Here is a 111,989-nt window from a genome sequence, read left to right as displayed (position 1 = left end):
GTTCGGACGAGTTCTACCTGACGGACTTCGATCTATTCGAAGACTTGTTCGTCACCGAGGGCAGGCTGGACGGACTCGAGCAGGTCCAGCTGCGTTCATATGAGGATCCGACCAGCTTCGAGGCGGTCGAGTTTCCCGAGGCGAGTTACACCGCAGGCCTCTCGGACAATCCTGAGTACGCTGTCGACAAGCTTCGACTGAGCTACCAGTCCATGGTCACGCCCGCTTCGGTCTATGATTACCAACTTGAGAACGGCGAGCTGGAACTGCTCAAGCAGCAGGAGATTCCGTCGGGCTACGACGCGTCGCTTTACGAAACCGAAAGGCTGATGATCACGGCGTGCGACGGGACCGAAGTCCCGGTATCGGTCATGATCCGCAAAGACCGCGACGCCATCAACGGCGGCGCTGGCGGACCGCTCTACATCATGGCCTACGGATCCTACGGGCACGCGAGCGACCCCTATTTCTCGACTTCTCGGTTGAGCCTGCTCGATCGCGGAATGGCGTTTGCAATCGCCCATGTGCGGGGCGGGGGCGAGCTCGGTAAGCGCTGGCACGAAGCCGGCAAGCTTTTGCAGCGCAAGAATACCTTCGCCGATTTTGTCGATGTCGCGCGTGCCCTGATCGACCGGGGCATCAGCTCGGAAGGCAAGATCGTCGCCTACAGCGGCTCGGCGGGCGGGACCCTGATGGGCGCTGTTGCCAATTCCGATCCCGAACTGTGGGGAGCAGTGATCGCTGACGTGCCCTTTGTCGATGTACTCAACACCATGCTCGACAAGGACCTTCCCCTGACCCCTGGCGAATGGCCCGAATGGGGCAATCCTTATGAGAGCAAGGAAGCGTTCGAATACATCCGCTCCTACAGCCCCTACGAGAATACCGTGGCGCAAGACTATCCGCCCATGCTGGTGCTGGCAGGCCTCAACGATCCACGGGTGACCTATTGGGAGCCGGCCAAGTGGGTTGCCAAGCTGCGCGACGTGAAAACCGATGACAACGAATTGCTGCTCAAGACCGAAATGGGCGCGGGGCATCTTGGCAAGTCGGGCCGGTGGGATTTTCTGAAGGAAGTCGCCGAACAATATGCGTGGACCCTATGGACGCTGGGCATCAAGGAGTGACCCAGCGCTTCGAGCAGACCTTTACTGCCGCGCCCGAGCACATCGACGAGCTGAGGCACGTCAACAATACGGTGTGGCTGGAATGGGTGCAGGATCTTGCCACCGCGCATTGGAGCGCGGCTGCCGCCCCAGAACATCAAGAGCAGTTCTTCTGGGTCGTGATCCGCCACGAGATCGATTACCGGGGGAATATCGCAACGGGCGAAAGCGTAACTGGGGAGACCTGGATCGACGGTGATCCCAAGGGCGCCAAATCCGAACGCCGGGTCGATTTCCGCGATGGTCAGGACAAGATCATCGTTTCCGCGCGCACCACATGGGCGATGCTGGAGCAAGACAGCGGCAGGCTGGTTCGCGTGAGACCGGAAATCTTGTTTCCTTTTCAATGAGATATATTCCTCCACGGGTAGGCACTTCGCTTGTGGAAATCTTTTGACAGGATTTGTCACACATCCGTCATTCAAGACCCATAGAGGTGACCTTGAAATGCAATCTTGCTGATCGAACGGGGTTCTAAATGAAATTAGGTATGAGAAGCGCTGTTGTGGCTCTCGCGGTGGCCAATTGCTGGGCATTGCCGGCAGCCGCGCAAGATGGACAAAGCGAAGCAATTTCGCAGGAGCTGGCTGAAATGCGCGCGATGATGGCGCAGATGGCCGCTCGCATCGATTCGCTCGAAAGTGAGCTCGCAGAAGCAGAAGCCAAGGCGGACGCAGCCCAGGTAAGCGCCACCGAAGCAGTCGAAACCGCTGCGGTTGCCACAGCGGCCGTCGAGAAAACCCCGGCGATCAACTGGAAGGGCGCTCCCGAAATCAAGGGCGAGGGCGGCTGGAGCTTCAAACCGCGCGGACGTCTCCAGTACGACACGGGTTTCGTAAACGCTCCGTCCGGGACCGGTGTTGACGATGGCTGGGGCACCGATATCCGCCGCGCGCGTCTGGGCGTCTCGGGCGATATGCCGGGCGGTTTCGGATACAAGTTCGAAGTCGATGTGGCGAACAGCGATCTCGCAGTGACCGACGCCTACATTTCATACGAAAGCGGCGACGCCGAGATCAGTGTCGGACAGTTCAACAATTTTCAGTCGCTGGAAGAGCTCACAAGCTCGCTGCACACCAGCTTCATCGAGCGCGCCGCCTTTACCGATGCCTTCGGCTTTATCCGACGGGTGGGCATTGCTGCTGAATACGGCAGCGACGATGTGCTGGTGCAGGCAGGGCTGTTCAGCGACAACATGGATCGGCTTTCCAACGAAAGCTGGAGCGCGGACGGGCGTGTTGTTTTCATGCCGAAACTCGGCGATGCGCAGCTGCACCTGGGTGCGTCGGTCCATTTTCGTGATCTTGAGAGCGGTAGCGAGGCGCGTTATCGCCAGCGGCCGCTCGTTGCCTTCACCGACCTGCGCTTCGTAAACACCGGCCGCTTCGATGCGGAGAGTGAATTCGCTTACGGCTTGGAGAGCGCAGTCATTTCCGGGCCTTTCCACGCCGTGGCGGAAGGCTACTGGAATAAAGTCGCCCAACCAGGTGCGATGGAGGATCCGACGTTCTTTGGCGGCTATGCCGAAGTCGGCTATTTCCTCACCAGGGGCGACACCCGCGGCTACAAAGGCGGCAAGTTCGACCGCACCAAGCCTGAAAATCCGGTAGGCGAAGGGGGCATCGGTTCGGTGCAGGTAAACCTGCGCTACGACCATCTCGACCTGACCGATGCCGGGATAGTCGGCGGTTCGCAGGACGGATACTACCTCTCGATAGTCTGGAAGCCGACCGATTACACCATGCTGCTCGCGAATTACGGGAAACTCGATTATTCGAATGCTGTCTATCCCGGCACCGGCGGAGATACCGACTATAGCGTCGATGTCTTTGGTGTCCGCGCGCAAGTCGATTTCTGACGCGACGATTGTCACGTTCCTGTCATCAAAGCCGCCTAGCGGGCAACCCAAGAATTCAACAAGGAAACTTTCATGAAAGCATTTAAAACAGCATGTTTCGCGGCAGTGGGCACCGTGGCGCTGGCCGCCTGCGGCGATGCGGCGACAAGCGGCGGCGCGCGAGACTCGATCAAGGTTGTTGGATCATCCACGGTCTTGCCGTTCGCGAAGAAAGTTTCTGAGAGCTTCGCGCAATCGAATCCGGGCTTCAACGCTCCGATCGTGGAGTCGACTGGTACGGGTGCAGGTATGAACCTGTTTTGCTCGGGCGTGGGTGTCGACAAGCCCGATATCGCCAATGCATCGCGCCGGATGAAGGCTAGCGAGTTCGCCAATTGCGAGGCCAATGGCGTAACCGACGTGATCGAAATCCAGGTTGGCCTGGACGGGATCGCTTTCGCTTCGGCGCAAGGCGGCATCACCATGAACCTGACGCCGGAGATCGTTTACGAAGCGCTGGCCGCCTCACCTTATGGCGGCGAGCAGACCACCCAAACCTGGTCAGATGTCGATCCTTCGCTGCCCAATGAACCCATTCTCGTCTACGGTCCGCCGTCGACTTCGGGAACACGCGACGCGCTCAAGGAGCTGGTGCTCGAAGCAGGCTGCAAGTCCAATCCGGACATGAAAGCACTGAAGGAAAGCGATGAGGATCGCTACGACCAGATCTGCACCGAGGTGCGTTCGGACGGACTTTATGTCGATCAGGGCGAACAGGATAACTTGATCGTCCAGAAGATCGAGAACAACGCGAAAGCGGTTGGCGTGTTCGGCTATTCCTATCTCGAAGAGAATGCCGACAAGGTGCAGGGGCTGCCGATGAACGGTGTCGACCCAACCTATGAGAATATCTCGAGCTTTGCCTATCCCGGTGCGCGCCCGCTCTACATTTATGTGAAGAAGGCGCATCTCGAGGCCATTCCAGGCCTCAAGGAGTTTCTCGCCGAGTGGACTACTATGTGGAACCAGGATGGCCCGCTGGCCAAGATCGGCCTTGTCGCTTCGCCAGACGAAACCATGGCCAAGAGCAGGGCGGCTGCCCTCGAATACGTCACGCTTGATGGTTCCGAGCTGAAGTAAGCCGCAACACTTCCCGCCTGGGCACCTCCCAATTACGCCCGGGACGCAGCGAGAAGGCCATCCTCACTTAAGCGTGAGGGTGGCCTTTTTTGTCACCCCTGCAGATCTAGGCAACTCTAGGGGGACACGGTCCAGCGCGTAGCAATGCGATCGCGCGGGTTTTGTGGCTCGACAACCACGGAAACACCGGCTTCGCGTAGCTGACCCGCCAGAACTGCAACCGGCTCGGCTGGCCCTTCTAGCGCAATCGCAGTCCCAGTGCGTTGGCCGGCCCAGATCAGCAGGGCCACGTCCTGTGCCTCGCCCGGCGCAATGGCACCGTCCTCGAGCGCGATGTTCGGCAGCGGCATTAATGGTGGCCTCATTTGGATCGTCCAGCCGGGAAGCTGGCTTGCGACCCGCGATTCAAGCGTGCGGTAACCGGCCAGTCCGAGTTCATCGAGTGGCTTGGCGCTCACCAATGCTCGGCGATTGCCGCGATCTATTGTTACGTCCTTGCGCTCGACCCCGGCAATTATCGCGAGCTGCGAAGTCAGCGCGGCAATCTGCCTTTCGGTTGCGGCGGCTTGCTCTGCGGCGCGTGCCTGGACCAATTCGGCCTGTTCCACAGCTCCGGGATCGGTGCTGACCTGGAGCTGATCGACCACGACTTCCGTCGGCTGACCGAGCTGTCGGCTCAGACCGCGGGCAATGTCAGTGTTTGCACTCATGCGAAATTCGGGCGTGAGAACTGTCGCGGAGACCAGCACCGGTTCGCTATCCCAGTCGATGTCCAGTGCGGTGATGCGTGCCTTGTCGGGAAAGGTGTCAGTAATGGTGCCGCGCGCGATGCGCGTGCCATTGGTTTCCGATACAATCTGATCCAGCGATATTCCGAGTGGAATCGCCAGTGCCACGAATGCGGCAAGAATACCTGCGAACTGACCGAGCGATTGCTTGGAAGACAGGGTCGAGCGGAAGCCGTATAGGCGCGCCATCAGTGCCGCGGTCAAAGCGATCACGATCAAGTTGGTCATGAACAGCATGAGTGCGCCGCCGAATACTGTGGTGTTCAAAGTGGCCATACCAAAGCCAACCACAGCAAGCGGCGGCATCAACGCGGTCGCAATGGCAACGCCAACAATCGTACCTTCCTTGCCGCGAATGAGCGCATAGGCACCTGCGAGAGCGGAAAATAGCGCAACCAACAGGTCGAAAATGTTGGGCCGCGTTCGCGCCGCAATCTCCTCGGTTACGGTTTGCAGCGGAGACAGGAAAACCACGAAGGCGCAGAACAGGATCGCGACTATCGATCCCACCAGCAGGGCGCGCCCGCAGCGCCTCAACCAGACGAAGTCGCCGATTGCGAAAGCGAAGCCCGAGCCCACGATGGGATTCATCAGCGGCGATAGCAACATGGCGCCGATGACCACAGCCGGTGACGACAATAGCAGGCCAAGCACGGCAATGCCGGCCGACATGCAGATCATAAAGAGGTAACGCGAAGTGAGCAGCGATTCACCCCGGATGCGCTCAATGCACATTGACTGGTCGATGTCGTCGATTGCGACTTCGCGCCACCATGCCCTGAGGTTGGCGAGCGTTCTCAACAGGAAATAGCGGCTGCGCCGTTTCGCCCGGTCGGTCTTAGCCTCCTCCTCAGTGGGGTCCTGATCGGCTAGCGGCAGTGAAGCGTCTTGCGACATTATGCGGGTTTCTTTCGCGAATCACCCGTCTGATCCGGGGTGCGGCCCATTAGATTGGATTACCGTCGCGGTCTCTAAAAATCTCACGTCTGCCGACATGATTGGCGGGACCGACCAGGCCTTCCGATTCCATGCGTTCGATCCATTTGGCCGCCGTGTTATAGCCGACGCCCATCTGGCGCTGGAGCCACGAGCCCGAAGCCTTCTGATTTTCGATTACTATCTGGCAGGCCTGGCGATACTTGCGCTCATCCGGATTATCCGAAGCGGTGAATTCGTCCTCGAAGTTGAAGCCGCCGTCTTCGGGTTCCTCGGTTACGGCATCAATGTAGTCGGGTGAGCCCTGACCGCGCCAGTACTTCGCCACATCTTCGACTTCCTCGTCGGAAACGAATGGTGCATGGACGCGGGTGATCGCACCGGTCGATGGCTTGAAGAGCATGTCGCCTTTGCCCAGCAACTGCTCCGCACCCTGTTCGCCCAGGATCGTGCGGCTGTCGATCCGGCTGGTGACATTGAAGCTGATCCGCGTTGGCAGGTTGGCCTTGATCACGCCGGTGATCACATCAACCGACGGGCGCTGCGTTGCCATGATAAGGTGGATGCCGGCGGCGCGCGATTTCTGGCTCAGGCGCTGGATCAGCACCTCGATTTCCTTACCGACTGTGACCATCAGATCAGCCAGCTCGTCGACGATCAGAACAATCTGCGGCAGCACTTCGTAGTCGAGCTGTTCTTCCTCGTAGAGTTCCTCGCCAGTATCGGGATCGAAGCCAGTCTGCACCCGCCGACCGAGCGGCTTGCCTTTTGCAATCGCGGTGCGCACGCGGTCATTGAAGCCGCCGATATTGCGCGCGCCGATACTCGACATCATTCGGTAACGACGCTCCATTTCCTCGACCGCCCATTTCAGCGCCCGAACCGACTTGTGGGGCTCGGTAACCACCGGTGACAGAAGGTGCGGGATGTCGTCGTAGCTCTTCAGCTCGAGTACCTTGGGATCGATCAGAATTAGACGGCATTCGGCAGGCGTGAAGCGATAGAGCAGGCTCATCAAGATACAGTTGAGCCCGACCGACTTACCCGATCCGGTAGTACCGGCGACTAGCAAGTGCGGCATCGCGGCCAAGTCAGCGACGATTGGCTCGCCGGCGATGTCCTTGCCGAGGATGATGGGGAGGTTGCCTTTGTTCTCGGCGAAGGCCTCGCTCGCCATCAGCTCTTTGAGTGCCACCATCTGGCGATCGGCATTGGGCAATTCGATGCCCAGCACTGTCTTGCCGGGGATCGAGGAAACGCGCGCGGAAATCGCGCTCATGTTGCGGGCAATATCTTCGGCAAGCCCGATCACACGGCTGGCCTTGATACCCGGTGCGGGCTCGAGTTCGTACATGGTTACGACCGGGCCTGTGCGTACGGCAGTGATCTCGCCCTTCACGTTGAAATCATCAAGTACGTTCTCAAGTAGGCGCGCGTTGCGCTCCAGCGACATTTTGTCGAGCTTGGGCGCAGTGTTGGCCGGTGGATCGGCCAGCAATTCAAGGCTGGGCAATTCGTAGTCTGCGAATAGCTCTTTCTGCTTGGATTTGGCCTTCGACCTGGCGGGCCGCGGCGGTGCACTCGGATCGGTAATCTCCGGTGCGCGCCGCTCCTTGAGTTCAAGCTGTTCCTCCCCTTGAGCGGAGCTTACCTTCTTGCGGATCCGCTTAGCCTTCTTGGGCCGGAAGGCAGCATCGGACTCAATCACACGCTCTGACCGCTTAAGGAAATTGGGCAGGGTAAAGAGCTTGCCCCATTCGATTGCAAAAACGCGAGTGCCAAGGCCGACGCCGACCGCCAGCCATGTCGCTGCAAGTCCGAGCACGACCCAGCCTTCGATATCGGTGCCGAAACGCGCTCCGATTGCCTCTGTCGCACGTGCGCCGAGGAGGCCGGCAGTTCCACCAAGGCCGGCCGGAAGCGATCCGCCGGGTCCCGGAAACGCCAGTGACAGGACGGTGCCGATGAGGGCGATCGAGATGAGCAGCAGGCTGAGCGGCAGCCACCATTGGTAATCGGTCGCGTCCTCTTCATCTTCCACGCCGCGTACCAGGTTGCGTGCTGCGACATAGAGAAACGGAAGGAGCAAAAGCCCGGGCAAGCCCAACAGGAACAGCAGGCGCTCCGATGCCCAGGCGCCGGGCGCACCCATCCAGTTACGGATATCGGTTCCGGCAGCTGCAGTCGATGCGCTGGGATCGGTTTGCGTATAGCTGGCCACCGCGAGGCCCAGGAAAAGCATAAATGAAAATAGAACTGCCGCGCCGCCCATTTGCAGCGCGCGCCGGAGCGAGCGGCGAAATGCTGCCCGCCAATCGACGTTTGTCCGGCTCATCGCGCGGCTTGCCATGTATGCTCCCCGTATCCAGTAGCGGCCCCGAGAATCGCAGAGGCGGGACTCCGCGTCAAGAAAGCCCGTCAATTGCGGCCCAGCGTGTCCAATTGAGCACACGCGCGTTGTCTTCGGTCATTCCGCCCAAGGCTATCACCGGGACCGGCGATTTTTGCGCAAGAAGCCTGAAACGGGCCGCGCCCAGCGATGCATCATTTTCGTGAGAAAATGTTGAAAAGACGGGAGAAAGCAGCACCGCGTCGGCTCCGAAGCGCTCTGCCTCGCCGATTTCGCGCAGGTTGTGAGCAGTCGCCAGTTGGAGCAGGTCACGGCGACGCGGATAGAGCGAGCGCGCGGCGCCGTAGATTCCGTCGGCGCCCCATTCGCGGGCGGTAAGGGCACTATCGGCAAGGATGACGAGATGATCGCGTGAGCGGGCGATCCTGCGAAGCGACTGAAATCGCTCCCATCGCTCGGGATCGTTCAGGTGGTAATGCCTGTAAATGAAGCCCGAACCGCGCGGCAATCGGCCAAGTGCCTGCTCCAGCATGGCATCATTGCGCTCATCGGAAACCAGCCAGATGTCTGGCAAAAGATCGGAGATGGCCTGTATATCCTTCACGCTGACGCTATAGCGGCGCGCAATGAATGATACAGCCACGCCATCGGAAGAAGTGACCGGGAACATCGCGCGAGCCTGTAAGATCGCGCGCCGTGATATCGACGAGGTCACGCTGATTGCTGTCAGCAAGACGCATCCCGCTGGAGCAATTGAACCACTGCTCGAACAGGGCCACCGCGTCTTTGGTGAAAACCGTGTGCAGGAAGCACAAGACAAGTGGCCGAAGCTGAGCGAGCGCTATCCGGATTCCGAGCTACACCTGATCGGCCAGCTGCAGTCCAACAAGGCGGATGATGCGGTCGCGCTGTTCGATTGCATTCATGCGCTCGACCGGCCGAGCCTTGTCAAGGCGCTTGCCAAGGCGATGGACAAGCAGGGCACGCAGGTGCCCTGTTTTGTCCAAGTGAATATCGGCGAAGAAGATCAAAAAGGCGGATGTTTGCCTGCCGAGCTTCCCGCGCTTCTAAAACAAGTCCGAAGCGCCGATATCCCCCTCGCGGGCCTTATGTGTATCCCGCCTTTCGAGATCGAGCCCGCGCCCTTCTTCGCGTTTCTTAGGAAGCTCGCCGATGACAATGGGGTTGCTGGACTCAGCATGGGGATGAGCAGCGACTACGAAACCGCGATCATGCTCGGCGCGACGCACATCCGCGTCGGAACTGCGCTGTTTGGCCAGCGTTCCGCGCCGAAATAGTGCTGGAATTTACGCTTCTTCGAGCTCTGCCTGTCGTTCGTCGCTTGCCGAGCCGAGCAGTGCCGCTTCGATCTTTGCCAACCGCGTTTTCGATTCGACTTTCCCGCCGGTCAGGTCGGTGACGTAGAAGGTGTCGGCTGCGCGCTCGCCGTAATTGGTAATATGCGCCGAATGGACCACCAGCTGGCTTTCGAACAGCGTCCGGGCGAGCCGGTTGAGCAGCGCAGGACGATCGCGCGCGTTGACTTCGATCACCGTGAAACGGTTCGACGCCTTGTTGTCGAAGACCACGCGGGGGCGCACATCGAAGGCCTTGGAGCGGCTGCGCGGCAATGGGCGCTGGGCGAGCTTCGGCACCAATTCGATCCGGTTCGCCAATGCATCGCCGATCGACTGCTCCAGCCTCTCCAGCTGTCGCTCTTCGCGGAACGGCTTGCCCAGCGGATCCTGCACGAGGAAATTGTCCACCGCATATCCTGTTTTTGAGGTGTGGATGCGCGCATCGATGATATTGCCGCCGGCCAGGTGGATCCCGCCCGCAATGCGGTAAAACAAGCCGGGGTGGTCGGCTGCGATAACGCTAACCAGAGTGGCGCCGCGCGCTTCGTAGAATTCGCAATGGATCGAAAGGTGATCCTCGATTTCGCGAGCGAGCTTGTACTGCACGAGGTTGCGCACGATCACGTCTTCGGGCTCGGCGACCCAGTATGAATCGTCAAGCAATGTGCCGCATTCTTCAACCAGATCGGCCTGCTCGCCAAGCAACTCGCGAACCGCATCTTTCTTGGCGGCAACGCGGTGCTCGCGGCCTTGGCGCACGTGGCCCAGCCGCAAGCGCTCCTGCGCAGCGTCATAGAGCTCGCCGAGCAATTGACCTTTCCAGCTATTCCAGACGCCCGGCCCAACAGCGCGGATATCGACTGCGGTTAGGATCATGAGATTGCGCAGTCGTTCCTGGCTTTGGACCACACCGACGAAGTCTTCGATGGTCTTGGGATCGGTCAGGTCGCGTTTGAAAGCGGTAGCGCTCATCAGGAGATGTTGCCTCACCAGCCAGGCGACGAGATCGGTCTCGTTATCGTTGAGCCCGAAACGCGGGCACAGTTCTTCTGCCACTTCGCCGCCAAGCACCGAATGATCGCCGCCGCGGCCCTTGGCAATATCGTGTAGCAGCACCGCGACATAGATCGCCCTGCGCGAGGCGAGCCGCTGAATCATCCGCGTCGATCGCGGATGGTCCTGCTTGTGTTCGCCCTTCTCGATCTGGTTGAGCAGACCAATCGCGCGGATGGTGTGCTCATCGACAGTATAATGGTGATACATGTCGAACTGCATTTGCGCATTGACCCGCGCAAAATCAGGCACGAAGCGCCCGAAGACTCCCGTCTCGTTCATCCAGCGCAGCACCATCTCGGGATTATTGCGTCCGCTCAGCAATTCGAGGAACAAGGCATTGGCGCGCGGATCCTCGCGCACCTTGTTGCGTATCAGCCCGCTATCGCGGTCAGCTTGCCGCATGGTTTCAGGATGGATTTCGAGCCCTTCCGCTTCGGCGAGCTGGAAGATTTCGATCAGCCGCACTGGGTCATGTCTGAACCAGTCATCGGATGGCGCGGCGATCTTGCCGCCAAACACCTTGTATCCCTTGAGTATCCTAGGACGAGCGTTGAAGCCTGCCAAGAGGCCGGTGCGCCGCCGCCGTTTGGCGAATGTTTCGTCAATATGCGAGAGGAACACGCCAGTCAGGCTGCCGACGCGTTTCGCCTGGAGGAAATAATACTGCATGAAGCGTTCGACCGAACTTTTCCCTGGTCGATCTGCGAAACTCATCCGTTCGGCGACCTGCGGCTGGAGATCAAAGGTGAGGCGATCTTCGGCCCGGCCCGTGATCAGGTGCATATGGCTGCGCACGGCCAGGAGGAAACCTTCCGCGCGCCGGAATCCGCGATATTCGGCTGCTGTCAGCAGGCCGACATCGACCAGTTCGGAAGCGCTGCGCACCTGGTGGATATACTTACCGATCCAGTAGAGCGTTTGGAGATCCCGCAGGCCCCCTTTGCCATCTTTGATATTGGGTTCGACAACATAGCGGCTGTCGCCCATGCGCTTGTGCCGCGCATCGCGCTCGGCCAGCTTATCGGCGACGAACTCGCGTTCGGTTCCGGCGACCACTTCGGCTAGGAAACGGCGTGCTGCCTCGTCGTAAAGATCCTGATCGCCCCAGACATAGCGCCCTTCGAGCATTGCCGTACGGATCGTCACGTCATCGCGCGAAAGGCGTAGCATGTCTTCGATCGTGCGGCTGGAATGGCCCACGGTGAGCCCCATATCCCATAGCAGATAGAGCATGGTCTCGATGACCTGTTCGCACCATGGGACGCGTTTACCGGGGGTGATGAAGGAGATGTCGACGTCCGAATGCGGCGCCATCTCGGCGCGCCCGTAACCGCCCACAGCCATCATCGCAAGGCGCTCTCCGCTAGAGCGATTGCCGGGCGGATAGACATGCTCGATCGTGTGGTCGTAAATCAGCCGGACCAGCTGGTCGATCAGGAAGGCGAGACCCGCAGTGACTTCGTGGCCGGCTGATGGCTTCTCGGCCAAACGCCGGGCCATTTCCTCGCGGCCGTTTTCCAGCGCGTCGCGCAGCAAGGCGACGATTGCCTTGCGTGATTTTTCACCGCCGTCTGCCCATGCGCGAGCGATCGATTCGGCAACTGCGCGCCGATCGATGATTTCTCGCTGGTTCGGAATGCGCGATGCGATCAGGCCGCCTCCATCTTCGCAGAATATTCCTGCTTGACCGTGCGCTTATCGACTTTCTGCGTGCCGAGACGGGGAAGGGCGCTGTCGCTCTGCCAGATATACTGCGGGATCTTGAAGGGCGCGATGTGCTCCTTCAGGAAATCGCGCAATGCGTCGGGCGACAGGCTGGCGCCTTCGCGGGTGAAATATACTGTGGCGGGAATTTCACCGAGTCGCTCGTCGGGCAGTCCAAAAACAGTGCATTCGGCAACATCGGGATGCGCGTAGATAGCTTCTTCCACCTCGATGCATGAGATGTTCTCGCCGCCGCGGATGATGATGTCCTTCTTGCGGTCGACAATGTAGAGATAATTGTCTTCGTCAAGGTAACCGAGGTCGCCTGTGCGGAAGTACGCGTCATCGGTGAACGCGTCCGCAGTTGCTTCCTCGTTGCGCCAGTATCCGTTGAAGTTGCAGGCAGAGCGAATGCAGACTTCGCCCACCTTGCCTGATTCCAGCGCGTTCCCATCGTCGTCGAGGATGGCCATATCGACCAGCGGCTTGGACGGCATCCCGGTGGAACCGGGCTTGGCCATGTAGTTCTCGTTGAGGTTGCCGGCACCCACGCCATTGGTCTCTGTGAGGCCGTAACCCAGCACGGGAAATCCTTCGGGGAAGGCATCCTTGATTTTCTTGACATGCTCGGGCGGCCTTGGCGCGCCTCCGGCAGCGAAGGTGCGGCAAGCCGAAAGATCGAACTTGCCGAGATCCGGGTGGTTGGCCATCTCCCAGCTCATCAGCGGGACGCCAACGAAATAGGTGACCTTCTCTTCGTCGAGCAGCCGCAGCGCTTCGCCCGCATCCCATTTCGGCATCAAAACCAGCTTGCGGCCCATGGCGAGGCTTTGCAGGAACAGCGGCACTTCACCGGTGACGTGGAACAGGGGTACGGTGACCAGCGCGCTCGGCTGGACGTCAGGCATTTCGCCGCGCTCGGTGAACAGCTGGACCAGCATGGCGGTCTGGGCGACGTAGTTCATCACTCCGCTGACGACGCCCAAGTGGTCAGAATAGGCACCCTTCGGATTGCCCGTCGAGCCTGAAGTGTAGAGGATCGTTGCAAGGTCTTCCGGGCCAAGTTCGCCCAGCATCGTCAAGGCCGTCGGACCTTCCGCCCAATATTCCGAAAGGCCATCGGCCAGATCGCCATCATGATCGAATACGATAACCTTGGCCGCGTGATCCTGGCCTTCGAGCCGCGCCGCACGCTGTTCGTCGGCCAGCACCAGCGAGCACTCGCACAGGTTAATGCCGTAAGCGAGTTCTTCACCGGTCCACCAGCCGTTGAGCAGCGTTGCGCAACCGCCCGCCATCAGCGTTCCCATGTAGGATACGATCCAGGCGGTGGAGTTGCGCGCCGCGATCCCTACCCGTTCGCCTTTCTTGAGGCCTTGCTTGCTGGCCAGTCCGTGCGCGACCCGAACTGCCGCGTCATAGACTTCGCCAAAGGTCATACGCTTGTCGCCGTCGACAAGGAAAAGCGTATCTTTGTGCTGATTGCAGAAATGCGCGAAATAATGCGCGAGGCTGGGGGGCGCATTCTTGAAGGCGGGCATCTCGACGCCGCGACGGGTTACCGGCACAGTCTCGAACATCTGCCCAGGGGCTGTGACCGCGGCGGTGATACGTTCGATGTCATTGTCGAGTTCGGTGGGCATGGTCGGTTTAAATCCTCTCAAATTCACTGCGGACGCGGTCCATCCACGTTCGCGCATGCAATGGGATGCTGCGCAGGCTTTCCCCAAAACTCCTGCTATGCCAAAAGCCTGCACGAAGGTGGTCGCGCAAGCGCCGATAACTACTAAGGGGTTCGACACTTGCTGTCACTACTACTCGCCCAAACTGCTTCGGATCCGATCCTGTGGGAGAATCTGGGGCTCAGGCCGGGCATCGATCTCGGTTTCTTCACGCTCAGGTTCTACGCGCTGGCTTATCTAGGCGGGATTATCCTGGGTTATTGGCATCTGACCAAGATGATCGAAGCGCCAGGCGCGCCGATGGCCAAACGCCATGCCGAAGACCTCTTCTTCTACTGCACGTTGGGCATCATCCTTGGCGGGCGGCTGGGCTATTCGATCTTTTATATGCCGAGCCTGTGGGAGAACCCGCTCGATGTCCTCAAGACATGGGAGGGCGGGATGAGCTTCCATGGCGGGGTGATCGGCGTTCTGGTGGCAATCACCTGGGTATGCTGGCGCAACAAGCTCTCATTCCTGCGCGTGTGCGACTATATTTCTGTCAATGTCGCCTTCGGTATGTTGTTCGGAAGATTGGCGAATTTCATCAATGGCGAGCTTTGGGGCCGGCCCGTCGAAAGCGACGTGCCTTGGGCCATGGTGTTCCCGGGCGGCGGCGAAATCGCGCGCCATCCCAGCCAGCTTTACCAAGCGGGATTTGAGGGGCTGGCGCTTGTCATAATCATGTTGCTGTTGTTCTGGAAAACGCGCGCACGCTTCCGCCCCGGCTTGCTGGTGGCGGTCTTCACCATCGGCATGGGCCTCGCCCGCTTCGTCAATGAATTCTTCCGCGAGCCTGATGCGCACTTGGTCGAATTCGCGCGCGAGACGGGTCTTTCTATGGGTCAATGGCTCTCGATCCCGATGATCATTGTGGGGCTGGTCGTGGTAGTCATCGCGCTGCGCCAGAAACCGCTTGCGAGCGGCGCGGGATCAAGCGGCACTGCTGTACCGGCTCCCGCCAGCAATTCATGAGCCGCGATCCGGCGGAGCGTTTTCGCCGCCTGATTCGCACCCAGGGTCCTATTTCGGTGGCTCAGTTCATGGGCGAATCGAATGCGCTCTATTATGCCTATCGCGATCCGCTTGGCACGGCGGGAGACTTCATCACTGCGCCCGAAGTCAGCCAGATGTTCGGCGAACTGCTGGGCGCATGGCTGGCGGATATCTGGGCGAGGGCAGGAAAACCCGACAGAGTGGCCTATGTCGAATTGGGGCCGGGACGCGGGACGCTCGCCAGCGATGCGCTGCGCGTGATGCGAGGCGTGGGTCTGGAGTTGGAGGTGCACCTCGTCGAAGGATCGCCTGAACTGCGAAAGCTGCAGGCGAAGGCAGTCCCGCAAGCGCAATTCCATGACGATCTGGCCAGTGTCCCCGACGACATGCCTTTGCTCGTGCTGGCGAACGAATTTTTCGACGCATTGCCGGTACGCCAGCTGGTCAAGGCGCAGGACGGCTGGCGCGAACGCATGATCGGACTGACCGGCGATGCGTTCACTTATGTCGCCGGCGACACTCCGATGGATGCAGCAGTGCCGGACGCGCTGTCTTGCGCGGAAACGGGAACGATCATCGAGACTGGTCCCGCTGCAGCGGCGGTCATGCGCGAACTGGCGGGACGGCTTGCCAGCCACGGTGGCGCGGCACTGGTGATCGATTACGGCTACCTCGCGCCGCAAACTGGATCGACGCTGCAGGCGGTCAAGGCCCACCGGAAGGTCGATCCGTTGTCGCTGCCCGGTGAGGCGGACCTGACCGCGCATGTCGATTTTCATACGCTCGCCGAAGTGGCGCAAGGGGCAGGAGCCAAGGTGATCGGCACGGCAGAGCAAGGCGAGTTTCTCGAGTCCCTCGGGCTGGCGGCGAGGGCCAGCGCGCTTGCCAGGGCCGCGCCCGAAAATCTGGATGATCTCAAGGCAGCGCATCGCAGGCTTGCGCATCCGGAGGAGATGGGATCGCTGTTCAAGGTGCTGGGGCTCGCCGCGCCCGATTGGCCCGATGGCGCGGGGTTCGTCGCCTAAAGTTCGAGCTTGGCCGCAAGTTCCCGCGCAGCCTGGTCGGGCGAAAGCTTGTCCACTTCACGATCGACCGCGAAATTGGCTTCGCGCATCAAGCCGACATCGATGGCGCCGACTAACGGTTGCAGCGCTGCGAGCAGTGACCGATCCTCCGCCGCTTCCGGGCTGACCAGGACAATCGCATCGTAATTCGGAAAGGCGCCGCGTGGGTCTTCGAGCACGGCCAACGCATCTGCGGCGATGCGGCCATCGGACGTATAGGCGCTGATCACGTCCGCCTCGCCTGATCGCAGTGCGTTGTACATGAAGGTGGGCGAGAAATTGCGCGTCTCGCCGAAGCGCAATCCATAAGCGTCACGCACCGCGATCCATTCGGGCCGCTCGAAGAACTCAGGATCGCCGCCGATGGTCAATTGGGGCGCCACGGCGACCAGATCATCGATGCTTTGCAGATTGTAGATGTTGGCCGTGTCGCCGCGTACCGCGAGCCCATAGGCATTTTCGAAGCCGAGCCGCCCGAGCACGTGCGTGCCGCTGGTTTCGAGCTCCCATTGCACGATCTGTTCGTACATTTCATCGCGCGGTGGATTGTCTTCGCGCTTCATCTGGTTGGTCCAGATCGTGCCGGTGTAATCGACCAGCAGGTCGATAGCGCCAGTCGTCACTGCATTATGCGCGACGGCCGATCCCAGCCCGTCGCGATATTCCACTTCATAGCCTGCAGCTTCGAGTTGCTGCCCCATGAGCCGTGCTAGAACATACTGTTCGGAGAACGACTTCGCCCCGATCACCACGCGCTCGTTATTGCTGTGACCATACAAGGCCCAGAGCGCTCCCGCGACGCCCAGCGCGACGGCGGCAAGTCCGCCAAGCCATTGCGGCTTCCGGCGCGCCGCAATGCCTTGCTCGACCATGCCGAGAAGGAAATCGGCGATAATCGCCAAGCCCGCAGAAGCGACACATCCCGCCAGCACCAATGCCCAGTTCTGGGTCTGCAATCCGGCGAAGATCGGATCGCCTAGGCTCGGCTGGCCGATCGTGGTCGAGAGCGTCGCAGCGCCGATGGTCCAGACCGCGGCCGTGCGTATGCCCGCCATGATGAAGGGCGCGCTGAGCGGGGCTTCAACCAGCCGCAGCTTCTGCCAGCTTGTCATGCCCACGCCGTCGGCTGCCTCGAGCACGCCGGGATCAAGATTGGCCTGTGCGGTCACCGCATTGCGCAGGATCGGAAGCAGCGCATAAAGCGCCAATGCCAGCAGGGCTGGAAGGAAGCCGAGCGTCGGCAAGTCCCCGCCGAAAATCACCCGCAGCGAGAGCAGGATCGGGAAGAACAGCGCGAGCAGGGCCAGTGCCGGGATGGTCTGGACCAGGCTGGCAAACCCCAATGCGATCCGCGCGACGGGCGGCGAACGGCTCGCCCATGCAGCCACCGGAAGTGCGACCAAGATCCCCAGCGCCAGGGCGCTGGCCGCCAGCACCACGTGCGCGGCGAGTTTGTCGCCTAGGCCCAACAGATGATCGGTGAAACCGTTCATCTTTCCATTGCCGCCAGCCTGTCCGCTTGCGCTCGCGGCACGGCGACGAGACCTTGCGCGATCTCGCCGCCCGCGCCGTTGATCAGCGCTTCGGGCAGCGCGTCGGCAACGATCCGGCCTTCGGACATCACTAGAACCCGATCGGCCAGCAGCAGCGCTTCGGCCATGTCATGCGTGACCATTATGGTGGTGATACCGAGCCTTTCATGCAGTGCGCGGACCCGCTCGCCCAGTCCGTCGCGGGTGATCGGGTCAAGCGCGCCAAAGGGTTCATCCATCAGCAGGATCTTTGGATCGCCGGCAAGCGCGCGCGCCACGCCGACCCGCTGGCGCTGACCGCCAGATAGCTCATCGGAGAAACGGCTCGCCATCTTAGGCTCAAGGTCCACCAGTTCGAGCAGTTCGGAAACTCGCGCCTCATCGATGGGCTCGCCTGCGAGACGCGGACCAATGGCGACATTTTCCGCCACCGACATATGCGGGAACAGGCCGATACCCTGAAACACATAGCCGACCATGCGCCGCAGCCGTGAGGGCGGCAGGTCAGCTACGTCCGTTTCATCGAGCAGCACCCGGCCCTTGCTCGGCGCGACCAGCCGGTTCACGGTCTTGAGCAGGGTCGATTTGCCCGAACCTGAGGCGCCGACGAGCGCAACGAAGCTGTGTTCGGCGATCGCGCAATCGACGTTATCGACCGCGCGCACCGCGCCAAAGTTTTTCGAGACCTGCTCGAATGTCAGCGAGGATTTTGGATCGGCCATTGATCGCACCATAGGGACAGTGCCGCTGCGGCGCGACCCCCCAGCATTGATGTGGAGTTTGCGGCGCGGGCGAGCCTCGGCTAAGCGCTGGTTCCGCTAGCCACATTGGGCCGCTTTCAAGGAGAGATGATGCGCGCCACCCCCGATTTCGATTTCCAGCTGGGCGAGAGCGCGGAGATGATCCGCGAGAGTATTGGCAGGTTTGCCGACGAGCAGATCGCACCGCTGGCCGAAAAAATCGACCGCGAGGATTACTTCCCGCGTGATGAGCTATGGCAGCAGATGGGCGAGCTGGGCCTGCACGGTATCACCGTCGATCCCGAAGACGGCGGACTGGGCCTCGGCTATCTTGAGCATGTCATTGCGGTCGAGGAAGTCAGCCGCGCCAGCGCCTCGCTGGGCCTGTCATACGGTGCGCATTCGAACCTCTGCATCAATCAGATCCGCCGCTGGGGCAATGACGAGCAGAAGGCGAAGTACCTTCCCGGCCTGATCAGCGGCGACCATGTCGGATCGCTCGCCATGTCCGAAGTTAGCGCCGGATCAGACGTCGTCTCGATGAAGCTCAAGGCCGAGGCGGTCCAGGGCGGCTATCTCCTAAACGGGACCAAGTTCTGGATCACCAATGCGACCTATGCCGATACGCTGGTGGTCTATGCCAAGACCGATGGCCATGCCGGATCGCGCGGGATAACCGCCTTCTTGATCGAGAAGGACATGCCCGGTTTCAGCATCGGCCAGAAGATCGAGAAAGTCGGCATGCGCGGCTCGCCGACGGCGGAGTTGGTGTTCGACGATTGTGTGGTGCCCGAAGACAACATCATGGGGCCATTGAACGGCGGCGTCGGCGTTTTGATGAGCGGGCTGGATTACGAGCGCGTGGTGCTCGCCGGGTTGCAACTCGGCATCATGCAGGCGTGCCTCGACACAGTCATCCCCTACCTGCGGGAACGCAAGCAGTTCGGCAAACCCATCGGAAGCTTCCAGCTGATGCAGGCCAAGGTGGCCGACATGTATGTCGCGCTGCAGACTGCCCGGGCCTACACCTATGCCGTGGCAAAGGCATGCGACGCTGACCAGACGACCCGCTTCGATGCAGCGGGGGTTATTCTCTATGCGAGCGAAAGCGCATTCAAGGTTGCGGCAGAAAGCGTGCAGGCGCTCGGCGGCGCGGGTTACACGCTCGACTGGCCGGTCGAACGCTATATGCGAGATGCGAAGCTGCTCGATATCGGTGCGGGCACCAACGAAATCCGCCGTATGTTGATCGGGCGTGAGCTGATCGGGGCGGCGGGGTGAGCGACTCGGAAAAAGAAGATTGGGCGGATCTGATCAAGGCCCGCATCGGAGCCGATGGACGCTCTCGAGTGGAGATTGCCGCATATCAGATGGAAGATCCGTATGTCTTCGGAAGGTTCCTAGGCGAAGTGGCACTTCATGGCGGTAAGGCGTATTCGACCACATGGTCTTTTGACGAAGACGAAGCGGTCGCGCGCATTTGCCAAGGGTTTAGCGACATGCTGCGACAACAGGACATCTCAATCAATATGGACGAGCCGGGAAGCCTCAACTCATGACCGCACCTGTTCTCACCACCAAGCTAGACCGCGAAGACCCGGCAGCCAAAGCGCGGTTTGCGCATAACAAGGCGCTGGCCGATGAGCTGCGCGCGCGTGTCGCGGAGGCTGCGCTGGGCGGGCCGGAGAAGCATCGTGAACGGCATGTCTCGCGCGGCAAGCTGCTTCCCCGCGAGCGAGTAGAACGTCTGCTCGATCCGGGCAGCCCCTTCCTCGAAGTCGGCCAGCTGGCCGCCAACGGCATGTATGAGGGCGACGTCAACGGCGCCTCGATGATTTGCGGGATCGGGCGCGTCTCAGGCCGGCAGGTGATGATCGTGTGCAACGATCCGACCGTAAAGGGCGGCAGCTATTACCCGATGACGGTCAAGAAGCACCTTCGTGCTCAGGAAATCGCGCAGGAGAACCGCCTGCCGTGCATCTACCTCGTCGATAGCGGCGGGGCGAACCTGCCCTACCAGGCCGAGGTCTTTCCCGATCGCGAGCATTTCGGGCGCATCTTCTTCAATCAGGCGAACATGTCGGCGCTCGGCATCCCGCAGATCGCCTGCGTGATGGGCAGCTGCACCGCCGGCGGGGCTTACGTCCCCGCCATGTCCGACGAGACGGTGATCGTGCGCGAGCAAGCCACCATCTTCCTCGCCGGACCGCCGCTGGTGAAGGCTGCGACGGGCGAGGAAATCAGCGCCGAAGACCTTGGCGGAGGTGACTTGCACGCAAAGAAATCTGGCGTGGTCGATCACCTCGCCGAGAATGACGAGCACGCGCTCACCATCGTGCGCGATATCGTCAGCCATCTTGGCCAGAACCATGCAGCAGCGACGGACATCGGGATACAAGATCCTCGCTCGCCCAAGTTCGATGCCGACGACCTCTACGCGCTGATCCCTGACGATGTCCGCGCACCTTATGACGTGCACGAAGTCATCGCCCGGATCGTCGACGGATCGGAATTCCACGAGTTCAAGCAGCACTACGGAAGCACGCTGGTCTGCGGTTTCGCGCATATCTGGGGCATGCCGGTGGCGATTCTCGCCAACAACGGCGTCCTGTTCAGCGAAAGCGCACAGAAGGGCGCACACTTCATTGAGCTCGCCTGCCAGCGCCGCATCCCGCTGCTGTTCCTGCAGAATATCTCCGGCTTCATGGTCGGCGGGAAGTATGAGGCCGAAGGCATCGCCAAGCATGGCGCCAAGCTGGTTACCGCCGTTGCCACCGCGACCGTGCCCAAGATCACCGTAGTGATCGGCGGCAGCTTCGGCGCGGGCAATTATGGAATGGCCGGCCGCGCCTATTCGCCGCGTTTCCTCTTCACCTGGCCCAATGCGCGCATCAGCGTGATGGGCGGCGAGCAGGCCGCATCGGTGCTCGCCACGGTCCACCGCGATGCGGACAAGTGGAGCGACGAAGAGGCCGAGGCGTTCAAGGCTCCGATCCGCCAGAAATACGAGAACGAGGGCAATCCCTATTACGCCACTGCACGGTTGTGGGACGACGGAGTGATCGATCCGGTGCAGACGCGTGACGTTCTTGGCCTCGCCTTTGCGGCAACGCTCGAAGCCCCGATAGCAGACAGACCGCAATTCGGTGTGTTTAGGATGTAGGCTCGCTTTCTCGAAAGCTTGTGCTAGTCAGGCCCAAGGGAGAGATCTTTGACGACATCCGGCCACCGCAAACGGTCAATCCTGTCGCGCATAGTGCGCAGGATCATTATCGCGATCTATCACTGGAAGGGGTGGAAGATCGATGGTCATTTGCCCGCCGATCTGAAGAAGTACGTCATCGCCGGAGCGCCGCATACTTCCAACTGGGATTTCGTCTTTTTCACGGGCGCCACGCATGAGCAGGGCGTGCTTCCGAACTTCATGGGCAAGCACACCTTGTTCCAGGGCATGATGCGCAATTTCATGTTCGACATGGGCGGTATCTCGGTCGACCGTACACAGCCTACCGACGTCGTCGATCAGGTGGCGGCGGAATTCGCCCGGCGAGACGAGCTTGCGTTGGTGATCGCGGCGGAAGGTACGCGCTCGACCGACGGTAGCTGGAAGTCAGGCTTTTACCGGATTGCGATGGCGGCAGGCGTACCGATTGTCCCTGCCTATGCCGATAACGACCGGATGGTGGTGGGGTTTGGTCCGCCGCTTTGGCCCAGTGGCAATTATGGCGAAGACCTCCTCAAACTTGCCAATTGGTTTCGATCGAAATTGCCCGATTATGAGCGCTACAAAGTGCTTGAAGCACAGGCAAAGAGGCTGATCGAGGAGAATGGTGGTGATTGATGCCTTGCTGGTAAACGCGGTGATCCTGATATCGCTGGTCCTCATCCTGTGGGCCATCTCGGTGCGGATTGACGACGTCTCTTTCATCGATGCGTTCTGGGGCGCAGGCATGGGGGTCATGGCCGTGACGAGTTACCTCCAGTTGGTTGATCCGGGGGAGTTGGCAACGCTGATCATGGTGATGGCGGCGGCATGGGGCTTTCGCCTCGGCATTTACCTGCTGCGCCGGTGGAAGCGCGAGGGGGAAGACAAGCGCTACAAATTGATCCTCAAGAAAGACCGCGAGAAGGGCAATTTCATCATCGCTTCGCTGACCAAGGTTTGGCTGATGCAAGCGGTGCTCCTGTTTGCCGTGAGTTCACCGGCGCAGGTCGGCATTCTCGCCAGCAGCGAACCTGCTCCGATCCAAGGCATTGCCTATGCCGGGATTGCGTTATTCCTGGTCGGGATTTTCTTCGAATGGGTGGGCGATTGGCAGCTGGCGCGCTTCAAGGCCGATCCTTCCAACGAAGGCAAGGTGCTCGACACTGGCCTGTGGCGCTATACCCGCCATCCAAACTATTTCGGAGACGCTTGCGCATGGTGGGGCATCTGGCTGTGCTGTGCATCGGCTGGCTGGGACTACGCGCTTTACACCGTGATCGGCCCGATTTTCCTTACTTTCACGCTGACCAAGTGGTCGGGCGCGGCCCTGCTGGAGAAGGGATTGGACAAGTCGAAGGGCGACAAATACGCTGACTACAAACGGCGTACATCGGCGTTCATTCCAATGCCGCCGAAAAGTGCGGGATAGAGCAGTTCCCAAACTGAGGACAATCGGGGTTTAACTCGCAGAGCACCTTCCCTACATGGCGAGTGATTGTTCGCGCCGATGCGGGAGGTTTAAGTGACGGCAGACGAAGCCGACGGGAAACGCTTGGAGCTGGCGCGGCTTGCCATGGACCTCATTGCCAAGCGCGGATCCGCCGTTACTCGCAATGAGCTGGCCGCCGAGAGCCGCTCTTCGCGCGCTCGGATTGATGAAATTTTCCCTGAGGAATCCGACCTATTCGCTGCGGTTGTCGAGCTCTGGTACTCGCACGACATTGAAGTGATGGAGCGCGTTGTCGCCTCCGACCTCCCGATCCAGCGCAAGTTCTATGAGTTCTACGCGCAGCGTTATATGCGCGAGCGTGAGCGGTTCGAGGAAGATCCGGCGCTGTTTGCTCTTTATGTAGAGCTGGGCGAAGGGCACTTCGAGCAAGTCAGGGGCTATATTGACCTGGCAGACCATTACCTCACAGAACTGATTGCACAGGCGCAGGTCGAAGGCTTCTTCAGCGGCCTAGACATTGATCGTGCGCTCAGCCTGATCAATCAGATGCTGATCGCCTACACGTCGCCGCAAGTAATGCTTATGATCTCGCACCGCCTTCACGAAGAGAAGCTTGCGCGGATTATCGACACGATCTTCGCAGGACTGTCTGCCGAGGATAACGGATCGAGCGGTGTGAATACGCTGCGGTTGGCCTCAAGCTAGGCAGAATTCAGCTAGACGGCGTTTGGTCCGTTATCCGCCCGGTTTCGGGGAGCTCCGCCACTTCCACGCGGCGCAAATAAGCTTCGAATGCATCAAGATCGACGGGTCCCGTCACGCTGTTACTGCCCTCGGTAAATATGGTGAAGCTGTCTCCTCCCGCAGCAAGGAAGCTATTCATCGTAACGCGGTAGGTCACAGCTGGATTGATCGCCGCACCGTTCAGGCTTGCTGCCTTGACCCGGTTGCCCAGCGGCTGGCTAAGGTCATATGCAAAGCTGAAACCGTCGGAGATCGAGAAGGTTTGGATAAAGCCTGTATCGTCGAATTGTTGCTCTAGAAGTGCGAGCAATTGCGCGCCGGAATAGCTGCGCGTGACCAGAGTATTGCCGAAGGGCTGGACGGTGAAGATATCGCCGTAGCTGACTTCGCCGCTTGGCCGCGGGACAAGGTCTCCGCGAACACCCGAGTTATTCATCAGCGCAATCTGCGCACCTGCGCTGCGGGTTGCTTCGAGCTGCGCGTCGGCAATCAGGTTGCCAAGCGGGGTTTCTTCGGTCGGCGGGCCACCTTTACGTGCCAAGTCCGAAATCCGTCCGACCGAGCGTTCCGAAGCGCCGCGCGCGGCTTCGACATATTGCGCGACATAGCCCGCCATATCCGCAGTCGGGGCGAAGCTATCAAGCCGTGCATCGGTAACAAGCGGGTTCCCCTCCCGGTCCACGCCTTCGCTCTGGATCACGCGATTGCGGCCCTCATAGCCGATCACGTCGCCGCTATCGCGATCGATGGTGAGCGTGACGTCGGTCAGGTAGGAGCCGCCATAGCCCCCGCTCGTGACGAGGAATTGGCGCTCGGGATCGATCGAGGCGTAGTCGCAGACATAGCTCTGGTGGGTATGACCGGAGTGGACCAGATCGATTGCCGGATCGAGCTCGGCCAGTATGGCCAGCAGTGGTCCTTCGATGCCCTCGCACCCCCCCACGGCATAGGGCAGGCTACTGTAGAGTCCCTGATGGATGGACAGGATGATCGTTTCGATCCCGAGCGAGCGGATTTGCGGGATCAGTGAGTTGATCGTGCGTGCTTCACTCAGGAAACGCAGGCCAGCGACTCCGCTCGGCGTTACAAGCGTCGGTGTTTCCTCAAGCGTCAGGCCGATGACAGCGATCCGCACCGCATCCTCGCCTTCGCCATAGATGCGCGTGCCATAGGCCGGAAAAAGTGTGCGGTTATCAGGTGTCACGACATTGGCCGCCAAAAACGTAAATTCGGCGCCCGTAAACGGATCTTCTACTGCGCAGGGCTCGCGCATGGTCAGCTTGTCGCAGCCGCCATCCTGCATCCGCTTCAGTTCCTGCCACCCGCGATCGAATTCGTGATTGCCAACCGCGTTGAAGTCGAGGCCCAGCCGGTTCATTACCCCGATCGTGGGTTCATCGAGGAAGATCGAGGACACCAGCGGGCTTCCTCCGATCAGGTCACCGGCCGAAATAACCAGCGTATTCTTGCTTTCCGCGCGGATTTCGTCGATCGCTCCGGCCAACCATGCTGCGCCGGCTACGGGTACGCGCACGGTCTCATCTTCGGAGAGCCGGATCCCCATGGGGCGGGCCAATGGCTCCAAATTACCGTGGAAGTCATTGATGCCGACAACGCGCAGCTGGATCGTATCCGCGCTCGGTACCGGGTCGATGGTAGCACAGCCGGCGAGCGCAAAGCTGGCGAGGAAGATGGCGAATTTTCGGGCGAATGTCATGCCGTTCGATTAGGCCTCGCGCCGCGCCCGCGCAACTGCGGAGGGGGGTCGCAGCCATCTAGGCTGCCCGGCGGTTTCCGCCATCAGGCCCGGGCATCCAGCGATCGAGCACTTCCTGAAAGCGCGCCATGGTCAGCGGCTTGGAGCAATGCGCCTGCATGCCAGCTGCAAGGCATGCCTGGACATCTTCGGCAAAGGCATTGGCAGTGAGCGCAACGATCGGCAGTGTGTCCGGATCGAAACCCTTGGCGCGGAGCGCCCGGGTGGCTTGCAGGCCATCCATCACGGGCATCTGCACATCCATCAGGACGAGATCGTAAGGCATATCGTTGAGCGCGGCATGTTCGGCCATGGCCACGGCTTCCTTGCCGTCACCCGCGACATCCAGCAGCACGCCCGCATCTTTTGCCATGGCTTCCATCAACATGCGGTTGATCGGGTGGTCTTCTGCAAGCAGGATGCGTGCATCATCGTTGCTGTCATCCTTGACCAGCGCGGGTTTGGGTATTTCCGCTTCGACCGGGGCGGGTTGGGCCTGCGCCACAGTGAGCGGAAGAATAAGCGTGAAGGTCGATCCGATGCCCTCCTGCGAATCGACTAGCAGATCGCCGCCCATGGCCTGTGCCAGCTTCCGGCTGATGGCGAGGCCCAATCCTGATCCGCCGCGCAGCTGGGCAGTGTCGTCATCGGCTTGTACGAAGTCTTCGAAAATGGTTTCGAGCTTGTCCCTGGCAATTCCAATTCCGCTGTCGCGCACTTCGTAGCGCAGCGTGGTGCGGTCTCTGGTGAGGTCGATGCACACATAACCGCGATCGGTAAATTTCACTGCGTTGCCGACGAGATTGATCAGCACCTGCTGGATACGCAACTTGTCGCCGACAACGAAATGAGGGATCGCCCGACCAAGGCGGAAATCGAGCTCAAGCCCCTTCTTGCGCGCTGCTGGTACCACCAATTGCATCACATGACGGCAGATATGCTTGGGATCGATCATCTCTTGGGCAATCACCATCTTGTCGGCTTCAATCCGGCTCAGGTCGAGTATGTCATCAAGCAGTCGGCCCATTACGCGGCCGCTTTCAGCGATGAGTTCGGCATGCCTGCGGGCCTCGGGCGGCAGGTCGCTGCGTACCAGAAGGTCCGCGAATCCGAGTACACCGTTCATGGGCGTGCGCAATTCGTGGCTCATGTTGGCCAGGAACGTGCTCTTCGCCTTTGCCGCGGCGAGCGATTCGTCACGCGCGGCGCGCAGGTCTTCGAGCATTGCGCTGCGCTCCCGGTCACGCTCGGCCAATTCCTGCGTGGCCTCTGCCACTTTGCGCCGGACCTGTCCTTCACGCCGGGTGACAGTAAGTAGCAAAGCTCCGAGGCATAGCGATATTGCGACCCCGCTAAAGAGGACGAGCAGCGGCTCGTTCGATTGGACCGAGCGCTCGAATTCGGGAAGGCTCGCCCACCGGATGGTCCACGGCTGACCGGCGACTTCGAGATCTGCGGTGCGCGTATATTTGGGGTTGTGCTGGCGGGTCTCCGCTGTTTTGCTTGAAAAGATAAGCGGGCCGGGTTTGTCGGCATAACCCTGCCGCACCTCTATCTGGAATGACTGCTCCTGCCTGGGGGTGAGCATCGATAGCCATGCACGCGCCTTGATCGGGGAATAGCTCCAGCCCTCAAACCGGGCCATTCTCTCCTGCTCGCTCCGGGGGATTTCGCCGCCCTGATAGATCGGCCGCACAAGCAGGAATCCAGTCCCTCGCATCTCGTCCTGCACGAGCGTGATAGGTTTGGTAATCATCATACGGCCAGTCAGCCGCGATTCCTCCAGCGCTTCGCGCCGATATTCTTCGAATGCGAGGTCGAGACCGAGTGCCGGGCGGTTTTTGGCAAGCGGTGTGATGTATTTGATCGGCAGGATTTCTTGGCGCGCACTCTCCGGATGGATTCGTTCGATCGGCGCGCCGCGCTGCCGGGCGTGGGAGAGAAACTCCTCGGTTTCTTCGTTGCTAACCGGGCGGATGAAGCCGATACCGTTGAGCCCGCTTAGCGATCCCTCGAGATCCAGTGTCGAGACGTAATTCTCCCATTCGGGAAATGTCACCGCATCGCGGGCGATAAACAGCGCCGCGGCACCATCCAGCGCGGTGCGGTAAGTGTCGAGCCGATGGAACAGCGCTTCCTCGTTGTCGCGAGATATGGCGATAAACTCTTCCTGATTGCGTTCAGCTTCATTCTCCTGCGCAAAATTCCAGCCCAGCGCCGTCAGCAAAGCGGCAAGAAAGATGCCAAGCGCCGCAAACCAGCCCGAGCCTGATCGGAACGGACGCGCTGCCAGATATGCAGCATTGTGAAGTCCCCGGCTCAATCCCGTACGAGCCGTTTGCGCATTTCCTTCCATGATTCTGGTCCCGTGCTTGACGCCCAAGAATCGACCAACTTGGTTAAGGCTGGCGCAGAATCGTGTTCAGATCATCTCCGGATGAATACCTAGGTGACCATGCGGGCGATCGGGGATGGCCCACGCCCATCGCCGCAAAGCTGCTAAACGTTGATGTTTTCGACGTCCGGAGTGTCGTCGTGGATATATTCGCTGCGGTGTTCGAGCAGGATGGTCCAGGCTGCGAGGAATAGGCCCGCGACCAGTGGGCCCAGCACGATACCGGAAAGGCCAAGTGTTGCGATCCCCCCCAGTGTGGTGACCAGGATAATCCAGTCGGGAATGCCGGTATCACGGCCGACAAGGATGGGGCGCAGGATATTGTCGGCCATTCCGATCACGGCCACACCAGAGACCACCACCACAATGCCTTCCCAGATTTGCCCAGTCGCAAATAGCCATATGGCAGCAGGCACCCAGATCAGGCCAGACCCTACGGCGGGCAGCATCGAGGCTATCGCCATCAGCAGGCCAAAGAGCATGGCCGATGGCATTCCCACTATCCAAAACGTAATCGCACCGAGCAGACCCTGTACGATCCCCACCACCACTGAACCCTTGATCGTGGCGCGCACGATCGAGAGGAACTTGCTAGCCAGTCGTTCCGTAATGCTGCTTTCGAGCGGCAGGGCATCAAGGATAGCTGGTCCGACCTTGCCGCCATCGCGCATCAGGAAGAAGGCAACATAGAGCCATACACCGAAGGCCAGCAGGAAGGACAGCGCGCCGCTGCCGATCGAAACCGCCTGCTGCGCAATCAGCGCCACGCTCGTTTCGGCAATGTCCTGCGCACGCTCGCGCAATTGCGAAAGGTCGGTCCAACCTGACTTTTCTATTTCGGCCTGCAGGCTGGCCGGTAGGGCGGCCAGGATCTGCTCAATCCAACCTGCAATGTCGAACTCTCCGCTGCGCAGCGCTGTGAAGACGCTGGCGGCCTGATCAACCACCATGCCGCCGATCACGAAGGCGGGGACGATGACCGCTACGAAGATTATCCCGAGTGTGAGGAGCGCAGCCTGGTTTTCGCGGTCGCCGCGCCACGTCAGCATGCGCTGGTAAAGTGGCTGGAACAGGATTGCGGCCAGCATCGCCCACAGCAGCGGCGCGGCGAATGGCCAGACGACGAAAATGAGCGCCGCCGTTGCCAAGGCGAGGAATAGCAGGAAACCCCCGCGTTCGATTCCCGGCCCGTTCTGCGCTTCAGCCATCAGACATCAAGGTTCGCGACATTGAGCGCATTGTCCTGGATGAACTCGCGCCGCGGCTCGACCACGTCGCCCATAAGGCGCGTGAAAATCTCGTCGGTGATGTCCGCATCCTCGACTTTCACCTGCAGCAAGGCGCGATTGTCCGGATCGAGCGTGGTTTCCCAAAGCTGCTCCGCATTCATTTCGCCAAGGCCCTTGTAACGCTGAACCGACAGCCCCTTGCGGCCCGCCGCCAAGACAGCATCGAGCAGTTCGGTCGGGCGGTTGATACCTTCGTCACCCGAAATGGCAGGGGCGTCCGCTTCCTCGCTATCGCTATCGTCTGGCACTTCCGGCTCGCTCGCGCTCGTTTTGACCAGCTTTGCGGGCTGAGCGAAAACCTCGGCGTGCTCGCTCGCCAGCCGATGCAGCTTGCGCGCTTCGGCGGAGATCAGGAAGTTCGCTTCGATATCGTGAACGTCGGTCACGCCGCGCCACAGGCGATGTAACTGGACCGAACCATCGTCATTCAACTCGGCGCTCCATTCGGCCTCGTTGTCACCGAGCTGCATGCGCTTGGCGGTCAAAGCGAGTGCTTGTCGACGGGTCTCAGTATCGAGACCGGGATCGAGCGCGCCGGATAGCGCCATTTGTTCGATGATAGCAGCATCGTATTTGCGCGGGACGAAGGCGATCAGGTTGCGGATCCGCAAGGCGTGTTCGACCAAGCCGGCAAGTTCCTGCCCGCTGCGCGCTCCGCCGATCGTCTCGAGCACTCGTCCGTCGAGGCCCGCCTGTACCAAATAGCGATCGAGCGCCGGCTGGTCCTTGAGGTAAACCTCGCTGCGCGCTTTCGCGACTTTGAACAGCGGCGGCTGGGCAATGAAGAGGTGCCCGGCCTTGATGATCTCAGGCATCTGGCGGTGGAAGAAGGTCAAGAGCAGCGTGCGGATATGCGCACCGTCGACATCGGCGTCGGTCATGATCACGATCTTGTGATAGCGCAGCTTTTCCAAGTTGAATTCGTCGCGCAGGCCAGTGCCCATCGCCTGGATCAGCGTCCCGACTTCTTTCGATGAGATGATCCGGTCGAAGCGCGCTCGCTCGACATTGAGGATCTTGCCCTTGAGCGGCAGGATCGCTTGCGTCTTGCGATCACGGCCCTGTTTGGCCGAGCCGCCTGCGGAGTCGCCCTCGACCAGGAACAGTTCGCACTGCGCCGGATCGCGGTTCTGGCAATCGGCCAGCTTGCCCGGCAGGCTGGCGACACTCATCGCACCCTTCCGGCTCATTTCGCGCGCGCGCCGTGCGGCTTCACGGGCAGCAGCGGCATCAATGACCTTCTGGATGATAGTCTTCGCGTCAGCCGGATTCTCTTCCAGCCATTCGGTCATTTTCTCGCTCATCAGGCTTTCGAGCGGCTGGCGCACTTCGGAGCTGACCAGCTTGTCCTTGGTTTGCGAGCCGAACTTGGGATCGGGCAGCTTGACCGAAACAATTGCGGTCAATCCTTCGCGCATATCCTCGCCGGACAGCGAAACCTTCTCTTTCTTGAGCAGACCCGAAGTGTTGGCATAATTGTTAATTGTGCGCGTCAGCGCAGCGCGGAACGCGGCGAGGTGGGTACCGCCGTCGCGCTGGGGAATGTTGTTAGTGAATGTGAGGACGTTCTCGTAGTAAGAATCGTTCCATTCCAGCGCGACATCGATGCCGATGCCTTCCTTCTCCGCCGAAACCGAAATCGGTTCGGGTACCAGTGCCTGCTTGTTGCGATCGAGCCACTTGACGAACGCGGCGATCCCGCCCTCGTAGTAGAGATCGTGTTCCTGCACTTCCTCATGCCGCTTGTCGCGCAGCAGGATGCGCACGCCCGAATTGAGGAAGGCGAGCTCGCGGTAGCGATGCTCGAGCTTGTCGAAATCGAACTCGGTGACGTTCTTGAACGTATTGTGGCTAGCCATGAAGGTCACGCGGGTGCCCTTCTTGAGCCCGTTGTCGTCACCATTGCTTTCCACCGGCGGTGCATCGCCGCGCACCTCCAGGCTATTGACCGCTTCGCCAAGCTCGAAGCGCATCCAGTGCTCCTTGCCGTCGCGCCAGATAACAAGTTCTAGCCATTCGCTCAGCGCATTGACCACAGAAACGCCCACGCCGTGGAGGCCGCCTGAAACCTTGTAGGCATTGTCGTCAGACGTGTTTTCGAACTTTCCGCCGGCGTGCAGCTGGGTCATGATAACTTCGGCCGCCGAGACACCTTCTTCCTTGTGCATGTCGACCGGAATGCCTCGGCCATTATCTTCGACCGACACCGATCCGTCAGGGTTGAGCTCAATCAGCACGAGGTCGCAATGACCTGCCAGCGCTTCGTCAATGGCATTGTCCGAAACCTCGAACACCATGTGGTGGAGGCCCGATCCGTCATCGGTGTCACCGATATACATGCCGGGGCGTTTGCGGACCGCGTCGAGACCCTTGAGGACCTTGATTGAATCGGCGCCGTATTCGCCCATTTGCGGGTTTTTCCGGGGGTTTTCGGGAGAGGTGTCTTCCATGCTGATTATATAGGGTTCCGCGCAGCAATCCCCAACGCCGGAACGCGTTCAAATGCGCCTTTTTCCACCGCTTGAGCGGCTATTTCGGGCCGCATCTGCCCTCGCAGGCAAATGTGCGGCGATTGACTCCTGAAAAGAAGTTAGATACCTAACTAAAGAAAAGGAGAGAACGAGATGGCGAACATTTCAAGGCGCGGCATCCTGGCGGCAGGATTGGGCGGTGTGGCACTGGTCGCGGCAGGGGGCGCATGGCGGGTTACGCGCACGCCGCAGACAGCCATGGGGCCTTGGGAACTTGATCCCAATCCGCCTGAAGACGTGCGGCTGGATGCATTCCGGCATGCGATCCTTGCTCCCAATCCGCATAACCGGCAGCCATGGGTGATCCGGTTGCTCGGTGACAGCGAAGCGGTGATCACGGCCGATCTTGCGCGCGATCTGCCGATAACCGATCCGTTCGACCGCCAGATCACGATCGGCTTTGGTACGTTCCTGGAGATTGCGCGGATCGCAGCTGCCGAGCGCGGCTACGCGATGATGATCGAACCGTTTCCTGATGGTGAAGATCCAAGTGGTCTGGATAGCAGGCCGGTGGCGCACCTCCGCTTTGAGCAAGCCGATGACGTGGCCCGTGAACCTCTGTTCGCGCAGATCGTGCGGCGCCGCTCCAACAAGGAGGAGTATGACCTCTCGCGGACTGTCGCAGCAAGCGATCTTGGCGCAATTACTTCTGCAGGCGGATCGTTTACGGCCGATCCGGCAATAGTGTCGAAGCTGCGTGACGAAATCGTCTCCGGCATCGAAACCGAGATGCTGACCCATGCGGCCAATATGGAGAGCGTAGAGCTCATGCGGATCGGGCATGCCGAAGTCGATGCGAATCCAGATGGTATCGAGCTGCACGGCCCGCTAATCGAAGCCGGCAAGCTGGTTGGGATGGTCAATCGCGAAGAACTGGCCGATCCACAAAGCACCGGTTTCCATCAGGGGCTTGAGATGATGCGCTCGACCTATGGCTCGATCCCTTCGCTGGTGTGGATCACCACGCCTGCCAATACGCGGGCGGACCAGCTCGAGGCGGGCCGCCAGTATGTGCGCGCGAATCTCGAAGCGACTGCATTGGGATTGGGCATGCATCCGATGAGCCAGAGCCTGCAGGAATATGAGGAAGTCCAGCCGATGTATGCGCGTGTGCACGAATTGCTGGGTGCAACCGGGAATGAGCGGGTGCAGATGCTCGCGCGGGTCGGCTATGGACCACCGGTGGAGCCGACGCCGCGTTGGCCGCTGGAGACGCATCTTACATGACCACGCCGGATCCGCTGGAGTTTGCCGTATTCAATGAAATCGGCATAATCGACCAGCTGGCGACACATGCGTTCAGCGAAGCGCTCCCGCGTGGGATGACACCGGCCCAGTTCAGTATCCTCAACCACTTCGTCCGGCTCGGAAAAAGACAGGAATCGCCGGCCCGGCTCGCCAGCGCGTTCCAGGTTTCGCGCCCGACTATGAGCACAACGTTGGCCCGGCTCGAGCGGGCCGGACATGTCGAAATTTCGCCTGATCCCGATGATGGGCGCGGCAAGCTGGTTAGGATTACCGAGCGGGGCCGGGCCATGCGCGAGGAGTGCGTGATGCGATTGTCCGAACCCTTACGCGAAGTGCGCGCGGCGATCCGTCCGGAGCTCTTCGAGCAGCTTCGCCCTCTGCTGGCCGAAATGCGGGAGAAACTCGACCGGATGCGCGACTGACTTTCGCGTATTTGTTGGTTGCGTGAGGTCTCAGTGGGGCTACGGATGTGCGGATGAACGAACGTCCTCTTGCGGCCCGACTGGGCGAGCCCTTCGGCAATTTCAGCGAAGTTCTGCGTGGTTGGGCACAGCACCGGCCAAATGCGCCGGCACTGCGCGACGAGCAAGGAGAACTCAGCTGGGCGGAGCTGGGCGACCGCGTCGAGCGTATTGCCGCGCGCTTGCAGGAGACCGGCCTTCAGCAAGGGCAATCGGTTGCCATCCTCGGCATATCCTCGATCGATTACGCTTTGGTGTTTCTTGCAGCTGTGCGCGCCGGGGGCGTCGCCGCTCCGCTGACTACCAGCGCCAGCCGTGAGCAGCTTGAAGGTATGCTCGCCGATAGCGGGGCAAATCACCTGTTCGTGACACGCGCCCGGATTGCCGAGCTGGGTGATGATTTCGGCGGGGAGCTGGCCCATAGGATTATCCTTGATGAAGAGCTGGCGAGCTGGATGGCCCCGTCTGGCACCACGGCTGCGCCCTTCGATGCCAAGCCGTCCGATCCGTTCAATATCATCTATTCATCTGGGACCACGGGTGTGCCCAAGGGCATTGTCCATTCGCACCAGATGCGCTGGCGCCAGTTTGCCGCAACTGCTGCAAGCTATCTCGAGGCGGGGCTTGAGGTCCGCAGCCTCGCTTCGACCCCGCTCTATTCGAACACAACGATGGTCGCCTTCCTCGCTGCGGTGCTCGCAGGCGGAACAGTGCGCGTGATGGGCAAATTTGATGTTGCGCGCTGGCTTGATTACGCGGCGAGCGAGCAGGCGACGGTCACCATGCTTGTGCCAGTCCAGTACCAACGTTTGATGGATTTCGGCGGTTTCGACGATTTCGATCTGTCGTCGCTGGCGCTCAAATATTGCACGTCGGCCCCATTTTCAGCCGAGCTCAAGGCGGAAGTGCTGCGGCGGATGCCGGGTGCACTGATCGAAATCTATTCGATGACAGAAGGCGGGGTAGTCTGCCTGCTGGCGTGTCATGAATTCCCGGACAAGCTGCACACCGTCGGCAGGCCAGCGCCGGGCAGCGAGCTGAAGGTGCTCGACGATGATGACCAGCCGGTGCCAGCCGGCACTCCCGGCAATCTGATCGGGCGTTCGCAGACCATGATGAGCGGATACAAGAACCAGCCGGACAAGACCCGCGAAGGTTACTGGACCGATCCCGAAACCGGCGACACCTGGCAGCGGATGGGTGACATTGGCCGGATCGATGGGGACGGTTTTGTCGAACTGGTTGGCCGCGCGAAGGACATGATCATCTCGGGCGGGTTCAATATCTTTCCGAGCGATCTCGAAGCCGAACTGGAAAAGGAAACAGCGGTGGCCGAAGCCGCTGTGATCGGCATGCCCAGCCGCCGCTGGGGCGAAACGCCGGTCGGTTTCATTCGGCTGGCCGACTCTTCGGCCGATCCGCAGGATGTGATGGCATCGGTCAATGCGCGTCTGGGCAAAACCCAGCGCCTCGCGGCACTCCATGCTATCGATGAAATGCCGCGCAGCCATATCGGCAAGCTGCTCAAAACCGAGCTGCGCGCGATCGCGGCGTCGCTCGCCTTGGTCGACTAACCGCTTCTGAACGACGCGCCCATTGCTGTGGCCGCCCGATTATTTGCAAAGACGATGTTTCAGGCGGATAATGGCCGAAAAATTACCAAGAAGGATCGAGTCGCGGCAGTATTCAACGGAGGCGCCAAGGCTTGAGCGATCGGCAGTACAAAGCCTTTATCAGCTATAGCCATGCCGATCAGGCATCGGCTCATTGGTTGCATCGCCGCCTGGAATCCTATCGTTTCCCCGCCGGTTTGGCGACCAAGGACGGAACCCGGCGCCTCCAGCCCATCTTCAAAGATCGTGAGGAACTCCCCGCGGCGGACAGCCTCGGCGAAGCGATTGAGAAAGCGCTGCGCAATTCCGAAGCGCTCATCGTCCTGTGTTCACCCACTGCAGCCGCCTCGCCGTGGGTGGCCAAGGAAATCGATTGCTACAAGCGCCTCCACGGGGGCAAACGTGTTTTTCCAATCATCGTATCAGGTGAGCCGCCAGACAATTTTCCGGAACCGCTTCTCCTGGAATACGATGACGGTGCGCCGACGGGCAAACTTGCCGAGCCGATTGCGGCCGATATGCGACGCGAGGGAGATGGCCGAAAGCTCGCCATGCTCAAACTGGTCGCCGGATTGGCCGGCGTCGAGCTCGATGACCTCGCCCGTCGTGACGCGGCGCGCAAACATCGCCGCCTCGCAATCCTCGCGGCGGCAAGCGTCGCTGGAATGGTTGGAACCAGTGCACTTGCCCTCTTTGCCATCGACCAACGGAACGATGCGCGGACGCAGCGCGCCGAGGCTGACGGACTGATCGAGTATATGTTGACCGATTTGCGAGAGCAATTGGAACCCGTGGGGCGGCTCGAAGTTCTCGATGGCGTCGGAAAAAGAGCGATGGATTACTACGCACGCCAGAATCTGGACGATCTATCCGATAGCGAACTGGGGCGCCGCGCTCGCGCTACCCATCTCGTCGCTGAAGTTGCCAATCTGCGCGGCAATAATGAGGAGGCGCTCCCGGCCTTCCGTCAGGCCGCTCGAACGACGCAGGCCATCCTTTCGCGTAATCCGGAAGATCCTGAGGCCATGTTCAATCACGGCCAAAGCCTCTTCTGGGTCGGCTACATTGCGTGGCAGCATGGCAAGCTCGTTGAGGCTCGCCAAGCGATGGAGACATATGCCGACATATCCGAGAGGCTTTCCGCCAAGGACCCCACCAATCTCGATTGGCAGATGGAGGAGGCCTATTCGCTCAGCAATCTCGGCACGATGGACTTCGAGGAAGACAAGCTGACAAGTGCGCTTGGCTTATTCGAGCGCCATCTGGCTGCTGTCGAAGCAATCGAGAGCCGCGAAAATGGGACCAACAGTCGCGCTCTTGAGCGCGCCAAAGCACTTTCATGGATATCTTCGACGCTTTCCAGACTGGGAAGAATGGAAGCGGCAATTGATGCCAGGCAACGCGAAATCGATATCTATTCCCGCTTGCTCACCGACCAACCTTCGGACAATGAAGCCCGTCGAGCCCGTGTCTATGCAGAGGGTGATCTGGGGTATCTTTTCGCTCTTAGCGGTAAGAATGAGCAAGCCCGACGATTTCTGGATACCGCCATAGTTGAAGGTCAGGCGCAAATAGCGCGCGACCCCGAAAATACACTTGCCATGGAATTGATCATGAGTGCGCTGAAGTACCGGTCGCACTTGAATTGGCGGCAAGGAGAATTGGCGGCAGCGAGGCGAGACCTTGCCCAATATGGTCGACTCGTCGTTCAACTCATTGCGCGGGATCCTGCCAACTCTAATTGGAATGTCAGGGAGAGAAGCGATCATTCGCTGAGTGAGGCGCTGATGTTTGGTCGCAGCGTCAGCCCTGGTGACCTTCTTGTAATTGCGGACAATGCATTGAAGCGCCTCGATCCTAGCGATCCCGAGCAGTTGGAACTTGTGGCAACTGCTCACCTGCTGAAGGCCTTGGCGCACGAGCGAAATGGCAATGGCCGGGCCTCCCAGCAGGAGTACCGCCGCACCTTGCAGGTCGAGCAACAAAGCGAGAGATACGATTACGCGCTCGTCTCTTTGCGCGCTTTCGCTGCAGAGCGGATTGGAAACGCCGAGCTAGCCCTTCAACTCAGGCAAGAATTGTCGCGCCGGAAGATCGAACCGATGGTCAGTATCGGCTTCTGACAATGCTCAACCATAAAGAAGGAGTAGAGTGATGACTGACATGACAGTGACCGTCAATGTGGCGGTGAGCGGAAATTATGACTTTTCGGATCCGGAGAATCCGCCAACAATTAACGCTAGCTATTCTGGCTCTTCTACCCCTCCGCCGAATGGCAATCAGAAGGTCGTCCAGACGAACGGGAATGTCAACTTGACTGCCTTGAACAAGTCCAGTGGCACATACAGCAACAGGACCGATATCGAATTTACTTTGAGCGGCGAAGTCTTGGATCAAAACGGAGATTCCCACTCCCCGCTTTATCCCGCGGTACTGAACGATGCGGTAACGGTCGTACCCGTTGGAACCGCCCCCCGGAGAGGGGCCGGAGTCCCAGCTGGGTGGCAGACGAGCAGTAGCGCTTCAACCGCCGTCACAGTCATAGATCCGGACACCGATGGGCAGAACTATAGCTACTGCTTATACGTCGTGCTGGATGGTGTGACTTGCCCTGTCGATCCCTCGATCATGAATCGCACATCCAACTGAGATCGGCATCAAGCGTCGCTTCTTGGGTGCTGGATGACCCAAGACCTGTGCGACCTGGGGGGCCGCCACCTTGGGGGGAGAGGGGATAGGTGGACCGGCGCCCAGGTCGCGTGTCTTCAGTCAGCTTAGGCGATCGTTGCGCCGAAAGTGACCGTGGTGACCAGTCCGGCCACCAGGAAGACCAGGATCTGCGATGCGAGTTTGTTCTGCATGGCGAGCCTCCTGTTTGATGCCGGGGGCGGGTTGGGAGAGGGGGGAGAGGGCCCGCCACCCGGCTGATGCCAGTGAAGTAAGGTTGCCCCCTTGCGAACAAAAGTGAGAAAAGGTCAGGATATGTTGCGTTCTATGCAACAGACGTTTCGCGCGCGAGCAGCCGGAAACCGTATAGAAAAATCCCCCATACAATCAACGCTATAGCTGCGGAAGCAATTAGCGGAGCCGCGGGAAATTCGGCGATCGCCTGATCGCCGGTGAAGCGTGAGAACAAGATAGTATAGAAGGGTGGTCCGATAATAGCAGCGAGGCTCCCCACTGCCTGTGTTGCACCTTGCAATTCGCCTTGGCTGGAGGCGTCCACAGCCCGGCTGTTGAGAGCATTAATCGATGGCATCACCAGCCCTTGAAGGCCGCCCACGAGCAATGCGGCGAAGACGATCCAGTCGGACCAAGCGAACGCGTAAACGAACGAGATTGCCACGACCGTCCATATGCCTAGCGTGACCGCGCGAACTTCGCCGAGGCGCGGCAGCAGCAAGCGGATACCAAATCCTTGGACCAACGCGCTGGCAACGCCGACCATCATGAGAGAGAGGCCGATCTTCCACTCGCTCCAGCCATAGGCTGCGATGGTGAAATAGGCCCAGATCGACGGGTAAACGAGGTGCGAAAGTTGCCAGAAGGCCAGCGCTGCAACGAACCACAACACCGTGCGGCTCTGGCCGGACAAGGCCTTGAGCGCGGCGAAGGCATTGGCGCGCGCCAGCTTGAACGGGCGGCGGTTTTCGGGTGGGAGGCTCTCCTTGAGGAAAAAGAAGCCGAACACGAAATTGACCAGCGCCAGACCGCCTGCGGCATAGAAAGGGATGCGCGGTCCAAGCTCGCCCAGCAATCCGCCCAAGGCCGGACCGAGGATGAAACCAAAACCGAATGCCATGCCGATCATACCAAAGCTTTCGGCGCGTTTCTCTGGTTCGGTAATATCGGCGAGATAGGCATAGGCGGCGCTGAAACTCGCGCCAGTCATCCCGGCGATGAGCCTGCCAAGTACCAGCCACCACAGCGATGGGGCAAAGCCCATCAGGATGTAGTCGACCCCAAACGCAAGGATTGCCGCGAGTAAAACCGGCCGGCGGCCAAAGCGGTCGGAAAGATTGCCGAGGATCGGTGCGAAGATGAATTGCATGGCGGCATAGCCCGCGCCTAACCATCCCGCCCAGAGCGCGGCTTTGTCGACCGGCAGTGCGCCCAGATGCATGATCAATTGGGGTAAGACCGGCATGACAATGCCGAAGCCGATCATGTCGATCAGCACGACAACGAAAATGAATGTAATCGACGTGCGGTTGCCGTGCTTCACGGTGGCTCCAGCGACGCCCGATGCGCCTCAGCAGAGCTTACAGTGGTGAGCTGAGCCGTGCAATCGGCGCCTGATATGTTGCCTATTCAGTCCTAGTTGACGCGCGCGCGGCGCTCGGCCCCCCACCATATGAGACCCGAAACAAGCAAGACTCCCAAGTCCCACGGACACAATTCGCCGTAGCGATAGAAAGGGAGGAACTCGTCCCAGCCTTGGCGGTCGATCACGAATTCCGCAAACATCACCCACAGGATGAATGGCACCAAGGCAATCGCAAATTTGGCGACATTTGGCAGCGCGGCGAAAGGAATTTTCTGCATAGTCAGCTCCTGGTTGAGTTCGGCTGACACCCGAGCTACCACTTAAAGTGCGCTTTAAGTCAAGGGGGTTTCGATGGCCATTTCGATCGGAGAAGTCGCGACCCGGCTTGGAATCGCCCAATCGGCAATCCGCTATTACGAGGCCGAAGGGTTGATCCGGCCCCCGCGCAATGCCTCCGGTATCCGGCTGTTTGACGATGACGCAGTTCGCCAGGTGACCTTCATCGCCCGGGCGCGTGAGGCAGGCCTCAACATTGCCGACATCGGGAAGCTGGTTGGACTTGCATCGGCCACATCGGCAGAAAGCATGGCATGTACGAAGGCGCGCGGGTTTGCTCTCGCGAAGATAGCAGAGCTTGATCGGCAAATTGAGGCTGCGAAGAACTTGCGCGCCCGATTGCACGAAGCAGCACAACGCGATTGTCCGGTCGAACACCGCTGTGCTGTCCTTGGAGAATTATGAGGCGCGGCCAAGCGATGCGGGGGAGGATCGATGCACCGCCTCGCCGCGCCTCGGATCGCCGGGGTCATGCTCGGGATAAGCATATGCCGGCGTAGTTTCGGACCCTTGGGGGGACGGGGTCACGCAGGCCTATTCGCGCCAAGCTTGCGGATGGTTACACCGGCCTGTCTTGCCTCCCCAAACGATGGCCCGTAACGCGGCGCGCATGGACGCAGATCATCTCCCCGATTCCATCCTTATCGTCGATTTCGGCAGCCAGGTAACCCAGCTGATCGCGCGCCGAGTGCGCGAGGCGGGGGTCTATTCCGAGATCGCGCCGTTCAGCCTCGCCGAAAAGGCATTCGAGCGGATGAAGCCCAAGGGGATTATCCTGTCAGGTTCCCCGGCCAGCGTGCCCGATGAGGGATCACCGCGCGCGCCTCTGGTGCTGTTCGACGCGGGCGTTCCGATCCTCGGCATTTGCTACGGCCAGCAAGTGATGAGCCACCAGCTCGGCGGCGAGGTTCGCCCCGGCCACGAGACAGGGGAAGGCGGCGAGTTCGGCCGCGCGTATCTAACTGTCACCAAGAGCTGCGCATTGTTCGACGGGCTCTGGAAAGAAGGCGAGCGCCACCAGGTCTGGATGAGCCACGGCGACAAGGTGACGCAGTTCGCGCCGGGCTTCGAGATTGTCGCAACTTCCGACGGTGCACCATTTGCGGTGATCGCGGATGAGCAGCGCCAGTTCTACGGCACGCAGTTCCATCCCGAAGTGGTGCACACACCCGATGGGGGGAATCTGCTCGCCAATTTCGTGCACAACGTATGCGGGCTGGCGGGCGACTGGACCATGGCCGCCTATCGCGAAACCAAGGTGGCCGAAATCCGCGAGCAGGTGGGTGATGGCAAGGTCATCTGCGGCCTTTCGGGCGGGGTCGATTCCTCGGTCGCGGCGATCCTGATCCACGAGGCGATTGGCGACCAGCTCACCTGCGTCTTCGTCGACCATGGACTCCTGCGCCTCAATGAGCGCGAGCAGGTCGAGACGCTGTTTCGCGATCACTACAATATCCCGCTGGTGGTGGTGGATGCCGAGGAGCGCTTCATGGCCGGCCTCGACGGCGTCACCGATCCGGAGAAGAAACGGAAGTTCATCGGCGGCGAATTCATCGCCGTGTTCGAAGAGGAAGCGAACAAGCTCGGCGGAGCCGATTTCCTCGCGCAAGGCACGCTCTATCCCGATGTAATCGAGAGCGTTTCCTTCACTGGCGGGCCTTCGGTGACGATCAAGAGCCACCACAATGTCGGCGGCCTGCCCGAACGCATGAACATGGAATTGGTTGAACCGCTGCGCGAGCTGTTCAAGGACGAGGTGCGCGAACTCGGCCGCGAGTTGGGTCTCAATGACCAGTTCGTCGGGCGTCATCCCTTCCCCGGGCCGGGCCTCGCGATCCGCATACCGGGCGAGGTCAACAAGGAACGCTGCGACATCCTGCGCAAGGCGGACGCGATCTTTCTCGAAGAGATCCGTAATGCCGGATTGTATGATGCGATCTGGCAGGCATTTGCTGTGCTGCTCCCGGTGAAGACCGTCGGCGTGATGGGAGACGGACGCACCTACGACAGCGTTTGCGGTTTGCGCGCCGTGACCAGCACCGATGGGATGACGGCGGATGTTTATCCCTTTGACGCGAGCTTCCTTACCCAGTGCGCAACCCGGATCGTCAACGAAGTGCAGGGCATCAACCGTGTAGTTTACGATTATACGTCGAAACCGCCAGGCACGATTGAATGGGAGTGAAGCGCTAGGCCGCCACTTTCGCTACGCGGAAGGCCGAATAGAGCAATGCCCCGCCAGCTAGGCTGTTAAGGGCCCTTATGCTCGAAGGACGAACCCCGTGCCGGGCAATCTGGGCGCCAAGGACGGTGTAGCAAGAGTAAATCGCCCAATCGAAGAACAGGGTAGTCAGTCCCATGATTGCCATTTGGGGCGCGATAGGCGCGGCTGTATCAAGGAATTGCGGAAGGATTGCTGCGAAATAGAGTAGCGCCTTCGGATTGGCAGCCTCGACGAGAAACCCCTTGCCGAACAACGAAGCGACGCTGCGCGGTTCCCCCGGCTCGATCTGGAGCCCGCCGCTGCGGCTGAAGATCGCACTTAATCCGAGATAGATAAGGTACGCCACGCCGAACCACTTGATCGTGGTAAAGATCGTCTCCGACGCAATGATAGTTGCCGAGATGCCAGTCGCAGACAGGACGAAGAACATCGCATTGGCGCTGGCGATACCACCAACTGCGGCTTGCGTTCGGGTAACCCCATTGCTGGAGGCCTGCGCTGCTGCAGCGATAGCTGCCGGACCAGGGGTCAGGACGACCACAAAGGTTGTTGCGGCAAACAGTATAAATGTGCTCAGTTCCATGCCAGCCTCCTGCGTTGGAGCTGATTTTGGCGGCGAGCCGATTACACTGCTACCAGCAAGACGGCGGTCGAAACGGAAACCGTCCGGCGTGACCGGCAATTTGCGCGTGCGGCGCTGGTGGAGCGAGAAGGAGACGAAGATTCCCGATCTGGACGCCAAGGATCGCTTGCTTGTGCGGGCATTACGCAAAAATTCCAGGGCGAGTCTGGTATCGCTCGCGCGCGATGTCGGGCTGTCGCGAAGCGCCACGCATGATCGCATCACAAAGATGGAAGGTAATGGTGTAATCCGCGGCTATACTGTCCGATTGGCGCCTGACGCGCTCCCGCCAGTGCGAGCGTTTCTCACCGTGACTTATAAGGTCGGGGAGTCACAGACAAAAGTGATCGATCAGATAATGCAGCTCCCTGGAGTTGTCTCGAATCACTGTATCGCGGGTGATATCGATTCCATTATCTACTGCGAGTTCGATACAATGCGGGAGCTCTCCGATTTGCGCGATGAGCTTGCCGGTTGGGACAGCGTGGTCTCGATAACGATAAGGCAGATCATAGCCTCATCGGACGACTAAGCTCTCACGGCCGGAAGTCCACTCCCGTCAGTTCCTCGCTCTTTGCCCACAGCGCTTCGGCCAGCCCTTGGTCGAGAACATGCGGATGCACGCCCCCAAACGGCCTGTCCTCGCTCGCGGGAGCAGCGATATTACAATCCTCACAGTAAACGCCGCCCATACCATCGAGCAGCGGTGAGGTGGCGCACCACACCGTGGTAGAAGCGCCTTCCTCGGTCGATTTGAAGGCTTCGTTGACGTTACCTTCCTCATCGAACCAGCCCATCGCCTTCTGCTCTTCCATCGTCAGATGGCGCTGCAGCGGTGTAACAATGCCGCCCGGGTGCACGGAAAAGGCGCGTACGCCATGCGGTTCCCCAAGCATGTCGAGCTGCAGCGCGAATAGCGCGTTGGCCGATTTGGCCTGACCGTATGCGGGCCATTTCTGGTATTCGCGCCGCTCCCAATTGGGATCGTTGACATCGAGGCCGTTGAGCCGGTGCCCGGTAGACGAGAGCGCGACAACGCGCGCGCCGCCATCGGCCTTGAGCAATGGCCACAGCCGCGCAGTCAGCTGGAAGTGGCCAAGGTGGTTGGCAGCGAATTGGGCCTCGTAACCTCGCGCGTCTCGCATAAGGGGCGATGCCATGATCGCAGCATTGTTGATCAAGATGTCGATCGACTGATGTTGGTCTGACACGCTTTGGGCAAAGGCATCGATCGAGGCGGGGTCGAGCAGGTCGAGCGGGATGATTGCGATATCACCCGGCACGTCTTGCAACACTTCGAGCGCCTGCTGAGGACGCCGCGCCCCGACGATCACACGGGCGCCTGCTTCGGCAAGTGCGCGAACGGTTTCGGTTCCGATCCCCGAGTAACCACCGGTTACAACTATAGTCTTGCCTGAAAGATCGAATCCTTCGACGACCTCCCTTGCTGTTGAGCGATATCCGAAGGGCGAATCGATGGGAGTCTGTGTGCTTGTCATGCGCGGAGCCTAGCAGCTCCGCGCACCTCCGCAGACTCTTCTGGGCTTTGTCTGACAATCAATAGCGTGAAAGTTCGACCGGCAGCTTCTTGAAGCCATGAACGAAGCATGCCGGAACACGCTCGGGGTCGCCAACAACGTTCACCCGCAAACGGCGCTTGGCCATTTCTTCGAACAGGGTGATAAGCTGCATTTCGGCTACGCGGGCGCCAACACAGCGGTGGATACCATAACCAAAGGCCAGGTGGCGGCGCGCATTATCGCGATCGACGCGGATCGCGTCGGGATCGTCAAACACTTCTTCGTCGCGATTGGCCGAAATATACCACAAGGCGACGCGGTCACCCTTCTTCATCGCGGGCCCAAACATATCGGTATCCTCCATGACCATCCGGCGCATATGCGCGAGCGGAGTCTGCCATCGAATGATCTCTTGGACCGCATTGGGGATCCATTCGGGGTTGGCTTCCAGCTTGGCCTGCTCTTCAGGGAATTGGCTGAGGCCGAAGGCATAGCCGGACATCGAATTGCGTGTGGTATCGTTGCCGCCGACAATCAGCAGGATGAGGTTTCCGATGAATTCCTCTTCGCTCATGTGGTTCATCGCATCGGATTTGATCATCACGCTGATGAGGTCGTTGCCCGGGTTGGCCAACCTTTCCTGCCATAATGCAGCAAAGGCCGCGCCCATTTCGTTCATTTTCTCATTGCGCATGGCGAGCCCGCCGGGCTCTCGAAACATTGTGATATCGCCGCCAAAATCTGACCACAGGGTCAGATCCTCGCGATCGTCCCACGGGTAATCGAATATTTTGGCGAGCTGACCGGTAGTGAGCTCGATCGAGACCTTGCGGACCCAGTCAAATGTCTCACTGATTGGAAGCGAATCGAGCACTTCACCAGTGCGCTGCCGGCACTCTTCTTTCATTGCGGCGACTTCGCTCGGGCCGAAACTGGGTGCAACCGTACGGCGCTGGGCGGTGTGATCGGGCGGGTCCATTGCAATAAACATTGGCGTGCGGATTTCGTCCGGGAGAATTGTGTCGGCTTCCGCAGCCAGCGTGATGCCGCCATACTCCCAGCTTGAAGAAAACAGTTTGGGCAGCGCCTCGATCTGCAGAATCTGTTTGTGCGTCGAAACCGACCAGAAGGCGCCATATTTCGACTCCGGCACCCATTGGATAGGCGCTTGCTTGCGCAGTTGCCGGAACGGCTCCTGCCAGCGATCCTCCGTGTATAGTTCCGCTCTGGTGACATCGATCGGATCGATCTCTGCCTCTTTCACCCGGTCCACCGCCGCTGTCGCCATGCCTATCTCTCCCAGTTTCGCCTCTCTGTGAGCATCCTGCCCCATGAATAAGGCGGCAACAAGGGCATGACATGAAGCGGAGCTCGATTGCGTTGATTGGCGAAGTGGATCGGTTGATCATTGGCAGGCAAAGCGGATAGGCAGTGCGGGAACCAGAACGCGATTGGAGAGCGAGAATGAAATGGGTTTTGCCGCTACTCCTGTTGCCAAGTGCCTGCGCGATCCCGGCGGTTGAGAGCGCGCCGCCGATCGCATCGCAGGTTGCGCCAGCTCCGGCGATTGAGTCCGGTGTCTCGCTAGTACTGGCAGAGTGGCGCGCCGAACACATAAGCGACGTGACCTATGATCTTGCGTTTTCGATTCCTGCGGATGCATCGCAGCCGATCCCAGCGCGCGCGGTGGTCGGTTTCGATTTCAAGCAGGTAGACAACGACGTCCAGCTTGATTTCCGCGAGAGCAGCGACAAGCTCAATTCTCTCATAGTCAACGGCACAGAAGTTCCGATAAGGCATGAGGCAGAGCACCTCATCCTTCCCTCGAACATGCTGGTGGCGGGTCGCAACGAAGTCGCAATCTCCTTCACAGCCGGCGACACATCGCTCAATCGCAATCCGGAATTTCTCTACACGCTGTTCGTGCCCGATCGGGCGCGCACCGCGTTCCCAGTTTTCGACCAACCGGACCTCAAGGCGCGCTATCGCCTGACCCTGGATATCCCGGCCGAGTGGGAGGCTCAGGCCAATGCGCCGTTGGTGGAAGAGACTGCCGCGGAAGGTCGCAAGACGTTGCGTTTCGCGCAAAGCGAACCTCTCGCAAGCTACCTGTTCTCATTCGTGACGGGCGAATTCCAGTCGGTGACGCGCACAGTCGGCGGGCGGAAAATGACGCTCCTCCACCGTGAGACCGACCAGGCAAAGATCGATCGTAATATCGACGAGATCTTCGATCTGCACGGCGAAGCACTGGCATGGATGGAAGAATATTCGGGTATTGCCTATCCCTTCGCCAAGTTCGATTTCGTCACCATCCCCTCGTTCCAGTATGGCGGGATGGAACACCCCGGCGCGATCCAGTACCGCGCTCAATCGCTTTTCCTCGATGAGGATCCTTCGCAGCCGCAATTACTTGGCCGGGCCAGCCTGATTGCGCATGAGACAGCGCATATGTGGTTCGGTGACGATGTGACGATGCGCTGGTTCGACGATGTCTGGACCAAGGAAGTCTTCGCCAACTTCATGGCGGGCAAGATCGTAAATCCGCGCTTTCCCGAGGTCGATCACGAGCTGACTTTCCTGCTCGATCACTATCCTTCGGCCTATGCCGTTGACCGCACCGAAGGTGCCAATGCGATCCGCCAGCCGCTCGCCAATCTGGACCAGGCGGGATCGCTCTACGGTGCGATCATCTACGATAAGGCGCCGATCATGATGCGGCAGCTTGAGCTGATCTTGGGCGAGGAGGCATTCCGCGAGGGAATGCGCGAATACCTCTCCACCTATTCCGGCGGTAATGCGACCTGGCCGGAGCTGGTCGCGATTTTCGACAAACGCAGCGAGGAGGATCTCAAGGCGTGGAGCGAAGTGTGGGTCAATACGCCCGGGCGACCGCATTTCGTCCGGCTCGAGAATGGGGGTTTCGAGCAAATCGATCCGGCGGGTGAAGGCCGGAACTGGCCGCAGAAATTCGCCGTAAAACCCGGGCTAAGCCACACCGGCGAGATTTCGCATGATTCGCGGCCTTTCACTGCGCCCATGCTCTTCAATGCCGATGGCAAGGGCTACGGATTATTTCCCGTCGAGCCGGACCTCATCTCGCGGATGTGGGATAGCCTGAGCGATCTCCAGAAGGGTGCGCAGCTGGTCAATCTCTATGAGCAGATGCTCGAAGGCCACCCCGGCGTATCGCCCGTAAGCCACTACGACTTCCTCTTCGAACGGGCATTGGCAGAGACCAATGAGCAGCTGCTTGCCGAAATGCTCGGACAGATGAGCGCCATTTACTGGAGATTGCTGTCTGACGAGGAACAGGCGAGCCGCGCACCCAAGATCGAAACAGCGATGTTTGCGCTGATCGATGCGGGAACCGCGCCGGTCAGTACACGAAAGCTGGTGCTCGGCTCGCTGCAGGGCTTCGCACTGACCCCTGCCGCGCTCCAGCGGTTGCAGGCGATATGGTCGGGGGAGGAGAAGCCGGAAGGCATCACCCTGTCGGAGCGAGAATTGACAGGCCTTGCCGCCACGCTGGCGCTCAAGCAGCCGGGAAAATCGGAGGCTATTCTCTCGGCCCAGGCAAACAATATCGAGAACCCTGACGAGCAGCGCCGCTTCGCTTTCCTGCGGCCTGCGTTGTCACCCGATACGGCTGTGCGAGATGCCTTCTTTGCCAGTCTGGCCGATGCCGAGAATCGCGCAACCGAGAGCTGGGTGCTCAGCGCTCTCAGCTATCTTCATCATCCGCTGCGGAACGATCATTCGCAGCGCTACGTGCAGCAAAGCCTCGAATGGCTGGAGGAGATTCGCGAGACAGGCGATATCTTCTTCCCGGCAGGCTGGGTAGGCGCGACGCTGCGCAACCACACCGTTCCCGAAGTGGCGGCGACAGTGCGGCAATTCCTTGCTGAACGACCGGATTACAATCCGCAGCTTCGCATGAAGATTCTTCAAGCTGCCGATCCTGTATTCCGTGCATCGCGGCTACGCGCGGAGTGATGCAAAGGAACCTTCCGACCTAGGTGGCCGTTCTTCTGTTTAAGGGACACGCGGTGTTCCACCCGAACAGGAGAATCCCAATGCTCAAGCTACACACGACAATTCTCGCTTCATCCGCGGCCATCGCCTTGGCCGGGTGCGCGACGATCGAAGAGAGGGTCGCCGAAAGCGCTGCTGACACCTATCGCGCTACGCTAACAGGCGCTCAGGAAGTTGGCGGCGGTGATTCCGACGGAGCCGGTGAAGCGGAAATCACCATCTCGGATTCGTTCAACCAAGTCTGCTGGGACTTGAACAACATCTCGAACATCGGGCCAATTGCCGCAGCCCATATCCACATTGGCGCAGCAGGTACGAATGGCCCACCGGTATTCACATTGCGCGAAGCCAACGAAGGCGGCTGGAAAGGTTGCACCGATGGCTCAGAATGGACGCAGGACCGGATAGAGGGCAACCCCGAGAACTTTTACGTCAATGTGCACACCGCGGAGTATCCTGCCGGGGCCATCCGCGGACAGCTTTCCAAATAGCCGCACCGGACAGAGTCCTGCGGGAGTTGATTTGCTGAATTGAGGTAGCTCTAACGATGAGTATGTCGCTGGAGCTACCTCTCGGGTCGGATCATCGTACCGACGTCCTGCGCCGGCTGCAGCCGCTCCTGATTCAGCGCTATGGCCGGATCGAGCGCGCAGCAGCCGCATGGCGCAAGCCCGAATGGGTGCTTGTCCAAGGCGTGATTGGTGCGCGCACCAAGTCGGAGATTTCCAACGCATCAACAGACCGCCTGCTGAAACGATACGGCAGTTGGGAGGCGGCGGCGCGGGCACCGCTTGAGCAATTGCAAGGCGAGCTTTCTACCCAGACTTATCCCAATATGGCGGGAGAAAGGCTCAAGGCGTGCCTGACCGCGCTCGTCGCACGACGCGGATCGGTCGATCTCTCGCACCTCTCCAATATGGATACGCTGAAAGCGATGCGCTGGCTCGAGCAGCTACCCGGCGTCGGCCGCAAGATCGCCGCCGGAGTGATGAATGCATCCACGCTTGATCGCCGCGCCATCGTGCTCGATGGCCATCACACGCGGATTCTCCAGCGCATGGGGCTGGTGCCTGCCAAGGCCAATACGGACCGTGCCTTTGCAGCCATCATGCCGGCAATGCCGCCCGAATGGAGCGCCGCCGAATTTGACGAACACCATCTGCTGATGAAAAAGCTGGGGCAGTCCTATTGCCGACCAAGCCACATGGATTGCGCCGAATGTCCTGCGCAAGCGCTGTGCAAAACGGGGCAAGAGCATTGTTGAGCGGCGAAAAAGTCGAAGAGGCTTTTCGAAGACTGGCTCGGGCAATGCCGGGCCGTACCGCTGATGCCAAAGGGCCCAAGGGCCAACCCGACGCTTTCCGCTCATGCATCTCCTGCATGTTATCAGCGCAGTCGCTAGACCGGAATACCGCCAAGGCGAGCCGGGCATTATTTGCCTTGGCCTCAACGCCGGATGCGATGTTGGAGCTCGACGATCGGCAGATAGTAGCCGCGATAAGACCATGCGGACTGTACAACAACAAGACGCGATCAATTCGGCGCTTCTGCCAAGCCCTCATAGCGGAGCATGGCGGGATAGTGCCTGACACACGCGACGGGCTGATGAGCCTGCCGGGTATCGGGCGCAAGTGCGCCGATATCGTGATGAGCTTTACTTTCGGCAAGGATGTGATTGCAGTCGATACGCATGTCCATCGTGTGTGCAACCGGATCGGACTGACAGAGGCAAAGACTGCGGATCGGACGGCGGCGCAGCTGGAAGATCGTGTACCCCAATGGGCCCGAAGAGACGGGCATTTCTGGCTCATACAATTCGGGAAGCGCATCTGCCTCAGCCGGTCTCCGCGCTGCGATGGTTGCCCCCTCGCGGATCTCTGCGAGTACAATGCGAAACAAAAGGACAGGCAATGAAACGCCTCGGTTCCATTATTCTTTGGTCGGCCATTGCCGCCGCTTTCATCGGCCCCGGAACCGTCACCACCGCAGCCAGCGCAGGCGCAGGCTTCGGCCTCACGCTGCTTTGGGCAGTGCTGTTCTCCGTCTTAGCCACCTATGTGCTGCAAGAGGCCGCGGCCCGCATGAGCATCGCAACCGGCCATGATCTCGCGGCCACATTGCGGCGAAGATATCCGGCTGGGATTGGCAAGCTTCTGGTCATGGCGCTCGTACCCGGAGCAATTCTGCTTGGATGCGCGGCTTATGAGGCTGGCAATATATTGGGCGGTGCTGCAGGTGCCTTGTTGGCGATCGATGTGCCGCGTGAGGCTGTGACGCTGGCAATTGGGGGCATGGCGGCAGCATTGCTGGCGCTTGGATCGCCGAGGCGGATCGCGCAGGCGATGGCAGTGCTGGTCGCGATAATGGGGGCGGGCTTCCTGCTTGTCGCTCTTACGCTGGCGCCTTCGCTCACCGGATTGGCTCGCGGCCTTGCCATCCCTGCTTTCCCCGAGGGCTCGGGTCTCATCATTATCGCCCTGATCGGGACGACTGTCGTTCCTTACAACCTGTTCCTTGGCTCAAGCCTTGCGCAAGGTGAGGACCTGTCGCTGACACGGCTCGGGCTTGTCGTCGCCATCGGGTTCGGCGGGATCATTACAGCAGCAATTGTCGTGGTGGGCAGCGCTCTTGCCGATGAATTCTCTTTTGAGGCGCTGGCTCAATTGCTTGCAAGCGAATTGGGCGAGTGGGCACGCTATCTGCTGGCGCTCGGCCTGTTCGCTGCGGGACTTTCTTCGGCCGTGACCGCGCCTTTGGCCGCAGCTTTGACCGCGCGCGGTCTATTCGGAGCCGCTAACGACCCGCGCTGGACAGTCACCTCTACGCGCTTCCGGCTGGTGTGGCTGTCCGTGCTTGCAATCGGATTGGGTTTCGGACTGGCGGATGTCCGGCCTGCAGCAGCCATCATCCTGGCGCAGGCGTTCAATGGGCTTCTGCTACCGTTGATCGCGATGTTCCTGCTGGCAGCGGTGAATGATCGCCTCCTGATGGGCGACAAGGCCAACGGTCCGCTAGGCAATCTCGCCGCGGGAATTGTCACATTGGTTGCGAGCGGCCTGGGTGGCTTCGCGCTATGGCGCGTTTCGGCCGCCCTAATAGGTTAGTTCAGCCTTCGGCCTCTTCGACTTTCCGATAGGGTACGAAATCTTCAAGGAAAATGACGCCGGAGAAGAAGTTCCCGCCGCGGTCGCGCGTCGTGACATTGTCGAGCCTACATAGCTGGCTTCCGCTCCCATATTTGCGGATTACCATGTAGTCATCATCGTCGAGCGATTTCGGGTTGCGGGTATAGTTCACCCAAACAGTCTTGCCGCGCTCATAAACCAGCGCAGTCTTATCGATGATACGCAGGTTACCGCTACCGAATGTGGTGATGCAGCTTTCCGGCTCACCCGCGACACGGCCTTCAAGGATTTTCGCGAGCTTTTGCTCGCCCTTGCTCATTTCCGGCTCGGCATCTTCGCCCGCGAGAGCCGGCGATGCGGCGAACCCCAATGCAGCGATGGCAGTAATCAGAGCTTTCATCACACTTCTCCTTCTTGGCCACTCAGCAGCCAGCGATGACGCGGACATTCGACAGAAAGATACGCGATTCTCGCCGATTTGCGCAACATGGATACCACAACGGGCTGAACCGCGCATTACTGCTTCACCAACCGGGTTCGCGCAAAATTGACACGAGGTTACATGGCAGAGCCGATTAAGCAGTGCCGCCGACGGTTATCCCGTTGACCAACAATGTGGGTTGGCCCACGCCAGCCGGGATACTCTGCCCTGCTTTGCCGCACATGCCGATTCCTTCGTCGAGCGCCATGTCATTGCCGATCCCGGTCACCCGAGTCAGTACGGTCGGTCCGTCGCCGATCAGTGTCGCGCCCTTGATCGGCGCGCCGAGTTTACCGTTCTTCACCTTGTAGGCCTCGGTACAGGAGAAGGTGAACTTACCCGAGACAATGTCTACCTGCCCGCCGCCGAAACTCTTTGCGAAAATTCCGTTATCGATCCGCGAGAGAAGCTCCTGCGGATCATCTTCACCGCCCCGCATGAACGTATTGGTCATTCGGGGCATGGGAGCATGGGCATAGCTTTGCCGCCGCCCATTGCCGGTCGGTTCGACCCCCATAAGCCGGGCATTGAGGCGGTCCTGCATGTATCCTTTCAGGATACCGTCCTCGATCAGCACGGTCTCTTCGGTGGGCGTACCCTCGTCATCGATGCTGAGTGATCCGCGACGGTCGTGGATCGAACCATCATCGACCACTGTTACGCCCGGCGCAGCGACCCGCTCGCCGATCCGGCCCGAAAATGCGCTGGTCCCCTTGCGATTAAAATCGCCTTCGAGCCCGTGGCCGACCGCTTCGTGGAGCAGCACGCCAGGCCATCCCGGACCAAGTAGCACTGTCATCTCGCCAGCCGGAGCAGCCTCGCTGCGCAAGTTGACGATCGCCTGGCCGAGTGCGGTGTCGATCGCTCGAGACCAAGTCGCTTCTTCGAAAAGATCGTCGTAGAGATAGCGCCCTCCAATACCGAAACCGCCGCGTTCGCGCCGTCCGTTCTCCTCAGCAACAATGGCGACATTAAGCCGCACCAGCGGACGGATGTCCTGCGCGGTAAAGCCATCGGCGCGCACAATGTCGACAACGCTCCAGCTACCCGAAAGGCTGACAGTGACCTGCGCAACGCGCGGATCCTTGGCGCGTGCGGCGGCATCGATCGTTTCGAGCAGGCGCACCTTTTCGGCAAAGCCGATCGCGTCGAGCGGGCTGGCATCGGTATAGAGGTGCCGGTTTGAACGGCGCGGGGGCGGCGCAGGAGTGCCATCGGCTGGATCAAGCAGTCGCAGCGTCTCGCCCGCGCGAGCGATGGCGCCAGCACTGATCTCATTGCCATGGGCGAAGCCGGTCATCTCACCCGAGACGCCGCGCAGGCCAAATCCGGAATCGCGCGAGTAATCGGCAGTCTTCAAGCGGCCGTCATCGAAGGTGAAACTCTCGGTCGCGCTGAACTGGAGGAACAGCTCGCCGTCGTCACAGCCTGCCAGCAGTTGCTCGGTCAGCGCCTGGGCTTCATCGGGGGAGAGCTTGTCCTGCGCATAAAGCAGCGCGGTGGGGGATGGGGATGTCATGCGGTCCATATAGGAAGCCGCATGGCCGAACGACAACCGCTTTGGACCAGTAAGTCTAAAGGTAAGCGAGCGACAGCGTGAAAGTGCCCTCGTAATCGCCAGGAGCCTGCGTGCCCGAGACGATCAAGGTTCCGCCAACATGGAAGAACTGGTCGCTGGCGGTTGCCTGCAATCCGATTGGCAATCCGAATACCAGCGTATCGATCAGTCCCGTGCCCGAATCATAGACGAGATTGGCGGTCATAGTCTCGGTCCCGCCATTGCGCGTAAGGATCACACTAGGGTCGCCGCTCATCACCATAACCGTGCCGATCGGTGCCTGTGCACGGAAAGTAGCCCGGTGTGCTGTGGTACCGACAATTGTCACATCGCCCACCGACGAGATGCCGTTGGTATTGGGATCGATGGTTACCGCGCCGCCGGTGCCCTGGGTTACGATCGGCCCGAAGTCGAGGCTTTCGAGATTGACAAGGGTCGATGGCAAGGTGACCACGGCGCGTCCACTCGCATCGGTATTGTCGGCGGCAGCGGCCGGTGCGATAGGCGTAGCCACGGCGCCGGCCAAGGCCAGCGCAGCCGCGATGCGCCGCAAGCAGCCTTCGCTCGTAAAATTCCATGCCAACATCGTGTGGTCCCCGTTCCTGGTCGAGGAGGGAACTACTGCAAAGCCCGCAATTATTGGTTTCGGAACAGGGTCAAGGGATCAGGTTAACAGTGCCCTAACAAGATGTTGGTCAGCTGGCCCCTGCGGAAATGTCCGGCAACTCCGATTGGTCGACACCCTCCGCAGGTCCGCCCTTGAGGATGAAGCGGCGGTCACAGTAACCGCAATCGACATAGCCGTGCTCGTCGATCTCGAGGAATACCCGCGGATGGCCCAGCGCAGAGGGGCGAAAACGATCTCCGCCCCGGATATCGCCGGAACCGTCACAACTGACGCGGGGGGAATCGACCAAAGTCGTCTCGGGAGGGGGCAAACTCATATGCGCAGCCGATAATCCCGCGCGGCACGACCGTCAATCACATTGCCCGGTCAGTTATATTGGATCGTGACTTCGAAAGTGCCGGTATAGACTCCGGGCGTCTGCGTAGCACCGACATTAAGCGTACCCCCGAGCCTGAAGTCGAAGATACCCGTCGGATCGTCGATCCGGAAACGGCTGTAGCCCGACGTCTGCTGGATCAGCGAAAGCGCCGGGCTGCCGTCGATAATCAGGTCGACGATCTCCATGTCGGCACCAGGGCCAGTCAAAGTGATCTTGCTGCTCGGAGGTTTCTTGATCCGTACGATACGCCCGGTTTCCCCCTTGCCGCCAAATTCGGCAGGCTGGCAGGCACCGGAATGCAGCACGCTTCCGGTTACGCTGCAGCTGGGCGACGAAGTGGCGGTCATCACAACTGTCCCGCCCCCGGTTTCGACGAGATTGCCAAAATCCATGTCGGCGACTTTGGTAATCGTCAGCTCGCCGAAGATCGCCAGCCGCACATCGACCGAACGCTGTGACTGCGCAAAGGCTGGATTGGGCAATAGCGCAGCGAAAAACGCGCAAAACCAGATGCTTGCGAAAGCACGCAAGGTAAGCCGCCCGCGGCGAGAAGTGGCGAATTCTGATCTCATTGCGAACCCTGTTAAGCATTGTGCTACAAAGAAAGCCGCAAAGTTCATGGTTAACGGCGGGGTAACTAATCATAATTCGCAGGGCGTGCCGGTTGCCTCTTTACTGTAGTCGATGTCGCTCCCAAAGGAGCAGTCATGACTGACTCGGCCCAAACCGCGCCTCCCGCCATTGCTATTCGCGACTTGCAGAAACGCTACGCTGCGCAGGACGGCACTGAAGGCACGCTCGCGCTCAAGGGGGTCAGCTTCGATGTGCCGCAAGGGCAGATATTCGGACTGCTTGGCCCCAATGGAGCGGGCAAGTCCACGCTGATCAATATCCTCGCCGGCCTGGTCAACAAAACCGCCGGCAGCGCCGAAATCTGGGGTTTCGACATCGATGCTAGCCCGCGTAACGCCAAGCGCTCGATCGGGATTGTCCCGCAGGAAATCGTCTTCGATCCCTTCTTTACGCCTTTCGAAGTGCTGGAAAATCAGGCTGGCTTCTACGGCATAGCTAAGCGTTTGCGGCGATCGAAAGAGCTGCTCGATGCGGTCCGGCTGGCGGATAAGCGCGATGCCTATGCGCGCACACTCTCTGGCGGGATGAAGCGGCGATTGCTGGTGGCAAAGGCGATGGTCCACTCTCCGCCGATACTGGTGCTTGACGAGCCGACTGCGGGCGTCGATGTCGACCTGCGACGTCAACTCTGGGAGCTTGTGACGCAATTGCATGAAGACGGGGTCACCGTGGTGCTCACCACGCATTATCTCGAAGAAGCGGAGCAGCTGTGTGACCGCATCGCCATCATCGACCAAGGCAAGCTTATTGCCAACAAGCCGACGCGCGAGCTGGTGGAAATGGCACGGGAGAAGATCGTCCGCGTAACGGTTGATCGCGATCTTGCTGAAGCGCCCGCGCATGAAGCCTTTGTCAAGAGCGAGAAGCTCGACGAGCGCACCGCAGAGATCACTTACAACAAAGATACGATGAGCGCGGGGCAGGTCCTGGCGCTTATGCAGCAGCAGGGCTTCATCATCGATGACGTTACCACACGCGAAGCCGATCTGGAGGATGTGTTCGTCCAGCTTACTGGAACGGGATGACCGAATCTGAATTCATTCAACTCGCTCACCGCAATCCAGTAAATCGACCGCTGCTGGATCGGTTGGCTGCTATCGCGCTTCCCGATTGTTTTCTTGTTGCTGGGTGCCTTTTCCAGCCAGTTTGGAACGGCCTTTCAGGCCGCGATCCCGGTGCCGGGATCAAGGACTACGATGTTTTCTATTTCGACAAGGACGATCTGTCTGTGAAATCGGAAGCGGCGGTGGAGGAGGCGGTCCGTCATGCGACGATCGACTTGGAAATCAAGGTCGATGTGAAGAACCAGGCTCGCGTGCATCTGTGGTACGAAGAAAAGTTCGGTCCGGGCTATCCGCAATTGATCTCAGCCCGCGACGGCATCCAGCGCTATCTGGTCGTTTGTACCTGTATTGGAATCGAAGTTGGCAGCGAAGAGGTATATGCGCCATTTGGCTTTGCGGAAATCGAGTCCGGAACCTTACGGATGAACCCGATAAATCCTCGTCCAGATTTGTTCCGCGCCAAGGCGCGAAGCTATCAGTCGCGTTGGCCATGGCTCACGATTGTCGATCCGGATGGCGATGAGGCAAGCCTGCCATGAATACTCTCTACGATGCCATCGGGGTCGATTACGCCCAGCTGCGCAAGCCTGATCCGCGCATTGCTGAACAGATTCATGCGGCGCTGGATGACGCGCAGAGCGTCCTAAATATCGGTGCGGGGGCAGGCTCATACGAGCCGATCGACCGCGACGTAGTTGCTATCGAACCCTCGGCAGAGATGATCGCCCAACGTCCCGCAGGTGCTGCACGTGCGGTGCAAGGCTCGGCAGAAAGCCTGCCGTTCGAGGATGGTTCATTCGATGCCGCCCTCGCGATCCTGACGATTCATCACTGGAGCGACCAGGCCAGGGGCCTTGCAGAAATGCGCCGCGTTGCGCGCAAGCGCGCCGTACTACTCACATTCGACCCGGCTTTTCGCGATGCCTGGCAACTGTACTATTGGCCCCAACTAGCGACGCTTGATGATGAGCAAATGCCACTGCTCCGTTTCTACGAGCAGCATCTCGGACCAGTGCGGATCGAGGAGGTCGCCATCCCGCATGATTGCAGCGACGGATTCCTCTATGCCTATTGGCGCAGGCCGAGTGCCTATCTCGACGAACGTATCCGCAAGGGCAGCTCGTCCTTCTGGCGCATCGATGGGCTGGACGAAGGGGCAGCAAGGCTCGAAGCGGACCTTGCTAGCGGAGCCTGGGAGGAGCGCTATGGCCACCTCCTCGCGCAGGAGAACGCCGACATGGGCTACCGGCTGGTGATCGCCGAATTCGACTAAGACAAGAACCAGGTCTGGGCCCCTTGTCGGGCCACTGGCGTGAGTTTAGGCGGGGGGGATGCGGCGAGGGAGGCCGCCGCTGCCGACCAATCGGTCCTCACGCCAGCGGCCCGGGGCTTCGCGGTAGATCATGCTCTGGCAGGTTTTGCATTGACCGCGAAAGATCGGACCATCGGTACGCACACGATTGCGGACCGGCTGGTGAAGGTTCACCCAACAACGCAGCCGGTCCTTGAGCATTGGTGCGACCTCCTAGCTCCGTTCCGGGAGGTACTACGGAATCGGCGATCTGGCTCATTACAACTCTGTAATGGTTTGCAATTCCAAGGTTTTTCATCGCGCTTGCGCAGAATGCCGCGAGCCGCCATGAGTCGTGCATGACCAAGGCTCATGATGTTCTTGTAATCGGATCGGGTGCAGCCGGACTCACGGCGGCACTGGCGCTGGCAGAAGAGCGTCAGGTGCTGGTGCTGGCCAAGGGTTCGCTTACAGGCGGCTCTACGGCGTGGGCGCAGGGCGGAATCGCTGCAGTGCTCGACGCGGGCGACACCTTCGAAAATCATATCCGCGACACCATGGTGGCAGGCGCGGGCCTCAACGATCTCGAGACAGTCGAATTCGTGATCGAACGCGCGCCGCAAAGTATCGACCGGCTGTGCGAGCTGGGTGTGCCGTTCAACCGCGAAAGCGGCGATCTCCATCTCACACGCGAAGGCGGGCACAGTCACCGCCGGATCGTGCACGTCGACGATGCAACCGGATGGGCGGTGCAGGAAGCGCTGCTCAAAGCCGCCGAGGCGCATCCCAATATCACCATGCTGCCGGGGCGCAGCTGCATCGACCTCATCACCGGCAGGCACGGCGAGCGCTACTCGGGCGAAGGCCGCATATGGGGCGCTTATGCTCTCGACGAGGCCACCGGCAAGGTCGAGAAACATGTCGCGCGCGCGACTGTCCTTGCGGCGGGCGGCGCGGGCCGCGTCTACCTCTTCTCCACTGCACCGCGCGGTGCGACGGGAGACGGGATCGCCATGGCCTGGCGTGCCGGATGCCGCGTTTCCAACATGGAGATGATGCAGTTCCACCCGACTTGCCTCTACAATCTCGAGGTCAAGAACTTCCTCATTACCGAGGCAGTGCGCGGCGAAGGCGGCCATTTGCTGCATCCCGAAACCGGCCACCGCTACATGGTCGATTACGATCCCGTGCGGATGGAACTGGCACCGCGCGATATCGTGGCGCGCGCCAATGATGACCAGATCAAGCGCGATGGTCTCGACTATGTGCATCTCGACATCAGCCATCAGCCGCCCGAATTCGTGAAAGAACATTTCCCGACGATCCACGAGAAGCTGGCCGGCCTCGGAATCGACATGACCACCGACCCGATTCCGGTCGTTCCCGCGCAGCATTATACCTGCGGCGGAGTGAAGGTCAGTCTCGATGCGCGCACCGACCTGCCGGGCCTTTGGGCCGCGGGCGAATGCACCGAGAGCGGGCTACATGGCGCGAACCGTCTGGCATCGAACTCTTTGCTTGAATGTTTTGTTTTCGGGGAAGCCGCTGCAAAGGACATCCTCGCCTGCTGGGACGATCTCGACGAACCGCCGCCGATCAAGGATTGGGACGAGAGCCGCGTGTCCGATTCCGACGAGCAGGTTGTGATCAAGCAGAATTGGACCGAGATCCGGCGCTTCATGTGGAATTATGTCGGCATCGTACGGACGACCAAGCGGCTCGAGCGTGCTGCCACTCGCATCCGAATGCTTCAGGAAGAGGTCGAGGATTACTACGGCAGCTTTGTCGTCACCACCGATCTGATCGAGCTGCGCAACCTGCTGCAGGCAGCCGAGTTGATCGTGCGATCGGCGCTGGAGCGCAAGGAAAGCCGCGGCTTGCATTATATCCTGGATTATCCCGAGACCGACCCGGCCGCGCGCGATACGGTGCTGGTTCCGTAAACGCCGCCCTCGCTTGGGCTATAATCCGAAGCGAAACCCGTAGGCCACGCCAATAGAGTACTGCATGCGCTGGCCGCGCTCGCGTACCAGCGGCGAACTGCCTGCTTCGCTTTCCAATCGTTCGATGCTTGAAATGACGGTTATCGCGCTGCGCCGCCCAAGCGGCCTGACTATGGTTCCGCCCACGCCATAGGACAAGATCCCGCCGCCCGGGTTATACTGCTCAAGACCCGTATTGAGCGATTGCACGGCATCGATGCCGAAATAGGGACGCATGAACCCAGCACTCGCCAGTGATAGGCGCGGGCCGAAACTGGCGATAGTTCCGCCATAACGCAGTCTGTGATTGAGCGAGAAGTCAGCGACCGTGCCCTCGTACCCGCCGAAGCCGCGCACCACCCGCGCACCGATTTCCCATTGCCGCTTGCTGCCGAAGCTTTTCTCGACAAAGCCTCCCGCCTCGATCGATGCGTCGATATCGCCCATGCCGATGAGAGCTTTGCTCCCACCAGTGACCTGGAATGGGGAGCCGCCGTTATCTTCGTCCCGGCCGAAGCGGACACGCGCTACCGGCCCGGCTTTCCAGCCGTCCGCGTTGATCGCGTTCCAGCCAATCCCTTCCGGCACCGAAGCGAACAGCTTGTCGTCGTAGTTGATCCGCACGTCGGGGAAGATGGAGAGCGCCATCTCATCCGAGCCTTGCCATGCCGGGGTGTAAAATGGCGCTGCGCCAACAGTTACAGTCCAACCTTCCTGCTGGACTCCGGGCGGAGGCCCCCCTGTAGGGACAGCACCGCCTTGTGCGCCTTGGGGCGGGCCGCCGGCTGGTTGGCCGTCCTGCGCTGCAAGAGGTGCGGCGGCCAGGAATGCTGCTGCGGCGGTGAGGGCGGGAAGTTTCTCAATGTAAAACATGGCGATGGCCATTACGCGGCGAGCATGATCGAATGCTGAACGCATTCGCCTGCGGTCGGCAAAGCGTTTGGGCGGTCTTCCTCCAATCTGGACTCTCCCGCCCGTCCGTCGCATGTTCTGTTGCTTGCGAGGGAGAATGACATGGCGGACCGGCAGGAAATCGACGCAATCGTCGTGGGGGCGGGTTTCTCCGGCCTCTACATGCTGCACAAGCTGCGCGGGCTCGGTTTCTCGGCCAAGGTGATCGAGACGGCGGATGATGTCGGCGGGACCTGGTACTGGAACCGTTATCCCGGCGCGCGCTGCGATATCGAGAGCTTCGAATACTCTTTCTCCTTCGACGAAGACCTGCAGCAGGAATGGGAATGGTCCGAACGCTATGCGACCCAGCCCGAAATCCTGCGCTATGCCCAACACGTCGCCGAGCGGTTTGACCTGCGCCGCGATATCCAGTTCGAAACTCGTGTCGACAGCGCGCATTGGAACGAGGAAAGCAAGCGTTGGGACGTCGCGACGAGCGACGGCGAGAGCTACTCAGCACAATATCTCATCACCGGCGTCGGCTGCCTTTCATCTTTCAACAAGCCTGATATCGCCGGACTCGAGGACTTTGCCGGAGAGACCTACTCGACTGGGCACTGGTCGCACGAAGAGGTGGACTTCACCGGCAAGAAAGTCGCCGTGATCGGTACCGGTTCGAGCGCGATCCAGTCGACTCCGATAATGGCCAAGCAAGCGGATCACCTCACGATATTCCAACGCACCCCCAACTACGTCGTGCCCGCGCAAAACCATCCCAACGATCCCGAATTCATCGCTGGGCTGAAAGCAAAGTATGGCGAATTCCGGCAGGCAGAGCGCGAGTCGCTTCTCGGTGCGGCGCGGGTCCTGCCGCAGACGCCGAAGTTCGTGCGCGATATTCCCGAAGACGAGTTCCAGGCCGAGATGGAGCAGCGCTGGGAGATGGGCGGGCTGGTCGGCTTTATAGCTTCGCATCTCGATTCGGGCAGCGACCGCGCGGCCAACGAAAGGCTCGCCGATTTTGTGCGCGCCAAGATTCGCGACAGGGTGTCAGACCCCGATGTTGCCGAACTGCTGACGCCGCGCAGCTACCCCTTCGCCACCAAACGCTTGTGCGTCGACATCGGCTATTACGAGATTTTCAATCGCGACAATGTTGAGCTGGTTGACCTCAATGCGACCCCGATCGAGCGGATCGAGGCGGGCGGCGTGCGCACATCTGGCGCGCTTTACGAGGCCGATATCCTGGTGCTGGCAACTGGCTTCGATGCCATGACCGGCTCGTACAATCGGATCGATATTCGCGGCAAGGGCGGCGAAAAGCTCAAGGACAAATGGGCCGACGGGCCGCATACCCATCTCGGACTATCATCAGTCGGCTTCCCCAATATGTTCATGATCACGGGCCCGCAAAGCCCCTCGGTCGGCTCCAACATGATCGTTTCGATCGAACAGCATGTCGAATGGATTTCCGATGCGATGCTACACCTACGCGAGCAGGGCGCAGAGACCTTCGAGCCCCTTGCGGAGGCGGAGAGGGATTGGGGCGAGCATATCGACGAGCTATTCCAGATGTCGCTGCATACGCAGGCCAACACCTGGTATCTCGGCTCGAATGTGCCGGGCAAGCCGCGTGCCTTCACCTTTTACCTCGGAGGTGTCCAGGCCTACGGAAACGTGATCAATGAGATTGCAGAGAAGGGCTATCCCGGCTTTGTAATCGATGGCGAACCAAAGCCGAACGACGTCGACTTCGAAGGGCATGTGATGGCATTGATGCCACCGGAGCTTCAGGCCGCCTAACTACTGCTTTTGCCGAGTTGCATGCAGCATACCTATTCCGGTAGGCAACGCGCCTTCGCCAACTAATCAATCGGAATCCTTATGCCCGAGATCCAAGCCAACGGAATTACCCTCCATTATGACGAGCATGGCGATCCGAATGATCCCGTGATCTTGCTGATTATGGGCTTCGCCACCCAGATGACCGGTTGGCCGATCGAGTTTGTCCAGGCGCTGGCCGAGCGCGGCTTTCGCGTCATCCGTTATGACAATCGCGATATCGGACTCAGCCAGAAGTTCGATGGCGTCAAATCACCCGGCATGGTCAAACTCATGATTCTGACCCGGCTCGGCTTCAGGCCAAAAGTTCCCTATTCGCTTGGCGACATGGCCGACGATGGGGCAGGCCTCCTTGATGCGCTGGGGATCGAAAAGGCGCACATCGTCGGCGCTTCGATGGGCGGGATGATCGCTCAGCGTTTTGCAGAGCGCCATCCACAAAAAGTCCAGACGCTCACTTCGGTGTTCTCGACAACCGGCCATAGCAAATTGCCCAAAGCCAAGAAGGAAGCAATGGAGGCGCTGGTGAAGCGTCCGCAAAGCTTTGACGAAGATGTCTTGGTCGAGCACGGCATCAAGGTCTCGCGCACGATTGGCAGCCCGGGCTATCCGGCGCCTGAGGAACGCTTGCGCGAGCGAGTGCGGGCAAATGTGCAGCGTAGCTTTTACCCGCCCGGTCCGGTGCGGCAGATGGGGGCGATCGCGACCGATGGGGACCGGCGGCCGATGCTCAAGAAGCTCAATGTCCCGACCCTTGTCTTGCATGGCGATGACGACCCGCTGATTCCGGTCGAACATGGACACGATACGGCCGCGCATATTCCTGAAGCAAAGCTCAAGACGATCCCGGGATGGGGGCATGACCTGCCGCTTGAGCTGGTGGATGAGTTGGCCGACGCGATTGCAGCTCACGCGAATGGTAATGCCGAGCCTACCGCGCAAGCTGCAGAGTAGCTTCGGTTCAATCTCTGTTGCGGTTGGCTAGTGCCGCGTAGGCGCCGTAGGTCGCCACAAAATATGGCACGAGATATGTCAGCGCGACTTTCCATAGGACGGGCATGCGTCCGGCCAGGATCAGGTCGCCTTGGTTGATCGCGGTGAGGATCGTCCCGACCACAATGGCAACGCCGAGCGAACGTTTGGCGACTGGCGCGGCGAAGCAGTTCTTGAATGCATTTCGGTTGATCACTGGAGCATCCTAGCGGGCAATCACGGATTCGAAAATTGCGCGTTTCGATTCGATTGATTCACAAGCCCCGGCGAACAAATTTTGCCCAAAATTTTTTTTGCCGGATTCATTTTAGGGCTTGCGCTCCGCAAGACCCTAGCTTTTCCCGCGCGTCGCGGCGTTGCACAAAGATAACACACCTCGCCCAGCCAGCCATGACGCAGGGTAAATTGCAATTTACCCTCTTGCATGAAGTCCCAGTCTGATTCACTATCTAGTGGTTCGAGAGGCAGGGGCACCTACTAGACCTAGTTGTTCGTTGGGATTTCATCGATTTTCCCATGAACACCGATTCGGCCCTGGCAGCGCCAGGTTCGCAAGGCGGATTGGCTTCGCCTGTGGGCAGATTCGGGATAAGTTTCCACCCATACCGGGTTGGAAAATGCTAGGATGAGTGTCTCCCGCCGATTCGAACACAAGCGGAACAAAGTTTCGCCGATGATCGTTGTTTGTGAGTTAGAATTGGGGACGGGGTAGCAATGGATTTCAGGACCGGGGATGAAGCGGCAATGGGGCTAGAACAGGATGCGGATGGCGCAACTGTCGAACGCGAAGAAGAAGCCGCTCCCAAGGCTAAAGGCGAACAGGCAGTGAGCATGGAAAAGAGTGACACCGGCAGCGATGCGCTGGTTTCGGAAAAGGCAGGCGAGGCGTTGGCCGGGGCGATGGCTCAGGCGGCGCAGGCTGCCGCCGGTGCAGGTGATGGTTCTGGGGACGAAAGCAGCAAGAAGGTCAATGACCGGCGCTTCACTATCGTCACTGATGAGGCGCGCGATGTCAACCTGACCGATTTCGGCAAGGAAACGCTGATCGATCGCTACCTGTTGCCCAACGAAAGCTTCCAGGACCTGTTCGCGCGCGTCGCCGATGCCTACGCCGATGACCAGGATCACGCGCAGCGGCTCTATGACTATATCTCGCGCCTGTGGTTCATGCCGGCAACGCCGGTACTGTCGAACGGCGGTACCAATCGCGGCCTGCCGATCAGCTGCTATTTGAATTCGGTCGAGGACAGCCTCGACGGCATCGTCGGCACCTGGAACGAGAACGTATGGCTCGCTTCGAAGGGCGGCGGCATCGGCACCTATTGGGGCAATGTCCGCGGCATCGGCGAGCCGGTCGGCCTCAATGGCAAGACCAGCGGCATCATCCCCTTCGTGCGGGTGATGGATTCGCTTACCCTGGCGATTTCGCAAGGCTCGCTGCGGCGCGGCTCGGCCGCCTGCTATATCGATGTCTCGCATCCCGAGATTGAAGAATTCCTCGAGATCCGCAAGCCTTCAGGGGACTTCAACCGCAAGGCGCTGAACCTGCATCACGGCGTGCTCGTCACCGACGAGTTCATGGAAGCCGTGCGCGCCGGAGCCGAGTTCGATCTCAAGTCACCGCGCGATGGCTCGGTGCGCGGCACGGTCGATGCCCGCTCGCTGTTCCAGAAGCTGGTCGAAACCCGCCTCGCAACGGGTGAGCCTTATATTGTCTTCAATGACACCGTGAACCGGATGATGCCCAAGCATCACCGCGACCTCGGCCTCAAGGTATCGACTTCCAACCTGTGTTCGGAAATCACTCTTCCGACCGGCATCGACCACCTCGGCAATGATCGCACCGCGGTATGCTGCCTCTCCTCGCTCAATCTCGAGAAGTGGGACGAGTGGTCGACCGAGAAAGATTTCATCGAGGACGTGATGCGCTTCCTCGACAATGTCCTGCAGGATTATATCGATCGCGCGCCCGACGAGATGGCCCGCGCCAAATATTCCGCCAGCCGCGAGCGGTCTGTCGGCCTCGGCGTGATGGGCTTCCACTCCTTCCTCCAGTCCAAGGATCTCCCGCTTGAAGGGGCGATGGCGAAGGTCTGGAACCTCAAGATGTTCAAGCATATCCAGTCGAAGGCATCCGAAGCCTCGATGATGCTGGCGCAGGAACGCGGCGCATGCCCCGATGCCGAAGAGATGGGCGTGATGGAACGCTTCAGCTGCAAGATGGCGATCGCGCCGACCGCTTCGATTTCGATTATCTGCGGCGGCACCTCGGCCTGCATCGAGCCGATCCCGGCGAATATCTACACGCATAAGACACTGTCCGGGTCCTTCGTGGTCAAGAACCCCTATCTCGAAAAGTTGCTGCGCGAGAAAAGCAAGGATTCGAACAACGTGTGGAATTCGATCCTCGAAAAAGGCGGCTCGGTCCAGCACCTCGATTTCCTCACTGACGAGGAAAAGGCGACGTTCAAGACCAGCTTCGAGATCGACCAGCGCTACCTGCTCGAATTCGCGGCCGACCGCGCGCCCTATGTCGATCAGGCGCAGTCGCTCAACCTCTTCATCCCGGCAGACGTCGACAAGTGGGACCTCATGATGCTGCACTTCCAGGCATGGGAGAAGGGCATCAAGTCGCTCTATTACCTGCGCTCGAAATCGGTCCAGCGGGCAGGCTTTGCCGGAGGCGTCGAGGCGGACAACACGGCCGATGCGCTCAAGATCGAACTCAGCGCCAATGCAGGCGAGCAGACCGATTACGAGGAATGCCTGAGCTGCCAGTAGGGAGCACAGCTTCCGATTGGTTCCGCACTATCCTATCGCTGTTCGATCCCCCGAGCTAACCCCTTGGGGATATTAACTATCTCTTAAGCACACCCATGGCATTACTGTTTGCCATGCAGACCCGCGAGCTCGCCCGAACATCGATTGATACACGCGCGCAGTGCCGCACAAGCGATGGTTCGCTGCGGGTTGTCTCGCTGGTCGACGTCGCCAATGGCGGCTGCAAGATCTGCGACGACGGCTTGCCATTCCGCATTGGCCAGCAGCTCAAACTGCTGGTCGCATCCAGCCCGCCGCTGCGTGCGATCGTGCGCTGGACCGGCGATGGCGAGGCCGGCGTGGCATTCATGCGCCCTTTGACCGACGCCCAAGTCAATCACCTGCGTGATCCCGATGCTGCCTGCGCCTCGCTCGACCGGACCTGGAATCCGCTGGAAGGCGTAACTCCCGGAGCGCCGCTGCGCCGCGCCTGCTAAACGCGCTTGCCGCGCATCCGGCCCTGCTGATAGGGTCGCATCCATGACAAAACGCATTCTCACAGCGGCATCGCTCGTCCTGCTGCTTTCCGCCTGCGCTGCGCAGATCGAAGCTGGCGTGGCCAGCGGCGAAGAGGTTCCCGGCTTCTGGTGGGGCCTTTGGCACGGATTTGTCTTCCCCTTTGCCTGGATCGGCTCGCTGTTCGATGAAGGCATCGCGGTCTACGCCGTGCCCAATACCGGCGGCTGGTACGATTTCGGCTACTTCCTCGGCATCACTGTGCTTGGCGGCGGCAGCTGGTTCTCCTCCAAGAAACGCCGGCGGGATTGATCCGTTGACGCTCGGGGTCATCGTTCCTGCCGGGCTTGCGGTGATGGCACTGTTCGAGCTGCTGATCTTCGGCCGGATGCGCAGGCGCGTTCCCGGTCGCACGGAGCAGCACTACCAGCAAGTCAAGGGAGAGCAGCAGAGGCGGGCATTTTCGCTCGTGATGTTCGCATCGGTCCTGACACCCATTCTGGCCTGGATTATCCTGAACCTCCTTGCGCCGGAGATCGGGGCAATCGAGATCTTCTAGCATTTGCGAGCGATGCCGGAGCGGTCGAGCTTCGGACGCAAGGGAGACTCGCCTATGCGCATCGCTATTCCGCTTGCTGCCGCTTTGTCGCTTTTCGCTTGTTCGCAGGCCGAGCCTCCCGGCGATCCACTTGCCGGAACTTGGGTCGATCTGACTCACACGCTCGACGAGAATGCGGTCTTCTGGCCGACCGCTGATGACTACAGCCACGAAGAGGTGATGCATGCGCATACCGAAGGTGGATGGTTCTACAGCTCCTACAATATCCATTTGTCGGAGCATGGCGGAACCCATCTCGACGCGCCGGTCCATTTTGCTGAAGGGCGGCAAACAACCGATCAAATCCCGCTTGATCGGTTGATCGGCCCTGCAGCCGTAATCGATGTGGCGGAAGCGAGCGCGGCCGATCGTAACTACCGCTTCACGCGCGAAGATGTGCTTCGCTGGGAGGGCGAGAATGGACCCTTGCCCGATGGCGCGATCGTGCTGTTCCGCACCGGCTTCGACCAGTACTGGCCCGATCGCGAAGCCTATATGGGCACGGCATTGCGCGGCGAGGAAGGCGTGGCGCAGCTGCACTTCCCCGGCTTGTCCGAAGGAGTAGCGAAGTTGCTGGCGGAGGAGCGCAACATCGCCGCGGTCGGCCTCGACACGCCGAGCCTGGATTATGGCCAGTCTAAGGACTTCATCGCGCACCGCATCCTGCTCGACAAGAACATCCCGGGTTTCGAGAATGTCGCCAACCTGAGCGAACTACCCGCTAAGGGCGCGCATGTCATTGCGCTGCCAACCAAGATCGGAAACGGCAGCGGCGGGCCTTTGAGAATTATCGCATTGGTGCCGGAGGGATGACGCAGATCCTCAAGAAGCGCCCGGCCTCATGCAGCCAGAGGCGGTAGGCCAACATGAGCCGATAGGGAGCACGTAAACAAAACCCCGATCTCGCCAAAGCGGGACCGGGGCTCGCTGTCTACCGCTAACGCCTCGGTGACGTACGGTAGGGGAAATCAGTTTCAGGCGTCCTCGAGAACGGCCTTGTTGCCGAGACCTTCGGGGATGCGTGCGCCTTCCTTGAGGTATACACGGTTATCGTCGATCTTTTCGACGTCGTCGAGCGAGAGGAAGTGGTGCATGTCGTCCGCGCTGTCCGATTTCGTCAGCTTGATCGCGTCGTCTTGTACGGCGTCCACTGTGCCGACGTGCTGTCCTTCGCAGTTGGTGACTTCCATATGTTCTTTGATGCGAAACTTCTCAAACATGTAATATCTTTCTGGCCATAATTCCGTGCCTTTTGAATTGGTTACATGATATAAACGAGCGAACCGGTAGTTCGCTCCACGGCTCGTCGCAGCTGCTGCACGGGTGGGAGAATGGGATGGGGGATGTGAATTTCCAAAAAGAAACGCCCCCTCCAGGGAGGACCACAGGAGGGGGCGCCGGGTTGGTGGGCGGGCATCCAGCCGCACAAAAAGGGGGAGAAACCGGATGGATGCCGCGCTTGATGTGGAGTTACCACGGGCAAGTTGAACCGATGCTTGCTGGCGTTGTTGCCCCGCATTCAGGAAGGCGTTCGGACTTCGCCGACAAACTTACCTCGAAAGGGGTGGATAAGACCCCATATAAGGTCCGTGCTTGCTATCGAATCACGCCTGTGATTCATATGCAGGTAATTCACGCTCAATCTCGGAGAACCACAAGATGTCGTTGCTCGAAGCCCGTAAAACCTACAAACCCTTCGAGTACCCGTGGGCCTACGAGTTCTGGAAACGCCAGCAGCAGATCCACTGGATGCCGGAAGAAGTGCCGCTGGGCGAGGATTGCCGCGACTGGGCGCAAAACCTCACCGATCACGAGCGCAATCTGCTCACGCAGATCTTCCGCTTTTTCACCCAGGCGGACGTAGAAGTGCAGGATTGCTACCACGACAAATACGCCCGCGTGTTCAAGCCGACCGAGATCAAGATGATGCTCGCCGCCTTCTCCAACATGGAGACGGTGCATATCGCGGCCTACAGCCACCTGCTTGACACCATCGGCATGCCCGAAAGCGAATACGGCATGTTCCTCGAATATGAGGAGATGAAGGACAAGCACGATTACCTGCAGGAATTCGGCGTCGACACCGATGAGGATATCGCCCGCACACTGGCGATGTTCGGCGGCTTCACCGAAGGGCTGCAGCTGTTCGCCAGCTTCGCCATGCTGATGAACTTCCCGCGCTTCAACAAGATGAAGGGCATGGGCCAGATCGTCAGCTGGTCGGTGCGCGACGAGAGCCTCCACTGCGAAGGCATCACCCGCATGTTCCACGCCTTCTGCCAGGAGCGTGACTGCCTGACCAAGGCGGTCAAGGAAGACATCATGGACATGTGCCAGAAGACGGTGCGGCTGGAGGATGCCTTTATCGATCTGGCGTTCGAGCAGGGCCCCGTGCCCGGCATGACGGCGAAGGAAATCAAGCGCTACATCCGCTACATCGCCGATTGGCGGCTCGGCCAGCTTGGCCTGCCCAGCATCTACATGGTGGAAGACCACCCGCTGCCCTGGCTCGCCCCGCTGCTCAACGGCGTGGAGCATGCCAACTTCTTCGAAACCCGCGCGACCGAATATTCGAAGGGCGCGACCAAGGGCAATTGGCAGGACGTGTGGTCAAGCTTCGACAACCGCAGCAAGGCGAAGGCCGCCAACGAAGCGGAAGTGGGAACGGACGACGGACCGGATATGTTCGGCGAGACGTCAGGCGGCTCGGCCAAGGACGCAGGCGGAGTGCAAGCGGCGGAGTAAGGTTTGCTATTCAAATTTTGAATGTTAAGAACAATAAGTGAACAAAGCTACTCGCAAGCGCCAGATTCGAGCGTGGGTAAATCGAAAGCGCAGCAATGACCGACTTTCAGAACAGCGCTGGCCCTCCCTATGATGCGCGGGCGGTCGCAAATTTGATGCTTGAAAGGCTCTGGGAGATTGGATCTTCGGCGACGCAAATGCAACTCTACAAGATGGTCTACTTTGCGCACGGATGGCATTTGGCCAGTGATCGCGGGCCTTTGGTGCAACAGCAGTTTGAGGCATGGGACTACGGTCCGGTAGTTCGAATTCTTCGTGACGCGTTCAAGTGTTTTGGCAAGCGTGAGATAACCCAAAAAGCTGAGCGGCTGGATATTTTTACGGGCGAATTGACGGACGTTGAGCCAGTAAGCGATCCCGATGAAATCGCTTTCATACAGAACATTGTGGACGCGTATCATCGGTACGATGGCTGGCATCTTTCGGAGATCACCCATGAAGAAGGATCACCATGGGATGAGATATGGAATTCGCGAGAACCTGTGGGAAAACTAGCACTTCGCATCGACGATGAAGCAATTTGTTCCTATTTTGTACGACTGCCTCAACGATTCGCGATGCACTAGGAAGGACCATGGCCACAATCAGAAGTATTGATATTCTCGACGTAGCTCGCGCGCTGGGAGAGCGGCCATTCGCAGCTACACCAGAATCGGTTTCGCATTGGTTGAGCGACTACTCTCGACGCAAGGGTGGAGGGTTCAATTACAACACCGCAATAACCACTCTATATGATGCGTTTCGTGGGTTACATACTGCGCAATCGGCGCGGGACTTTTGTCTCAGCAATGGAAATCCAAAGGGACGATCGCAGAACGCTGACGCAATATCGGCAGCAATGCCATATGCGCTTGAGCACCCTTCGGTCTGCCACCGTATCGGATTAACAGCGGTCGCCATTGGTAGGTATGACGGCCGTAACGTTTACGCAAAGATCAAGGCTCCACTTGTTCGTGTCGAGGATGGCCGTGCCTTCTTGGTTATGCCTGGATTTCGTATGGGGTATAGGCCTCGCAATATAGAAATTGATTTCGCTTGTTCGGTAGCACTTCAAACTCTTGCCCAAGGTGATTTGAGCGCCGCAAACTTCGAGTACCTGTACGCCGGTCCTGGCCCTGATATTTTGACGGCTCGTGGTCAAAAGCCGATCAGATCATTCCAGGCAATTGATGGCGGGACAAGAGAGCGGTTTGATCAGCAGCAAATTGACCGCCTTCTCGACATCTTCGTCAAAGGCGTTGCTCTTGCTGATCAAGTGGGCGCAGACGCTCGCGAGCCAAAGCTCAATGGTTACAGAATAATAGATCCTCGCCAATCGAGCATGTTTTAGCGCAAGCATACCCTTCCGCTCGTCGGGAAAATCCGCGAGGCCAAATGGCCGTGGGTGGTGCTGATCGCCTCGCCCATTGTCGGCGTGCTCGGCGCGATCGTGTGGCAGCTGATCTAGTCAGCGAAATTGCCGCACCACCACCCACGGCATCAGCGCGAAGACCACCTGTCCGATCAGTCCGTAAAGCCCCGGCGCCTGCGCGATCGAGGCGAGCCACTCGCCCGCGCTCATGGCAAACAGCGTTACGCCAAGCACCAATTCGGCCGCCATCAACAGCGCGAAGGCGAGCGCACCCATCGCCAGCGCTTCTCCGCCGCGCCGGATATCGAACCGCGCGACGAGCCAGCGCGCCGCCAGCCAGCTTGCGCCCAGGATCACCGGGATCTCGATAAGCGCGGCGGCGGTTTCGCCCACCAGCGGCGCGAGCCACAACACGCGCAGCGTGCCGAGGATAAATCCCAGTCCGAAGATCAGCCCCCAATAGGCGGCTCCGGCCCTGGCGATGCGCGTCATTGGCTCAGCGATTTCAGCGCCGACGCCAGGAGCGTCCGCGAATACCAGATGTGCGGCCATAGCATGGAGCGCCAGACCGACTGCTCCAGATTGCCGACCCACGAACCAAACAGAAGGCGGGTTTGTCCTCCTGCCGGTTCGCCACTGGAGGAGACACACAACCAGCTCGCTGTCCCTGTCCCTTTGGACTCGAGCAGGATTTCGGATGTTTGGTGTCCTGCCGCTGCGCCACTTGAGGGCGTGTCAGTCCGCTCCACCACTTTCCATACCGCGATCCGGTCCGTCTCGCCGCGCGCCAGTGCTTGAATGTCGCTGCGCGGCGCACCGCGACCCATCAGCCCGAGGACAACGCGTTCGGGAAGGAATGCCATGCTGCTGTAGAAGCCTTCGATAAATTCGCCCAGCGTGACTTCGCGCGCCGCTTCGGCGCAGAAGCAATCGCTATAATCCCCCGGCCCGCTGAAACCGGCGAGCAGGCTGCCTTGAGGTACTGCGATGGGCGTCACCCTGGCCATGCCCCTTGGCTACTCCCGCAACCGTGAACCGCAAAATGCAAAGCGCGCAATCGCCATTGCGCCTTATGCCTCGCCAAATTTGATCTGGCGCAATGTCGCATTCGCAGGCGGCGCTAAGCTGCCTCCAAGACCGCACCAGATGGAGAAGCCCTTATGTCCCAGCACACGCCCAACGAGCTCACCGAAATCTTCAAGCGCGACCGCGACCTGCTGACGCGGCTCAAACGCGATGACGCGCACTACGTCCGCCTCGCGGACCAATATCACGCGGTGAACCGCGAAGTGCACCGGATCGAAGCGGAGACCGAAGCATCCAGCGACGAGCGCACCGAAGCGCTGAAGAAGCAGCGGCTGGCGCTGCTCGACGAGATTACGGCAATCGTGAACGCGGCGCGCGCGCCCGGCTGACGAAGCGGCAGACTCGGCCGCGCTTCCTAGAACAACAGCGTCTGCGGATCGGGCATCGGCTCGCGCCGCTGCGCTTTCATGAAGCTCATCACGCTGCGCACCGCGAACCAGATCGCGATCAGCGGGAACAGCAGGAAGCCGATCAGCACGATCGACAGCAGCGCTGCGACAATGCTGGCTGCAAAGCCGATCCAGAAGGTGCGGATGAGGTAGGTGAAGTGCGATTCCATCCATGCCTCGTTGCCGTCGCCGCGCCATACATGCGCAAGCACGATCCCGACAAGTCCGGTGATCCCGGTCAGCAGGCTGGCGAGGTAGAGCAGGCTGACGACGGTTGGCCGGTTGGCGTCGAACCCGCCTGAATTGGCCGGTGGCCTGCTGTCGAGCCGCGTCGGCTGGCTGCGCTGTTGCTGGTCGTCCATAATGTGATCCCTCCTGATCTGCTGCGAAGATACACAAACCTGCGCCGGGGCCAATACCCCTGAATTTCGCGGGGACAGCCCCGCGGGGTGATTTAGTCGCACCAGCCATCTCGGCCCGCACCATAGTACCGGCGCGCCACTCCCCTATCGATCATGTGCTGGCCGACATAGGCGTTGAAGCCGCCTTCGTTGCGATAAAGCTCGCGCAGCTGGCGGCCGTAGCGATCGATCGGTTCGTCGATTCGGCCGCGCATCATGAATGGCCCTGCATTGAGCCAGTCGCGCAGCTCGTTGGTGGCGATATCCGCCAGCCGTGCCTCGGCCTCGCACTCCGCTCTCACTTCCGGGGTATCGATGCCCATGATGCGGATCCGCTCGCTACCAATGGCAATCGTATCCCCGTCGATCACGCAATAGCGGGTGTATCCTTGGTCGCAGCGGGTGAATTTCGCCAAGACCTTCACCGGTGTGGTCGTGAACATATCGGGGACTGGAAAGAGATCGGGTGTCCGCCAGATCACGACCAAGGTCACCAGCGTTATCAGCAGCACGAAGGGCCGCGTTTCGCGCCAGGCTTGCCGCCAGCTTTTTTGCTTGCGGCGAAATTTGGCGGGCTTGGGATTTCTGCGCCTGCGCCAGGGATCACGTTTCCTGAAGACCATCTCAAACGGCTTAGATCATTCTTGCATCCAGCGCATCAAGGGCTTGCTGCGGGCACCGCTTCGTGCGACCCGCAATCCAAACAGGTAGAGGCATTCGGCATGGCAAGATCGGCAGAAGGCCGCGCGACCACGATGGAGGAATTCGACGGCGCGTTCGAAATCATGGCGGAAGGTGACCGGCCCAATCACCGCGCGTACCAGCCGTGCGAGGGCGATGTCTTCATCACCTCATGGGCCAAGAGCGGTACCACCATGACGCAGCAGATGTTCCACCAGCTGCGCACCGGCGGTCACATGGATTTCGACGATATCAGCCGGATGACGCCGTGGGAGGACACGGCCTACCTGTGCGATTTCGACATGGGCGTGGAGCAGGTCGCCGCGCCGCGCGGCTTCAAGTCACACCGCGAATACGAGCGGCTCCCCGAAGGCATGCGCTACATCGTGACGCTGCGCGATCCCAAGGAGACGTTCGTCTCGTTCTACCGATTCATGAACGGATGGCATATCGAACCAGGCACGATATCGATGGAAGAGTTCTTCCCCGCGTGGCTCGGCGGTGGGCCGGGCGGCTGCGACTATTTTACTCACCTGCTCAGCTGGTACGCGCGCCGCAAAGAGGCCGATACTCTGCTGCTGAACTATCGCTGGTGCGTGAAGAACAAGCGCGCGATGATCGAGAAGATGGCCAGATTCATCGGGGCCGAGCTCTCCGATGAACTGGCGGAACTGGTCGAACATCGCACCAGCCGCGAGTTCATGGTCGAGCATCAGGACAAGTTCGATGATCTGATGGTCGCCAAAGTGATGGAAGCAAAGCTGGGCATTCCAGCGACGAGCGATTCGAGCAAGGTCCAGGCCGAGGGCAGCGATGCGAAAGTGGTCCCGGAGGCGGTGGCGGCGCAGATCGACGCGATGTGGGTAGAGAAGGTTACGCCGGTGACGGGCCATGCGGACTACGCCTCGCTGGCTGCGGAAATCGACGCATTGGCCGCGGAGTAGCTTCCGTCCCGCCTTGGGACAGGAGATCGCGCAAGGACTATCGCGCGCGCGGTGCAAGCCCTAGCAGCTGCCTTGCGACCCGAAGGCGGCTATCCGTCTTCCAGACTTCAACCCCGTCCACTCCCCGTGCGGCGGGGTTTTCTTTGCCTGCTCTCCGCGCGCTGCTACCGATAAGGGCAGAAACCGGAGAACCCGCCATGACATTGCTGAAAAAACTCCCGCTTGCCCTGCTGATTGTTGCCGCGCCGCTCGCCGCGCATGAGGAAGATGAAGTCACCGTCACCAACGAGATGGAGCTTCCTGCCGATGCAACATGGAAGCATAGCTATGATGTGATCCCTGGGGAGAAGGGCGAGGAGAACGCGGGGCTGGCGCGTGCCGCCGCCTTCTACCGCATCATGGAAGATCACGGCGTTGAAGCAGAACGCGTGCAAATCGCGGTGGTCGTCCACGGACCGGCTATCTACGATGTCGTGAAGGATGCGCGGTATGCAGAAAAATACGGGCTCGACGAGAATGACGAGCCTATCCGCAATCCCAACTTCAATACCATTGCCGAGCTGGCTGCGCGCGGCGCGGAGATCTGGGTCTGCGGCGTGGCTGCCAAGGCGCTGGGCGTGGGCAACGATGACCTGCTAGAGGGCGTGAAGATGGCGCCTGCTGCAATGGTTGCCAATGCTGAGCTGCAACGGCGCGGGTTTACCCTCAACCCCTATTGAGCGGGCATCAGATTGCGCCGCGCCGCCACCAGCCAACTCACTAGCTGGCAGCGACGCGACTGAACCCGAGGATGGCGCTTCTTATGCGGCCCGGGGCTCGAGGGAGCCATTTCCTTCGGGTGTTTCGATATCGAGGCAAGTTCCAGCATCGACATATTTCCAGGCATTGCCCTGGTAATCGGTGGTGCTGGTGCCTGCGCAGCTTGTGCCGGGCCCTGCGGCGCAGTCGTTCTCGCCTGCCTTGGCCACGCCGTAGCATTTCACCTTCTCGCCATCGGGGTTCTCAGCCGAGGCAACCTGCTGCGCATCAAGCGGATCTTCGATGGCAGCCGTTTGCGCGTTGTCGCCGCCCGCTTCGCTGCAGCCGCTGACTGCCAGGCCGGCCGCCATCGCGATCGCCATGGCTTTGGTTGAAGTGGATTTCATCGTTCTCTCCCAAGAGTTGTAAGATCGCGTGCCGCGTATCCATTGCGCCGCCCACTCCCCACCATTCGCTTCAATTGTGCGTCCGGTTACGGTCGGCAGAGAAATTTCCCTGCAGCATGAAGCCAGCTTCGTGACACTTTCTTTCGATGGCGGGTGCGGCTAGGGGGCAGCAGCGATATCTAAGGGACCACGGCCATGGCCGACGCCGATACGAAGAGAATGCTTGCCAAGGCGGAAACGCTGATCGAGGCGCTGCCCTATTTCCAGCGCTATGCCGGGCGTACCTTCGTGGTGAAATACGGCGGCCATGCCATGGGCGACGAGCAGGCCGCGCGCGACTTTGCCGAAGACATCGTGCTGCTGAAAGCTGTCGGGATCAACCCGGTGGTCGTCCATGGCGGCGGACCGCAGATCGGCGACATGCTCAAGCGGCTGGGGGTCGAATCGAGCTTCGTCGATGGACTGCGCGTAACCGACAAGCAGACCGCTGAAGTCGCCGAAATGGTGCTCTCGGGCGCGATCAACAAACAGCTGGTCGGATGGATCGCCAATGCGGGGGGCAAGGCGATCGGCATCTCGGGCAAGGACGGCGGGCTGGTCACCGCGCGCAAGGTCGAACGGACGGCCAAGGACCCGGACAGCAATATCGAGCGTGCAATCGACCTCGGCTTTGTCGGCGAGCCGGCTAAGGTCGATATCACGATCCTGGAAACCGCCAGCGCTTCGGGGATGATCCCTGTGGTTGCGCCGATCGGCGCAGGCGAGGACGGGCACACATACAATATCAATGCCGATACGATGGCAGGCGCAGTCGCCGCCGCTTTGGGCGCAGCGCGGCTCTTCCTCCTCACCGATGTCGCAGGCGTGCTGGACAAGCAGGGCAATCTTCTGACTGACCTGACACCGGCCGATATTGCCCAGTTGAAAGACGATGGCACCATCTCTGGCGGGATGATCCCAAAGCTTGAGACCTGCGTCCACGCAGTCGAACGGGGCTGCGATGCGGCGGTGGTGCTCGATGGCCGCGTGCCGCACACAATGTTGCTCGAATTTTTCACCGCGCGCGGCGCTGGCACTCTCATCCGAAAGTAGGTCCCAATCGGGCCGATGCGTCTTAGGGTGTTGATACACCTCACTTCACTGCGCTAGAAGGCGCACACGAATTTCTATCGAAAGGCTTCGGACTTGCTCCTCTTTTCCATCATCCAGATCGTCGAGCTTTTGACCAACGTGCTGGTTATGCTGATCATTATCCAGTTCGTGATTGGCCTGCTCTTCGCTTTCAACGTGATCAATTCGGGCAACCAGTTCCTGATGACGGTCTACAATTCGATCAATTCGCTGCTCGAGCCGGTACTGGGGCCGATCCGCCGGATCATGCCGCGCACCGGGGCGATCGACTTTTCCCCATTAGTATTGATTATCTTGCTTCAGATCGTGCTGATTGTCCTGAGCAACATTGCTATCGCCGCTGCATGAGCGCAGAAATTATCGATGGTAAGGCCTTCGCAGCGGGGCTTCGCGAACGCGTCGGCACGCATGCAGGTGACTTTGAAGCAAAGGCAGGCCGCAAGGCGGGCCTCGCGGTGGTGCTGGTGGGCGAAGACCCGGCCAGCCAGGTCTATGTCCGCAGCAAGGGCAAGCAGACCGTTGCCGCCGGAATGGCGAGTTTCGAGCACAAGCTGCCGGCGGATACCAGCCAGTCCGATCTCATCGCCATGGTTGAACAGCTCAATGCCGATCCCGGCGTCGATGGTATCCTCGTCCAGCTGCCGCTGCCCGATCATCTCGACGAACACACCGTGATTTCGACCATCTCGCCCGACAAGGATGTCGATGGCTTTCATGTGATTAATGCCGGCCGCTTGGCAGTGGGCCAGAGCGGTTTCGTGCCGTGCACGCCGCTCGGTTGCATGATGCTGCTGGCCGACCGGATGGGAGATCTGTCCGGCAAGGATGCGGTGGTCATCGGCCGCTCGAATATCGTCGGCAAGCCGATGGCGCAGCTGCTGCTCGATGCCAATGCGACGGTGACGATTGCGCATAGCCGCACGAAAGATTTGCCTGAAGTTGTCCGCCGCGCCGATATCGTGGTGGCTGCGGTTGGCCGCGCCGAAATGGTCAAGGCTGAATGGCTCAAGCCCGGCGCGGTCGTGATCGATGTCGGCATCAATCGCCTGCCTCCGGCCGATGGCGAGGACAAGGGGAAGCTGGTCGGCGATGTCGACTTCGGCGGCGCGAGCGAAGTGGCAGGGGCCATCACGCCTGTGCCCGGCGGCGTGGGCCCGATGACCATTGCAGTGCTGCTTCGCAACTCGCTTGTCGCGGCCTATCGCAACGAAGGGCTGGACGTTCCGGTCGACCTCTGATCAAGTCCGCGCAAAGCGGGAGAATTCCATGCGTAGATTCGTAAGCGGCGTCCTGGTGTTGGCGATGGTTTCGGCCTGTGCCTCATCAAAGGCACCGCCGCGTTCGGTGCGGCAGGTTATCGAGCGGGCGCTCGAGAATGCGCCGGGCGAAGCGCAGCCGGGCAAGATCGTCGCCGCCGAAGTCGGCTTTGCCAAGATGGCGCGCGAAGAAGGGCAATGGACTGCCTTCCGGCATTACGCGGCACCCGGCGGCTTGATGCATTTGCGCGATGGGCCTGTCGCAATCGAAACGGCGCTGGCCGGACAGGAAGATCCTGAAGCCGCCGTACAATGGGCGCCGCGCGCGGTGTGGATGAGCTGCGACGCATCGCTCGCGGTGAGCACCGGTCGGTTCCGCTATCCGAATGACCTGGTCGGCCAGTTTGTCACCGTGTGGCAGCGGCAGGCCAATGACGACTATCGCTGGGTTTATGATGGGGGCAGTCCGGATGATCCGCAGCCCGCACCGCGGCCTGAGCAGCCACTTCCGCTCGAAGACGAGATTGTCGTCGCAGGGATCGATTCGATTACGGGGATCGTCGCCGATTGTCCGGCGGCTGATGCGCCGCTGACCGCTTCCCCGGTGGCGGACACTGCTGCCGGGATTGCGTCGGGGGCAGGGCGTTCGCGAGACGGCACGCTCGTCTGGCGCTGGGAACACCATGGCGAAGGCAAGTATCGCCTGGTCGCTAGCTATTGGACTTATAGCGGCTGGCAGACCCCGCTGGACGTGACCTTCCCGCGCTCGGGTGGGGAGTAGTTGCAGTGACGGGGCCGATGATCGAGCTGTTCATTTCGGCGTTCATCACGCTGTTTGTGGTGATCGATCCGCCGGGCTGCGCGCCGATCTATGCCGGACTGACCAAGGCGGCCAACGCCGCGCAGCAGCGCAGCATGGCGTTGCGAGCGGTTTTCATCGCTTCGGTCATCCTCGTGATCTTCGCCTTGTTCGGCCAGCAATTGCTCGGCGCGCTGCATATCGAACTCGACAGCTTCCGGATCGCGGGCGGGCTGATGCTGTTCTGGATCGCTTTCGAAATGGTATTCGAAAAACGCACCCAACGGCGCGAGGAACGGGCCGAGAAAGTCGCGGCCACTGCCGAGGTGGAAGACGTGTCCGTCTTCCCGATGGCGATGCCGATGCTGGCAGGGCCGGGCGCCATTGCCGCAGTCATGCTGCTGCAGAACGAAGCCGAAGGCACCGAAGAAACGCTGGTCGTTCTGGGAGCGCTCGGTGCAGTGCTGCTACTGACCGCGCTGGCGCTGGTCGCTGCCGGGCCGTTGATCCGCCTGCTGGGCGACAAGGTCGAGGCGGTGATTACGCGGCTGCTGGGTGTGCTCTTGGCTGCACTCGCTGCGCAGTATGTGATCGATGGGCTGAAAGGCAGCTTCGGGATTTAGGACAGGTAGGAGACTATTCCTCCCGCAGCACCAAGAGCCGTAAGTAGAGTACCAAACGCGCCCATGGCTCGGGCTCCGGCGAACAATTTGCGTCCTCCGGTCAGGTCTTCGCCATGCGAGCCTGCAAGGGAGGAAAAGCCGATCGCATGCATGATGCGGGCGAATGCGAAAAGTGCGCAGAGCCCGGCGACATAGGCGGTCTGGCCAACCAGTAATTCGAGGATGGCGAGTACTGCGAGGAACAGGCCTGAGTTTTCGGCGAGGTTCCCGTGCCGCCTTACTTTGCGTTCCAATTCCTTGTTCCCGTCCAGGCCGATAAACGGGCCCTTGGTGCGGTGTAGTCCGACGCTGAGCATCAGCCCAACTTGCAGCAGGATCAGAAACGCCCCGAGCGCGGCGGTATAAATTGGCAGGTTCATTGTGGGTCCTTCGTTATCTGATCGGTGAGACGCACCTCACTGCCCCACAAGGCGAGCGAGGCATTGCCTGCATCGAGCACTGGGGCGGGGGAAACTTCGAGGCGCGCGGAGGTGAAAGCACCGTGCATTAACTGCACCAAGGCGGGTGCTAGCTGTGCCGGTGCCAGGAGATCCACGCGATCTGGCCGGGCCTCGCACTCGGCGATACGCGCCATCGAAGCGCCTATGCGGGAAAAAATGCGGTGCGCTTCGGCGCGAACCTTTGGCATATCCTGTCCCAATTCGAGCGCCATCCCGGCGATAGGACAACCGTGAATATCGCCTTCGCGCTTGAGATAGCTGACGTGGGCGCAGTAAATTCGGTGGTAAATGAACGCCAGCCGATCGTCACCGTGCCCTTCAAACGCCATTGCGGGCTCAAATATATCACGGATCACCGCCTCTCCATTATGCACGATGGCGGCGAGCGCGAGTTCGGACTTGTCGAGATAATACCGGTAGATCGTCGCTTTGTTGACGCCGCAGCGAGCAGCGACCTCATCGATCGCAACACCGTGATAGCTGCGCTGCCAGAAGAGCGTGGCTGCGGACTCAAGAATACGGGCGCGTGTCGTTTCCGCTTTCGTATTGAGCTCTAGGACAGTGGCCATAACCAACTGGTTAGTGCGTTCGTTTCTGCGGCACCAGCGCCAAGATGCGACATCGCGTCGCATTCTTGAGACTTACTGCAGTGTTATGATTTCCTCGCCAGGATCGCTCATCCCAAAGAACTGCATCAGCTGGATCAGCAGTTCGCAGCGCTCGGCCAACGAATTCGCCTCGAGCAGTGCCTGCTTGGAAGCGGCATCGAACGGTGCGATTTGTGCCACGCCGTTGATGAGCGAGATATCATCCAGCCGCTCAACCGAATTCCAGTCGACCGAATAGCCTTGCGCATCGGCAAAGCGCCGTGCCTCGCGCTCGAACCCGGCGCGCTCGATGCTGGAGAGGACTTCGCTATCGTCGTCCTCGATCAGTTCGCCTTCAACCTGGCGAAACTTGGTGTCGACATCGAGTTCGCGCACCCAGTGAAAGCGCGACACCCCATCGAGGATGATATTGTAGCGCCCGTCTTCCAGCGCTTCGACGTCCTCGATCTGGCCGACACAGCCGATCCGGTATAGCGGTGCGCCTTCGGATGGCTTTTGCGGCTGGATCATCGCGATCCGCCGGTCTTTCGCCAGCGCGCTGCCGACCAGCTCGCGGTAGCGTGGCTCGAAAACATGGAGCGGCAGTTGCAGCCCGGGATAAAGCACCGCGCCTGACAGGGGGAAGATTGAGAACTTCATGTTCCGCTGGGTCAGCCGAACAGGATCTTGGATAGGCGGCGGCGCGTTGCGACGACCCACGGATCCTCCAGCCCGACCGCTTCGAAGATCTGCAAGAGCTTGGCCTTGGCCGCGCCGTCGTTCCACTCGCGGTCCGCTTCGAACATGGCGAGCAGCGTATCAGCGGCACTATCACGATCATTGGCGGCGTAGGCCGCTTCGGCGAAGGCGAATTGCGCTTCCATATCGGCGGGGTTTTCCAACGCCTTGGCGCGCAGAGCTGCCATTTCGGCATCGTCTACCTGCGTGCCGGCCAGTTCCACAGCGCTCATGGCGGCTACGATGAGCGGATCGTCAGCCATCGCAGGGTCCAGCGCGTCGATCACGGACTGGGCCTCATCGGCTTTGCCGCCCTGCACAAGCGCGCGGATGAGCCCGGCATGCGCCGCTGCATTGGTGGGCGCGAATTCGATCACTTGCCCGAATATCCCGGCGGCGCGTTCGGTGTCGCCTTCGCTCAATGCCTGTTCGCCCATCGCGACAAACTGGGCGATCTCCTCTTCGCTTGGGCCCGCATGCCCTTCGGCACCTTCCGCTCCGGGTTGGACGGGAAGTTGACCCAGGATCTGGTCGAGCATCTGTTTGAGCTGGCTCTCGGTGCGCGCCTGCGTCAGATCGGCGACCGGTTGGCCCTGGAACATCGCATATACTGTGGGTATCGATTTGACCTGGAACTGCGCCGCAATGAACTGCTCCTTGTCGACATCGACTTTCTTCAGCAGCACGCCATTGTCGGCATAATCCGCGGCGACTTTCTCCAACACAGGGGCAAGCTGCTTGCACGGCCCGCACCATTCGGCCCAGAAATCGAGAATGACGAGATTGGTCATCGAAGGCTCGACCACGTCGCTGCGGAACCGGTCTACGGCCTTCTGTTCTTCAATATTGAGACCCATGCTGGCCAAGGTGTGCTCCTGTTACGGTAAGAATGTCGCGCCCCATGTGGGCACTTTCGCGGCAATGTGAAGGCCAGTGTGAGGGCTAGCGCCGCGCGGCGCAAGTTATAGGGCACGGGGAGGCCATTTTGGGCTTGCGGCCCCCGCGGACCACTGCTAATCGCGCGCCTCCTCACCGATGGCTTGGGCAACAGCTCGATCAGTCGGGAGCGCCAGTGAGCGGGCGTAGCTCAGGGGTAGAGCACAACCTTGCCAAGGTTGGGGTCGGGCGTTCGAATCGCCTCGCCCGCTCCATTTTCTCGATCGGACTATGCGTGTGCGCGGGCCTCAGGCCAGATGCGCAGGAAATTCTCGGTATAGAAACGGGATTTCACTTCCTCATCTGCGCCGTCGAGATAGCTTTCGAATTTGCCAATCGGATCGCGCCCGCCTTCGACATGCGGGTAGTCGGAGGAAAAGAGGTAAAGGTCGGGCGATGATTGCGCGATCAGCACGCTGACATCCTCGACCGGGAAAGGCGTGAAGCCCATCTGCTCCGTAAGCTGTTCGGATGGTTTGCGTTTGAATCGCACGCTTTCATCGACGCGGCTATAGACGCTCGTGACCCAATCAAGGCGTCGAAGAAGCTCTGGCACCCAGCCAGCACCCAATTCCACCGCCGCGCCGCGCAGGCCCGGATGCCGCTCGAACAGCCCGTCGATTAGCATCATCGAGAGGAATGCCTCGACCGGCTGGTGCAGCAGGGCGGCATCCTTGGTGCGGACATTCTCGCCGCCGCCCATCCAGTCACGCACGGCTGCGCGGCCATTGACGCTCCAGGACTTGAGCGCCTGCAATGGCGAGCCACCGACATGCAGCACGAAGGGTATGCCGGCTTCGGCCAGCTTGGCCCAGAAAGGTTCGAGATCGACATGTCCCGGCGCGAAGCCGATCGGCGCGCGGTGCGGCACCCAGATCGCCTCTAGCCCATTCTCGATGGCGAAGTCGAGTTCCTTGATCGCTAGCTCGGGTGTATCCAGCGGAACGATGCCGACACCCATCAGCCGGGCATCATCGGCGCAGAAGTCGGCCATATGGCGGTTGTGCGCCCGCGTTGCCGCGTAGCGCAACCTGGGGTCAGTTTTCGAGCTGGGATGGAAGGGCAGCACGACCGAATGGGTCGAAAAGACGAGCTGCTTCGTGAAGCCGAGCAAATCCATTGCCTTCGATCGGTCATCCCGGTTGAAGGCGCCAAGCGCCTGGATTTCCTTCGACTTGGCAATCAGCGTGTCGCCCAGTGCGATCTGTTCGGCCACATGCGCCGCCGAGTGCTGGCCGCCCTGATCCATGATCACAGCCACTTCTTCGTCGGTCACAAGGGAGGCCGAATAGCTGACCTCCGGGATCTGGTCGCGCACATCCGGGTCGGCGTATTTCTTCAGGAAATCAGGAAGCTCCATGATGTGGCTGTCCGCATCATAGATTGCTCTTGTCGCTGGCGCGTAGACCATCGTGCCTTCCCTCCTCGGTCGTCTTGATCGGGAGGCTATGGGCTGTCGGTGAGACGGTCAAGGAATGGCGGGCCAGCAAATTCTGGAGGAAGATTGATTTCGACGGAAGGTCGTCCGCTCGCGACGAATGGTGTTGCACTTCCAAAGCTTGCTGCTAGGTGAGCGATATGTTGTATCATAATCTTCTGTCCAAGACCTCTCACCTCGCCATCGTGGCGGGCTGTGTCCTCTCCTTCCCCGCCATCGCGCATGCGCAGGATTCCAAGTCCGATAGCGAAAGCGAACGCACCGCAACCAGTGACGAGCGGATCGTCGACGATCTGCACGACCGGCGGCTCGATCCCTTCGCGGAGATTGTCGTCAGTGCGCAGGGACTGCGCCAGTTTGACCTGCTGGCGGGTACCAGCGTGCTTGAAGGCACCGAATTGCAAGCCAACTTGCAAGGCCAGCTAGGCGAAGTGCTGACCAAGATTCCGGGCGTGTCGGCCACCGGCTTTGCGCCCGGCGCATCCCGGCCGATCCTGCGCGGCTTCTCGGGTGAGCGGGTCAAGGTGCTGGTCGACGGGATCGGCGCTATCGATGTCTCGAATACTTCGGCCGACCATGCAGTTTCGATCGACCCGCTGACTGCGGAAAGCATCGAAGTGCTGCGCGGCCCTGCCGTTCTCCTGTTCGGCAGCCAGGCCATTGGCGGTGCGGTCAATGTGATCGACAAGCGTATCCCGCGCCGGATCCCCGATGAACCGGTCCATGTCGATGCCATCGCCCGTGCCGACACGGCGAGCGATCTGCGTGAATTCGGCGCCTCGATCGACGCACCGATCGGCGCAGGCTTCGTGGTGCATGTCGATGGCTCCTGGCGCGAAAGCGATGATCTCGAAGTGCCCGGCTTTGTCGTCTCCGAAGCCTTACGCGCGGAATTGCTCGAGGAAGCCGCCGAAGAAGAGGAAGAAGGCGAATTCGAGGAAGCTGAAGAATTGCGCGAGGCAGCCGAACAGCGTGGCATCCTTCCCAACAGCGCCACTGAAACATGGACTGCGAATGGCGGGATCTCTTTCTTCCGCGGTGACAGCAGCCTTGGCGTGGCGGTCGGCGTCTATGACACGCGCTACGGCATTCCCGGACGCCCGGGTGCCGGTCACCACCATGGTGAAGAGGAAGGTGAGGAAGAGGAAGCCGAAGAGGAAGAGGGCGACGTCCCCGTCAGCATCGATCTACGGCAATGGCGCGCGGATTTACGCGGCGAGCTCGACCTCGGTGACGGGCCCTTCGAAAAACTGCGCACTCGCGTGGGCTATTCCGATTACACGCACACCGAATTCGAAGGTGATGAAGTCGGTACGGTCTTTGAAGTACAGGGCATTGAAGCGCGCGCCGAGCTGGTCCAGAATGATCGCGGCAAGTGGCGCGGCTCGCTGGGCGGGCAATTTTATTTCCGGGACTTCGACGCCTTCGGGGCGGAAGCCTATGTCGCGCCAAACCGGACCGAGCAGCTCGCAGCGTTCGCCTTGCAGGAATACGGCAATGGCCCGATCCAGCTCGAAGGTTCGGCACGTTTCGAAGCTACCTCGGTCGAGAACACTCGTGACCGAATCGAGCGCGATTTCGACACCTTCTCCGGGGCTATCGGCCTTGCCTATGATGGCCCCTTTGCACTGCGCAGCGGGATCAATGTCTCACGCGTGGCGCGTGCGCCGAGCGCGGAGGAATTGTTTTCCAACGGCCCGCATATCGCCACGCAGGCATTCGAGATCGGCGATCCGGACCTCGAAATCGAGCGGGCCTGGGGCGTTGAGCTATTCTCGCGCGGCAAGATTGGCACCGCAGAATTTTCACTCGCCGTATTCAAGAACTGGTTCGACAATTACATCTATCTCTCCGAGACCGGCGAGGAAGAAGACGACTTGCCGGTGTTCATCTACCTGCAGGACGATGCCGACTACTTCGGGATCGAAGGCGAAATCAGCTATCTGTTCTACGAAAGCGGCTCCGTCGGCCTGACCGCAGATATGCGCGGCGAATATGTCCGCGCCGAGCTTGATGACGGCACACCGCTGCCGCAGATCCCGCCGCTCAGCCTGCTGGGGGCACTCGATATGGAAACCAACCGGTTCGATCTGCGCGCCGAAGTGCAATGGTTCGATAGCCAGAATCGGGTCGCCGAATTCGAGACGCCGACGGACAGCTTTACGCTAGTCAATGCTTCGTTGACGTGGCGGCCGTTCGAACGCGACACGATCGCGCTGGTGCTGTCGGCCGACAACATCTTCGATGTCACCGGGCGCCGCCACGCGAGCTTCACCAAGGACTTCGTCCCGCTGGCGGGACGAAACTTCAAGGTGAGCGCGCGCGCGAGCTTCTAGCTCGTTGCCTAGTTCTCCAAGGCGAAGCTGATTTCGGCGTGCTCTTCGAGCCGATTCACGAGGTCCCCGCCGAGGAATGATCCCGGGGTGCCTATGCCGCCTTCAGCGTCGCTATCGAGCAGCGCGATTCCTGTCTCGGCGAGCATCCGGCTGGTCGAGCCATAGCCCGGATCGTATTTGCCTTTGACACCGTAGTGGATGGTTTCGCCATCGGGCATCTCGCCGATGAACAGCACGTCATAGAAACCGTTCTCGCGCTGCTCCGGGGTCGGTCCTTCGCCCGGCTTGGGCGGTTTGGCTCCGAAGGGGTTCTTGAGCATTTCTAGCGCAGCGTTGGCCGCGGCCTTGCCCGCTTCGCCGGGGCTGGTGAGCATCATCTCGTCATAGCGGAAGTCTTCCCCATAGGGGTGGCCGCGCAGGAAGTTGGTGCGGTGGACATTCTTGGTGTTGATCGAGGCCATGATGAAAGGCGCGGCCCATTTGCCAACTCCGTCTTCGTAGCGCGGCACCATGCCATTGGGCTGATCTGGCCCTTCGAAACCTGGCGTGAGCGCGAAGGGATTGGATAATACCTTCACGAGCGAGGGGTTCTTCGCCACCGCTTTCATGGTCTCGGTGAGGCTCGCGGCGGTACCGCCGGAAAAGGTCCCCGCCATTGCGCGGACGCGACCCTTGACGCGCGGCGCGGGCTTGCCGAAGCGCTTCTCCGCTTCCTTTTGCAGCATCAAAACCCCGAGATCGAAGGGGATCGAATCGAAGCCAGAGGAGAAACTGATCCGCGCGCCATGCGCCTTGGCGGTTTCATGATGTTCCGCGATCTTCTCGGCCATCCAGCCCGGTTCGCCGCACAAGTCGGCGTAGTCAGTGCCGGTGGCCGCACAGGTGGCGACGAGTGCGTCACCGTAGAGCTGGTACGGACCGACGGTAGTAAGGACGACTTTGGTCTGCTTGCACATATCCTCAAGGCTCGCGGGATCATCGGCATCGGCAACAATGAGCGGGACCGAGGCATCGGCGCCGATCTCCTTGCGCACTTCCTCAAGCTTGGTCTGGCTGCGTCCGGCCATCGCCCATTTCGGCCCGTCCTCGCGTTTGCCATAATGCTGGTCAAGATATTCGGCGACGAGGCGTCCGGTGTATCCGGTGGCGCCATAAACAACGATATCGAGCGGGCGGTCTGCTTTGGACATGCGGTTTCTCCTTTGACTGTGTGATGCGCGCCGCGCGGCGGAGAGTCAAAGCCGTTACGGAACGCGCGCCTGTCCTCAGTAGCCGAACTGGCGGCTGGCGAGGTCGAACATGATTTCTTCCGATCCGCCGCCGATCGCCATCACCCGCACCTCGCGGTAGATCCGCTCGACCCGGCTGCCGCGCACGAAGCTCGCCCCGCCCAGGATCTGGCAGGCCTCGCGTGCGCAGAATTCCATCGTCCTGGTGGCCTGCACTTTTAGCAGCGCCAGCTCGCCAGGCTGCGCGCTGCCTTGAATGACAGAATAGGTACAATGGTCGACCAGCGCCTGCGTCGCGATGATCTGGCGGTGCATATCGGCGAGCTTGTGGCGGATCGCCTGACGCTGCGAGAGCGGCTTGCCAAAAGTCACGCGCTCCTGCGCCCAGGCCAGCGCGTCTTCGTAGCACAGACGGGAAACGGCATTAGCCTGCTGCGCCATGCCCAGGCGTTCACCATTGAAATTGCGCATGATCCCGGCAAAGCCCTGGTTCTCCGGTCCGATCAGGTTTTCCGCGGGCACTTCGACATCGTCGAAATGGATCGTCGCCGTATCGGAAGCATGCCACCCCATTTTTTGCAGGCCCGTGCGGCTGACTCCGGGACGATCAAGCTCGACCAGCAGCAAGGAGATTCCGCCGATCCCGGCATCGCCTGTGCGCACCGCGAGCGTGATGTAATCCGCGCGCATGCCTGAAGTGATCAGAGTCTTCGCGCCATTGACGATGTAGCTTGCGCCCTTGCGCTCGGCCCGGGTCTTGAGGTTCGCGACATCAGATCCGCCGCCCGGCTCAGTAATGCCGAGGCAGATGATCTTTTCACCCGCGAGCACATCGGGCGCGATGCGCGCCTTCAATTCTTCGCTGCCCAGTGCGAGAACCGGTGGCAGACCAATCCCGTGGATCATCAGCGAAGCGGGGACACCGCCCGCGCCGGGGCGGCACAGCTCCTCGGTCTGGACCAGCGAATGGAAGCGGTTGAAGCCGGCTTCCTCACCGTCTTCTATCGTGCCGCTGCCGCCATATTCTTCGGGAAAGCCCAGACCCAGAACGCCCGCCTCGGCTGCCTTGCGGTGCAGTTCGCGCGGGATTTCCCCGGCCGCTTCCCACTCATCGACATGCGGTATGATCTCGCGCGTGACGAATCTGCGCACGCTGTCGCACACCGCCTCGTGCGTTTCATCATAATGCGGCGAGCGGCTGCGCCATTGGTCGAACAGGAATCCGGACATTATTAAGTTTGCCTCCCCGTTCTTCTTGAATGGATACCAGGCCGAAATGCAAGAAGCCCGCTGGTTGTTCCAGCAGGGCTTCCGATTGCATTGGGCATTGTGACCATTCCTGATGGCTCGATTCAGCCGCCGAAGAAGATCTGTTCACGCAGCTGGTCAGCGACGTTTTTGCGGCAATCGCGGCGCTGCTCGATCGGGAACAGTGCGTTTGAATTGTGGCAAACGCGACGAGAGAAAATGTCGATGCGCTCTTCAAGCGCTTCTGCACCTTCTGCGGTGGCAAGCTCTTGGGCAGTATAAGAGAATTCAACCGTCTCGCTCTGAGCAGATACCGGATCGACGGTTTGAGCCGACGTAACTTCAGCCATTGATACGGTGCTCAGTACCAAGGCGATGACGGCGCTCGCGAATTTCGTAGTGATTGTATTGGTCATTGATGTTCTCCTCATTTGATGTGTTTCACCGTTGTTGGCGATGAGGAGACAATGCTGGTTGGTTGTTTTTCTCGATAGTTCGCGATCCGAAGTTGGGCGCTACGGTTTTGGGAGAAAGTCACTACGAATTTCGTAGTATGGCCAAATATCGACGTTTTTGGTAAGGTTGCTCAGGGGAGAGATCCGTGGCCAAAGCACAAGTAACGTCTCATTGTCCGGCAACGAAAGCTGCAGAATTGCTTGGCGACAAATGGACACTGCTAATCCTGCGGGCAATGATGCTCGGCGCTAGCCGCTATTCAGACTTCAATGTCGCGATACCCAATATCTCGCCCTCAGTTCTGAGCGGGCGTCTCAAGCAGGTCTGCGAGAACGGTCTCGTGACGAAGCGAGGCGGGACCGGTCAACAGGCAAGCTACCACCTGACGCCTTCTGGCCGAGAATGTCGCCCGCTCATCTTCTTCCTTGGACGATGGGGCCTGAAGTGGGCCCAGCGCAATATCAGAGATGAGAGAGTCGACGTTGCGGGTGCAATGTGGGACTTCCATCGAACGCTCAATCTCACCGAATTGCCGGACGGAGAAACCGTCTTCGCATTCACGCTCACCGATGTGGAAGACCATGGCAAATGGTGGGTCGTTGCCCAGGGAGAGACAGTCGACCTGTGCAATTACGACCCCGGAAAGGATGTCAATCTGTACATCCATGCCCCGCTCGAATTGCTGATCGAAATCTGGATGGCCGAATGCTCAGTCGACACGGCACTGCGCGAAGAACGGATGACCTTAACCGGCGATTCCCAGCTTCTGCGAACCGCCAGCTTGTGGTTTCCGCTGTCGCCGATGAAGGCTGAAGAACGACAGGCTGCCTAGGATCAAATTCCTAGCGGTATGCGCGGCAGCACGCCGCTTTGGCTAGAGATCGAAAGCAGTTTGCCGCTTTCCGAGTAGTGCTTGGCAGAGCCGTGGACCACTCCGCGATCGAATGAGGAAAATTCGATGTAGGTCAGCACCCAGCCGGGTTCTCCGGCCTGGACGAAGCGGTAGAGATCATCGAGGCTGCGCCCTCCCTGCGAGGCAGGATGCGAACCGAGGAAGAAGTCCGATACAATCGCGAGCCATCCTGCGTTTGGGGTGACCTCCGCGGTCGAGCGGCTCCATAGCGCCCGCCTGCCGCCATCATTGTCTTGCAACGCCACGCGCATTTCGAACTGATCAAACAAGGCGCCTGGCTGGCTCCATTCGGGAGTCGGCAGCGCTTCGGATTCGTCCGGTCCCGGCACATTGGGCATCGCGGCGAAGATTGTCTGCTCGCTCGGCTCGCGCGCGCCCAAAGCCGCGCTGGCCCGGTGAGTGAGATTGCCGTTGACGCGCACCTCCGCGAGCCATTGGCCCACCGCCTGCCCGCCGCCGCATTGTTCGCAGCGGATGGTAAGTTCTTCGGCATGAGTCGTCGGGGCAAGAAACTGTACATGCGACCACAGCAGCGGCTGATCGCTTGCCAGCTGGAGGGCATCTACAACAGCAGCGTGGGCAACGCCGCCCATCACATGCGGCGCCCCTTCGGGTCCGACCGTGGCGGGCGGCATCACCGGAAGGATGTATTCGCCATCGCGGTCCCCCGGAACGACGCACCAGAAAGGATATTTGGCTACGGCCATCTGGCTCGATTACGTTCAGCGCGTCCGGCTATGGCCGCAATCATAAACGCGGCAGCGTCACGCCGCGCTGGCCCATATATTTGCCCGCGCGGTCGGCATAGGTGACTTCGGGCCGCTCGTTGCCTTGCAGGAACAGGAACTGGCAGGCGCCTTCGTTGGCGTAGATCTTCGCCGGAAGCGGCGTGGTGTTGGAAAATTCCAGCGTCACGTGGCCTTCCCAGCCTGGCTCGAGCGGGGTCACATTCACGATGATCCCGCAGCGCGCATAAGTCGATTTGCCGAGGCAGATCACCAGCACGTCTTCGGGGATGCGGAAATACTCGACCGTGCGGGCGAGCGCGAAGGAATTGGGCGGAATGATGCAGACGTCGGTCTCCCGGTCGACCAGGCTCTTGCCGTCGAAGTCCTTCGGATCGACCACCGCGCTATCGACATTGGTAAAGATCTTGAACTCGGGCGCGACGCGCGCGTCATAGCCGAAGCTCGAGAGACCGTAGGAAATGCAGCCCTCGCGCCGCTGCGCTTCGACGAAAGGCTCGATCATGCCTTCGCCTTGCGCCTTCTCGCGGATCCACTTGTCGGAAAGAATCGCCATGCGCGACTGATTCCCGATAGCGGCGGGCAGGGCAAGCGCGGGCGGCAGGAAGCTGTGGGAGTCTGGGATGCGGGAGTGGACCAAGGATGAGCCCGGACACCAGGTGCCCGGGCTCAAGGTTGCCGTGCGAAGGACTGATCTCGCACGACGGGGTAAGTGAAACCTTCAGCGAGCGGCGAGCCGAATTTTCCGATCTCGAATTGCCAGGCGCTCCGCGTTGTACGAGGCTACGGCAGCATTTTTCGCTTTCGCAGCGTCGAGCGAAACCTGCTTGACGCATTCGCGGATTGGCCGAGCGAATGACAGGTTGATTTTTAGGGCGGGGCCGCCGCAAACTTTCTCGACCGCTTTGCGGATGCGGCGTTCAAGAATTTCTTCGCCGGCTTTGGATTCGAGATTGAGGTCCGCATAACTGATGACGACTTCGGGCGGGACATCTTGAGCTTGCGCGGATACCGGCAGCGTAGCGAGCGTGGTGACAAATACTGCGCTTGTGATGTTCTTGAACATGTGACTTCTCCTCAGTGCGTTTCATGGTTCGAGTGATCCGTTGATCGGATGACCATGATGATGAGGAAGCACTGCTTATGACGCGCCAAGCAAACCATTCTAGTTTGACAATTTTTTTCTTATCGAAAGCTTATATTGTGCCTTTCTGGGTGACTCCTCCCCCTAAAACCGTAATGTGACTGCATAGCGGACACGGTCCCCGTGCATTGAAGCAACGCCTGCGACTCTGGGGGGTTATCGATGGATCAGTCGGGCAAGATAGAAGATCAGCACGAAGTTGGTGACGTGATCGGACACGTCGATTTGGCACATATCGATGACTTCGTGCTGGGTCCTCTGTCCGTGGCGCCATCTCGGCGATTAATCTCCGGCACCTTGGCGGATGCGACTTTGGAACCCAAAGTAATGGTGGTTTTGGTCGCGCTATCACGGGCAGGCACGCGCACGCTTTCAAAAGACGATTTGATCCGCCAGTGCTGGGATGGCCGAATAGTTGGCGATGCGTCGATCAACCGAGTTATCTCGCTGCTTAGGACCAGCTTGCGCGATACAACTGGCGAAGTGGTCTCGATCGAGACGATTCCCAAGGTGGGATACCGGATACTGATCGCTGACGACGCGGACGGTGCGGCCGAAGCGCAACCCACAACCTCAGCCGCTCCGGCGCGAAGGATTTTGGGCTTGAACACCAGATCGGCGGCTATCGGCATCGCGATTCTCGCTGTCTTGGCGGCAGTTTCGCTTTTCGCGGTCTCGCAATTCGGCACCGGGCAAGAGCGCGTATCGATTGCTATGCTGTCTCTTGAAGCGCATGAGGGCACTGACGCATTCTATGCCACGGGCATCGCTTCAGAGCTCCAATCCGAATTGGCCAGGCATCCTGACCTGGAGGTCACCGTCCCGGAGAGCGCCAAGCAATTGCTGGCCCATGAGAGCAGCGTTCAGGACATCGGGAGATTGCTAAAGACAGATGCCATTCTGAATGGATCAATCGAAGCCGCGTCCGATCGAACGATCTTGCACCTGGAGCTTGTCAGTACTGAAACCGGGAAGGCCATCTGGCGCGAGAGCGTCGCGTCGTCATTGGATAGCTCGGAAACGCTGCCAACACGGGTCGCGCGCAAGATCGCCATGGCCCTGGATCTTGAAGCGAGCCAAGGGCGAGTGGATGCCCAGGTCTCTGACGCAGACTACCAACTGTTTCTGGCCGCGCGAGGCATGATCGCTTCGCGCCAACCAGACCAACTTGAGGGGGCTGCCGATATTCTGGCAGGTGTCGTCGAGAGAAACTCGAGTTTTGCGGGAGGATGGAGTGCCCGGGCAAAAGCCACGGCTCTGCTAGGCGCGCTGGTTGGCGATCCGTCTGCGGAACGGGATGCTGTTCAATACGCCAAAACAGCCCTGGAACTGGATGCAAACTCTGTCGAAGCGCTCAAAATATCCGGATTTCTGGCCCCAGACGCGGAGTCACGAGTTGCGCTCTTGCGACGGGCGATAGAGCTGGATCCTGGCGATGCTGAAAGTTGGTTGTGGCTTGGCGCGGCAACCGACCACCCCGAATACCTCACTGATATGCCGAAAGCGATGACGAGAGTCGTGGAACTGGACCCGCTTTGGGATCGCGCTTGGCAAGCTTCATACTATCTCCGCGGAATTGGAGATCCAGAGGGGGCCGACCGGATTGATCAAATAATTGTGACGGCGGCGGCTGAGCCGTGGCAGGCAGATGTTGCACAAGCACGCATTGCCTTGCGCCGCGGAGAGCAGTCCGAGTTCTTCAGAGTGATGAATGCTGTGATGCCTGTGCTTTCGCCGCGTGAACGTCAGCTCCTTGGCTTGCAGCTCACCAATCAGGGAAAACTGCTGGACGTATTGCCAGCTGATTTGCCGGTGACGGGTATGGCGGCGGTCATCAATGGTGCCATCGTCGGAAAGCTTCCGCCCCAAGAAGATATGGATGCGCTCGGCATTGACGGAGACAAGTTTTTCGCAACTCTTCCGCTGGTGATCGGTGGCTCGACTTCGCTCGTTACCGATGGTCGAACTGCGCAGCTTGTCGGCTATTACGACGAGGCATTCGGCTCGCCCGAGGCACTCGAACGATATGCGATGTCGGGTGTGAGAGCCCATCACTTCATTCCGCAAGTCGCAACCTATGTTGGCGTAGCACTCCGCGAAGAGGGCAGGAAGGAAGAAAGCCAGGCATTGTTCGCCCTGGCGGAAAAATCGATCGCGCTTTGGAACCAAGCACCCCCTAGCATGACTGCAGCGCTGCTCGAGGCAAACCTTGCGGCCGCGAAAGGCGAAACAGCGCGTGCGATCGCAGCAATAGGTTCTGCGGTTGGATTGGGCTGGCCTTACAACAGTCAGAGTCCGGGAGTGGCAGCACAGGGCCCCATCTCCGATGATGCGATCTGGGATTCGCTCCGATCAAACCCGGCGCTTGTCAGCGTGCTTGCTCCGGTGAGGGCGAACTTGGCGAAGGAGCGTGCGGAGATCCTTGCTTTGTAAGGGCCGCGCCGAGGTTGCCTGCGGTCAGCGCGATCCGTCAGTACAGATCGTACCTACTTGATCCGCTTCGCCCCCAGCTGCGGATTGAGCCCGGTTATATGGTTGAGCCATTTCTTCGGGCGGTGCAGCATGTCTTCAGGGTAGACAATCCTTATCCCTACTATCTTCGCGATTGTGCCGACGAAATGGATGCAGTTGTTGGTATCCAGATCGTAGAACTTGCCCGGCGCGTTGCGCCACTTGTCGACCTCCTCTCGGATCGCCCAGTATTTTGCATCGTCAATCATGACGGTGAAGTGGCGATTGGTCTTGGTGATGTACTTCTGCTTCTCGATCAGGATGTCGTGATACACCGGGCCGGAGAGAATCGCGGGCGAGACTTTCTTGGCCGTGAAGCCGTAATTCTCGTTGATCGGAGTGCCGTCTTCCAGCTTGCCTTCCATCACAACAAAAGCATGCGGATAACGGCCGAACATCACCGACCCGTTGAAGCTGTGAAAACTGAGTTGGATCTCGGCTTGCGCAGCGCTTGCGGCGCAAAACGCAAGCATTGCGGCGAATATGCGAAACAGGCGGCCCATAGCGGGTCTATCTAACGAGGTCTCACATGAATGCCCAGTGATCTCGCATCATCTATGGTAGGTCTATTCGCGAAAATCTGGCATGCAAGCACCGCAACGAAAGGGCTGATCTGATGACGGAAATGCGCGTTGAAAGCGACACCATGGGCGAGGTCGAGGTCCCCGCTGACCGGCTGTGGGGTGCGCAAACGCAGCGCTCGCTGGAGAATTTCCGCATCGGGAACGAGAAGATGCCGCGCGAGATCGTCCATGCGCTGGGCGTGATCAAGGCTGCCGCAGCGAAGGTCAATGCGCGGCTGGCGGGGCTGGACGAGAAACTGGCCGAGGCGATTGCGGATGCGGCGGCGAAGGTCGCGGCAGGCGAACTGGACGATCATTTTCCCTTGCCAGTGTGGCAGACTGGATCCGGCACGCAGTCCAACATGAATGCCAATGAAGTGATTGCAAACAAAGCGAATATTGCGCTTGGTGGCAAGGCGGGAGCGAAGTCACCGGTCCATCCCAACGATCACGTCAACATGAGCCAGTCGTCGAACGACACGATCCCCACCGCGATCCACATCGCGGCGGCGCGCGCGATCAATGGCGTGCTCCTCCCGGCTCTACGGCACCTGCATGATGCACTATCAGATAAGGCCAGCGAGTGGGGCGATATCGTCAAGATCGGGCGCACGCATACGCAGGACGCGGTGCCGCTGACGCTGGCGCAGGAGTTCGGCGGATATGCAGCGCAGGTCGAACAGGCAATCGCGCGGATCGAGGCCACGCTTCCTGGCGTGATGGAGCTCGCTCAAGGCGGCACGGCGGTCGGCACCGGGCTCAATGCCCCTGATGGGTTCGGCAAGGAATTCGCGGCGGAAGTGGCGGACGTAACGGGTCTCCCATTCACCAGCGCGCCGGACAAATTCGCAGCTCTCGCCAGCGAGGATTCACTCGTGTTCTGCCACGGCGCGCTCGCCTCCTGCGCTGCAGGCCTGTTCAAGATCGCCAATGATATCCGCTATTTGGCAAGCGGTCCGCGCGCCGGGCTGGGCGAGCTCTCGCTGCCTGCCAACGAGCCCGGATCTTCGATCATGCCGGGCAAGATCAACCCGACCCAGTGCGAAGCGCTGACGCAGGTCTGTGCGCAAGTCATGGGCAATCAGACGACCGTGCAGTTTGCAGGGAGCCAGGGCCAGTTCGAACTGAATGTCTATCGTCCGGTAATCGGGAACGCGCTGCTGCAATCGATCAACCTCCTTGGCGATGCCGCGCGCAGTTTCACGGACAATCTGGTGATCGGGATCGCGCCCAATCGCGAGCGGATCGGTGAACTCGTCGAAAGCTCGCTCATGCTGGTGACCGCGCTGGCCCCGCATATCGGCTATGACAGGGCGGCCGAGATCGCCAAAAAAGCGCATAAGGAGGGCTCGACCCTGCGCGAGGCAGCATTGGCTCTAGGCTATGTGAGCGAGGTAGAATTCGACCGAATCGTGCGCCCGGAAACGATGACCTAGCCGTCGCCGCGTGCCGCCCGTAGCAATCGTCCCGCTACCGCATCGAGCTTGGCCACGACGTGCGGATCATGCTTGTCGGGCGCGGTGATCACCGCGTCATCCAGCGCAGTGTCTATCGGAGAAGGTTCGCGTTTATCCGGTAGCGCCGTTATGAGGGCTTCAACCGTCTTGCGCGCGAGCTCGCTATTGGCGTTCATCTGCTCAATTACCGCAGCGACATCCACACCTTCTTCGTCGTCGCGCCATGCGTCATAATCGGTGACCATGCCGAGCAATGCGTAAGGCAGCTCGGCCTCGCGTGCGAGGCGCGCCTCGGGATAGCCCGTCATCCCGATCACATCCGCGCCCCATTCGCGGAACAGCTTGCTCTCCGCGCGGGTCGAAAACTGCGGCCCTTCCATGGCGAGATAGGTCCCGCCTTTGGTGACCGGGCCGCCCGATTTCTTCACCGCATTGGCGGCGAGTTCCGCCATCCGTGAGCACACCGGATCGGCCATCGAGACGTGGGTGACGAAGCCGCTGCCGAAGAAGCTGTCGGTCCGCGCCTTGGTGCGGTCGATGAACTGGTCGACGGCAACGAAATGACCCGGAGGCAATTCTTCGCGCAGCGATCCGACTGCCGAAATCGCAAGTATGTCTGTGCATCCCGCGCGCTTGAGTGCATCGATATTGGCGCGCGCGTTGAGGTCCGTCGGCGAGATGGCGTGGCCACGACCGTGACGGGGCAAGAACCGCACGCGGACATCACCGATCCGGCCGCACAGGATCTCATCGGACGGCTCACCGAAAGGAGATTTAACTGCGATCCACTGCGCGTCTTCCAGCGAATCGAGTGCGTAGAGCCCCGATCCGCCGATGATTCCAATGGTCCATTCGCTGCTCATTGCGATCCTTCCGTTACGGCGAAGCAGCATTGCAGCGGCGTCGGCCGGGTGGTTCTTGCCAGAGCGCTTGCTCCTCGCCAAGGTTTGAAACGAGAAACAATTACCGAAGTTATTGGAGGAACTTGCCATGAAGACCCGCATCACCGAAATGTTTGGTATCGAGCATCCGATTATCCAGGGCGGCATGCACTTTGTCGGCTTTGCCGAGATGGCCGCAGCGGTTTCCAATGCAGGCGGGCTGGGCATCATCACCGGGCTGACTTTGGGCACACCCGAAAAACTCGCCGACGAGATCGCCAAGTGCAAGGACATGACCGACAAGCCATTCGGCGTGAACCTGACCTTCCTGCCGACGGTGAATGCGCCGGACTATCCCGGCCTCGTCAAAGTCATCATCGATAGCGGCATCAAGGCGGTCGAAACCGCGGGCAACAATCCGGCGCAGGTGCTGCCCTTTTTCAAGGAAGCCGGGGTCAAGGTGATCCACAAATGCACCAGCGTTCGCCATTCGCTCAAGGCCCAGTCGATCGGGTGCGACGCCGTCTCGGTCGACGGCTTCGAATGCGGCGGGCATCCGGGAGAAGACGATATTCCGAACATGATCTTGCTGCCGCGCGCTGCGGACGAGCTGGAAATTCCCTTTGTCGCCAGCGGCGGACAGGCCGATGGCCGCAGCCTTGTCGCCAGCCTGGCGATGGGAGCGGAGGGCATGAATATGGGCACGCGCTTTATCGCCACGAAGGAAGCGCCGGTGCACGAGAATGTGAAGCAGGCAATCGTCGCAGCGAGCGAGCTCGATACGCGGCTGGTGATGCGCCCGCTGCGCAATACCGAGCGCGTCCTTACCAACTCGGCAGTCGAGGAATTGCTCGAAATCGAGCGCGAGAAGGGCAGCGACCTCCAGTTCGAAGATATCATCGAGCAGGTCGCGGGTGTTTATCCCAAGATCATGATGGAAGGCGAGATGGATGCGGGCGCATGGTCGTGCGGCATGGTCGCCGGGCTAATCAATGACATCCCGACCTGCAAGGAGCTGATCGACCGGATCATGGCCGAAGCGGACGAAATCATCGCCAAGCGCCTGACTGGATTTCTTGCGGCCTGACTTGCAGCGCGAAGCCGACAGGGACGCATTGGCGCTGAAGGTCTGAGCTTGCTTATAGGTTCAGCGCGCCCAATGAGGGTGGCTCGCCGCAAGTTAGGGCGCTTTCGCCACGATCGAGTGCGGGTTAGGACGGGCAAATGATCCGACAGCTTGTTGTAACGTTCTTCGCTGCCATGGCATTCGCGAACCCCGCCACGGCTCACGAGGCGCCGCCGGACCCGAAAACCCTGGAAGAGCAGCTCGAGCTGTTTCTCGAGTGGTTTCCCGGCCGCTATGACAGTGCGGCGCAGGTCGAGAATGAGGTGGCTGCTGGTGTTCCGGATGAAGATCGCAACTACCGCCGCTATTCGATCTTCCGCCAGGTCGACTTGCCGCATTTCGACGAGATAACCTTCTATGCCGAGCAGCGCCGTTGGCTTGAAGGCGCGTCTCCGGAAGGCGAGGTCTATCGCCAGCGAATCTACGTGATCGCAATCGATGAAAGTGAGCAGGCGATCCGATTGACGGTACACGTGCCCGCCGATCAGCAATCGCTACTTGGCGCCTATCGCGATGTCTCACTTCTGGCCGACATATCTCCCGATGACACTACCGTGTGGGAGGGCTGCGACCTGTTTTGGCGTTGGCACGGCGACCGCTTTCGAGGTGACATCAAGCCCGGCGCATGCACCTTCGATTCGCCCGCCTACGGTCAGGAAATTGTCTTGGAAGAATATCTGGTGCTGGCGAGAGACGAGATGCATTTTGCTGACCACGGTCTGTCGCTCGATGGAGAATATCTCTTCGGAATGCGCGGCGAGGCGCCAAATATCTCGGAGCGAATCAGCCCGCTAGGATGCGCATTCGAGGGTGGGGAAGGCGGTTCGTCCAAGCCCGACTGCTTGAGTGACCTGTCGGAAGACTAGGCTTCGCGCTCATCTAGCCACTCAAGCAAGCTGGCGACGCAATCCCGCGCGAGCACCTTGCACCGTTCGGGACTCCAGCCCTGCTCGGCATCGGGCAAATCGTCATTGTCCTTGAAGGGCATCTCGAGCGTCATGGACGTCGCGCCGAAGCGCTCGGCGACCTGGTTGGTGCTCATGGAGAGGTTGGCCGTGCCGGGTTTGGCTACCGGATAACCTTTTCTGGTCTGGAAATCGGGTGTGCGGCGATCGAGGATTGATTTGTAGCGGTCATAGCTCGCCTTCAGACCCTCGGTCCACGAAGGGATACCTTCGAAACCGGCGAGGAACACGGCGGCAATCGCTTCATCGCCATGCACGTCCATTGCAAAGTCGACGCCGCTTTCATCCATCGCATTGCGGATAGCGAGAACCTCGGGTGATTTTTCAGGAGTTGGCTCAGCCCACTCGCGATTGAGGTTCGAGCCCACCGCATTGGTCCGCAGATGGCCGCGGCGCGATCCATCCGGATTACAATTGGGGACGATATGAAAACGGCAGCGCTGCCTGAGCGCCCGGCCCACCGGATCGCCCGGATCGGTCAGGCATTCGAGCGCGCCTTCCATCCACCATTCGGCCATGCTCTCACCGGGATGCTGGCGCGCATAGAGCCATACCTGTGTATCGCCATCGCCCAGCTCGAGGCAATCGAGCGGCTGTCCATCCAGTGTTTCACCCAGCCTACGATAGTCGACGCCCTCGCTCGCAGCCGCTTCGGCGACCAGATCTTGGTGACGCTCCATCGAATAGGGCGGGAAATAGGCAAACCAGGCGATGTCGCTGGCAGGCGTGTAGCGGATTGTCAGACAGCCGCCGTCTGCGGCTTTGTCGTAAGTGCTTGTAGCGCGCGCCCAATATTCGCGATCTTCGCTGACACAGGCATTATAGCCAGGCCAGCCTGCCGGATAAGCAGACTGCGACAGATCGACGATCTTGAGCTCCAATTCGCGGCCGGCAGCGCCGCTCACACGGAAATGGAACCATTGCGCAAATTCCGACAGGTGGTCCTTGCGGATCACCAGAACTGCGCTGTTCCCATCGATCGAGCGAACTTCGATATTCCCGCTATCAAATTCCGCATCGATTGCGATTGATGTCACTACTGCACCCAGACTTCCACTGTTTCACCATTGCCACCCGGGAATTCCCGGAACAGCGCCGAAGCGACCGTTTGCGCATTGGCATCGGCGCGTGCAAGCTCAGAGTTCTCCTTGACCGCAAATTGTGCGCGGCCTTCCCAGATATTGCTCTCGCTGGCCTTGTCCTTGATCGCGACTGCCAGTTCAGTGTCGACGAGGTCCTTCGCTCCGCCGCCCAGGTTGATCCCGATACCCATGCCGACACCCGAGCGGTACCCGCCTGTGGAACCGCCCACGCCTACACTCACGGGGCCGCGCCGGTTGCCCTCTCGCGAGATGTAACGGTCGAGCGCAACCTGTGCGATGTGCTGCGCATCCTCGCGGCTAGTCTCGCGATATCCGAGCGCGGCAAGCTCGCGTGCAACAGCTGATTTATAAGGAGCCAATTCGAGGCCCGAAGCATCCTCGCCGGGCGCTGCCTCGATAAAGATCGTTCCGGAGCCTACCTGCGCAATTGCGGCAGCATCGTGAAAGCGAGTGACTTCGACAGGGCCGGGCGCCGTAGCGCAGCCTGCAAGGCCGATTGTTCCCAGCGACAGCAGGACTAGTTTTGGAAGCTTCATGGTACGGCTCCTTGTGGTGCGGAGCTCGAAATGCGGCTCCGTCTACTAACGCATATCCAGCCCTGAAGGGTCCGGGTGCGTAGGCAGTCAACGAAAATGGTTATCAAATTGCGAGGCAAAGCTGCTAGCAGCAAGCGCATGAATAGAAGCGAAACATGCCCGGTACTCGTGACCGGCGGGGCGGGCTACATTGGCAGCCACGCAGTACTTGCCCTCAGGGATGCGGGCTGGCCGGTGGCCGTAATCGACGATTTTTCGACCGGATTTCGCTTCGCCATTCCCGATGACGTGCCGGTTTATGAGGGCGACGTTGCGGACCAGGCACTTCTGGCGCGGATATTTGCCGAGCAGGACACCCAAGCGATCATGCATTTTGCTGGTTCGATAATTGTTCCGGAATCGGTCGAGCAGCCGCTCAAGTATTACGAGAACAACACTGCCAAAAGCCGCAGCCTGATCGAGGCTGCTGTGGATGCGGGAGTACCGCATTTCATATTCTCGAGCACCGCGACGGTTTATGGCGAGCCTGAGGTAAAGCCCCTCACCGAGGACGATCCGATCCAGCCGGTCAATCCCTATGGGATGAGCAAGGCGATGACCGAGCGGATCCTAGCCGACTCCAGCGCAGCCTATCCGATCAATCATGCGGTGCTGCGCTATTTCAATGTCTGCGGGGCAGATCCTGAGGCGCGTAGCGGGCAGTCGACCATCGGCGCCACGCACCTGATCAAGGTCGCAGTCGAATGCGCATTGGGCAAGCGGGACCATGTCGCAGTCTTCGGAAACGACTATCCAACTCCCGATGGCACGGGCCTGCGGGACTATATCCATGTCAGCGATCTTGCGTCCGCGCACATTGAGGCTCTTCGGACCCTGATTGGGAATCCCGACCGCAGCGTGACCATGAATGTTGGCTATGGCCGCGGTTTCTCAGTACTCGAAGTACTGGATGCGGTAGACAAGGTGGCCAACCGAAAATTGCCGCGTGTAGAGAAGGGTCGGCGCGCAGGCGATGTGGCGTCATTGATTTCCGACAATAGCCGCATCGTCGCGCAAACAGATTGGGTTCCACAATATGCCGACCTCGAAACGATTGTCGGCCATGCCTTGCAGTGGGAACGCAAACTCTCGGAGATCCGAGGCGAAGCTTGACCCGAATCTATCGTCAGGCTAACGGCGCGCCTTGATTTTTCTCGCGCCACGACCATCTCGAGCGCGTAGCATTCTGGAAGAGATTGATGAAAGTTCGTAACAGCCTCAAGTCGCTGAAGAATCGTCACCGCGATTGCCGCGTGATCCGGCGCCGTGGCCGCACCTATGTGATCAACAAGACCAACCGCCGTTTCAAGGCGCGCCAGGGTTAATGTTGTCCGCACCGCGCAGCTCGCGCGGTTGCGAAGAAATGCGAAGCCCCTGCATCAGCGGGGGCTTTTTGCATGTCTGACATAGACGCTGTGGTATTCGACGTCGGGCGCGTGATCGTCCACTGGGACATCCGGCACCTCTTCCGGCAATTGATCGATGATGCGGATGAGCTCGATTGGTTCTTGGCAAACGTCGTGACCGAAGAATGGCATTTCGAGCATGATGCCGGACGGCCTCTTGCTGAGATGGTCCCAGAACGAAAAGCGCGATTTCCTGAACATGCGGCGCTGATCGACGCCTATGCGAGCCGCTTTCTCGATACGATCCCCGGCCCGGTCGAAGGGACGGCAGAATTGATTGCAGCGCTCGACGAAGCCGGCATGCCACTCTTTGCCATCACCAATTTCGGATCAGAATTCTGGCAGGAATTCTACCCCACAGCTCCCGTTCTCGAGCGCTTTTGTGACATAGTCGTGTCGGGAGATGAGCGGTTGGTGAAACCCGATCCGGCGATATTCCGCCTTGCCGAGAGGCGTTTTGGGCACTCCGCTCCGCGCATGCTTTTCATCGATGACAATGCGGCAAACATCGCTTCCGCTGCAGCATTGGGCTGGCAAGTCCATCATTTCAGCGATGCCCGTGGTTTGCAGGAAGACCTGCATTCCCGGCACCTGCTTCCCAGGTAAAAAAAGGCCCCCGGCTATGCCGGAGGCCTTCCAGTGATCTACCCGATGGAGAGGAGGGTAGGATCGGGGGGGGCTTAGTTCCCGTTGCAGTCGCTCAGCTTATCTACTGCCAGTTCTTCGCCCTTGGCACTGAAGCTGGCAACTTCGCCGAATTCCTTGGCAATGGCGCGGCACATGCGCAGCGGGCGCGAGGTGCCTTTGCCGGCGACGCAGACGTTCTCGCTGCAATACCATGCCACGCCGCCGGCGACTGTGCGCGCTTCGCTGGCGGGGGAGGCGAGCTCAGCGCGGTAGAAGATATCGTTGGCCTGTGCGGGAGCGGGGGCCAGCGTGGCACCGAAAGTCACGGCAGTGTAAGCCATTGCAAGAACGGCGGCGCCTGCACTTTGGGCGAAAGAGATCCTGGGGAGGGAGAATGACATGAGGGCGTCCTTTCTGTATTTAAGTCTCGAATCAAAACCAGTTGCGAATCACTACCTACTTAACTAGGTTTCGAGTTGCAACTAAAAACTGAATTTTTTTGAAAACGCCGATTTTGCGTCTATAAGGATCGCAATTGGGAAAGGATTTTCATGGGTACTGAATTGCGCGAGCCGCTACGCGAGCTAATCGAGTGCGGGCTTCCTGCTGCGCTGGAAGTGATGGGAGAGCGCTGGTCGTTCATGATCCTGCGCGCCAGTTTCAATGGCCTGCATCACTTCGAAGAATTCCTTAGCGAGCTGGGGATTGCGCGGAACATCCTTTCCAATCGCCTCGCCAAGCTGGTCGAGCACGATATCCTCCGCCGCGAGCCGTGCCCCGATGATCGCCGCAAGGTTGAATACCGCTTGACCGAGAAGGGCTTTGACTTGCTGCCAGCGATGATTGCGCTGCGCCAGTGGGGTCAAAAGTATGGCACCGAAATAAACGAAGACCCTGTCCTGGTGGATGAACTCGATCGACTGCCGATCGGCCCGGTCTCCATTCTTTCGCATGACGGGCGCATTCTGGGAGCCAAGGATCTGAACCTGGTTTCAAAGGGCAACTTGGGCATTCGCGAAGATGGTTCTCGTGCGGCACCTTCGTCTTCAGCCGAACTGAAAGTCGTGAGCGGGTAGGGCTGGACTTAGTCCGGAACCACTTTCACGCCCGTGGCGGTTGCCGGCGATAGCTGAGCGCCTCGGCAATATGGATGCGAGTGATCCCCGGCGCTCCCGAGAGGTCCGCAATGGTCCGCGCAACGCGCAGCATGCGCACATAGCTTCGCGCCGATAATCGCATCGCCTCCGCCGCCTGCAGCAGCAGTTTCTGACCCGCTTGATCTGGCGCAGCGAACCGCTCGAGCGCTTCGCCATCGAGTTCGGCATTGCTGCGTGCCTTGGCCTCATTCGCTCTAAGTGACTGAAGCTCGCGCGCCGCGGCAACCCGTCTTGCAATCTCGGCGCTTCCTTCGGATGGCGGCGGCAGGGCAAGGTCGGCTGCGCTCACCGGATCGACTTCGACATGCAGGTCGATCCGGTCGAGCATCGGCCCGGACACTTTCGACTGGTAATCTGCCGCACAGCGCGGGGCGCGTGAACAAGCCAGTGCCGCATCACCCAGATGGCCGCAGCGGCACGGGTTCATCGCTGCAATGAGCTGCACCCGCGCCGGGAAGGTCACATGCGCATTGGCACGGGCGATATCGACCGAGCCGGTTTCGAGCGGCTGTCGCAGCGAGTCGAGAACCGGACGCTGGAACTCGGGCAGCTCGTCAAGGAACAGGACTCCAAGATGCGCGAGGCTGACCTCGCCCGGTTTGACCTTCAGCCCGCCGCCGGTCAGCGCGGCCATCGAAGCCGAGTGATGTGGCGCACGGAAAGGTCTCGCACGGCTGATCCGCCCACCCTCGAGTGTTCCTGCGACCGAAGAGACCATCGAAACTTCCAGCGCCTCGCCAGATGAAAGCGGCGGGAGAATGCCCGGCAGGCAGCTTGCGAGCAGGCTCTTGCCCGCACCGGGTGGCCCGATCATCAGCAGATTGTGTCCTCCCGCCGCGGCAATCTCGAGCGCACGCTTGGCAGTCTCCTGCCCCTTAACCTGCTTCAGATCCGGTCCGTGATCGGGCTCTGCCACGATGCCTTTTTCAGGCGGCGGCAATTGCTGTGTTCCCTTGAGGTGGTTGAGGAGGCTGATGAGGTCTGGCGCTGCGAGAATCGGCACATCCCGCGCCCAGCGCGCTTCGGGCCCCTGCGAAACCGGACAGATCAGGCCAGTTTCCTCGCTGCTCGCATGGAGCGCGGCCAGCAAGACTCCGGGCGAAGCGACAATCCGGCCATCCAATGCAAGCTCGCCCACTGCGATCCAGTCTGAGAGCTGCTCGGCATCGGTTACGCCGATGCTGGCGAGCAGGGCAAGCGCGATGGGGAGGTCATAATGCGAGCCTTCCTTGGGAAGATCAGCCGGCGAAAGGTTGATGGTGATGCGCTTGGGGGGCAGGGCCAGACCCATCGAGGACAGGGCTGCGCGGACCCGTTCTTTGCTTTCACCTACGGCCTTGTCGGCCAATCCGACTATGTTGAAGTTGGGTAGGCCTGGCGCGACCGAGCATTGCACCTCGACGCTGCGCGCTTCCAGCCCGAGATAGGCCACCGTTCTGACAAGCGCGACCACTGCATTCCCCGAGCCGTTGGCGTTGGTGCAAACGCTACCAACCTGGGCCGGATTGCGGAGTTAAAGGCTTGTAACCGGCGCAACCGGTTTGCAGCGCTGGAACCTTGACTTGGCGGTCTTCATGGCCTAGCTGCGCGCCCCATACAGGCGGTCGCCTCATTGGGCGGCCCTTATTTATTGGTGAACCTCGTTGCGAGGCGATCCTATTGGACATTCGAGGTTACTATGAAGCGGACATTCCAGCCCAGCAATCTGGTGCGCGCACGACGCCACGGTTTCTTCGCACGCAAGGCGACTCCGGGCGGCCGCAAGGTGCTGCGCAATCGCCGTCGTCGCGGTCGCAAGAACCTTTGTGCGTAAGCAACACGACTGAATCTGACAAAATCGCGGTGATTCGTCGCCGCGCCGATTTTCTTGCAGCAAACCGGGGCCTGCGCGTGGCGCGTCCCGGTTTTGTGCTGTTGGCGCATCCCAATGGCGGGAAAGGCAAGCGCTACGGAATCACCGTGACCAAGCGAATCGGCAATGCAGTCGTCCGCAACCGGATGAAGAGGCGGTTCCGCGAATTGCTTTGGTCAGCCCTCCCCGAGAGGGGATTGCCTGATCACGATCACATCCTGATTGGCCGTGATGGCGGGATCGGACGCGATTTTGCCAAACTGGCCGACGAACTGAATGCCGCTTTGACTCGTGCGCGAGACGGCAAGAGCGATCCCAGTCGCAGCCGCCCCCGCCGCGGAAACCGGCGTTGAAGCAAGTGCTTATCTGGATTGCGCGTGGCTGGCAGATTGGCCCGTCGCGAATTTTGCCGCCCACATGCCGCTATTCGCCGTCCTGTTCGCAGTATGCGATCGAGGCGCTGCAAAAATATGGCGCGATCAAGGGTGGATGGCTGGCGTTTAAGCGGCTAATGCGCTGCCATCCTTGGGGGGGACACGGGCACGACCCCGTCCCGTAGGCTGCTGTCTTGCAATGGCAATACACCTCCCCACATATGTGACGTGACGTGAACTGACGGGATCGATTCTTGGACAACCAGCGTAATCTTCTGTTTGCCGTGCTTCTTTCCGCCGCGCTTTTGTTCGGCTGGGACTATTTCATGAGCAGCTTTTATCCGCAGCCCGATCCGGTGGCGGAGACGGATGCCGTGGTCCAAGCTCCTGCCGAAGCAGGGGTGGCCGCTGCTCCGGTAGCCACAAGCGGCGATAGCCTGAGCACGCCTTCCAGCGTTGATGCGGGCCCGGTCGATCTCGCTACCGAACTGGCTGCGCCCACACGCCTCAAGATTGATGCCGCCCGCGTCGAAGGTTCGATCAACCTTGTGGGAGCGCGGATCGACGATATCGAGCTCAAGGATCACCGCCAGACAGTCGATGATGAAAGTGGTCCGGTGCAGCTGTTTGCGCCGCAAGGCACAGAAGGGCAGTATTTCGCGCAGTTTGGCTGGGTCGGCGAAGGCGTTAGCGTCCCTGATGCACGCACTGTCTGGCAATCGGATGGCGGCACGCTCAGCGAAAGTACATCGGTCGATCTCACTTGGGATAATGGCGAGGGCCAGGTCTTCGCCATCCGCTATGCGATCGACGAGAATTACATGGTCACCGCGACCCAGACGGTTGCCAACAGCGCGCCCGGACCCGTTGTCGTGCGTCCCTATGGCCTGATTACCCGCACGTCCTCGAACGCCAGCTTCAGTCAATGGATCGTCCATTCCGGCCCGATGGGCGGATATGGCGATACGATCGAGGATGGCCCCGACTACGATGATCTTGCCGAGGACGGCATTTACAATCCCGAAGGCGGCGCGCCTGACTGGTTCGGTTTTAGCGACATATACTGGCTTTCCGCGCTGATCCCGCAGCAAGGCGAGGAAGCCACACCCAGTTTCCGCTCGATCGGCAATGACCTGTTCCGCGCCGACCTGCTTTATGCTCCCACGACCGTGCCCGCCGGAGCTTCGCTGACCCGCGAAACGCGGCTGTTTGCCGGAGCCAAGGAGAGCGCGCTTCTCGATCAGTACCGCGACGAAGGCGGGATCGAAAACTTCGGCAAGGCGATCGACTGGGGCTGGTTCGAATGGTTCGTCAAGCCGATGGTCTGGTTACTGCGCACCTTCTACGAATTCGTTGGCAACTTCGGCGTCGCCATCATCATGCTGACGGTCCTGATTCGCGGACTACTCTTCCCGATTGCGCAGAAGCAGTTTGCCTCGATGGCGCAGATGAAGGCCGTCCAGCCCAAGATGAAAGCGATCCAGGAGCGCTACAAGGACGACAAGCAGAAGCAGCAGCAAGAGATCATGGCCCTCTACAAGAAAGAGGGTGTGAATCCGCTGGCAGGATGCCTGCCGATCCTGATCCAGATCCCGATCTTCTTTGCGCTCTACAAGGCGCTGATCCTTGCGATCGAGATGCGCCACAAGCCGTTCCTCGAATTCTGGATCAAGGATTTGAGCGCGCCCGATCCGTGGACGATCCTAAATCTGTTCGGTCTGCTCCCGTTCGAGCCGCCCAGCTTCCTCGCCATCGGCGTTCTCGCGGTGCTGCTCGGCATTACGATGTGGCTTACCTTCCGGCTCAATCCCACCGCGATGGACCCGATCCAGCAGCAGATCTTCTCGATCATGCCATGGGTGCTGATGTTCGTGATGGCTCCCTTTGCTGCAGGCCTCCTGCTTTACTGGGTGACGTCGAATATCCTGACGTTGGCGCAGCAGACCTACCTCTATTCACGCCATCCGCAGCTCAAGGCAGCTTCGGAGAAGCAGAAGGCAGATCAGGATAAGGTTGCGACGCGTGACCAGGGCAAGTCGTGAGCGACACGTCCACGCCTGAAGAACGGGCCGCGAAGAAGCTCTTCTCGGGCCGGGTCGAGTTCCTGCTGTCGGCTCCGCAGCTCAAGTTCCTGCCTGAGCCAACTGTGCCCGAGATCGCCTTTTGCGGCCGCTCCAATGTCGGCAAGTCGAGCCTTTTGAACGCGCTGACCACGCGCCGCTCGATTGCACGCACTTCGGTGACGCCGGGCCGCACGCAGGAGCTTAACTTCTTCGAAGTTGGCGAGCCCACCAAGATCCGTCTTGTCGACATGCCCGGCTATGGCTTTGCCAAGGCCCCGGTGAAGGTGGTCGAACGCTGGAAGCAATTGGTGCGTACCTATCTCAAGGGCCGCCAAGTCCTCGCTCGCACACTCGTGCTGGTCGATAGCCGTCACGGTCTGAAAGATGTCGACCGCGCGATGATGAAGATGCTCGACGAGACTGCGGTGAGCTACCGGATCGTCCTGACCAAGGCAGACAAGATCAAGGCCAGCGAGCTTGAGAAGACCGTCGCCGCTGTGGCGGAAGAGGCGAAGAAGCATCCCGCCGCCTTTCCCGAACTGCATGTGACTAGCGCCGAAAAGGGCATGGGGATTGATGCGCTGAGGGCAGCGGTTGTCGCGGATGCGGAGCTGGCAGCCTAGGCAAAGTGGAATGTCTGCAAGTGAGTGGGAAGCGGACTTTGCCCGGCTACTGAGATTCTTCGGGGTTACCTCTGCATCGCGAACCGATCCAAAGAACATTTGGCACGCGCTCTTGCCACTTTTGCTCCCACCAACAGAGCTTCCCGCACTTAGGACAAAACTCGATATAGGGAAGGAAGCCGATGATGATGAACACAAAGAAATCAAGTATTGTTCCGTCTTCGCTTCCTAGCCGAAAGACAAAGAAGCCTGCCGCGGCCACGTAAATCCACAATCGTACTTGTTGGCGAAAACGTTTCGATTTCACATCCATTCGCTTAGGATAGCCAAAAGCGGGAAGTCTGCAATTGGGTCGTTAGCGCACGTTTGCCAATCGAGCCAAAAGACTATTTCGCAAACAGCATCGCGCCGTTCGCGAAGGCTTTCATTTCCAGCGCATTGCCCGCCGGATCGCGGAAGAACATCGTCGCCTGTTCCCCCGGCTCGCCCTTGAAGCGAATGTTTGGCTCGAGCGCGAATTCGGTCCCGGCGGCAGTCAGCCGGTCGGCCAGCGCCTGCCAGTCATCCATCGTCAAGACGATGCCGAAATGCGGCACCGGGACCTGGTGGCCATCGACCGGATTTGCGCCCGCATCCGAATCGCCTGACCCATCGCGAACCTTGTGAACCACCAACTGGTGCCCGAAGAAATCGAAGTCGACCCAATCGGTATCGCTACGGCCTTCGTCGCACCCCATCCTATCGCCATAAAAGGCGCGCGCGGCGGCAATATCATCGACGGGGATTGCGAGATGAAAAGGGCGTAGACTCATACAGCTGACGATACTCGTTCAGGCTCGACAGTGCCAGCCTGAACAGCTAGCCACCGCGATATGAAGCTTATCATCGGCAACAAGAATTATTCCAGCTGGTCCTTGCGCGGGTGGCTCGCTGCCAAGCAATCAGGCCTCCATTTCGAGGAGCTGATCGTCAACCTCTATGGAGAGGAGTGGGAGGCCGCGAAAAAGGAATCGGGCGAGATCATGCCCAGCGGCAAGGTCCCCATCCTGTGGGATGACGAAGTTGTCGTATGGGATAGCCTCGCAATCCTCGAATACTTTGCCGACAAGGTCGGGCGTGATCGCTTCTGGCCCAAGGACGACGTGGCGCGCGGGATGGCCCGGGCAATGGTCGGCGAGATGCACTCGTCCTACATGGCGCTGCGCAGCTTTTGCCCGATGAACATGCGCAAACAGTTCGAAAGCGTGCAATTCCCGCCAGAAGTGCAAGCTGACATCGTGCGTATCCTGGGCCTGTGGGCGGAAGCGCGTGCGCGTTTTGGCTCAGGCGGCCCTTTCCTGTTCGGTACTTTCGGCGCGGCCGACATTTTCTACGCGCCTGTCGTCAGTCGCTTCATCACCTATGGCGTGCAAGTTCCGGGTTTTGCCGCCGCCTATATGCAGGCGGTGTGGGAGCACGACTGGATGGAGCAATGGCGCGAAGCTGCGGAAAGCGAGCAGTGGGCGATGGAGCAGTATGATTCGGCGCCCGATGCATGAGCGATAGCGCGCTCGCCCTTGCCGAGAAGCTTATCGCCGCGCCCAGCGTGACGCCCGCCACCGGGCTGGTGTTCGATGTGTTTGAAGCGATGATCGCGCCGCTCGGTTTCGAAATACACCGCTTCACGCGCGGAGATGGCGAGCCGGGCAGCGACGGAGCTCCGGTCGAGAACTGTTTCGCGATCCGGCGCGGGCCGGAAGGCTCAAGGCATTTTGCATTTGCCGGGCATCTCGATGTCGTCCCGCCAGGTGAAGGATGGACCAGTGCGCCCTTCGCGCCGGAGGTTCGAGGAGACCTGCTTTACGGGCGGGGCGCGGTCGACATGAAGGGCTCGATTGCCTGCATGGTCGTGGCACTATCCGAAGTTCCGCAGGATGCGGGAACGATCAGTTTCATCATCACCGGCGATGAAGAAGGTCCGGCGCTCCACGGCACCCGCGCCTTGATCGACCATATGCGCCAAGTGGACGAGATTCCGGATCTGTGTCTCGTCGGCGAGCCGACCTCGGTCCACCGGCTCGGCGACATGGCCAAGATCGGGCGGCGAGGCTCGGTCAATATCTGGCTAACGGTCGATGGGACACAGGGCCATGTCGCCTACCCGCACAATGCCGATAATCCGCTGCCCAAGCTGGTCGCGATCCTCGCCGAGCTCAATGCGCTGGAACTGGATGACGGGACCGACTGGTTCCAACCCAGCAATCTGGAGTTGACGCATCTCGAGGCGGTCAATCCCGCGCACAATGTGATCCCGGCCAAGGCCGAAGCGCGCATTTCCATACGCTTCAACGACCTGCACACGGGCAAGGAGCTGTCCGAGCGGGTGACGGCCATTGCGGAAAAGCACGGCGGACATGCGCGACCTGTGATCTCAGGCGAAAGCTTCCTCACGCCTCCGGGCGAGTTCTCCGAGATTATCGTCGAGGCCGTGGAAGTCGAAACCGGCCTCTCGCCTGAACTTTCGACCAGCGGCGGAACGTCCGACGCGCGCTTCCTGAAAGACCTATGCCCTGTCATCGAGTTCGGACTTTGCAATGCGACGATGCACAAGCGCGACGAGGCGGTTGCTGTCGCCGATCTCGATGTTCTCGCACGCATCTATAGACGGATTGCATTGGCTGCGCTCGAAAAGTGAGCTTCACTTAAGAGCCCAGCCTGCGTAGCACCCGCGTAAAGGGAGAAGGATCACCATGAAAGCCTGGTTTGCAATTCCGCTTTGGCAGCGCGTCATAGGCGCGTTGATACTCGGCATTCTGACCGGCTGGCTGTGGGGTCCGGGTGCGGAAAGCATCAAGATCATCGGCGATATATTCATTGCCTTCATCAAGATGCTGGTGGTGCCGCTGATCTTCTTCAGCCTAGTGGCGGGCGTCGCCTCGATCGGTGACTTGCGCAAGCTGGGCAGCGTTGGCTGGCGCGCACTGGCGCTGTTCGTTGTCAGCGGACAGATTGCGGTG

At 60.0% G+C, this 111,989-nt stretch carries 113 protein-coding genes and 1 tRNA gene (2 of these 114 cut by a window edge); 67 read left to right on the top strand and 47 right to left on the bottom strand.

Translation table 11 applies throughout. The features are described from left to right. The 4 genes from ACEWMW_RS03135 to ACEWMW_RS03120 all read left to right on the top strand — a co-directional run. On the top strand, positions 1-1,127 hold the 3' portion of the coding sequence (locus ACEWMW_RS03135) for a S9 family peptidase (RefSeq protein WP_409412431.1). It extends 1,048 nt beyond the left edge of the window; 1,127 of the gene's 2,175 nt are visible here — the last part of the coding sequence; its start codon lies beyond the left edge, outside the window; its stop codon occupies positions 1,125-1,127. Continuing rightward, positions 1,124-1,516 carry an acyl-CoA thioesterase gene (locus ACEWMW_RS03130; RefSeq protein WP_409412430.1) on the top strand — a complete coding sequence of 131 codons (393 nt, stop codon included), beginning with the start codon at positions 1,124-1,126 and terminating at the stop codon, positions 1,514-1,516. Before ACEWMW_RS03135 ends, ACEWMW_RS03130 begins: the two co-directional genes overlap by 4 nt. 140 nt (positions 1,517-1,656) lie before the next feature. Next, positions 1,657-3,024: an OprO/OprP family phosphate-selective porin gene (locus ACEWMW_RS03125; protein WP_409412429.1), complete on the top strand. Its 1,368-nt coding sequence runs from the start codon at positions 1,657-1,659 to the stop codon at positions 3,022-3,024. Between the two features lie 72 nt (positions 3,025-3,096). After that, positions 3,097-4,143, top strand: a complete 1,047-nt coding sequence (locus ACEWMW_RS03120) for a substrate-binding domain-containing protein (protein ID WP_409412428.1) — start codon at positions 3,097-3,099, stop codon at positions 4,141-4,143. A 116-nt stretch (positions 4,144-4,259) separates the two neighbouring features. Here the strand turns inward: ACEWMW_RS03120 and ACEWMW_RS03115 are convergent, their stop codons facing one another. Genes ACEWMW_RS03115 through ACEWMW_RS03105 form a run of 3 tightly spaced genes read right to left on the bottom strand, consistent with a single transcriptional unit; the run spans position 4,260 to position 8,860 of the window. Next, positions 4,260-5,828, bottom strand: coding sequence for a DUF389 domain-containing protein (locus ACEWMW_RS03115; RefSeq protein WP_409412427.1), 1,569 nt, complete (start codon positions 5,826-5,828; stop codon positions 4,260-4,262). A gap of 49 nt (positions 5,829-5,877) precedes the next feature. Continuing rightward, on the bottom strand, positions 5,878-8,217 hold the full coding sequence (locus ACEWMW_RS03110) for an FtsK/SpoIIIE family DNA translocase (RefSeq protein ID WP_409412426.1): 2,340 nt from the start codon (positions 8,215-8,217) through the stop codon (positions 5,878-5,880). A gap of 55 nt (positions 8,218-8,272) precedes the next feature. Next, on the bottom strand, positions 8,273-8,860 hold the full coding sequence (locus tag ACEWMW_RS03105) for a thiamine phosphate synthase (protein WP_409412425.1): 588 nt from the start codon (positions 8,858-8,860) through the stop codon (positions 8,273-8,275). Here ACEWMW_RS03105 and ACEWMW_RS03100 point away from each other — a divergent pair. Continuing rightward, positions 8,844-9,515 carry a YggS family pyridoxal phosphate-dependent enzyme gene (locus ACEWMW_RS03100; RefSeq protein ID WP_409412424.1) on the top strand — a complete coding sequence of 224 codons (672 nt, stop codon included), beginning with the start codon at positions 8,844-8,846 and terminating at the stop codon, positions 9,513-9,515. The two genes, ACEWMW_RS03105 and ACEWMW_RS03100, sit on opposite strands and share 17 nt — an antisense overlap. Before the next feature lie 9 nt (positions 9,516-9,524). Here ACEWMW_RS03100 and ACEWMW_RS03095 read toward each other — a convergent pair whose 3' ends face one another. Both ACEWMW_RS03095 and ACEWMW_RS03090 read right to left on the bottom strand, forming a co-directional pair. Further along, positions 9,525-12,284, bottom strand: a complete 2,760-nt coding sequence (locus ACEWMW_RS03095) for a [protein-PII] uridylyltransferase (protein WP_409413598.1) — start codon at positions 12,282-12,284, stop codon at positions 9,525-9,527. Next, entirely contained in the window at positions 12,281-13,978 is a 1,698-nt protein-coding gene (locus tag ACEWMW_RS03090) for a class I adenylate-forming enzyme family protein (protein WP_409412423.1), read from the bottom strand. Before ACEWMW_RS03090 ends, ACEWMW_RS03095 begins: the two co-directional genes overlap by 4 nt. A 162-nt stretch (positions 13,979-14,140) precedes the next feature. Between ACEWMW_RS03090 and lgt the strand changes: the two genes are divergently transcribed. After that, complete coding sequence (gene lgt / locus ACEWMW_RS03085) at positions 14,141-15,031, top strand: prolipoprotein diacylglyceryl transferase (protein ID WP_409413597.1); 891 nt, start codon at positions 14,141-14,143, stop codon at positions 15,029-15,031. Then, positions 15,028-16,077, top strand: coding sequence for a class I SAM-dependent methyltransferase (locus tag ACEWMW_RS03080; protein ID WP_409412422.1), 1,050 nt, complete (start codon positions 15,028-15,030; stop codon positions 16,075-16,077). Before lgt ends, ACEWMW_RS03080 begins: the two co-directional genes overlap by 4 nt. Here ACEWMW_RS03080 and ACEWMW_RS03075 read toward each other — a convergent pair. Continuing rightward, positions 16,074-17,609, bottom strand: coding sequence for an ABC transporter permease/substrate-binding protein (locus ACEWMW_RS03075; protein WP_409412421.1), 1,536 nt, complete (start codon positions 17,607-17,609; stop codon positions 16,074-16,076). The two genes, ACEWMW_RS03080 and ACEWMW_RS03075, sit on opposite strands and share 4 nt — an antisense overlap. Continuing rightward, positions 17,606-18,370: an ATP-binding cassette domain-containing protein gene (locus tag ACEWMW_RS03070; protein ID WP_409412420.1), complete on the bottom strand. Its 765-nt coding sequence runs from the start codon at positions 18,368-18,370 to the stop codon at positions 17,606-17,608. The genes ACEWMW_RS03075 and ACEWMW_RS03070 overlap by 4 nt, the downstream gene beginning before the upstream one ends. Before the next feature lie 129 nt (positions 18,371-18,499). On the opposite strand from ACEWMW_RS03070, the gene ACEWMW_RS03065 reads away from it, so the two are divergent. The 6 genes from ACEWMW_RS03065 (at position 18,500) to ACEWMW_RS03040 (ending at position 23,748) form a co-directional block, all read left to right on the top strand. Next, the gene (locus ACEWMW_RS03065) at positions 18,500-19,669 is read left to right on the top strand and encodes an isovaleryl-CoA dehydrogenase (protein ID WP_409413596.1); all 1,170 of its coding nucleotides are present in this window, start codon (positions 18,500-18,502) and stop codon (positions 19,667-19,669) included. Beyond that, positions 19,666-19,947 carry a hypothetical protein gene (locus ACEWMW_RS03060; RefSeq protein ID WP_409412419.1) on the top strand — a complete coding sequence of 94 codons (282 nt, stop codon included), beginning with the start codon at positions 19,666-19,668 and terminating at the stop codon, positions 19,945-19,947. Before ACEWMW_RS03065 ends, ACEWMW_RS03060 begins: the two co-directional genes overlap by 4 nt. Continuing rightward, positions 19,944-21,551, top strand: a complete 1,608-nt coding sequence (locus ACEWMW_RS03055; RefSeq protein WP_409412418.1) for a carboxyl transferase domain-containing protein — start codon at positions 19,944-19,946, stop codon at positions 21,549-21,551. Before ACEWMW_RS03060 ends, ACEWMW_RS03055 begins: the two co-directional genes overlap by 4 nt. Positions 21,552-21,599: 48 nt before the next feature. Beyond that, entirely contained in the window at positions 21,600-22,229 is a 630-nt protein-coding gene (locus ACEWMW_RS03050; protein WP_409412417.1) for a lysophospholipid acyltransferase family protein, read from the top strand. Next, positions 22,222-23,022, top strand: a complete 801-nt coding sequence (locus ACEWMW_RS03045; RefSeq protein ID WP_409412416.1) for a DUF1295 domain-containing protein — start codon at positions 22,222-22,224, stop codon at positions 23,020-23,022. The genes ACEWMW_RS03050 and ACEWMW_RS03045 overlap by 8 nt, the downstream gene beginning before the upstream one ends. Before the next feature lie 93 nt (positions 23,023-23,115). After that, entirely contained in the window at positions 23,116-23,748 is a 633-nt protein-coding gene (locus ACEWMW_RS03040) for a hypothetical protein (protein WP_409412415.1), read from the top strand. Between the two features lie 7 nt (positions 23,749-23,755). On the opposite strand, the gene ACEWMW_RS03035 is transcribed toward ACEWMW_RS03040, so the two are convergent. The 4 genes from ACEWMW_RS03035 to gyrB form a co-directional block, all read right to left on the bottom strand. After that, positions 23,756-25,504, bottom strand: coding sequence for a bifunctional metallophosphatase/5'-nucleotidase (locus tag ACEWMW_RS03035; RefSeq protein WP_409412414.1), 1,749 nt, complete (start codon positions 25,502-25,504; stop codon positions 23,756-23,758). 58 nt (positions 25,505-25,562) lie between these two features. Next, positions 25,563-27,899, bottom strand: a complete 2,337-nt coding sequence (locus tag ACEWMW_RS03030; protein WP_409412413.1) for a CHASE domain-containing protein — start codon at positions 27,897-27,899, stop codon at positions 25,563-25,565. A 143-nt stretch (positions 27,900-28,042) separates the two neighbouring features. Next, the gene (locus ACEWMW_RS03025) at positions 28,043-29,146 is read right to left on the bottom strand and encodes an AI-2E family transporter (protein WP_409412412.1); all 1,104 of its coding nucleotides are present in this window, start codon (positions 29,144-29,146) and stop codon (positions 28,043-28,045) included. Then, positions 29,146-31,677 carry a DNA topoisomerase (ATP-hydrolyzing) subunit B gene (gene gyrB / locus ACEWMW_RS03020; RefSeq protein ID WP_409412411.1) on the bottom strand — a complete coding sequence of 844 codons (2,532 nt, stop codon included), beginning with the start codon at positions 31,675-31,677 and terminating at the stop codon, positions 29,146-29,148. Before gyrB ends, ACEWMW_RS03025 begins: the two co-directional genes overlap by 1 nt. A 174-nt stretch (positions 31,678-31,851) precedes the next feature. Between gyrB and ACEWMW_RS03015 the strand changes: the two genes are divergently transcribed. From ACEWMW_RS03015 to ACEWMW_RS02995, 5 genes are all read left to right on the top strand, one after another. After that, positions 31,852-32,985, top strand: a complete 1,134-nt coding sequence (locus ACEWMW_RS03015) for an Acg family FMN-binding oxidoreductase (RefSeq protein ID WP_409412410.1) — start codon at positions 31,852-31,854, stop codon at positions 32,983-32,985. Then, a complete protein-coding gene (locus ACEWMW_RS03010) occupies positions 32,982-33,428 on the top strand; it encodes a MarR family winged helix-turn-helix transcriptional regulator (protein WP_409412409.1) in 447 nt (148 codons plus the stop codon). The genes ACEWMW_RS03015 and ACEWMW_RS03010 overlap by 4 nt, the downstream gene beginning before the upstream one ends. A 53-nt stretch (positions 33,429-33,481) precedes the next feature. Beyond that, complete coding sequence (locus tag ACEWMW_RS03005) at positions 33,482-35,041, top strand: class I adenylate-forming enzyme family protein (RefSeq protein ID WP_409412408.1); 1,560 nt, start codon at positions 33,482-33,484, stop codon at positions 35,039-35,041. Between the two features lie 131 nt (positions 35,042-35,172). Further along, positions 35,173-37,203, top strand: a complete 2,031-nt coding sequence (locus ACEWMW_RS03000) for a TIR domain-containing protein (RefSeq protein WP_409412407.1) — start codon at positions 35,173-35,175, stop codon at positions 37,201-37,203. A 31-nt stretch (positions 37,204-37,234) separates the two neighbouring features. Continuing rightward, on the top strand, positions 37,235-37,729 hold the full coding sequence (locus ACEWMW_RS02995; RefSeq protein ID WP_409412406.1) for a hypothetical protein: 495 nt from the start codon (positions 37,235-37,237) through the stop codon (positions 37,727-37,729). A gap of 343 nt (positions 37,730-38,072) precedes the next feature. On the opposite strand, the gene ACEWMW_RS02990 is transcribed toward ACEWMW_RS02995, so the two are convergent. Further along, positions 38,073-39,305 (bottom strand): TCR/Tet family MFS transporter, encoded by a 1,233-nt coding sequence (locus tag ACEWMW_RS02990; protein ID WP_409412405.1) that lies wholly within the window; start codon positions 39,303-39,305, stop codon positions 38,073-38,075. A 92-nt stretch (positions 39,306-39,397) separates the two neighbouring features. Then, positions 39,398-39,625, bottom strand: coding sequence for a hypothetical protein (locus ACEWMW_RS02985; RefSeq protein ID WP_409412404.1), 228 nt, complete (start codon positions 39,623-39,625; stop codon positions 39,398-39,400). A 73-nt stretch (positions 39,626-39,698) separates the two neighbouring features. Between ACEWMW_RS02985 and ACEWMW_RS02980 the strand changes: the two genes are divergently transcribed. Next, positions 39,699-40,088 (top strand): MerR family transcriptional regulator, encoded by a 390-nt coding sequence (locus ACEWMW_RS02980; protein ID WP_409412403.1) that lies wholly within the window; start codon positions 39,699-39,701, stop codon positions 40,086-40,088. A gap of 205 nt (positions 40,089-40,293) precedes the next feature. Continuing rightward, positions 40,294-41,868, top strand: a complete 1,575-nt coding sequence (gene guaA / locus ACEWMW_RS02975; protein WP_409412402.1) for a glutamine-hydrolyzing GMP synthase — start codon at positions 40,294-40,296, stop codon at positions 41,866-41,868. A 4-nt stretch (positions 41,869-41,872) separates the two neighbouring features. Here guaA and ACEWMW_RS02970 read toward each other — a convergent pair whose 3' ends face one another. Continuing rightward, positions 41,873-42,490 carry a LysE family translocator gene (locus ACEWMW_RS02970; RefSeq protein ID WP_409412401.1) on the bottom strand — a complete coding sequence of 206 codons (618 nt, stop codon included), beginning with the start codon at positions 42,488-42,490 and terminating at the stop codon, positions 41,873-41,875. On the opposite strand from ACEWMW_RS02970, the gene ACEWMW_RS02965 reads away from it, so the two are divergent. Next, positions 42,489-43,061, top strand: a complete 573-nt coding sequence (locus ACEWMW_RS02965; protein ID WP_409412400.1) for an Lrp/AsnC family transcriptional regulator — start codon at positions 42,489-42,491, stop codon at positions 43,059-43,061. The genes ACEWMW_RS02970 and ACEWMW_RS02965 overlap by 2 nt on opposite strands. 4 nt (positions 43,062-43,065) lie before the next feature. Here the strand turns inward: ACEWMW_RS02965 and ACEWMW_RS02960 are convergent, their stop codons facing one another. Together ACEWMW_RS02960 and ACEWMW_RS02955 are read right to left on the bottom strand one after the other, a co-directional pair. Then, positions 43,066-44,028: an oxidoreductase gene (locus ACEWMW_RS02960; protein ID WP_409412399.1), complete on the bottom strand. Its 963-nt coding sequence runs from the start codon at positions 44,026-44,028 to the stop codon at positions 43,066-43,068. Positions 44,029-44,086: 58 nt separating this feature from the next. Beyond that, on the bottom strand, positions 44,087-45,337 hold the full coding sequence (locus ACEWMW_RS02955) for a cytochrome P450 (protein WP_409412398.1): 1,251 nt from the start codon (positions 45,335-45,337) through the stop codon (positions 44,087-44,089). Positions 45,338-45,513: 176 nt separating this feature from the next. Between ACEWMW_RS02955 and ACEWMW_RS02950 the strand changes: the two genes are divergently transcribed. The 5 genes from ACEWMW_RS02950 (at position 45,514) to ACEWMW_RS02930 (ending at position 51,188) form a co-directional block, all read left to right on the top strand. Next, positions 45,514-48,045 carry a M1 family metallopeptidase gene (locus ACEWMW_RS02950; protein WP_409412397.1) on the top strand — a complete coding sequence of 844 codons (2,532 nt, stop codon included), beginning with the start codon at positions 45,514-45,516 and terminating at the stop codon, positions 48,043-48,045. Between the two features lie 80 nt (positions 48,046-48,125). Next, complete coding sequence (locus ACEWMW_RS02945; RefSeq protein WP_409412396.1) at positions 48,126-48,575, top strand: CHRD domain-containing protein; 450 nt, start codon at positions 48,126-48,128, stop codon at positions 48,573-48,575. Positions 48,576-48,631: 56 nt separating this feature from the next. Continuing rightward, the gene (locus ACEWMW_RS02940) at positions 48,632-49,348 is read left to right on the top strand and encodes an endonuclease III domain-containing protein (protein ID WP_409412395.1); all 717 of its coding nucleotides are present in this window, start codon (positions 48,632-48,634) and stop codon (positions 49,346-49,348) included. Continuing rightward, positions 49,345-49,998: an endonuclease III domain-containing protein gene (locus ACEWMW_RS02935; RefSeq protein ID WP_409412394.1), complete on the top strand. Its 654-nt coding sequence runs from the start codon at positions 49,345-49,347 to the stop codon at positions 49,996-49,998. The genes ACEWMW_RS02940 and ACEWMW_RS02935 overlap by 4 nt, the downstream gene beginning before the upstream one ends. Then, positions 49,995-51,188, top strand: a complete 1,194-nt coding sequence (locus tag ACEWMW_RS02930; protein ID WP_409412393.1) for an Nramp family divalent metal transporter — start codon at positions 49,995-49,997, stop codon at positions 51,186-51,188. The genes ACEWMW_RS02935 and ACEWMW_RS02930 overlap by 4 nt, the downstream gene beginning before the upstream one ends. 1 nt (position 51,189) lies before the next feature. Here the strand turns inward: ACEWMW_RS02930 and ACEWMW_RS02925 are convergent, their stop codons facing one another. The 5 genes from ACEWMW_RS02925 to ACEWMW_RS02905 all read right to left on the bottom strand — a co-directional run bounded on the left by ACEWMW_RS02925 (position 51,190) and on the right by ACEWMW_RS02905 (position 54,827). After that, a complete protein-coding gene (locus ACEWMW_RS02925; RefSeq protein WP_409412392.1) occupies positions 51,190-51,609 on the bottom strand; it encodes a hypothetical protein in 420 nt (139 codons plus the stop codon). Between the two features lie 175 nt (positions 51,610-51,784). After that, positions 51,785-53,209: a metalloprotease TldD gene (gene tldD / locus ACEWMW_RS02920; RefSeq protein ID WP_409412391.1), complete on the bottom strand. Its 1,425-nt coding sequence runs from the start codon at positions 53,207-53,209 to the stop codon at positions 51,785-51,787. 55 nt (positions 53,210-53,264) lie between these two features. Beyond that, positions 53,265-53,834, bottom strand: a complete 570-nt coding sequence (locus tag ACEWMW_RS02915; protein ID WP_409412390.1) for a DUF4402 domain-containing protein — start codon at positions 53,832-53,834, stop codon at positions 53,265-53,267. Between the two features lie 109 nt (positions 53,835-53,943). Further along, positions 53,944-54,192 carry a zinc-finger domain-containing protein gene (locus tag ACEWMW_RS02910; protein WP_409412389.1) on the bottom strand — a complete coding sequence of 83 codons (249 nt, stop codon included), beginning with the start codon at positions 54,190-54,192 and terminating at the stop codon, positions 53,944-53,946. A 50-nt stretch (positions 54,193-54,242) separates the two neighbouring features. Continuing rightward, entirely contained in the window at positions 54,243-54,827 is a 585-nt protein-coding gene (locus ACEWMW_RS02905) for a DUF4402 domain-containing protein (RefSeq protein WP_409412388.1), read from the bottom strand. Positions 54,828-54,962: 135 nt separating this feature from the next. Between ACEWMW_RS02905 and ACEWMW_RS02900 the strand changes: the two genes are divergently transcribed. From ACEWMW_RS02900 to nadB, 4 genes are all read left to right on the top strand, one after another. Continuing rightward, positions 54,963-55,913 carry an ABC transporter ATP-binding protein gene (locus ACEWMW_RS02900; protein ID WP_409412387.1) on the top strand — a complete coding sequence of 317 codons (951 nt, stop codon included), beginning with the start codon at positions 54,963-54,965 and terminating at the stop codon, positions 55,911-55,913. Further along, the gene (locus ACEWMW_RS02895) at positions 55,910-56,491 is read left to right on the top strand and encodes a nucleotidyltransferase family protein (protein WP_409412386.1); all 582 of its coding nucleotides are present in this window, start codon (positions 55,910-55,912) and stop codon (positions 56,489-56,491) included. The genes ACEWMW_RS02900 and ACEWMW_RS02895 overlap by 4 nt, the downstream gene beginning before the upstream one ends. Continuing rightward, complete coding sequence (locus ACEWMW_RS02890; protein WP_409412385.1) at positions 56,488-57,225, top strand: class I SAM-dependent methyltransferase; 738 nt, start codon at positions 56,488-56,490, stop codon at positions 57,223-57,225. The genes ACEWMW_RS02895 and ACEWMW_RS02890 overlap by 4 nt, the downstream gene beginning before the upstream one ends. A 377-nt stretch (positions 57,226-57,602) precedes the next feature. After that, positions 57,603-59,186, top strand: coding sequence for an L-aspartate oxidase (gene nadB / locus ACEWMW_RS02885; protein WP_409412384.1), 1,584 nt, complete (start codon positions 57,603-57,605; stop codon positions 59,184-59,186). Between the two features lie 18 nt (positions 59,187-59,204). Here the strand turns inward: nadB and ACEWMW_RS02880 are convergent, their stop codons facing one another. After that, positions 59,205-60,143, bottom strand: coding sequence for a MipA/OmpV family protein (locus ACEWMW_RS02880; RefSeq protein ID WP_409412383.1), 939 nt, complete (start codon positions 60,141-60,143; stop codon positions 59,205-59,207). 96 nt (positions 60,144-60,239) lie between these two features. Here ACEWMW_RS02880 and ACEWMW_RS02875 point away from each other — a divergent pair, with 96 nt between their 5' ends. Then, complete coding sequence (locus ACEWMW_RS02875) at positions 60,240-61,922, top strand: flavin-containing monooxygenase (protein WP_409412382.1); 1,683 nt, start codon at positions 60,240-60,242, stop codon at positions 61,920-61,922. A gap of 81 nt (positions 61,923-62,003) precedes the next feature. Next, positions 62,004-62,915 (top strand): alpha/beta fold hydrolase, encoded by a 912-nt coding sequence (locus tag ACEWMW_RS02870; protein ID WP_409412381.1) that lies wholly within the window; start codon positions 62,004-62,006, stop codon positions 62,913-62,915. Positions 62,916-62,922: 7 nt separating this feature from the next. On the opposite strand, the gene nrtS is transcribed toward ACEWMW_RS02870, so the two are convergent. Then, a complete protein-coding gene (nrtS, locus tag ACEWMW_RS02865; protein ID WP_409412380.1) occupies positions 62,923-63,150 on the bottom strand; it encodes a nitrate/nitrite transporter NrtS in 228 nt (75 codons plus the stop codon). A gap of 518 nt (positions 63,151-63,668) precedes the next feature. Here nrtS and ACEWMW_RS02860 point away from each other — a divergent pair. The 5 genes from ACEWMW_RS02860 to ACEWMW_RS02840 all read left to right on the top strand — a co-directional run bounded on the left by ACEWMW_RS02860 (position 63,669) and on the right by ACEWMW_RS02840 (position 67,641). Further along, complete coding sequence (locus tag ACEWMW_RS02860; RefSeq protein WP_409412379.1) at positions 63,669-65,735, top strand: ribonucleoside-diphosphate reductase subunit alpha; 2,067 nt, start codon at positions 63,669-63,671, stop codon at positions 65,733-65,735. A 95-nt stretch (positions 65,736-65,830) separates the two neighbouring features. Continuing rightward, a complete protein-coding gene (locus ACEWMW_RS02855; RefSeq protein WP_409412378.1) occupies positions 65,831-66,211 on the top strand; it encodes a PilZ domain-containing protein in 381 nt (126 codons plus the stop codon). Positions 66,212-66,254: 43 nt separating this feature from the next. Beyond that, the gene (locus tag ACEWMW_RS02850; RefSeq protein WP_409412377.1) at positions 66,255-66,542 is read left to right on the top strand and encodes an LPXTG cell wall anchor domain-containing protein; all 288 of its coding nucleotides are present in this window, start codon (positions 66,255-66,257) and stop codon (positions 66,540-66,542) included. Between the two features lie 4 nt (positions 66,543-66,546). After that, on the top strand, positions 66,547-66,789 hold the full coding sequence (locus ACEWMW_RS02845; RefSeq protein WP_409412376.1) for a hypothetical protein: 243 nt from the start codon (positions 66,547-66,549) through the stop codon (positions 66,787-66,789). Positions 66,790-66,843: 54 nt separating this feature from the next. Further along, a complete protein-coding gene (locus ACEWMW_RS02840) occupies positions 66,844-67,641 on the top strand; it encodes a cyclase family protein (protein ID WP_409412375.1) in 798 nt (265 codons plus the stop codon). Positions 67,642-67,802: 161 nt separating this feature from the next. On the opposite strand, the gene ACEWMW_RS02835 is transcribed toward ACEWMW_RS02840, so the two are convergent. After that, positions 67,803-68,048, bottom strand: a complete 246-nt coding sequence (locus tag ACEWMW_RS02835) for a DUF2171 domain-containing protein (RefSeq protein WP_409412374.1) — start codon at positions 68,046-68,048, stop codon at positions 67,803-67,805. A 439-nt stretch (positions 68,049-68,487) separates the two neighbouring features. Between ACEWMW_RS02835 and ACEWMW_RS02830 the strand changes: the two genes are divergently transcribed. The 3 genes from ACEWMW_RS02830 (at position 68,488) to ACEWMW_RS02820 (ending at position 70,963) form a co-directional block, all read left to right on the top strand. Then, positions 68,488-69,573, top strand: coding sequence for a ribonucleotide-diphosphate reductase subunit beta (locus tag ACEWMW_RS02830; RefSeq protein ID WP_409412373.1), 1,086 nt, complete (start codon positions 68,488-68,490; stop codon positions 69,571-69,573). A 95-nt stretch (positions 69,574-69,668) separates the two neighbouring features. Next, on the top strand, positions 69,669-70,199 hold the full coding sequence (locus ACEWMW_RS02825; protein WP_409412372.1) for a Panacea domain-containing protein: 531 nt from the start codon (positions 69,669-69,671) through the stop codon (positions 70,197-70,199). Between the two features lie 8 nt (positions 70,200-70,207). Then, complete coding sequence (locus tag ACEWMW_RS02820; protein ID WP_409412371.1) at positions 70,208-70,963, top strand: hypothetical protein; 756 nt, start codon at positions 70,208-70,210, stop codon at positions 70,961-70,963. 117 nt (positions 70,964-71,080) lie between these two features. Here the strand turns inward: ACEWMW_RS02820 and ACEWMW_RS02815 are convergent, their stop codons facing one another. Together ACEWMW_RS02815 and ACEWMW_RS02810 are read right to left on the bottom strand one after the other, a co-directional pair. After that, on the bottom strand, positions 71,081-71,476 hold the full coding sequence (locus ACEWMW_RS02815) for a hypothetical protein (RefSeq protein WP_409412370.1): 396 nt from the start codon (positions 71,474-71,476) through the stop codon (positions 71,081-71,083). Then, positions 71,473-71,991 (bottom strand): hypothetical protein, encoded by a 519-nt coding sequence (locus ACEWMW_RS02810; RefSeq protein WP_409412369.1) that lies wholly within the window; start codon positions 71,989-71,991, stop codon positions 71,473-71,475. The genes ACEWMW_RS02815 and ACEWMW_RS02810 overlap by 4 nt, the downstream gene beginning before the upstream one ends. Before the next feature lie 153 nt (positions 71,992-72,144). Here ACEWMW_RS02810 and ACEWMW_RS02805 point away from each other — a divergent pair, with 153 nt between their 5' ends. Next, entirely contained in the window at positions 72,145-72,399 is a 255-nt protein-coding gene (locus tag ACEWMW_RS02805) for a YdcH family protein (RefSeq protein ID WP_409412368.1), read from the top strand. 26 nt (positions 72,400-72,425) lie between these two features. Here ACEWMW_RS02805 and ACEWMW_RS02800 read toward each other — a convergent pair whose 3' ends face one another. Both ACEWMW_RS02800 and ACEWMW_RS02795 read right to left on the bottom strand, forming a co-directional pair. Next, positions 72,426-72,821 carry a DUF4870 family protein gene (locus tag ACEWMW_RS02800; protein WP_409412367.1) on the bottom strand — a complete coding sequence of 132 codons (396 nt, stop codon included), beginning with the start codon at positions 72,819-72,821 and terminating at the stop codon, positions 72,426-72,428. Positions 72,822-72,913: 92 nt separating this feature from the next. After that, on the bottom strand, positions 72,914-73,483 hold the full coding sequence (locus ACEWMW_RS02795) for a thermonuclease family protein (RefSeq protein ID WP_409412366.1): 570 nt from the start codon (positions 73,481-73,483) through the stop codon (positions 72,914-72,916). 99 nt (positions 73,484-73,582) lie between these two features. Here ACEWMW_RS02795 and ACEWMW_RS02790 point away from each other — a divergent pair, with 99 nt between their 5' ends. Then, positions 73,583-74,485 carry a sulfotransferase domain-containing protein gene (locus tag ACEWMW_RS02790; RefSeq protein ID WP_409412365.1) on the top strand — a complete coding sequence of 301 codons (903 nt, stop codon included), beginning with the start codon at positions 73,583-73,585 and terminating at the stop codon, positions 74,483-74,485. Between the two features lie 197 nt (positions 74,486-74,682). Then, the gene (locus tag ACEWMW_RS02785) at positions 74,683-75,204 is read left to right on the top strand and encodes a DsrE family protein (RefSeq protein WP_409412364.1); all 522 of its coding nucleotides are present in this window, start codon (positions 74,683-74,685) and stop codon (positions 75,202-75,204) included. Positions 75,205-75,285: 81 nt separating this feature from the next. Here the strand turns inward: ACEWMW_RS02785 and ACEWMW_RS02780 are convergent, their stop codons facing one another. After that, positions 75,286-75,630 carry a BufA1 family periplasmic bufferin-type metallophore gene (locus ACEWMW_RS02780; protein ID WP_409412363.1) on the bottom strand — a complete coding sequence of 115 codons (345 nt, stop codon included), beginning with the start codon at positions 75,628-75,630 and terminating at the stop codon, positions 75,286-75,288. 195 nt (positions 75,631-75,825) lie between these two features. On the opposite strand from ACEWMW_RS02780, the gene argB reads away from it, so the two are divergent. The 5 genes from argB to ACEWMW_RS02755 all read left to right on the top strand — a co-directional run bounded on the left by argB (position 75,826) and on the right by ACEWMW_RS02755 (position 79,439). Then, entirely contained in the window at positions 75,826-76,722 is an 897-nt protein-coding gene (gene argB, locus ACEWMW_RS02775; protein WP_409412362.1) for an acetylglutamate kinase, read from the top strand. Positions 76,723-76,815: 93 nt separating this feature from the next. Next, positions 76,816-77,109 carry a YggT family protein gene (locus ACEWMW_RS02770; protein WP_409412361.1) on the top strand — a complete coding sequence of 98 codons (294 nt, stop codon included), beginning with the start codon at positions 76,816-76,818 and terminating at the stop codon, positions 77,107-77,109. Then, positions 77,106-77,999: a bifunctional methylenetetrahydrofolate dehydrogenase/methenyltetrahydrofolate cyclohydrolase FolD gene (gene folD, locus ACEWMW_RS02765; RefSeq protein WP_409412360.1), complete on the top strand. Its 894-nt coding sequence runs from the start codon at positions 77,106-77,108 to the stop codon at positions 77,997-77,999. The genes ACEWMW_RS02770 and folD overlap by 4 nt, the downstream gene beginning before the upstream one ends. Before the next feature lie 28 nt (positions 78,000-78,027). Beyond that, positions 78,028-78,798, top strand: a complete 771-nt coding sequence (locus ACEWMW_RS02760; protein ID WP_409412359.1) for a hypothetical protein — start codon at positions 78,028-78,030, stop codon at positions 78,796-78,798. 17 nt (positions 78,799-78,815) lie between these two features. Continuing rightward, positions 78,816-79,439, top strand: coding sequence for a MarC family protein (locus ACEWMW_RS02755; RefSeq protein WP_409412358.1), 624 nt, complete (start codon positions 78,816-78,818; stop codon positions 79,437-79,439). On the opposite strand, the gene ACEWMW_RS02750 is transcribed toward ACEWMW_RS02755, so the two are convergent. The 4 genes from ACEWMW_RS02750 to ACEWMW_RS02735 form a co-directional block, all read right to left on the bottom strand. Beyond that, on the bottom strand, positions 79,436-79,858 hold the full coding sequence (locus tag ACEWMW_RS02750) for an MAPEG family protein (protein WP_409412357.1): 423 nt from the start codon (positions 79,856-79,858) through the stop codon (positions 79,436-79,438). The genes ACEWMW_RS02755 and ACEWMW_RS02750 overlap by 4 nt on opposite strands. Further along, the gene (locus ACEWMW_RS02745) at positions 79,855-80,508 is read right to left on the bottom strand and encodes a TetR/AcrR family transcriptional regulator (protein ID WP_409412356.1); all 654 of its coding nucleotides are present in this window, start codon (positions 80,506-80,508) and stop codon (positions 79,855-79,857) included. The genes ACEWMW_RS02750 and ACEWMW_RS02745 overlap by 4 nt, the downstream gene beginning before the upstream one ends. Before the next feature lie 72 nt (positions 80,509-80,580). After that, a complete protein-coding gene (locus ACEWMW_RS02740; protein ID WP_409412355.1) occupies positions 80,581-81,186 on the bottom strand; it encodes an LON peptidase substrate-binding domain-containing protein in 606 nt (201 codons plus the stop codon). 11 nt (positions 81,187-81,197) lie between these two features. Next, entirely contained in the window at positions 81,198-82,121 is a 924-nt protein-coding gene (locus ACEWMW_RS02735) for a tetratricopeptide repeat protein (protein WP_409413595.1), read from the bottom strand. 219 nt (positions 82,122-82,340) lie between these two features. Here ACEWMW_RS02735 and ACEWMW_RS02730 point away from each other — a divergent pair. Continuing rightward, positions 82,341-82,415, top strand: a tRNA-Gly gene (locus ACEWMW_RS02730). 14 nt (positions 82,416-82,429) lie between these two features. On the opposite strand, the gene ACEWMW_RS02725 is transcribed toward ACEWMW_RS02730, so the two are convergent. Continuing rightward, entirely contained in the window at positions 82,430-83,611 is a 1,182-nt protein-coding gene (locus tag ACEWMW_RS02725) for an amidohydrolase family protein (RefSeq protein ID WP_409412354.1), read from the bottom strand. A gap of 167 nt (positions 83,612-83,778) precedes the next feature. Here ACEWMW_RS02725 and ACEWMW_RS02720 point away from each other — a divergent pair, with 167 nt between their 5' ends. Beyond that, positions 83,779-85,974, top strand: coding sequence for a TonB-dependent receptor (locus ACEWMW_RS02720; RefSeq protein WP_409413594.1), 2,196 nt, complete (start codon positions 83,779-83,781; stop codon positions 85,972-85,974). Positions 85,975-85,982: 8 nt separating this feature from the next. Here the strand turns inward: ACEWMW_RS02720 and ACEWMW_RS02715 are convergent, their stop codons facing one another. The 3 genes from ACEWMW_RS02715 to ACEWMW_RS02705 form a co-directional block, all read right to left on the bottom strand. Next, complete coding sequence (locus ACEWMW_RS02715) at positions 85,983-87,164, bottom strand: saccharopine dehydrogenase family protein (RefSeq protein ID WP_409412353.1); 1,182 nt, start codon at positions 87,162-87,164, stop codon at positions 85,983-85,985. A 75-nt stretch (positions 87,165-87,239) separates the two neighbouring features. Further along, entirely contained in the window at positions 87,240-88,433 is a 1,194-nt protein-coding gene (locus tag ACEWMW_RS02710; protein WP_409412352.1) for an acyl-CoA dehydrogenase family protein, read from the bottom strand. 122 nt (positions 88,434-88,555) lie between these two features. Then, a complete protein-coding gene (locus ACEWMW_RS02705; RefSeq protein WP_409412351.1) occupies positions 88,556-88,867 on the bottom strand; it encodes a UrcA family protein in 312 nt (103 codons plus the stop codon). Between the two features lie 185 nt (positions 88,868-89,052). Between ACEWMW_RS02705 and ACEWMW_RS02700 the strand changes: the two genes are divergently transcribed. Then, positions 89,053-89,739, top strand: coding sequence for a winged helix-turn-helix transcriptional regulator (locus tag ACEWMW_RS02700; protein ID WP_409412350.1), 687 nt, complete (start codon positions 89,053-89,055; stop codon positions 89,737-89,739). Positions 89,740-89,741: 2 nt separating this feature from the next. Here ACEWMW_RS02700 and ACEWMW_RS02695 read toward each other — a convergent pair whose 3' ends face one another. The 3 genes from ACEWMW_RS02695 to ACEWMW_RS02685 all read right to left on the bottom strand — a co-directional run bounded on the left by ACEWMW_RS02695 (position 89,742) and on the right by ACEWMW_RS02685 (position 91,632). Next, positions 89,742-90,527: a hypothetical protein gene (locus ACEWMW_RS02695; RefSeq protein WP_409412349.1), complete on the bottom strand. Its 786-nt coding sequence runs from the start codon at positions 90,525-90,527 to the stop codon at positions 89,742-89,744. A 40-nt stretch (positions 90,528-90,567) separates the two neighbouring features. Beyond that, positions 90,568-91,122, bottom strand: coding sequence for a dCTP deaminase (gene dcd / locus ACEWMW_RS02690; RefSeq protein WP_409412348.1), 555 nt, complete (start codon positions 91,120-91,122; stop codon positions 90,568-90,570). Between the two features lie 165 nt (positions 91,123-91,287). Next, positions 91,288-91,632, bottom strand: coding sequence for a UrcA family protein (locus ACEWMW_RS02685; RefSeq protein ID WP_409412347.1), 345 nt, complete (start codon positions 91,630-91,632; stop codon positions 91,288-91,290). 240 nt (positions 91,633-91,872) lie between these two features. On the opposite strand from ACEWMW_RS02685, the gene ACEWMW_RS02680 reads away from it, so the two are divergent. Beyond that, positions 91,873-94,143 (top strand): winged helix-turn-helix domain-containing protein, encoded by a 2,271-nt coding sequence (locus tag ACEWMW_RS02680; protein WP_409412346.1) that lies wholly within the window; start codon positions 91,873-91,875, stop codon positions 94,141-94,143. A gap of 53 nt (positions 94,144-94,196) precedes the next feature. Here ACEWMW_RS02680 and ACEWMW_RS02675 read toward each other — a convergent pair whose 3' ends face one another. Then, a complete protein-coding gene (locus ACEWMW_RS02675) occupies positions 94,197-94,724 on the bottom strand; it encodes a hypothetical protein (protein WP_409412345.1) in 528 nt (175 codons plus the stop codon). Positions 94,725-94,837: 113 nt separating this feature from the next. Here ACEWMW_RS02675 and fumC point away from each other — a divergent pair, with 113 nt between their 5' ends. Beyond that, positions 94,838-96,220, top strand: a complete 1,383-nt coding sequence (gene fumC, locus ACEWMW_RS02670) for a class II fumarate hydratase (protein ID WP_409412344.1) — start codon at positions 94,838-94,840, stop codon at positions 96,218-96,220. On the opposite strand, the gene mtnP is transcribed toward fumC, so the two are convergent. After that, complete coding sequence (gene mtnP, locus ACEWMW_RS02665; RefSeq protein ID WP_409413593.1) at positions 96,217-97,104, bottom strand: S-methyl-5'-thioadenosine phosphorylase; 888 nt, start codon at positions 97,102-97,104, stop codon at positions 96,217-96,219. The two genes, fumC and mtnP, sit on opposite strands and share 4 nt — an antisense overlap. A gap of 127 nt (positions 97,105-97,231) precedes the next feature. On the opposite strand from mtnP, the gene ACEWMW_RS02660 reads away from it, so the two are divergent. Both ACEWMW_RS02660 and ACEWMW_RS02655 read left to right on the top strand, forming a co-directional pair. Beyond that, positions 97,232-98,209 (top strand): NAD(P)H-dependent flavin oxidoreductase, encoded by a 978-nt coding sequence (locus tag ACEWMW_RS02660; RefSeq protein ID WP_409412343.1) that lies wholly within the window; start codon positions 97,232-97,234, stop codon positions 98,207-98,209. A gap of 137 nt (positions 98,210-98,346) precedes the next feature. Continuing rightward, positions 98,347-99,114, top strand: coding sequence for a chromophore lyase CpcT/CpeT (locus ACEWMW_RS02655; RefSeq protein ID WP_409412342.1), 768 nt, complete (start codon positions 98,347-98,349; stop codon positions 99,112-99,114). On the opposite strand, the gene ACEWMW_RS02650 is transcribed toward ACEWMW_RS02655, so the two are convergent. Then, a complete protein-coding gene (locus ACEWMW_RS02650; protein ID WP_409412341.1) occupies positions 99,111-100,250 on the bottom strand; it encodes a M14 family metallopeptidase in 1,140 nt (379 codons plus the stop codon). The genes ACEWMW_RS02655 and ACEWMW_RS02650 overlap by 4 nt on opposite strands. Then, positions 100,250-100,852, bottom strand: coding sequence for a DUF4136 domain-containing protein (locus ACEWMW_RS02645; RefSeq protein ID WP_409412340.1), 603 nt, complete (start codon positions 100,850-100,852; stop codon positions 100,250-100,252). The genes ACEWMW_RS02650 and ACEWMW_RS02645 overlap by 1 nt, the downstream gene beginning before the upstream one ends. A gap of 138 nt (positions 100,853-100,990) precedes the next feature. Here ACEWMW_RS02645 and galE point away from each other — a divergent pair, with 138 nt between their 5' ends. From galE to ACEWMW_RS02630, 3 genes are all read left to right on the top strand, one after another. Continuing rightward, on the top strand, positions 100,991-102,004 hold the full coding sequence (gene galE, locus ACEWMW_RS02640; RefSeq protein WP_409412339.1) for a UDP-glucose 4-epimerase GalE: 1,014 nt from the start codon (positions 100,991-100,993) through the stop codon (positions 102,002-102,004). Positions 102,005-102,090: 86 nt separating this feature from the next. Beyond that, positions 102,091-102,216 (top strand): type B 50S ribosomal protein L36, encoded by a 126-nt coding sequence (gene ykgO, locus ACEWMW_RS02635; protein ID WP_011415100.1) that lies wholly within the window; start codon positions 102,091-102,093, stop codon positions 102,214-102,216. 72 nt (positions 102,217-102,288) lie between these two features. Further along, a complete protein-coding gene (locus tag ACEWMW_RS02630) occupies positions 102,289-102,903 on the top strand; it encodes an HAD-IA family hydrolase (protein WP_409412338.1) in 615 nt (204 codons plus the stop codon). A 74-nt stretch (positions 102,904-102,977) separates the two neighbouring features. Here the strand turns inward: ACEWMW_RS02630 and ACEWMW_RS02625 are convergent, their stop codons facing one another. Next, positions 102,978-103,325, bottom strand: a complete 348-nt coding sequence (locus ACEWMW_RS02625) for a CC_3452 family protein (protein ID WP_409412337.1) — start codon at positions 103,323-103,325, stop codon at positions 102,978-102,980. 150 nt (positions 103,326-103,475) lie between these two features. On the opposite strand from ACEWMW_RS02625, the gene ACEWMW_RS02620 reads away from it, so the two are divergent. Further along, positions 103,476-104,000 carry a winged helix-turn-helix transcriptional regulator gene (locus ACEWMW_RS02620; protein WP_409412336.1) on the top strand — a complete coding sequence of 175 codons (525 nt, stop codon included), beginning with the start codon at positions 103,476-103,478 and terminating at the stop codon, positions 103,998-104,000. Positions 104,001-104,025: 25 nt separating this feature from the next. On the opposite strand, the gene ACEWMW_RS02615 is transcribed toward ACEWMW_RS02620, so the two are convergent. Continuing rightward, positions 104,026-105,534, bottom strand: coding sequence for a YifB family Mg chelatase-like AAA ATPase (locus ACEWMW_RS02615; protein ID WP_409412335.1), 1,509 nt, complete (start codon positions 105,532-105,534; stop codon positions 104,026-104,028). Positions 105,535-105,759: 225 nt separating this feature from the next. Here ACEWMW_RS02615 and rpmH point away from each other — a divergent pair, with 225 nt between their 5' ends. The 5 genes from rpmH (at position 105,760) to yihA (ending at position 108,993) form a co-directional block, all read left to right on the top strand. After that, positions 105,760-105,894: a 50S ribosomal protein L34 gene (gene rpmH / locus ACEWMW_RS02610; RefSeq protein WP_120048289.1), complete on the top strand. Its 135-nt coding sequence runs from the start codon at positions 105,760-105,762 to the stop codon at positions 105,892-105,894. Positions 105,895-105,923: 29 nt separating this feature from the next. Next, the gene (gene rnpA, locus ACEWMW_RS02605; protein ID WP_409412334.1) at positions 105,924-106,286 is read left to right on the top strand and encodes a ribonuclease P protein component; all 363 of its coding nucleotides are present in this window, start codon (positions 105,924-105,926) and stop codon (positions 106,284-106,286) included. Further along, on the top strand, positions 106,283-106,492 hold the full coding sequence (gene yidD, locus ACEWMW_RS02600; RefSeq protein ID WP_409412333.1) for a membrane protein insertion efficiency factor YidD: 210 nt from the start codon (positions 106,283-106,285) through the stop codon (positions 106,490-106,492). The genes rnpA and yidD overlap by 4 nt, the downstream gene beginning before the upstream one ends. Before the next feature lie 69 nt (positions 106,493-106,561). Further along, entirely contained in the window at positions 106,562-108,349 is a 1,788-nt protein-coding gene (gene yidC / locus ACEWMW_RS02595; protein WP_409412332.1) for a membrane protein insertase YidC, read from the top strand. Then, entirely contained in the window at positions 108,346-108,993 is a 648-nt protein-coding gene (yihA, locus tag ACEWMW_RS02590; protein WP_409412331.1) for a ribosome biogenesis GTP-binding protein YihA/YsxC, read from the top strand. Before yidC ends, yihA begins: the two co-directional genes overlap by 4 nt. 386 nt (positions 108,994-109,379) lie before the next feature. Here yihA and ACEWMW_RS02585 read toward each other — a convergent pair whose 3' ends face one another. Continuing rightward, positions 109,380-109,805: a VOC family protein gene (locus ACEWMW_RS02585; RefSeq protein WP_409412330.1), complete on the bottom strand. Its 426-nt coding sequence runs from the start codon at positions 109,803-109,805 to the stop codon at positions 109,380-109,382. A 60-nt stretch (positions 109,806-109,865) separates the two neighbouring features. Here ACEWMW_RS02585 and ACEWMW_RS02580 point away from each other — a divergent pair, with 60 nt between their 5' ends. The 3 genes in view from ACEWMW_RS02580 to ACEWMW_RS02570 are tightly spaced (at most 55 nt apart) and all read left to right on the top strand, a layout consistent with a single transcriptional unit that may run on beyond the window. Next, positions 109,866-110,531: a glutathione S-transferase family protein gene (locus ACEWMW_RS02580; RefSeq protein ID WP_409412329.1), complete on the top strand. Its 666-nt coding sequence runs from the start codon at positions 109,866-109,868 to the stop codon at positions 110,529-110,531. After that, complete coding sequence (gene dapE / locus ACEWMW_RS02575) at positions 110,528-111,667, top strand: succinyl-diaminopimelate desuccinylase (RefSeq protein WP_409412328.1); 1,140 nt, start codon at positions 110,528-110,530, stop codon at positions 111,665-111,667. The genes ACEWMW_RS02580 and dapE overlap by 4 nt, the downstream gene beginning before the upstream one ends. A gap of 55 nt (positions 111,668-111,722) precedes the next feature. Continuing rightward, on the top strand, positions 111,723-111,989 hold the 5' portion of the coding sequence (locus ACEWMW_RS02570) for a dicarboxylate/amino acid:cation symporter (protein WP_409412327.1). It continues 969 nt past the right edge of the window; only the first 267 of its 1,236 coding nucleotides appear in the window; its start codon is at positions 111,723-111,725; its stop codon lies off the right edge, out of view.

The sequence above is a fragment of the Litorerythrobacter xanthomarinus genome (assembly GCF_046254955.1).
In the GTDB taxonomy this organism is placed as follows: domain Bacteria; phylum Pseudomonadota; class Alphaproteobacteria; order Sphingomonadales; family Sphingomonadaceae; genus Qipengyuania_C.
The sequence above is the reverse complement of the archived record's forward strand: the minus strand, read 5'-3'. Positions and strand labels throughout refer to the sequence as shown.

Coding starts and splice junctions, on each gene's coding strand:
- ACEWMW_RS02655 (WP_409412342.1), top strand. CDS start 98,347: ATGATCCGACAGCTTGTTGTAACGTTCTTCGCTGCCATGGCATTCGCG.
- ACEWMW_RS03090 (WP_409412423.1), bottom strand. CDS start 13,978: ATGCCCACCGAACTCGACAATGACATCGAACGTATCACCGCCGCGGTC.
- ACEWMW_RS02815 (WP_409412370.1), bottom strand. CDS start 71,476: ATGACGCGCATCGCCAGGGCCGGAGCCGCCTATTGGGGGCTGATCTTC.
- ACEWMW_RS02680 (WP_409412346.1), top strand. CDS start 91,873: ATGGATCAGTCGGGCAAGATAGAAGATCAGCACGAAGTTGGTGACGTG.
- ACEWMW_RS02720 (WP_409413594.1), top strand. CDS start 83,779: ATGTTGTATCATAATCTTCTGTCCAAGACCTCTCACCTCGCCATCGTG.
- ACEWMW_RS02875 (WP_409412382.1), top strand. CDS start 60,240: ATGGCGGACCGGCAGGAAATCGACGCAATCGTCGTGGGGGCGGGTTTC.
- ACEWMW_RS02810 (WP_409412369.1), bottom strand. CDS start 71,991: ATGGCCAGGGTGACGCCCATCGCAGTACCTCAAGGCAGCCTGCTCGCC.
- ACEWMW_RS02630 (WP_409412338.1), top strand. CDS start 102,289: ATGTCTGACATAGACGCTGTGGTATTCGACGTCGGGCGCGTGATCGTC.
- argB (WP_409412362.1), top strand. CDS start 75,826: ATGGCCGACGCCGATACGAAGAGAATGCTTGCCAAGGCGGAAACGCTG.
- ACEWMW_RS03035 (WP_409412414.1), bottom strand. CDS start 25,504: ATGACATTCGCCCGAAAATTCGCCATCTTCCTCGCCAGCTTTGCGCTC.
- ACEWMW_RS02925 (WP_409412392.1), bottom strand. CDS start 51,609: ATGAAAGCTCTGATTACTGCCATCGCTGCATTGGGGTTCGCCGCATCG.
- ACEWMW_RS02800 (WP_409412367.1), bottom strand. CDS start 72,821: ATGGACGACCAGCAACAGCGCAGCCAGCCGACGCGGCTCGACAGCAGG.
- ACEWMW_RS02695 (WP_409412349.1), bottom strand. CDS start 90,527: ATGGCCGTAGCCAAATATCCTTTCTGGTGCGTCGTTCCGGGGGACCGC.
- ACEWMW_RS02860 (WP_409412379.1), top strand. CDS start 63,669: ATGGATTTCAGGACCGGGGATGAAGCGGCAATGGGGCTAGAACAGGAT.
- ACEWMW_RS02970 (WP_409412401.1), bottom strand. CDS start 42,490: ATGGAACTGAGCACATTTATACTGTTTGCCGCAACAACCTTTGTGGTC.
- ACEWMW_RS02955 (WP_409412398.1), bottom strand. CDS start 45,337: ATGGCGACAGCGGCGGTGGACCGGGTGAAAGAGGCAGAGATCGATCCG.
- ACEWMW_RS02895 (WP_409412386.1), top strand. CDS start 55,910: ATGACCGAATCTGAATTCATTCAACTCGCTCACCGCAATCCAGTAAAT.
- ACEWMW_RS02745 (WP_409412356.1), bottom strand. CDS start 80,508: ATGGCCACTGTCCTAGAGCTCAATACGAAAGCGGAAACGACACGCGCC.
- ACEWMW_RS02825 (WP_409412372.1), top strand. CDS start 69,669: ATGACCGACTTTCAGAACAGCGCTGGCCCTCCCTATGATGCGCGGGCG.
- ACEWMW_RS02675 (WP_409412345.1), bottom strand. CDS start 94,724: ATGGGCCGCCTGTTTCGCATATTCGCCGCAATGCTTGCGTTTTGCGCC.
- ACEWMW_RS02805 (WP_409412368.1), top strand. CDS start 72,145: ATGTCCCAGCACACGCCCAACGAGCTCACCGAAATCTTCAAGCGCGAC.
- ACEWMW_RS02900 (WP_409412387.1), top strand. CDS start 54,963: ATGACTGACTCGGCCCAAACCGCGCCTCCCGCCATTGCTATTCGCGAC.
- ACEWMW_RS02915 (WP_409412390.1), bottom strand. CDS start 53,834: ATGTTGGCATGGAATTTTACGAGCGAAGGCTGCTTGCGGCGCATCGCG.
- ACEWMW_RS02835 (WP_409412374.1), bottom strand. CDS start 68,048: ATGTTTGAGAAGTTTCGCATCAAAGAACATATGGAAGTCACCAACTGC.
- ACEWMW_RS02760 (WP_409412359.1), top strand. CDS start 78,028: ATGCGTAGATTCGTAAGCGGCGTCCTGGTGTTGGCGATGGTTTCGGCC.
- ACEWMW_RS03110 (WP_409412426.1), bottom strand. CDS start 8,217: ATGGCAAGCCGCGCGATGAGCCGGACAAACGTCGATTGGCGGGCAGCA.
- folD (WP_409412360.1), top strand. CDS start 77,106: ATGAGCGCAGAAATTATCGATGGTAAGGCCTTCGCAGCGGGGCTTCGC.
- ACEWMW_RS02795 (WP_409412366.1), bottom strand. CDS start 73,483: ATGGTCTTCAGGAAACGTGATCCCTGGCGCAGGCGCAGAAATCCCAAG.
- ACEWMW_RS02985 (WP_409412404.1), bottom strand. CDS start 39,625: ATGCAGAAAATTCCTTTCGCCGCGCTGCCAAATGTCGCCAAATTTGCG.
- ykgO (WP_011415100.1), top strand. CDS start 102,091: ATGAAAGTTCGTAACAGCCTCAAGTCGCTGAAGAATCGTCACCGCGAT.
- gyrB (WP_409412411.1), bottom strand. CDS start 31,677: ATGGAAGACACCTCTCCCGAAAACCCCCGGAAAAACCCGCAAATGGGC.
- ACEWMW_RS02740 (WP_409412355.1), bottom strand. CDS start 81,186: ATGAAGTTCTCAATCTTCCCCCTGTCAGGCGCGGTGCTTTATCCCGGG.
- ACEWMW_RS02905 (WP_409412388.1), bottom strand. CDS start 54,827: ATGAGATCAGAATTCGCCACTTCTCGCCGCGGGCGGCTTACCTTGCGT.
- ACEWMW_RS02910 (WP_409412389.1), bottom strand. CDS start 54,192: ATGAGTTTGCCCCCTCCCGAGACGACTTTGGTCGATTCCCCCCGCGTC.
- ACEWMW_RS02750 (WP_409412357.1), bottom strand. CDS start 79,858: ATGAACCTGCCAATTTATACCGCCGCGCTCGGGGCGTTTCTGATCCTG.
- ACEWMW_RS03065 (WP_409413596.1), top strand. CDS start 18,500: ATGCGCGCCACCCCCGATTTCGATTTCCAGCTGGGCGAGAGCGCGGAG.
- ACEWMW_RS03120 (WP_409412428.1), top strand. CDS start 3,097: ATGAAAGCATTTAAAACAGCATGTTTCGCGGCAGTGGGCACCGTGGCG.
- tldD (WP_409412391.1), bottom strand. CDS start 53,209: ATGACATCCCCATCCCCCACCGCGCTGCTTTATGCGCAGGACAAGCTC.
- guaA (WP_409412402.1), top strand. CDS start 40,294: ATGGACGCAGATCATCTCCCCGATTCCATCCTTATCGTCGATTTCGGC.
- ACEWMW_RS02965 (WP_409412400.1), top strand. CDS start 42,489: ATGCCAGCCTCCTGCGTTGGAGCTGATTTTGGCGGCGAGCCGATTACA.
- ACEWMW_RS02645 (WP_409412340.1), bottom strand. CDS start 100,852: ATGAAGCTTCCAAAACTAGTCCTGCTGTCGCTGGGAACAATCGGCCTT.
- ACEWMW_RS03025 (WP_409412412.1), bottom strand. CDS start 29,146: ATGGCTGAAGCGCAGAACGGGCCGGGAATCGAACGCGGGGGTTTCCTG.
- ACEWMW_RS03115 (WP_409412427.1), bottom strand. CDS start 5,828: ATGTCGCAAGACGCTTCACTGCCGCTAGCCGATCAGGACCCCACTGAG.
- ACEWMW_RS03100 (WP_409412424.1), top strand. CDS start 8,844: ATGAATGATACAGCCACGCCATCGGAAGAAGTGACCGGGAACATCGCG.
- ACEWMW_RS02715 (WP_409412353.1), bottom strand. CDS start 87,164: ATGTCCAAAGCAGACCGCCCGCTCGATATCGTTGTTTATGGCGCCACC.
- ACEWMW_RS03055 (WP_409412418.1), top strand. CDS start 19,944: ATGACCGCACCTGTTCTCACCACCAAGCTAGACCGCGAAGACCCGGCA.
- ACEWMW_RS02855 (WP_409412378.1), top strand. CDS start 65,831: ATGGCATTACTGTTTGCCATGCAGACCCGCGAGCTCGCCCGAACATCG.
- ACEWMW_RS02850 (WP_409412377.1), top strand. CDS start 66,255: ATGACAAAACGCATTCTCACAGCGGCATCGCTCGTCCTGCTGCTTTCC.
- ACEWMW_RS02790 (WP_409412365.1), top strand. CDS start 73,583: ATGGCAAGATCGGCAGAAGGCCGCGCGACCACGATGGAGGAATTCGAC.
- ACEWMW_RS03030 (WP_409412413.1), bottom strand. CDS start 27,899: ATGGAAGGAAATGCGCAAACGGCTCGTACGGGATTGAGCCGGGGACTT.
- ACEWMW_RS02725 (WP_409412354.1), bottom strand. CDS start 83,611: ATGGTCTACGCGCCAGCGACAAGAGCAATCTATGATGCGGACAGCCAC.
- ACEWMW_RS02870 (WP_409412381.1), top strand. CDS start 62,004: ATGCCCGAGATCCAAGCCAACGGAATTACCCTCCATTATGACGAGCAT.
- rpmH (WP_120048289.1), top strand. CDS start 105,760: ATGAAGCGGACATTCCAGCCCAGCAATCTGGTGCGCGCACGACGCCAC.
- ACEWMW_RS02945 (WP_409412396.1), top strand. CDS start 48,126: ATGCTCAAGCTACACACGACAATTCTCGCTTCATCCGCGGCCATCGCC.
- dcd (WP_409412348.1), bottom strand. CDS start 91,122: ATGGCGATTCTTTCCGACAAGTGGATCCGCGAGAAGGCGCAAGGCGAA.
- ACEWMW_RS02585 (WP_409412330.1), bottom strand. CDS start 109,805: ATGAGTCTACGCCCTTTTCATCTCGCAATCCCCGTCGATGATATTGCC.
- ACEWMW_RS02820 (WP_409412371.1), top strand. CDS start 70,208: ATGGCCACAATCAGAAGTATTGATATTCTCGACGTAGCTCGCGCGCTG.
- ACEWMW_RS02685 (WP_409412347.1), bottom strand. CDS start 91,632: ATGTTCAAGAACATCACAAGCGCAGTATTTGTCACCACGCTCGCTACG.
- ACEWMW_RS02625 (WP_409412337.1), bottom strand. CDS start 103,325: ATGTCATTCTCCCTCCCCAGGATCTCTTTCGCCCAAAGTGCAGGCGCC.
- mtnP (WP_409413593.1), bottom strand. CDS start 97,104: ATGAGCAGCGAATGGACCATTGGAATCATCGGCGGATCGGGGCTCTAC.
- ACEWMW_RS02960 (WP_409412399.1), bottom strand. CDS start 44,028: ATGACAAGCACACAGACTCCCATCGATTCGCCCTTCGGATATCGCTCA.
- ACEWMW_RS02880 (WP_409412383.1), bottom strand. CDS start 60,143: ATGCGTTCAGCATTCGATCATGCTCGCCGCGTAATGGCCATCGCCATG.
- ACEWMW_RS03015 (WP_409412410.1), top strand. CDS start 31,852: ATGGCGAACATTTCAAGGCGCGGCATCCTGGCGGCAGGATTGGGCGGT.
- ACEWMW_RS02755 (WP_409412358.1), top strand. CDS start 78,816: ATGATCGAGCTGTTCATTTCGGCGTTCATCACGCTGTTTGTGGTGATC.
- dapE (WP_409412328.1), top strand. CDS start 110,528: ATGAGCGATAGCGCGCTCGCCCTTGCCGAGAAGCTTATCGCCGCGCCC.
- ACEWMW_RS02980 (WP_409412403.1), top strand. CDS start 39,699: ATGGCCATTTCGATCGGAGAAGTCGCGACCCGGCTTGGAATCGCCCAA.
- ACEWMW_RS02705 (WP_409412351.1), bottom strand. CDS start 88,867: ATGACCAATACAATCACTACGAAATTCGCGAGCGCCGTCATCGCCTTG.
- ACEWMW_RS02830 (WP_409412373.1), top strand. CDS start 68,488: ATGTCGTTGCTCGAAGCCCGTAAAACCTACAAACCCTTCGAGTACCCG.
- ACEWMW_RS02950 (WP_409412397.1), top strand. CDS start 45,514: ATGAAATGGGTTTTGCCGCTACTCCTGTTGCCAAGTGCCTGCGCGATC.
- ACEWMW_RS02660 (WP_409412343.1), top strand. CDS start 97,232: ATGAAGACCCGCATCACCGAAATGTTTGGTATCGAGCATCCGATTATC.
- fumC (WP_409412344.1), top strand. CDS start 94,838: ATGACGGAAATGCGCGTTGAAAGCGACACCATGGGCGAGGTCGAGGTC.
- ACEWMW_RS02620 (WP_409412336.1), top strand. CDS start 103,476: ATGGGTACTGAATTGCGCGAGCCGCTACGCGAGCTAATCGAGTGCGGG.
- ACEWMW_RS03075 (WP_409412421.1), bottom strand. CDS start 17,609: ATGAACGGTTTCACCGATCATCTGTTGGGCCTAGGCGACAAACTCGCC.
- nadB (WP_409412384.1), top strand. CDS start 57,603: ATGACCAAGGCTCATGATGTTCTTGTAATCGGATCGGGTGCAGCCGGA.
- ACEWMW_RS02995 (WP_409412406.1), top strand. CDS start 37,235: ATGACTGACATGACAGTGACCGTCAATGTGGCGGTGAGCGGAAATTAT.
- ACEWMW_RS03005 (WP_409412408.1), top strand. CDS start 33,482: ATGAACGAACGTCCTCTTGCGGCCCGACTGGGCGAGCCCTTCGGCAAT.
- ACEWMW_RS02780 (WP_409412363.1), bottom strand. CDS start 75,630: ATGAAATCCACTTCAACCAAAGCCATGGCGATCGCGATGGCGGCCGGC.
- ACEWMW_RS02930 (WP_409412393.1), top strand. CDS start 49,995: ATGAAACGCCTCGGTTCCATTATTCTTTGGTCGGCCATTGCCGCCGCT.
- ACEWMW_RS03080 (WP_409412422.1), top strand. CDS start 15,028: ATGAGCCGCGATCCGGCGGAGCGTTTTCGCCGCCTGATTCGCACCCAG.
- ACEWMW_RS02735 (WP_409413595.1), bottom strand. CDS start 82,121: ATGGGTCTCAATATTGAAGAACAGAAGGCCGTAGACCGGTTCCGCAGC.
- ACEWMW_RS03125 (WP_409412429.1), top strand. CDS start 1,657: ATGAGAAGCGCTGTTGTGGCTCTCGCGGTGGCCAATTGCTGGGCATTG.
- ACEWMW_RS02580 (WP_409412329.1), top strand. CDS start 109,866: ATGAAGCTTATCATCGGCAACAAGAATTATTCCAGCTGGTCCTTGCGC.
- ACEWMW_RS02840 (WP_409412375.1), top strand. CDS start 66,844: ATGCGCATCGCTATTCCGCTTGCTGCCGCTTTGTCGCTTTTCGCTTGT.
- ACEWMW_RS02890 (WP_409412385.1), top strand. CDS start 56,488: ATGAATACTCTCTACGATGCCATCGGGGTCGATTACGCCCAGCTGCGC.
- galE (WP_409412339.1), top strand. CDS start 100,991: ATGAATAGAAGCGAAACATGCCCGGTACTCGTGACCGGCGGGGCGGGC.
- ACEWMW_RS03070 (WP_409412420.1), bottom strand. CDS start 18,370: ATGGCCGATCCAAAATCCTCGCTGACATTCGAGCAGGTCTCGAAAAAC.
- ACEWMW_RS03010 (WP_409412409.1), top strand. CDS start 32,982: ATGACCACGCCGGATCCGCTGGAGTTTGCCGTATTCAATGAAATCGGC.
- ACEWMW_RS02940 (WP_409412395.1), top strand. CDS start 48,632: ATGAGTATGTCGCTGGAGCTACCTCTCGGGTCGGATCATCGTACCGAC.
- ACEWMW_RS02710 (WP_409412352.1), bottom strand. CDS start 88,433: ATGTCCGGATTCCTGTTCGACCAATGGCGCAGCCGCTCGCCGCATTAT.
- ACEWMW_RS02785 (WP_409412364.1), top strand. CDS start 74,683: ATGACATTGCTGAAAAAACTCCCGCTTGCCCTGCTGATTGTTGCCGCG.